The organism is Treponema primitia ZAS-2 (genome assembly GCF_000214375.1).
GTDB lineage: Bacteria > Spirochaetota > Spirochaetia > Treponematales > Breznakiellaceae > Termitinema > Termitinema primitia.
In genome coordinates, this window is the sequence record NC_015578.1 from 2,536,902 (window position 1) to 2,652,244 (window position 115,343).

Below are 115,343 nucleotides of genomic sequence, written 5' to 3' on the forward strand. Positions count from 1 at the left end.
ACCCCCGGAACAAGGTGATCCTCACCCGGGCCGGGGACGCCTACCGGAACCTGAACGATTTTGAGAAGGCGGTAGACTATTACCGCCGGGCTCTTAACATCGAATTCGATACCTACGCAGTGCTGGGACTATCGGTGGTCTCCAAAGCCCAGGGCAAATACGAGGAATCCATCGAATCCCTGCGCCGGCTCATCCAGCAGGACCCGAAGAACTACCGACTCTATGTAGAATTAGCGGACTGTTGGGTGAAACGGGGCGACAGAAATCAGGCCATTGAAATTCTGGGGGCATTCCAGAAATTCGGAATACGGAACCTGTTTGTCACAGAACTGCTGGACAAACTCAGGCCCTGATGGCGCCGGACGAAAAACCCCTTACTCAGGATAAACCAGCCCTTTCGGGGCTGCCCCTGGAAGAGCTGGAAAAATTCCTCACCCCCCTGCCCCCGTTCCGGGCCCGCCAGATCTTCCGTTGGATAGCCAGGGGCGCCCAAAGCTTTGCCGACATGACCGACCTTTCTCTGGACCTGCGGGAAAAGCTTGCCGCCGGGTATACCCTCAGGAGCAGTGTTATTGCCGCCAGGCTGGATGATCCCGACGGGACGGTAAAACTCAAGATAGGCCTGGCGGACGGCGCGGGTATTGAGGCGGTACTGCTCCGGGACGGCGAGGGCCGGCAAACAGCCTGCCTCTCTACCCAGGCAGGCTGTCCCGTGGGCTGCGTGTTTTGTAAAACCGGGTCCCTGGGTTTCCTCCGCAACCTGGAAGCCTCGGAGATTGTGGAACAGTTCCTCGCTATCCGCTCTGTAAGTCCGGACATTGCCAATGTGGTCATCATGGGCATGGGGGAGCCCCTGCTCAACCTGGAGGAACTCCGGAAAGCCCTGGATATACTCACGGATAGTGAAGGAATCGGCCTTTCAAAACGGCGCATAACCCTTTCCACCAGCGGCATAATCCGGGGCATTCAGGAATTGGCCGACCAGGGGCCGGATCTGCGCCTGGCAGTTTCCCTGACCACGGCGGATCCGGCACTGCGGGAAGAACTCATGCCCATAGCCCGGACCAATTCCCTCCCGGCCCTGAAAAGCGCCCTGCAATACTACCAGGCAAAGCAGGGCCGGCGCATTACCCTGGAGGCGGTCCTGCTGGGAGGCGTCAATACCCGGAAAGAGGACAGCGCCGCCCTGGCAGACTTTGCCCATGGGCTGGACGCGGTGGTGAACCTCATACCCTGGAACCCCGTGGAGGGGCTGGAATTCCGGGGTAAGCCCCTGCGGGAGCCCGGGGCAGGGGAAATTGCCGGCTTTACCCGGGAGCTGGCCCGGCGGGGGATCAAGGTAACCCGGCGCTACCGCAAGGGCCGGCTTGTAGCCGGAGCCTGTGGGCAATTAGGGGAATTGCCTACAGGCCACCCAGGCGAATTCGAGACAAGCTAAGAAATCTGTTTGAAAAGAACAGGTCCAGGCTCTGACGGTAAATCTTCCCCCGTATCTCCCCGCCTAAAACTGACCCTTGCAAAACCAGGCATCCCCCTTTATAGTAGTCCTATGAAAGCGGGGTACCCAAAATGGTGAATGAATTTGTCATAGCCGCCACCCGGTCTATGAAAAAGTACGCCGCCAAAGTTGTGGAGGATTTGGCAAAATTTCCCAGTTTTGCCTCCCATGCGGATTCAATTAACGGCGTCCAGGCCCTAAAAACGGACCTGTTTGCCGACGGGGAAATGGAAGTTTCGGTCAAGGAATCCCTCCGGGGCAGGGATGTGGTCCTCTTTACCAACTGCGCCAGAAATGAAGCGGGTATCGGGGTTGAAGAAGCAAAGATAGAGCTGTACCACACCATAGACGCCCTGAAACGGTCCCAGGCGGAACGGATCATCGTGTTTGAGCCCTTTGTATCCTGTTCCCGGTCGGACCGGACCACCCGCCGCAGTTCCGTGGGCCTCTGGGTGCACTTCAAGATGCTGGCAACCCTGGGGACCAACCATATTATCACCTACCAGCTCCATTCGGACAAATCCCGGTCCATGCTGGACCCCACGATCTGCCTTATTGATGATATGCCTGCCCTGACCTTACTCAAGAAGTACCTCTGCGATAACTATATCCGGGATTTGCAAACCCTCCAGGGGGAGGTGCGCAACAACTGGGCCTTCTGTTCCGTGGACGCCGGGGGGGAAAAACTGGGCCGGCAGTTTGCCAATGCCTTTATGGCGCCCCTAGTGGTGGCCCACAAGCAGCGGGATTATTCCAAGTCCAATACCATTGAATCGATCAATATCCTTTCGGCAGAACCCATTGCAGGGAAGGTGCTATGGATAGTAGACGACATGGTGGACACCGCCGGCTCCGTAGTCAGCCTCATCAGAGCCCTTACGCCCTTTAAGCCCGCTGAAATCAACATCATTTCTACCCACGCCGTATTCTCCCCCCCTGCGGGGGAACGGCTTTCCGCACTTTTTGAGGAAGGGCTGCTGAAACATATTATTGTTACCGACACGGTGTACAAGGGCCAGGAAAAAATTCCCAACCTGGAAGTGGTTCCCTCCACGAGCCTTTCCGCCAAGGTAATCAGTACCATTATTACAGATAGTTCCTTGAGCAAATTGATGGATCCCTTTAATGCAGAGGCTTATTTCAAGGCGCCATATCTGTTTAATCAGAGTTAGAAAATTCTTCTTATTGTCGGCCGTTGCCCAGGGAGGATGCCTGGTGAAGGGCGATCCCTTCCAGGCGTATGTCCTCTTCCCCGCCGGGCAGGGACACGGGGATTACCCGGCCCAGGACTTCCAGGGGCCGCTCCAGGTTGAGGGGCGCCGCAAAATCAAATACCACCGGGACCCTTCCTTCCAGAGTGGTGCGGGTGTCGTATCCTACCAATAGTTCAAAGCTCATGCCGTTTTCCCGTTCGTCCAGGTTGGCGGCCATTCCCCGCCAGATTACATAACAGTTCCGGTACAGCGCCGGGTCCTTGAGTACTTCCAAATATGGATACCGATCCTTGAGGGTGTCAAAGCCGGGAACATCCATATATGAAAGGAGCAGCCGGGCCTTGTTTTTGACCCCATCGGAAGCGTTGGATTCTATGAGCCGGTTCAGGGAAAGCTTGGCCGCCTCGTCCCGGTAGGCGGTAAACAATTTGCGTGCCTCTTCGTAGGTATCCAGGACCTGGTTCCGGGTCAGAATATACCGGTAACTGCCCCCTGGTTGGACCGGCGTTTCCCGGTCCTCGGATTCCAGGCTTATGCCCTCATAGCCGCTCCGTTCGGTTTCCGCAGCTTTGCCCAGGGGAATGACCTGCAATTTCACCAGCAGGCCACCGATCAGAACCAGGGTGAGCAGTATTCCTGCGATGGGGGCAATGATGCTGCCCAGGGTAGGGGGCAATTCCGGGAGGGGCGGGAAGAGGGAGGCGGGTTTTCCCGAATCAATCCAGCCCTGGAGAGCATCGGTGCCGCTGTACTTCCGCAGCACCCCCAGGGCTTTTTTGGCGATCCGGTTCCGGGGCTCCAGGTCCTGCACTTCCAGGTAGAGGTCCACCGCCTTCTCGGTCTCGCCCCGGTGGAGGTGGTAGAGCGCCATGCCCAGCAGGGCCGGGGGTTCCAGCATCTTGATCTCCCTGGCCCGCTTAAAGTAGGTAAAGCCCCCGCCCAGGTCCCCCGCCCGCAGGCATGCGCCCCCCAAAATCAGGTAATAGGTGTACGAATCGTGGTACCGGACCACTTCGGGCTGGAGCAGGGAAATGGCATCCCCGTATTTTCCCCGCTTGACCATACGTACCGCCTTGGTCAGGGTAGGTTCGAGTTTCATAAACTTCACTGGGCCCCCGGGGCGTTTCCGGAACTTTCGGCACCGACTTTAGTCGGCAAGCTCCCCGCGGAACTTCCAGCGGAGCTTCCCGCGGAAAGCTCATCGCGCAGCTTCTCCGCTGCGGCCTTCAACTCCCGGATGCGCCTGAGGCTTTCCACCTCTGGGGCAAACACGCTTTCCTGGATCGCCGGAGCAGTTTGCTGACCCAAAAGTCGGGTCTCCAAGTCCTTAATCCGCAAATCTGCATCCGCAAGAAGCCGCCGGTATTCGACGCTCACTTCCTCCGGAATCCGGCTGGCAGTTTTCAATAAATCATCCACCTGCTGCTGGTATGCTTTGATAGTGTGATCATAGGCATCTTCGCGCTGTCGGTATTCCTCCACGGTTTTCAGGTACTCGTCGTAGCTCCATTTCAGCATGTCCAGAAGTTCTACTTGCATTTTATTTTGTTTGATCATGTCCAGACGGTAAGAGGCAGCTTCGTATTTTTCACTCCGAGGATTGGTGTTTACCACCCGGGTAAAGAGTATCCCCGCCCGGTCGATCTGGTTCAGGGCAAAAAAACATTCCCCCATCCAGTAGAAAACCAGGGATTTCCTGGCAAGCCCTTCCCGGGTTCCTGTATCGGTACGATCCAGGATATCCCCATAAGTCCTGAACAGGTTCAGCGCCTCATCGTAGCGGTTTTTATAATAGAGAATCCGTCCTTTATAATAGAGGATTGTATCAATCCTAAGCCCCACCGGGGCGATGCGCTGCAACTGGTCTATGTCCCTGAGGGATGCGTCATATTCCCCCAGGGCAAATTCTGTCAGAGCGGTCCAGTACAGGATCTCCGCAAGCTGTCCGGGGTTAGCCGCCTCCATCTGGGAGCGGCGTAGTTCCAGGACCGCTTCGCTCCACCTTCCCGCCCGGTACAGATTGATCCCCAGTTCCAGCCGGGAAGGGTAAACCTGAGCCGAACCCCACCCTATGCCCCATAAAAAGGCAAAACCGGCGAGAAAAAACAAAAATCGGCGGCGTTTCATTGGGAACATTCCTCTTCTAGTATCGGCAAAAAATCCCGAAAATCGAGATTGAGGGTGAAACCCGATTAGGTTTTTTTAAAGCCCATCAGCCCTTTAAGCACCGGACCAGGGCGGCCTTATCCTGGGCGCCAAAAAACGCCGAACCGGCCACCATAACGTCCACCCCCGCTTCACGGGCCATAGCAGCGGTAGCCTCATTAATGCCCCCGTCCACGGAGATAAGGTAGTTCCCCTTCCCCGCCGCCCTAAGCTGCACCAGGGTCCGGACCTTTTCCAGACATTCGGGGATCAGGGGCTGCCCCCCGTAGCCGGGATTAACGGTCATCACCAGAATCAGGTCAATAAAGGGCAATAGGGGCTCTATGGCAGAAACCGCCGTGCCAGGCACGATGCTGATCCCCGCTTTTTTTCCCTTTTCGTGGATGATCTGGAGTATGCGGTGGGAATGGACCGCCGCTTCCGCATGAAAAGTGATATAATCCGCCCCGGCTTTAATAAAATCACCCACTAAATTCTCTGGGTTTTGCACCATAAGGTGCACATCAAAGATTTCCGAAGCATGGGGCCTGATATCCGCCACCAATTTGGGGCCAAAGGTCAGGTTGGGGACAAAAACACCGTCCATCACATCCAGATGGACCCATTCTGCCCCGGATGGCCCGATAAGGGCCACCGCCTGGGCCATGGCGGAAAAATCAGCGGAAAGCACCGAGGGTGCAATGATTGGTTTACCCATAATACGCTGATAATAGTGTGCCGGGCCCCCTCTTGTAAAGAACCGTAAAAATGGTATAATGGGAAAGATATTTTTATCAGAATGCCGGTATTTATACAAGCCATGAACGAAGAACAGTCTGTACAGAGGCTCATTCAGAAAGCCTATGAAAACCTGAAAGCCTCTGATGCGGATTCGGCCATTACGGCCCTGGAGGAAGCGCTAAAGATAGATTTTGAGAACCCTGAGGTGGTATACGCCCTGAAGTGCATACAATGGTGGCTGGACCGTATCAGGGTCACCGAAGATTCGACGCTATTAAAGCAAAGCGATACCTATGCCAGGGGGGATTTCATCCTTTCTCAATGGGACGCCTTTTATAGTTTTCTGGATCGTATGGGGAATTCAGATGCTAGGGTATACGATCCCTGTCACTATGCGATAAAGCGGTTTGTTTTTTCCACCGCCCTGCAATCCTTCGAGGATATCCTGGGGGACGGGAAAAACCGGCATGATCCGGGGCTGCTCTTACTGGTAGGCCGCTGTTACAAGGGGGTGGGGAACTACGAAGAGGCCCTGAAATACCTGGAACAGGCGGTAAAGTTCAAAAGGGAGGACGGGGGGGCCCTGTCGGAACTGGCGGATGTAAATGCCCTGATGGAGGAAACCCGAAGCGCCAAGGCGCTGTTCCGGGAGGCATTTTTTATGGATGCCCAGAAGGTGGATCTCCGGTCCATGGAATCAGAGATGATACTCAGGCTGACCGACAGGGTGAAAGAACTGGGGTATAAAGGCAGGGAGCTTCTGGAATGGATACCCATTTACGGATGCTTGTACGGCATATTTTCGGTCAAGCGGGAATTAAAGCAGGTTGAACTGGGGCGCTTAAAACAATCCATATTCGCCCTGGAAAACACTGTCCGGGGGGGTCACGAGGATCTGAGCCTGCTCACCCCCCGGCTGATTAACCGGTATTTTTGGTTAATCGATCACTTTGAAAATATTCAGGAAGATCCCGGGAAGATTGAAGAGACCTTACTGAAAATTAAAATTATAGACCCGGCCATATACGAACGGTATATGGGTTAGTTTGAGAAGCATGTTAATGCGAGGAGTTACGAGATGTCTGAAGCTCTCCTGAAAAATGTACAGGAAATGCTGAACGAGGAGAAATGGACCAGAGCCACCCTCAGCAATTATTCTACCAACCAGTTTAAAGAGCTGGATGTTCTTTTACAGGAAGCCCGGGATGCGCGGGCCTACGATGAATTAAAGAAACTCTGCGATGAGCACCTGGTGCATACCAAAAACAGTATCATTGCCCTCTATCTTTCCGGGATGATCGCCCTCTCCCGGCAGCTCATCGACGATTCCGCCCTGATCAACCTGGTTACTATTTTTGTGGATAACCACAAGTGGAACATCGTAAAGTATCTCTGCGAACGGATCCTGGATCACGGGGAATCGAAGTTCGCCCTCCGCACCCTTTCGGAATGCTACAAAAACGACAACGAGGAAGAGGCAATTTACGGCATCTGGGAACGGCTGGTCAAGGTAGACTATGAAGAAGCGGACCTGGCCAAGTCCCTGGCGGAGTATTACGAAAAGCAGGCCAGGCTGGAAGAGGCGGTGGACTTTTACAAAAAAGCCCTGCACAGGTATATCAACAAGGGCCTCTTTACCAATGTCCGGGAAATCTGGACCAAGCTTATTGAGTACTGCAAGGACGACATCGACTTTTTCCTCCATGTACAGAAGAAGATCGCCAAAAATATCAGCAAAGAAAAAGCAGTACTTCTGCTCAACGATGTATATGTGTTCTGCAAAGCCAAGGATGATATTGATACGGCCATCAGTATCTGTAAAATAATTCTCGAGTATGATGAAAGGGACGAACCGGCCCGCAAGGAAATTACCGAATGTTTCCGGAAGAAGTACGCCGATCACAGCCAGCTGGAGGAATACATACGGATCTCCAACCTGGCCACCAAGTACCGGAACGTCCACGAGGCCATTACGGATTTTGAAAAGCACATCGCCTTTGACAAGGGGAACTATGTGTTTCACCGGACCTGGGGGATCGGGCGCATTGCCAAGGTCCAGGGGGATGAGATCGTCATCGACTTTGCGAAAAAGCGGGAACATTCCATGGGGCTGAAAATGGCAGTAAATGCCCTGCAAACCATATCCAAGAACCATATCTGGGTTCTCAAAGCCACCAAGAAAAAAGATGAACTCCATGACAAGGTCAAAGATGATCCGGAATGGGCTTTAAAAACGGTGATCAAAAGTTTTAACAATACCTGTGATATCAAGCGGATCAAAGCAGAATTTGTGCCCGCCATTCTTTCCGCCGGCGAATGGACCACCTGGAGTTCCAAGGCCCGGGATATCCTCAAGGCCAATACCAGCTTCGGGGTAAGCCCGGATAACATTGATACTTTTACTGTCCGGGACCGGCCCATCAGTATCGAGGAAAAACTCTACAACGAATTCAAGGCAGAGCGTAATTTCTTTGATCGGGTAGCAACCATACGAAGCTATGTGGCACAGAAGGACGTGGAGCTGGATTCCGAGTATTTTACCGAGATGTTCGCCTACTTCACAGGATATCTGCGTTCGAAAAACCAGCTTACCGAGCAGGTAGCTTCATACATTTTGGTAAAGGACTTGATCGGACGCTACCCCCATCTGGGCACAGGGCTGTCCCTTAATTTTCCTGAAGTTTTTGAAGAGATCGATGATGTGCCCAGCCTGTTTTTAAACCTCAAGGATGCAAAGTTAAAAGAAGAATTTCTCCACCACATTCAGCTTTTTGTGCCCTCCTGGCCTGAGATCTACATCAAACTTTTTCCCTTTGCCCTTTCTGCGTCTATCATTAACAGCCTGAAAAAGGAAGGCTACGAGGATCAACTGGTAGCCATGACCCAATATTGTTTTGAAAGCTACCGGGATCACCGGGAAGCCCGGGATGCGGCGGTATGGATACTGAAAAACCTCAAGAGCGAACCCTGGTTTGAAAGAACCGGCCTCACCGAGGAACGGCAGCTCATCGTTCTGATTCATATTCTCAATGTCAGTTACCGGGAAATTGAAAATCACCGGGAAACCACGGAGAACCGGAAAACCAACAAACAGGTTTATACCATACTTTTCAAGGATGAGGTGCTGATCAACTTTATTGAACAGGGCGATCCGGACACCATTACCCGTATTTACACCCTCATTGATGATGTAAAGGATCTGGACCCGGCGGATAAGCTGAACTTAAAAAACCGGATTATACAGAAATATCCCCAGTTCAAATTTCTTGGGGACACAGAAAAAACCGTCACTTCCCGGGGGCTCCTGGTTACCATGGGGATGTACGAGGAAAAACAGCGGCAGCTGGTCCATATCATGGACGTGGAAGTCCCGGCAAACTCAAAGGAAATCGCCTTTGCCCTTTCCCTGGGGGACCTGCGGGAGAATGCGGAATACAAGGCGGCCAAGGAAAAACAGGATATCCTCAACTCCACGGTAGCAAAACTGAAGGACGAAATCGAACGGGCTCAGCTTTTTGATCCACAAACGATAAACGCCAACCGGGTATCCTTTGGTACCAAGGTAACCCTGGACAACGAATCTAACGGTGCAAAGGAAGAGTACACCATCCTGGGACCCTGGGAGTCTGATCCTGAAAACAAGATCATCTCCTACCTTTCCCCCTTCGGCAACGCTATCCTGAATAAAAAGGTGGGCGAAAAATTCAATTTTGCTATCAATGACGAGAAGATTGCTTATACGGTCAAGGAGATATCCGCAGTTTCATTCTAATCGGAAAGAGCAGCGGCGCCTAAGGGCAGCCTACCCGCTCAGCCCCATCTTTTCCAAGGTGGCGTGGGCTTTGCGGGAAAGGCTGCCATTTTTTTCGTCCAGGTATTCCCGTACCGTATCCGCCAGGGAGCGGAAATCGTTGTTTGCCACCATGTCCATGGCATAGGCTTTCTCCACCACCCCGCCTGAGAAAAAAAAGCGCTTGGCCAGATCCTCCAGAACCGGGGTTTTTGCCATACCCAGGACCCGGAGGAAACCGTTGTACAAGGGGGTCTGGTTTTTCCGTTTTGCCTCGTCCAGTTCTTCTATCAGCTTGGCTGTATAGGCATCAGCCTTATTCTGTATCAGCATTTCTGCGGACAGGAGCCGGACCCGGTCGGCATTTTTCCGTTCCGAAAAAAGAGACGAAAGTATGTCCAGGGCCTCGGGATTTGCTATGGTCCCCAGGGCTTTGATAGCCTCATCCTTTACTGCGGGGACATCATCCCGCTCCGCCCGGTACCGCAGGTAGGGGACGGCTTCCACAAAGCGGCGATCCCGGGCGGCCTGGGCGGCGGCCATGCGGGTGCGGTAATAGGAATCACGGAAGGCTTCGATGATCGCGTTGTCCACTTCGGACCCTTTAAAGGGTCCCAGGGCGGCCACTGCGGTGGAACGCACATTGGGGTCCGCGGATTCCACCGAAAGGAGCACCGCATCCAGCCCGTCGGAGTCGCCAATTTTGGCCAGTGCTTCCAGGGCGGACATACGGAGCGGGGCCCGTTCATCGTTGTTCTCCGCAATCTCCCGCAGCAGGGGAAGCCCCGCCGGGGACTTCACATCCCCCAGGGCGACGATGATCTCCCGGCGGTTTTCATCCCCCGGGCTGCGGTTATTGTAAAAATCAATGAGATACCTGGCCAGCTCGGCGGCATCTTCCTTGGGCCGGCGAGAGGCCGCTACTTGCGATGCAGTTTCCTGCTTATCTTGTGACGCAGTTCCCCGCGCATCTTGCAACGAAGTTTCCCGCGCAGTATTAGTGTGCTCAGGAATACTGCCGCCGGTTTCATCACCCTCCCCTTCCTCGCCATTCCCAGGATCCGTCCCGGCCAGCGACTCAGTTTGCGGGACCGGTTCAGGGGCCGCGACCGCGGCTTGCTGTTTCCCGGGATCACCTGCGGGCATATTGCCCCCGATAAGGCCCAGGGCTTTTATGCAGGCGCTCATGAAGGGCCGTTCCTCCGAATCGAGAAGCTCCTGAATATAGGGCGCCGCGTCGGTGGACTTTATATTACCCAGGTAGGTGACTGCTGCCAGAACCGTGTCATTGGCCTCCTCATCCCGTTCCTCAATGGCCTTAAGCGCCCGATCCTCCAGGCCGGCCTGGGCCCGGTCACCAAAAAAGGAAAATACCCCTGAAAGAATATTCCGGTTCCGGGTGTTCCGGGCCACGGTGATAAGCTCCTTGTCCAGGCTAAGGTCGTTTTCGTTTTTCAGGGCCTGGATCAGGGAGGCGATTTCCGTTTCTGTGCCATAGCGAATAGTATCCAGGCGCCGGGCGCTGTCCAATGCCGCGGCCGCGGCCACAGCTTTCGCAGTAGCTGCGGCATCAGGGGCATCCTGGGGGAAAACCGACAAGGCCGGCCACAGGAATATGCCGCATAAAACAGTAATACAAAAAAATTTCATTCACCCATCCCGGGAAGTTCCGTGTATTGTTTCAAAAAATCCTCTTTAAACTGAAGAAAGCGGTTTTCCTCTATGGCCCTGCGGGCATCGGTGACCAGACTGTGGAGGAAATACAGGTTATGATAAGAAGCCAGCATGGAGCAGAGTATCTCCTGGGTTTTAAAAAGATGCCGCATATAAGCCCGGCTGTATTCCCGGCAGACCTTGCAAGTGCATTGGGGATCCAGGGGACTAAAGTCAAATTCCCGGTCCGCCCTCTTGATGGAAATATCCCCCCGCCGGGTAAACACCCGCCCGGTGCGGCCGGTCCTGGTAGGAAGCACACAGTCAAACATATCGATCCCCTGCTCAATGGCCTCAAGTATATACTGGGGGGTCCCTATACCCATAACATACCGGGGTTTCTCCCGAGGCAGAAGGGCGGCGGTATAGGCCAGGTATTCCTGAAAAACATCCCCCTCTTCTCCCACTGACAAACCCCCAATGGCAATCCCCGGAGTATCCGCCTCAGCTGCCAGGGCGGCGCTCCGCTCCCGGAGCTCCTTGAAAAAATTCCCCTGAACTATGGCAAACAATTTGCCTTCATACCCATTATCGGCCTTTTCCACCCAGGTCTGCTTAGCCCGTTTCAGCCAATCTGCGGTAATACCCAGGGCATTTTCCGCTTCCTTATAGGATACGCCCCACTTAGTGCAGACATCAAGCTGCATCTGTATATCGCTCCCCAGAAGCGTCTGAATCTCCACCACCCCCTCAGGGCTGAGCAGATGGGTGGAACCATCCAGGTGGGAGCGGAATTCCACCCCCTGATCCCGGATCTTTCTGAACGGGGCCAGGGAAAAAACCTGGAAACCCCCGGAATCGGTGAGTATATTCCGCTGCCAATTCATAAAAGGGTGGAGCCCCTTGGCGGCGGAAATGACCTCCAGACCGGGCCGGAGGTACAGGTGGTAGGTATTGGAAAGGATGATCTCAAAGCCTATGGCGCTAAGGTCATCCACGGTGATGGCCTTTACAGTCCCGTTGGTCCCCACGGGCATGAAGACCGGGGTACTCACCGGACCATGGGGCAATGCCAAAATTCCCGTCCGGGCTGAACAGGAAGTATCGCTGTGGTGGATGGTAAAAAAGGGTTCCAAACTATTTTAACTATACCCTGGAAAAACGTTTATGTCAAACTTTGTGGAGAATATCTAGGGACCCTATGAATCGTATATAATTCTTGCATAGGGCTTGATCTTCCTTAGTATTTTACATATTACTATAGTAATATAAATATGTCATTCGGTAATATAAGACTTTGTCAAATCAGTATTGCCATGATATTCTGTGGTTTGGATTGCTTACCAAGCAGGGGATAATTTTGGATATAGAACGCAACAATGAAACAAAACAAATGCTTATAAGCACCGCCTTGAAGCTGTTTAAGATATCGGGCTATGAAAAGGTAACGATAAACCAGATATGTACCGAGGTTGGCATAGCCAAAAACACCTTTTACTATTACTTTAATTCCAAGGAAGACCTGCTGGAAGCGTCAGTAGGGGCGGTCCAGAACATGACCGTGACCAATCTTACGGAAATTCTCCTCTCCGGGGATGCCTATTTTGAGCAATTTTGGCAGATACAAAAGCCCATCTACGACTTTGTGACTGAGAGCGGCATAGGTATTTCCCAGCAATTTTTAATCCTCCGACCGGAAAAACGCCAGGAATTACTGCATGTATTGGACGAATTTTATGCGGTTATGGGTACCGTTTTGCAAAAAGCCCAGGAAACCGGGGAAATACGGAACAGTTCAAGCCCCCAGGAGCTCATCGCCGTAACCCGACTGCTCTTTGTGGGTATCATATCCCTCTGGACCTCCTTTAAGGGCGGCTTTGAATTTACTGATGCCATGCGGGCAGCCCTGGAAGCCAGCCTTGATCTCCGCACTGATATGCGAAAAACCTCCCAGGAGTCTATTATCAAGCTTCCTTTTTGAAGGGAAAAAAGGCGAAATAGGAAAAAACCTTGACACTTTTATATTACCATGGTAATATAATTTCGTATTATGGTAATATAAGGAGTTTTATTAATGAAGAAATTATGGATGGTTTTGATTGGGGGCATACTGTTATGTTCCACGGTTTCTGCAATGACTACTTTTGAATCAACAACCTCGTCCTAAAGACTCCCCCGCGAAAGCGGGTTCTTAGGTATGTTGTTCTTATAAGGTATTTGTATTCGGGGTTTAATACCCTTTAAAACGCCCTAAAAGGCGGGGTATTAAACCCCTCAACACGAATAAAAAAGGAGATAATTCAATGAAAATGACAAAATTAGCCCATTTTTTTGTCCCCCTGACAGCGGTTTTGACCCTGTTTGCGGCATGTTACCAGGAAGTTGAAGTGGATGATTACTCGCCGGGCAGTCTGGCGCGGATTGCAGGGGCGTACAATTTCCGTGATGTGGGTGGATATACAACATTTAATAATACGTTATTTGCCGGACAAATACTACAAGCATATCAAGAATCCGGTGAAGCGCTGGGCGCTTTTCAAGCAGCGATTCAAGTGGAAGCGCCTAAGCTTGCAACCGTTGATGCGCTTACAGCGGCAGGAGCTATACAAACAGCATGGACGGCGCTAAAAAATGCGTTGCCAAGTTATGAACAAACACTTGGTGCTTTGAATTTGGTGACTGATTTGGTCGACAATCCTAGCAATCCTGACAATGTTAGTAATATTGCGCTGAAACTTGGTACCATCGCCGGGCAGGAGTGGGGAAAAGTGCAGGCAGCTTTTCCTGAACCTGAATATGGCTTGTCCGCTATTACGGCTACCGACAGAGCCGCTATTTCCGCGGCGCTTGGCAAGGTTGCCGCAAACATGAATCCCAAGCGCATAAAACGCGGGGTTCTCTACCGTTCAGGGGACCTGAGCCGCCTTACAGACCGGGACATAAAATATATTGGGGGATTGGGCATACAAGCGGTTATTGATTTTAGAGGGATTACGCCGCAATCAGGGAACCGTGCTGCGGAAAGATCCGGAGAGGACCTTGACAGAGTAATCCCTGGCGCATTGATGGGCCAGGACCTTGACCCGTATCCTATTACTGATTATCCCAAAGTTGGCGCAGCCATATCCACCGGTCTTGAAGGCAAATTCGGTAACCGCTTTGCCATCGAAGAAGGCGTTATAGGAAGCATGGCAGAGTATCTTGGCCCTGACAAAGCATCTGTTAACACTGCGCAGGTGATGATAGACGGATACAGAAACTTCATGGAAAAAGAGGCAAAACTCACCAGCGATATATCAGCCTTTGGAGGATCAAAGCCTTACGAAGCATCCGGCAGACAGCAGATGCATAACTTTTTTATGTATTTGATTTATAAAGACGGCGCTCCTAACGATAGCGACCCGGCTAATTTCCGAAATGCCCCTGTTCCGGTAATAGCCCATTGCTCTGCGGGCAAAGACCGTACCGGCATTGCCACGGCTCTTTTTTACAGCGCCTTGGGTATTCCGCGGGAAACAATAATTTCTGATTATATGTTGAGCGCGCAATATGTTGCCGAAAAATACACGCCTGTTGTAAATGTTCTTGGCGCACAACTGGAGCCCCTTGTAAGCGTAAGACGTGAGTATATAGACTCAATGTTTAAATACATTGACGATACATTCCCGGCAAACCGCTGGGAAACAGCCTCAGATGAAACGTCTGCTCTCAAAGAGCAGATAGCTACCATGGCAGCTAATCCTCCATTTAACGGTTACGGGCTTGGCGCTTCCATTGCCGCAGCAGGTTATTTGTATGGCACAAAAAGCGCTGAAGCCGGAAAAAACATATTCCCCAATGCTGCTTACGATAAGAGCGCTGCTGTAATCAAGTTTTTAACAGAACCGTTGGCAAAAACAACTTTCTACACATATAGTTATACGGGTAACGTTATTACAGGAACGCCAGTTACACACAACGGCGGTCTTGGCTTGACACCACAGGAAATCTATCAGCTTCGTAAGCTCTATTTAGAGTAGCTCAATCAAAAGGGAGAAATTGAAATGAAAAAAACACTATTGGTTTTTTTGACCTTTGCCTTAACCGTGTCCGCTTATTGCGTGGAGTTTAGCTTGAGCGCCGGCGGCGGTTTAACCGGCATTGCGCACAGGAAACAGGCGGAAGTCAGGGATGAATTTAAAAATTATGAAGGGGATGGCCAATATGGCGGCCTGATAAAAATTCCTACACCTCAAACCATTGAGGCAACCCAGCAGGGCTTTTTCGATACCGATGAGATCGTAGGCGGAGTTGGGGCACACGGTTTTTTTGACGTAACCTATGTTGAAGTGAACGCCGCTTTTCTCGTCACCCGGATTGAGCAGACGGTCCATATCCCCGATCTTCCTAATATTAGCAGCAATTTTGCAGGAAGCGAAGTTTATGATCATTTGGTAACACAGGTTTATTTTTCGATGTTCGGTAAATATCCCTTCAAAATTAAAAACAGCGCTTGGACTATTTTCCCCTTAATTGGCGCCACCTATGAAGTCGCATTATCTGAAGAAGACGACAGATTTATTAACTCTTTTAAAAAAGTAGTGGCCTTGGGTTACGAAATGCCCAATTTGGGGGAGCTTTTGAATTCATTGTGGATAAAAGCCGGGGTCGGCGCTGATTACAGCTTGGAAAAAATGGCCAATAAACCGCTGTTTCTTCGCACCGAATTGCTTTACGGCTTAAAGCTCCCTAATAATTATGAAAGTGATACTGCAGGGTATTGGGAAGATAATCTCAAGGGAATGAGTAATGGACTAACCTTGTCTTTGGCGCTTGCCTACAAAATAAAAAGTTTCTAAGCAGACCCGGAAAAGTATCCCAAGGTTTTATTTTAAGGATGATAAGATAGCTACGGATATTAAAAAAGCGCTGAATACCGGTTTAAGATCTTCGGTAACCAAGCTATGAAACAGGGGCTGTCCAAAAAGCAACAGACGGCCCCTGCTTTTAAATTGCCATAAGTGGCAATCCCATCCCTGGCACCAAGATCATTCCTCCTTAAACATCCCCTGGATCTTTTCCACTGCCTTATCGTATTCAAAGAGCAGGATATCCTCTTTAATTTTGTTAACCAGATCCTTGGTATGGGAATCCAGGGGCATCATACTGTATTCCAGCATGATTTTATTAACCGTTTCAATATCCATGTTTACCAGGGCTTCTTTCAGGGCTTCAAAATGAAGGGCGGAAATATCAATCTCCTCGGGTGTTTCCCGCGCAGCAGCGGAAGCCTGGGCAATAAATTCGGAAATAGTGGTGGTAAGGGTCTTTAGGTTTTCCAGAAATTGAGGCGTCTTTTCGGCTATTCCTACCGCATCTTGTGCTTTACCCAGCTCCTCCAAAGCAGCAGCGCTGTCCCCAAAGTCGTAGGCGCCGATGCTGCGGCCCGCGCTTTTCAGGGCATGGACCAGGGTGGTATAGGAACGGTAATCCTTTTTCTCCACCGCTTCCTGTAGCTCACCGGACCGCTCCTGGGAGTCCCGGCAAAAAACAGCAAGGATATCAAGGTAGACCGCAAAAGTGCCGCCGGTATTTGCAAGCCCCCGGGAGACCTGAACCCCGGGTATTTCCATGGACGCCACTTTTTCGCTGTCTGCCCTTGAGGCGGTAATCGTCGTATTGGCTTCCCTGCGTTTTGATTCGGGTATCCACCGCTTCAGAATGGCGTTTAGTTTTTGTACCTCAATGGGTTTTGCAAGAAAATCATTAACACCGTTTTTCAGAAAGATTTCCCGCTGGCCGAATACCGCATTAGCCGTAAGCATGACAATCGGCAAATTCTGATAGTAGTTGTCAGCATTGTTACTTTTTCTGATGAGCGACACCGCTTCTATCCCGTCCATGCCGGGCATCATGTGATCCATAAAAATGAGATCGTAGCGCTTATCTTGTACCATCTGCACCGCATCGGCGCCGTTTTGGCAGGTGTCAATCTGCATCTGGTAGGGGGCCATTAATTCTGCGGCCACCCTAAGGTTGGTGGGAATGTCATCCACAATCAAAATCTTCGACCAGGGGAAAGTAAAATAGGCCTCTTTGTCATAGGAAGAGTAGCCTTTGGTAACCACGCCGTTCAGGACATTCGCAAGGACAACTGAATAGATGGGCATAAGGATGCTGCCGGTCTCCCGGTATACCGCTATTTCTCCCAGTTCCGTCATAATGATCAGCTGCATGGAATTGCCCCGCTTGCCCCAGATTGGGATACAGTCCATGGCATAGCGGGAGGAGACAAAGGCAAATGCGTAATCCCCCTCCCCCAGTTCTTTATTAAACGCCGCAAGATCCGGTGCATACACCGGGTTGAGGGCGAGATTGTTCATGGCGCTTTTCAGGAAGCCGCCATGAAGGGGGCGTTCTTCAAGCACCAGAATCTTTTTGCTTTCAGGGTTATCCACCCAGGCAATGCGCCGGTCATCGGAAAAGGCTTGAACCATGGTGGCGGTAAAGACCGAACCCTTGCCGTATTCGCTGGATACAGTGATCCCCCCTTCCATGGCCAGGCAAAGGTTGTTGGCAATGGTAAGGCCCAGACCGGTTCCTTCGATGCCCTGGTTACGATCCACATCTACCCGGATAAAGTCGTTGAACAGATCCTTCATGTCCTCCGCTTTTATACCGATGCCGGTATCGCTGATCCGGAACACAATATCCAGTTTATGGGGGCCGATCCGTTTCATCCCCGCATCCAGAGCGATATGGCCCTGCCGGGTATACTTCACTGCATTGTTGAGCAGGTTGATCAGTATCTGCCTGATCCGCGCTTCATCGCCTTGAAGCACTGCAGGGATATTGCTGTCCGCAGTTACAAAAAAATCCAGAGGCTTGTCCACCAAACGCACCCGGATTACGTTGACCACATCGTTTATGAGGGAGGCAAAGGAATAATCCTTTGATTCCAACTGGACATGGCCGGATTCTATTTTGGAAAAATCCAGGATATCGTTGATGATGGAAAGCAGGGTATTCCCCGACTGGCGTATAATGGAAATGTACTCAAAAATTTCACCGGAAATATTCTTGCGCAGTATAATTTCCGACATACCCAGAATGGAATTCATGGGGGTGCGTATTTCGTGGCTCATGCGGGCCAGGAAAGAAGTTTTACTTTTATTTTTCTCGTCAGAACGGATCTTTGCCATACTTAATTTGATAAGAATATAGCACAATATCGCCATAAGGATGGCGCCCACAATGGACAGCACCAGAATCATAAAATTGACATCCCGATAATAGCTTTCCATGGGGTCCGCAATGCCGATATACCATCCGTTTTGCATTTTTTTGTAAAGGGCAACAACCTTAACCCCCTGGTTGTTCGTCAGGTTTACCCTGGAAATCCGGGTATTCCCCGTTTGAAGGTTATCCACAATTGCCGCATGTCCTTCGCTCAGTTCCTGCATTTTTCTGCCCAAATAGAACTCATCGGGGTGGGCGATAAACACAAAGTCGGGGCCCATGAGCATACCGTAGCCGGCTTTGGAAAACTGAAGGCCCTTGACATATTCAGAGATACTATCGAGCACCATGTCGTAGGAAACAACTCCGTAATCGTTTCCGTCGCTTCCCCGCAGGGCTATGGAGGCGCTGATAATGACCGTGCCGTCTCTGGCATCCGGATACGGAACGGTAAAGGCCACGGTGCCTTCGTGCTCTCTGGCGGCAACAACCCAGGGCCGCTCCTCAGGCCGGTAATCTTCCGGGGGTATCCACCGGCTGCCGTCCACAAATTGCCCGCCGAAAAGCCCGTAGAGGCTGATAAAATCCGTATCCCCCAGGGGCGTTTTAAGCCAGTCGGTCAGTTCGATGAGGTATTGCCCTATTCCCTCAGGGGACCCTCCTGCCTGCAAGCGATTGCGGACCGAAAAGGCAGTGTTGAGCACCGTAACTTCCGCTTCCTTGAATTCCGATTCGATCAGGGTTTCTGCGGTACTCAGTATGCCCTCCGCAGTGGTGGCCATATATTTTTCCACTATCCCGGCGGCAAAAAAGGAACTGATCAGGACCATCGCCAAAAATGCCAGAACAACAAATATCAACTGTTTGTAATTTTCCTGGACTATCAGCCTGGGTTTCATAAAATCCCTCCTGCGTCAGTTACGATCCGAATTTCAAAAACAATTCCTGGCGGCTATTGATATCCAGCTTCCGGTAAATATTCTGGCAGTGGTTATTCACCGTGGCAAAGGCAATGAAAAGCTCGGCGCCAATCTCTTTGATTGTATACCCTTTTAGCAGAAGTGTGCAAATTTCTTTTTCCCGTTTGGAAAGGCCGAATTTGTCAAAATTCGGGGGCGCCCGGGCGAATTGCTCCTGGAGTTTTGCAAGCTGCTCACCATAGGATGTCCGGTAGTAGTGGTTGAGCAATAATGAAACGGTGAATATCCCGCCGCCCAGGAGAATGAGGATTACCAAAAGAATACTGTTGTGGGAAAAAAGCAGGCCCTTGTAATCCTGTTTGGGCATACCCAGGGCCACAGCCATCACCTTGTCCTTATAGGGGGAATTACCGGGATAGAGTTTGACGGCTTCGGTATCATCCAAAAATACAAAATCCGCAAATTGCCGGTCTTCCTTGTTCCCGGAGAAAAAGTACTGCCCCCCTTCAAATTCCTTTCCGTTGTGGGGGCCGAATATACCGAGAAGCTGCGGATAGGGATCCGTACTAGAATTGTGGATAGCCTTGAAATTCGCAGTACTCACTTCAAACCCGCATACCCCCAGGAACTCTCCCTGGGAACTGATGATAGGAACGCTGCAAAGTATGGTGGGTTCTTCTTCACTATACTCGCCAAAGAGGCCGTTAAAAGTCCAGTAATAAGAACGGGCCAGGGGCAGGGAAGGATTTTCCTGGTGGCTTGCCTTGGGCGCCGTATAGAAATCCCTATCCGAAGTAATGGTAAATTCCAGTCGCCAGTTTGACAACAGGGAAAGATTATTCTGATATGCAAGATCCGCAAAACCCCGGAGAAATAATTTGTAAGAGCTGCTCGGCACAACAGGTTCTGCGTTCCGGATAAAAAAACCGGAATGGGAAACATCCGCCCCTTCAATATAGGGATTAACGGTTGCCGCAAGCACCACAAACACCCCGGACACCTTTGCCTTGTCCAGGGCAAAAAGGACCAGGTCAAGTTCGTCATTGGCTATTGCTTCAAGAATATCAGGGTGATAGGACAGCTCAGGCATACTCAGTTCTGAAAACCGCAGGTGGTTTTCAATATTCCGCGCCAGGCTTTGGGAAAACTGTATGGAATCCACCACAACTTCTCCCAGGCGCCGTTCCAGATCCAGGGCAATGCGGTGACGCTCCCGGAAGATTTGCCCTTTCACTTCTTTGCCGCCGAAATTTATGGTCCCGTTTAAAAGCAGAATTATGAATACCACCAAACCCAGGGTATAGAGCGCCACGGGAATACGGGTCAGAAACAAATGCTGCTTAAAGCTTCCCTTTTCCTTTTTTGCTATTTCCGGGTCGTTTTTAATTTCCGGGGGGGGACCTTTGGGCTTAGGGCGTTCGGTGGCGGATTCCTGCATACCTTAATCCCCAAAGGCGGCAATAAGCGCGGCAAGATCCTGCCTGTTCCGCGCCTCGCTGCTTGTGCCCTTTTGGATTCTTTCTTCCCGTGCGGCCTTTGCAATTTTTTGAATTTCTTCTATATATCCTCTCTGCATTTCGTCAAAACCATCAAAGACCGGAGGTATATAAAAACGGTATTCCTTTTGCATATCCAGAGCAGTCAGGAAGGCCTTTTTTACCATGGCATTTTCAATCGCCTGGAGGCCGTTTTCCATGACATCCTCAAAGGCCTGCTTCGTTACCGGCATATACCCGGTGGACGCAGTAAGCCTGAGGTTCTGCGCCGGAGCGGTAAACCATTTCAGGAATACCCCGGCAGCATATTCCTTTGCGGGGGTGGACTTTATAACGCACATACCGGCGCCCCGCTGGGCCGCGACTTTTTCCCCGCCCTTAAAAACGGGAAAGGGCAATACGATAAATTCCGCCCCTTCCTTGGTATTGTCCTTGTAGGTGATGGAATCGGGGTAATAGATGGCCGCCGCAGAGGTACCGGTAACGCAGGCCACTTCTCCGGTCATTGCCAGATAGTTACCAAAACTGTTAAAAATTGCGGCATATCCCCAGACGGTGCTCTCGTAATAATTGTCCCAAATCCGCTGAAAAGCCGTGGAGTTCAGCCTGAGCTTCCGGTTCTGCACAAAATGCTCGCCCATCTGTTCCATGCCGATCATCGTATAATTAAACAAAAGGTCGGGGAAATAAAAAGTTTTCCCCTCCGACCACTGGTAGTATTTTTCCGCCGCCTGGATAATGCCTTCAAAGGTCTCAAGCTGTTCCAGGCTGATACCGGGAACCTCAGCGGCAAAGCGGTCAAATATAGTTTTATTGAGGTACAGGACTTCGGTGGATTTTAAAATGGGCAGAAGGTAGAGCCTGCCGTCTATGGTCCCTTCCTGCACAAAATCGCTTACATAGCGGGAAATCTCATCGGCGCTGAATTGTGAAGCGAAATCCATGGCCAGTCCTTTTTGGGCAAGGGCAGCCGCTATGGAAGGGTACACCACCGCCATATCGGGGATTTCCGGCGCCCCGGGATCCCCCTCGATGGCTGCAAACAGTTTTTCATTCAGGTTCGGCGCATCCGCAGTGGAGCTAATGGTGATAAAAACCCCCTCCTGCTTGCCGATGGTATCGTTGAACTCGTCCACCAGGGTCTTAAAGCCAAAGTCCATGGGCCGTACATAGGTATGCCACACCGTAAGACTCACGGGATTTTTTTTGCTGGGCCGATCAGGATTTTGGCAGCCTGACAGAAAAGAGAGGGACACGCTAAAAAGGCTTATATATCCTAGTAATACTATAGGTTTTGTAGTATAATGTCCTCTTTGCTGCTGCCTGCGCGGGGAACTCCGTTGCAAGTAGCACGTTCCAAATTTGCCCAACATATTTAAGAGTATATCAAAACTATATAAATTCAGCTATCCCCCATAAAAACCAGGATTTTCCCCATGATACGATCGTATCATATCCCCTGTTTTCCACCTGGTACAATCATACCAGCTTCACTTGGAGCATCCGGTACGTTCATATCAAAGAAAAAATCGCTTCGTTTTTTTTTAAAATGATAAAAACGTACTGCTGTGCAGTTTCTGCATTCAGGCTATAAATCAGGTAATACATTTTTTTGAAGGAGATGAGCGATATGAAGAAAAAACACGGGGGAACCATTTATGAACAATAATATTTTAGTGTTCAAAAAATTTATTATCCTACGGGAAAAAGGGTTCCGTTTTAAAATCCTTTTTGCCAAATATTATAAGCCGGTTCACGAAACCAGCTTTTTTGAAAAGAGATTCAGGGCCTGTGGGGCCCTTGGCAAATTAACAAATTTTTCCGGAGGGGAGTTATGAAACTTAAAATCAGATTAAGTATCATCGTCATTGCCGTTTTGGTAGCTGTCGTAGCCACCATATCTATCGTTCTGCTTAACAAGGCCACAGCAACCCAGATGGCCACGGCACTCAAGAGTACCGAACGCCTGGCCGCAGAGCAGGCAAAGGACATACAGCGCCGGGAGGAAATCTACCTCCAGACCGCCAAGACCCTGGCAAATATCATGGGGGATTACAAGTCGGTGGATCCATCGGTACGGCGCACCAGGTACAATGAAACCATGGAGGCCATCCTGGAGGCAAATCCCAACTTTATCGGCATCTACTCGGTGTGGAAACCCAATGCCCTGGACGGCATGGACGCCGAATTTGCCGGACAGGCCGGCTATACCGACAGGGGCCAGTACGCCGCATGGTACAGCCGCGCCTCAGGAGAGATAGAGTATAAAACCTGGAAAAATTATCGATCCGTAACCATGATAGCCACCGAAGAAGTTCACGAACCTGAAGCCCAGATAGTGAACGGAAAAACCGCCTATACCTTTAATATCTCTGTGCCCGTTATTGCCCAGGGGTCAAATGAAGTAGTGGGGGTAGTGGGCATCAATGTTATCATCGACGGATTGCAGGGTTATGTAGAAAATATCATCAAAAATAACCATGAGATTGACGTCATGTCCGTATACAGCAAGAACGGGACTGTCCTTGCAAGTATTGTGCCGGAGCGGGTTGGCAAGGATATGCACGAAGCCGACGCCGCTCTTTACACCAATGAAATAGACCTGGCCTATGAAGCAATACAAAACGGTAAAATAACCCACTTGCGGGAATATTCTCCGGTGCTAAAAATTAACCTGCGCATGGTCCTTTGTCCTATAGCTATTGGTACTTCCGAAAATCCCTGGACCATCATGATGTCAGTTTCTGAAGAGACTATACTGGCCGACATCAGACAGATGACGCTTTTTACCATTCTTATCGCAGGAATTTTTATAGTGGTATCGGCAGTTGGTATCTATTTTGTGGCCTCAGGCGTAACAAAACCCATTGTAAAAATTTCCGCTATGCTTAAGGATATTTCCGAAGGTGAAGGGGATCTTACCAAACGGCTCAATGTGGCAAGCAACGATGAAATCGGCGCCATGGCTCACTTTTTTAACCTGACCTTGGACAAGATAAAAAATCTGGTAATCACCATTAAGAACCAGACCACTGCCCTTTCCTCCATCGGTACGGACCTCGCTTCCAATATGACCGAGACTGCGGCAGCGGTTAACCAGATTACTGCCAACATCGAAAGTATCAAGGGGCAAGTCATTAACCAGTCCGCCAGTGTGGTCCAAACCGGCTCTACCATGAGTCAAGTAACAACGAACATTGACAAGCTGAACAACCATGTGGAGGACCAGTCCGCCAGCGTATCCCAGTCTTCTTCGGCTATTGAGGAAATGCTTGCCAATATCTCAAGCGTCACCCAAACCCTGATCAGGAATGCGGAAAATGTGCAGCACCTTGCGGAATCCTCACAGCTGGGCAGGAACGCGGTGCAGACCGTTTCCATGGACATACAGGAGATTGCCAAGGAATCCATGGGCCTGTCGCAGATTAACGCTGTGATGAAGGACATATCGGCCCAGACCAATCTTCTTTCCATGAACGCCGCCATTGAGGCTGCCCATGCGGGAACTGCGGGAAAGGGTTTTGCGGTGGTAGCCGATGAGATCCGCAAACTTGCGGAATCTTCCTCCAATCAGTCAAAAACCATATCCGAAGTTCTGGTAAAGATAAAAGAAGGGATTGAAAAGATCGTCGGTTCTACAAATATGGCGTTAAACAAATTTGAAGCTATTGATATGGAAGTCAAAACTGTATCGGATCAGACTTCGAACATCAAAGATGCCATGGAAGAACAGCAAACCGGAAGCCGGCAGATCCTGGAAGCCGTCGGCCAACTGAACGAAATTACCCTGATGGTGAAGAACGGTTCCATGGAAATGCTTGAGGGCAGCAAGGAAGTTATAAGCGAAAGCGAAAACCTGGGGCGGGTAACCGAAGAAATCTCCAACGGGATGACTGAGATGGCCGCAGGGGCAAACCAGATTAACGTAGCCGTGCACCGGGTCAATGAAATCAGCGTGGACAACCGTGAGCAAATCAACACCCTGGTTGCAGAAGTGGAGAAGTTTAAAGTCGCTTGAAAAATGGATATTATTGGGTTAGGGAGAACCCAAAACAAAATGGAAAACATACGAAAAAAAATTGTTTTAGTGGATGACAATATCACTACCTTGACTCTGGGCAGTTTTACCTTGGGAGAAAAGTACGATATTTTTACCGTTCCTTCGGGAGAGAAACTTTTTATGCTCTTGAAAAGGGTATTCCCGGATTTAATTCTCCTGGATATTGATATGCCCGGAATGGACGGCTATGAGGTAATAAAAAGGCTCAAGGCCGATACCATTACTACGGACATACCGGTTATTTTTCTTACCGGCAAAAATGACACCGGAAGTGAGCTGGAAGGCCTGACCCTGGGGGCCATCGACTATATCTCCAAGCCCCTGTCCCCTCCCCTGTTGCTCAAACGGATTGAGCTCCACCTTTTGGTAGAATCCCAGAAGAAGGAACTTTTGTTCTACAACAGCAGTCTTACGAAAACGGTCCTGGATATGCAGAACTCAGTGTTAAAAACCGTGGCGGATTTGGTGGAAAGCCGGGACGAGATCACCGGGGGCCATGTGGAACGGACCCGGATGTATCTGGAAATTCTCCTTGACGCGCTGATAGCTCAGAAGATTCACCTGGAGGAAATTCAATCCTGGGACCGGGATTTTCTGCTCCAGTCTTCCCAACTGCATGATTTGGGCAAGATCCACATCAAGGACGATATTCTGCTCAAACCGGGAAAGCTCACGGATGATGAATTCAACACAATGAAAAACCACACCCTGTTCGGGGTAAAGATCATCGACGAAATTGAGCGGCATACCCCGGAAAACAGTTTTCTTGAGCACGCCAAGATCTTTGCCGGAACCCACCACGAGAAATGGGACGGAACCGGATACCCCTACGGCTTGTTGGGAGAAAACATCCCCCTCCAGGGCCGTCTTATGGCAATAGCGGATGTGTATGACGCCCTCATTTCCACCAGGCCCTATAAGGCGCCGCTTACCCATGAGGAAGCCGCAAACATTATTATGAAGGGCACAGGTACCCACTTTGATCCGGTCCTGACGGAGCTATTTGCCGGTGTCTCAGGCGAGTTCAGCGAAATAAGCCAGAGCTGGAAAAAGGAGGGCCGCCCGGAAATAGCGGACTATACCGCAGTGGTATAGTCGAGGGGTAAGAACCCAGGAGCGCAGCTTGCTCCTGGGTTCTTCATTGCCCAGGGACTAGTATATCTTCCCCCCCCAATACAGGGGGCTTGAAACTTCCGCTATGGGCGGAAGCTTAACGTCTTTAAACGCCCATTTTATATATTCAGGAACCCCGGTGCGGTCTACGATGTAACCGATGTGTTCTTTGCCCCCCGGCGCCTGGGGGTTTATATACTGTTTTACATAGTCATAGGTATTAAGAATAATTTTAATGATACTGTCCTCGTCTATCCATTTTACAAAATCAATACCCAGCCGGGGATTCCGCTTTCCCGAGCGGCCTAAAAGGGTAAGGCGGTAATACTTCTGTTCGCTCCGGGTCCAGGCCGACATGGGGCAATTAAGTACACATTCACCGCAGCCGATACATTTTTCGCTATTCCGGCTGGGGCGGTAGTTTTGTTCGCTTAGGGCTTCCACGGATTTATTCTTGCACGCCCTGATACAGCCCCGGCAGCTAACGCAGCGCTCTTTTTCAAACCGGGGTTCGGTCATACCAATGATACCAAAATCATGCATACGCACCTTAGCACAATCATTCGGGCAGCCTGTGAGGGCAATCTTAAAATGAAGATCGTTGGGGAATACCGCTTTTTCGATACGCTGGGCAAAGGAAGTGGTGTCATAACAGGCAAAGGGGCAAACCCGGTTTCCGATACAGGCAACAATATTCCTGGTTCCCGATGACGGATAGCCTTCACCGGGTTTTTCCTGGTTTATATCAAGCCCGCTTATAAGAGGCTGCAACAGCTCATTAACCCTGGCCATCTGATCAAAAGGTATGCCGGGGATTTCAAAGCCCTGCCGGTTGGTAATATGCACCGTGCCATTCCCGTATGTTTCGGCAATATCCTGAAGCGCCAAAAGGTATTTAGCCTCTAAATGCCCGCCCGGGACCCTGATGCGGATGGCTGTAAAATCTCGCACTTTTGTTACCCGGAAAGCGTTCTTCTTTAGTTTCTTTGTATTTACATCCATGATAATCTCCCTAATCAATTAAATGGCGGCCGCGAGAAAAATTAAATACCGGACCGTCAAGGCAAATATACACCTCGTTTACTTTGCAGTGCCCGCATTTCCCAATACCGCAGCACATCCTGCGTTCCTGGGAAATCCAAATATTGCTTTCCTTAAAACCGCGTTCAATTAAGCCCTTTGTACTAAAGCGCATCATGGGCGGCGGTCCCACGACAATAGCAGCGGCAGTGTTCAAATCCTGTATATCGAGTTTTGGTATATACTCGGTTACCAGTCCCACAGGATAGCCTCCATTACCCTCATCCTTATCTACGGTTAAAATAACGGCTGCCCTTTTTTTCCAAGCCTCAAAATCTTTTCTAAAGAGAATGTCCTCCGGTGTTTTGAAACCCGCTATAACGGTAAGCTTCTTTGCGTCGCTATTTTGGGACGCAAAATGGGTGATGACGCCGCGAACCGGAGAAACCCCGGTCCCCCCGGCAATAACAACCAGTTCCCGGCCGGCATAATCGCCAACCGCAAAACCGTTGCCGTAGGGCCCGCGCATAAAAAGCGCACCCCCTGGCCGGCGGGTAAATAGTTCACCAGTAACATTGCCAACCCGCCGTATGGTAAGGTCCACGCTGCCTGAATCAATGCCGCTTACGGAAATCGGCGCTTCCCCAAACCCGGGAATGGAAACTTCAAAAAATTGCCCGGGCAGCACTGCGCCGTTATAGGCCATTTTGAAGGTGTATTCCAGCTTGGTATGGCGAATGATATCAATTACTTCGGAACGGAAAGGTAAGTAGTTATTCTCCTCCATTTTGTGTTACCTCCCCGCTTAACCTGTTGATAATAGTTGAAAAGGATATGTATTCGGGACAAATATCGTCGCACCTGCCACAGCCGACGCACATGGTATACCCGAAACGTTGCTTAAAATCCAAAACCTTATGCAGCGCCTTAAAACGCATACGCTCGCCGTTCTTTTTCCGGTAAGCCCCGCCTCCCGCCACATCGGTAAAGCCGTCTACCATACATGAAGCCCACACGCGCCGCCGCTCCCCGGCGCGACCGTTGTCAGAATAGAACAGATCCTGCATGGTGTAGCAGGTACAGGTAGGGCAGGAAAAGTTACAGCGCCCGCAATTAATACAGCGCCCATCATATTCGGCCCAAAACCCAAGGGCTGTTGCCTGAGCGGCGCTGAGCTGTTCCGGCACTGAAACCCTTGTTTTTGTTTCGACAACAAATGACGGCGTTACGGGCAGCACTTTTTGCGCAGCTTCTTTGAAAAAACAATCCCACTCATGGTTTTTGCAATCAATACAAACAGTGTTTTCCCCATCAATTTCCACACTCGCATCGTAGCTCTCTGTTTTATTGGACTGCATATCCACACAGAAACAGCTAGCAAAGGGTTCTTTACAGGGCAGCAGTACAAATTTGATTTTATCCCGCACCCGTTTGTAGTAATAGTCAGCTTCGCTGTTGTTTAAATAAATTTCGTCAAGCCGCTTTAGCGCGTGGATATCGCAGGAGCGCAGGAACACAATGGCGCCTTTTTGCCCCGCAAGGGGACTATCAGCTTCCTTTACTGCATCTTCGGTAAAGAAAAACAGGGTTTGGCTTATGGGCATAAAGGTTTCTTTGAACGAATTTGATGATTTGGCATCAAAGGCTATTTCATCAACAGAGTTTACCCTGCCATAGCGGACCAGCGGCAAATCGGAAAACTTGTTCCCGTTCTCAAAAATTTTTGGTGCAAAAATCATGTATTCCTTCGACAATGCCGAAAGGATTTTGTTTAGCCCCTCTTTTGACAGTATATACCCCATGTTTACTCCTTTTGATTCACCATACCATCAAAAAAAGAAGCGCACCGTGAGATTTATCACGCTTTATGAAAATAATCCATCAATTTTTCCCGGCTTGGGATGATAAAGCGGTTTTTACGGCGGATAATCAGCCCTGCTCCGGTTAAAATTTTCAGCTGCCGAGAAGTGGTTTCCCGCTGGGAACCTAAAAGCTCCGCAAGATAGGTAACCGTAAGGTCAAAATTGATTTCAATGCCCTCTGCTCGGGGTACACCATAATCACGGGAAAGTTTCCAAAGCCGGGCGGCAATTCGTTTATCGAGCCGGATGCTGTTAGAAGTGTTTTTGATCTGATGATAGAGGCGGCGGATTTTCAGGGCCATGGAATCCATTATTGCTTTGGTAAGCTTAAAATCCTGTTCACAAATGCTTACAAACGCTGTTTTTTCAATGCACAAAATTTTCACCCTGGTCAGGGCTTCGCAATTTATTGAGGCCGGTTTATTGTCTAAAATAAGCTCATTAAGAAAGGCCCCCTCTCCATAAATAAAAATCCCCCGTTTTTCACCGGCACTGTTGAGTTTATACAATGCCGCAACGCCTTCTATAATGCTATAAACATCGGCAACTTCATCCCTGTCAAAAAAAAGATAGTCCCCTTTTTTAAATACCCTTACTGATGAATTGGATATTAGTTTGTCAATAGTCTTCCGGGATGCGCAGGACAGGAGGGTAATTTTCTTAACAATTGCTTCTGTTGTCATGTTGCTATCCTTTTTTCAGGCGATATTTATATATCGCTTTTGCAAGAATAATGGCGGTACAGAAAACATTCAGTTGTATTTACAACAAAATGAAGGAGTTTTGTATTTTTTATCTGATGTTAAGAGACCATGCCGGTTATACCAAATGGTAGGAAGAACAGCCGGAAGGCAATGGAATATCACTCCCTTGTAAGCGCCATTTCACGGCGAACCATATCGCTGATAATTTCTGTGGGCGACTGCTTGGTAGCTAACATCTTTGCCGTAAGGTACTGGGCAGATAGTGGGTCAAGAAAGACCATCATATTTCGATGCGTGATGAACGGCCCCTTAACAGAGGGGTCTACCTCCGGGGTGGTTTTCGTCAAAAGCTCATCAAGTTCGTATGCTTCTTCTTCGGTCATATCAGACATACCAGCCGTTTTCCTCCGCATAATGGTAAAATTCTTTCCTGCATTTCATTGCATGAAAGATATTATAAGTTCCATCTTTCCTAATATTATACATTATTTCGAGCAAATTACTATTCCGATCAAAGCCAATAAGCAAAAACTAAATATACCCCCTTTCCAGCCTTTTGGAAAGCCACTGTAAAGGATAAAATGTGGTTTTTAGGGGAATTATTGCCAAATTTTTCGTATCGGCCCCTCATCACCCCAAGAGCATTTCGTCGTTGGCCAGTTCCTGTTTCTTAATATCCCTGAAGCGCTGCACAATATCTGCGGCAGTAAGCTTTGCCTTTTCCGCCGCGTCTATGTCCAGGATAATTTCCCCCCGGTCCATCATCAGGAGCCGGTTACCGAATTCCAGGGCCTGGGTCATGTTGTGGGTGATCATCATCACGGTCAGGTGGTATTCTGCGGCAAATTTCAGGGTCAGGTCCATGATCACCTCGGCGTTCCGAGGGTCCAGGGCGGCGGTGTGCTCGTCCAGGAGCAGTAGGCTGGGCTTGGACATTACGGTCATCAGCAAGGTCAGGGCCTGGCGCTGGCCGCCTGAAAAGAGTTCCACATTGTCGTTGAGCCGATTTTCCAGGCCCATGCCCAGGCGGCGCAGGTGTTCCCGGAAGTAGTCCTTCATGGTGTGGTTCAGGCTTATCTTGAGGCCCTTGTAGCCCTTTTTATGGCAGATCATCATGTTGTCCGCCAGGGTCATTTTTCCGGCGGTGCCCAAGAGGGGGTTCTGGAAGATGCGGCCGATATACCGGGCCCGCTTGTATTCAGCCTCCCGGGTAATATCTTTGTCGGTGTTCCGTTCCTCGTCCCGGATAAAGATGTGGCCCGTGGTAGGCGCCTCGGTTCCGGCGATTACATTGTACAGGGTGGTTTTCCCCGCGCCGTTGGAACCGATGATGGTGATAAATTCCCCGGCCTTGGCGGTGAGGCTGATGTTTTTCAGGGCAAGGTTTTCATCAGGGGTTCCCAGGCCGAACACTTTTTCTAAATTTTCAACCCGGATCATGGGCGGCCCCCAGGGGAATTGCCATTGCTTCCCGGTTTTGCCCGCTTCCGTTTTCCCGTGAAAACGCCCTTCTGGGAAACCAGGATGCAGAGGATGATCAGCAGCCCGGTGATGAGCTTCAGATCGTTGGCGGTCATGTGGATGTAGTAGCCGTAGTTCCGGGCCAGGTACATCAGGGCCCGGTACAGGATGGAGCCCAAGATAACCCTGAGGGTCAGCATGCTGATCCGGTTGGAAGGGATAAGGAATTCCCCGATCATCAGGGAGGCCAGCCCTGAGACTATCATGCCGCTTCCCAGGTTCACATCCGCAAAACCCTGGTACATGGCCGCAAAGGAGCCTGAGACTGCCACTAGGCCGTTGGCCAGGCAGATGCCGCTTATCTTGAGCATGTCCGGGTTCATCCCCTGGGAGATAACCAACTGGGGATTTGCCCCCAGGGCCCCCAGGGAAAGGCCGTAGTCGGTGTGGAAGAACAAATCCAGGAGCAGCTTGATGGCCAGCACCACCAGGAAGCAGAGTATCACCAGGGCGATGCCCGGGGGCATGAAGGGCTCGGCCCAGCTGCTGAGCTTAGTAAAGAGGGAAGGGACCCTGAGCAGGGACAGGTTTGCCCGGTTGGACATGATCCGCAGGTTCACCGAATAGAGCATGGTCATGGTGAGTATCCCTGACAGCAGATCCGGTATTTTCAGCCGGGTATGGATCAGGGCAGTTACCAGCCCCGCTGCTGCGCCCCCAAAAAAGGCGACGGCCAGGGCGATACCCGAAGGCACACCCCGAACCAGCAGCACCGCCATGATGGCCGCTCCCATGGGGAAGGCCCCGTCTACGGTCATGTCCGCAAAATTCAGTACCCGGAAGGTGAGAAACACCCCCAAAACCATGATGCCGTAGATAAGCCCTTCAACCAGAATCCCCTGAATCATAAGCCAGTCCCGCTATTTGGTGTTTAGTTTGCCGTTTTCGTAGGTATAATTCGCCAGGGAAAGATACTTAGCCGGAATGGTGATACCGCAGTTTTTCGCTTCGTCCAGATCAAAGAGCAGGTCCGACTCAGAGGGGTCGGTGAGGAACTTTACCGGGATATCTGCGGGCTTTTTGCCCTCCAGGATATCGGCGACAATATTCCCCGTGGCCAGCCCGGCCTTATAGTAATTGAACCCCGAGGCGATCACGCAGCCGCCGTTCAGGGCAGCGGTCACATCTCCGGAGAAGATGGGCTTCTTCGCGGCGCTAAAGACCTGGATCAGCGCAGGCAGGGCGGAATACACCGTATTGTCCGTGGTCAGGTAAATCCCATCCACCCGGTTGACAATAGCCTCCGCAGCCTGCCGGAGTTCGGCGGAAGTGCTGATAGCCTGGGTCACCAGCTGGAGACCTAAGGTTTTGCAGGCGTCCTCCACCAGGGTAAGGGCGGAGATGGAGTTGGCCTCGGAACTGGTGTAGATATAGCCCAGGGTCTTGATGTTGGCAATTTCCTTAAACAGGGCGATATGTTCCCCGGTGGGAATGGCGTCCGAAAGGCCGGTAACATTCCCGCTGCCGTTGGCCAGGGAGGAAACCAGGTTCGCCCCCACCGGGTCGGTTACTGCAGAAAAGACCACCGGGGTATCCGTAAAAGTGGTAGCCAGGGAAACCGCTATTGGGGTGGCAATCCCCACCGCCACGTCCACCTTGTCGCTTTTGAACTTGTTGGCGATCTGGGCGGCGGTGTTCATGTCCCCGTTGGCGTTCTGGTGGTCCAGAACCGCATCTATGCCCCGGGCTTTCAAGGCGTCCACCACCCCCTGCTCGCAGGCATCCAGGGCCTCGTGTTGGACAATCTTGGCAATCCCGATCCGCACTTTCTTGTCACCGGAGCTGTCCCTACCTCCGGCAGACATCAGCAAAAGCGCGGTAAGACACAATCCTGCAATAGTAACCAGCTTTTTCATAAAAATTCTCCTCCTTAGTGAGTACTTACGAGTGTAAGTGTTCTATTAAGGTATAAATCAGCCGGTATGATGTCAAGGGGAAGGAAAAAAAACGGGGGAAATGAAGAATATTACCACGGAGTTCACGGACCACAGGGACAAAGAGGGGGGGAAGGGGGAGGAGGAAGAGGAAGAGGAAGAGATTTACCACGAAGGACACCAGGCGGCGTTTTACTGCGAGCCCTGTTCCGGTATGTTTTGGCTCAGATTCCGGGAACCATGCAAAATACGATATATCTCCACGAGGCTTTTTTCTTCATCAACTTTATAAAAAACAAGATAATCTGACAAAACAACTCTCCGAAAAGCCGGGTTATCCGGGTATAGGGCATACATAACGGGATTATTTTTGAGGTTTACCGTACACCGTTCCAGGGCGTCAAGAAATTTTTGGGGCGTACTTGGATAAAATTGGGATAAATATACTATGATGGAATCTACATCCTCCAGGGCGGAATCCAAAAACCGTATCTCATAGCCCATGTTTTTCCCGAATGTTTTCCCGGAACTCTGCCCAGTTATACCATTTTGCATCAGGCCTGGCTGCGTAGTCTTCCGCTTCTTTTAGTTTTTCCAGGATATATCTTCGGTGCTCCCCTGACATTGCATCCTGGGCCGGCAATTTTACCTCGAAGGGTAAACCGCCTGTAAGCAGTACCTGATTCAAAAAAACCGTTATTGCTTCGGCGGTAGAAAGCCCTAATCGACTGAGTACCGCATCGGCCCCGGCTTTAAGCTCCGGTTCTATCCGCATATGAATCGTATCTATCTTAGGCATCATGCTACCTCTAATTCAAATGTAGCACAAAATACTATAAAATGCAACACATCTTTTAAGGGTAAACTAAATCGTTGAAAACAAAATCTACCGGCAGCTACCGCAAAGTCCGCAGTAAGCTCCGCAGTTCCGGGTCCGCTGCAGCATCGCTTTGTGCCGGGGGAGGCTTTTCGCTTTGCAAAATAATCTCATCCCCTATCCCGATGCGGTCAAAAAATCCCTGCCTGGTGAGTATCCCTGTGGCCACTTCCTCGTCCGCTCGATCTATCTTGAGTTTGCCCACCACATCCGAGGGTGAGTAGACCAGGCCTATGCCTTCGTTCCGTATCTCCGCCTGGCCCTTCTTTACCAGCTCGTATTCCGTGTCGGCGCGGACCCCGTCTACCCGGCCTTTGTCGATAAGGCCCTGGGAGGAGCGGCGCTGTATCAGTTCCGCCCGGAAGGGCAATGCCGCGCCAAGCTGTTCCACCAGGCCCCGGGAGGCGTTCCGCAGCCGGTCGTCCCCGGTGCGGTAGGCGGCAAATGTGGCGGCAGGGGAGCCGGTGCGACCTACAAAGAGTTCCCCTTTGAGGGAGAGGTCCCGCTGGTTTTCGGAAACCGTGAGGATCAAAAAGTAATCAGCCCCGGCTTCCCGGGCGGCCCTGAAGGCTGCTGAAAAGGAGGGCTGCTTAAGTTCCAGGTCCAGGGAGGCCATGTTCCGATCATGTATGAGCAGGTCCCGGATGTAGGCGGAACCCACGGTCCCGGCATCAGCGTGGTAAAAGGCGCTCTGGGAGGCGATGGAAAACACCGCCAGTTTCCAGTGGCGCTTGGCGGTTTCCACGGGGTCAATATTCCAGCGCCGGTACAGGGCGTCGGTCAGCAGGGCGTCGTAAGCTTCTATGGCGTCGTCAATTGCGGGGTCAGTGAGGTTAAGGCTTTTAAGGAAACGCAGTTCCTCTAAATACCGGGCGGGGTAGCCCTGGAGGCGCAGTAATTCTGCGTATTCCCGGCGGTCCCTTGCATAGGGGTTAATCCTGAGCCCCCGGCGGTATTCAAACAGTGCCTGATCCGTCAGGTTCCGAGTGCGGTAGTCCCGGGCCCGGCCAAAGTGCCAGGCAGCCCAGCGGGCGCGGAGGGGATCTTCCAGGCCCGTGGAGGCGGCAATCAGGTCTTCCAGGGCGGCGCGGACAAATTCATCGTTGGGATCCATGCCGGAAGCCTGGGAAAGCACCGATACTGCCTCGGCATTCCGGCCCAAGGCTTTGAGGGCCATGCCCTTGAGGTACCAGGCGCTTACATCGTTCCGGTCCTCCTGGATGGCCTGATCCGCCAACTGAGAAGCCTCGTCGTATTGGCCGGCGCGGTAGCGAAGGCTTGCCAAAAGGGCCCGGGCAGGTTTGTAAGCCGGCCTGAAGCCCAGGGCCTGTTCGCAGCGGGCAATAGCCTGGGGAAGCCTCCCCGCCTGGGCATCCAGGTAGGCGGCATAATAGTAAACCCGGTAATCCTCCCGGTGCTGCAGTAACGCCCGATCAATATAAGTGCGGGCGTTTTCCAGGTCCCCCAGGGAGCCAAGTACCAGGGCCAGGGAAAGGAGGAGCCGGCGATCATCGGGGAAGCGGCGGGCCACTTCCCGGTAACGGATCACCGCGTCCCCTGCCCTGCCCCGGGCAACGTCCAGCTCGGCCCCGGCAAAAAGCGCCTCAATGTTATAGGGTTCCCGGGCAAGGATTTCGCCGATTATGGTCTGGGCCTGATCCAGAGCGCCCAGGGAGATCAGGATGGACGCCTCCAGATTTGCCAGGGGCATACTCACCCGGGCCAGGGTCCGGGCTTTCCGCACCCAGCTCAGGGCCTGGTCAAATTCTCCCAGTTCGTAGTAACACTCAGCCAGGGCTGCGGTACCTTCCGCATGGGCGGGGTTGAGGCGCACACATTCCAGCAGAGCTTCTGCGGCGGCGTACCAGTCCTCACGGGCCATGGCGGCCCGTCCCTGGTTATAGAAGCTTCCTGCCTGGGGTGGCCCGCTCTGGGCTGCTGCCGGAAACACCGACAACAGGAACAGTGCCAGGAGCAGGGCCGGCAGAACCGGGCCGGGGTGTTTCAGGCAGACGGCAGAATGAACCGCTTCATCGCGCCGGCTCATGGCTCACCCTCCCCTGGACGGCCCCTTGGACGGCAGAAAAACTGCACCACATTACCGTCCGGACTCATGGCCTGAACTCCCCTGGGCTGTAGATTTTGAAGATTCCTGTTTCACCACTATCTTTACCGTATTGATCTTATGGCCTTCCATGTCCTGGATGATAAAATCACTGTCCCCGTAGACGGCCTTTTCATACTTAACCGGTATCTTCCCGAAGAGGTCAAACACAAAACCTCCCAGGGTATCAAAGTCATCCGCCGGCAGGTTCATCCCGGTTTCTTCGCAGAGATCTTCCATGTTTACCCGGGCGTCGCAGAGCCAGGTCCCCTCCCCCAGCTTGAGTATGTCCTCAGTTTCGTTGTCAAATTCATCTTGAATATCCCCGATGATCTCTTCAATGATGTTTTCCATGCAGATGATCCCCGACACCCCGCCGTATTCGTCCACCACCACTGCGATATGCACCCGGCGTCGGCGCAGTTCTGTGAGCAGATCGTTTATATGTTTTGATTCGGGCACAAAGAAGGGCTTACGCAGCAGGTTTTGTACCGAAAGGTCCTCATTGCGAACCAGGGTTTTCAGCACATCCTTAACATAGAGTATGCCCACCACATTGTCGATGGTTTCCTTATACACGGGAAAACGGGAATGGCCCCCTTCGGTGACCCGTTCCAGCAACTCTTCCCGGGAGGCGTCCACAGAAACAAAGACCGTATCAATCCGGGGAACCATGATCTCCTTAACCGTGGTATCCGAAAGTTCCACCACCCCCCGGATCATTTCCTGTTGATCCGTTTCCAGGGACTGGTATGTTTTTTTGTCAATTTCACCCTTTTTGAAAAATAGTTTCACTCAAACTCCCGTTCCTGATAAGATGCGCTCCCCGGACAATTCCGAAAGGATACGTTCCTGCAATTCCAACATGGGCTCTTCCCCTTGGTTGGTTTTGTGATCCATGCCGTCCAGGTGCAGGATACCATGGATCAGCAAACGGCGTAACTCTTCGTCCCGGGAAACCTGAAAATATTCGGCGTTTTCTGCCAGGGTTTCCAGGGAAACGATAATATCACCGGGCAGGAACCGGGTTTCCCCAGCCTCTCCCTGCACCTCGCTTCCCAGTTCAAAGGAAAGCACATCCGTGGGTTCATCAATAGTGCGGTACTGCTTGTTCAGGGATTGGATATAGGCGTTGTTGCAGAAGAGCACCGAAAGATCCCAGTTGTCCCGGTCCAGGCGGTCCAGGACTTTCAAAATATAGTCATTGGCTGCCCCTGACCACGGGGGAAGGGGAAGCTCCTGGGCGTTGATCTCAACCCGGTTCACTCAAGTCTCCTTATCCAGGTCCTGAGGCGCTTCGGCATCCGAAGCCCCATGATCCGATAAATGCTGCCCGCTCAACCACCCGTGAGGGTTGGGACCCCGTTCATAGGGCCGGAACCCAGGACCCGCCGGATCCCCCGAATCCTCCTGGGTATCAAAACGCCAGTGGCCGCCATGGGGGCCGTGCTGGGCATGAACCTCATCCAGGGCTTCGTCCTTAATCTGCTTGGGGTATTCGATCCGGGAATGGTAGTACCCTGCCAGGACCCGGACAAAGGTATGTTCTATGTTCTGGAGTTCCCGGAAGGTCAAATCCGAATCCCAGAGCTGGCCGGACTCAAACTTGGATATGATAAGTTCATGGATAAATTTTTCCAGCCTAGCCGCGGTGGGTTTCTTTAGGGTCCGGGCCGCCGCTTCGGTCACATCCGCCAGCATCACCACCGCGGATTCACGGGAATGGGGAGGATCACCGGGGTAAGTAAAGTCCTCCACATTAACCTGGGCCTCCCGTTTGAGCGCCTCATGGTAGAACCAGCTTATCACCGAGTTGCCATGGTGCTCGGCGATAATTTCCTGCACTTCCCTGGGCAATCCCAACTGCCGGGACCGTTCCACCCCCAGCTTCACATGGCTGCGGATCACCGTAGCAGAAAGCCGGGGGGGTATATCATCATGCTTATTGTAAGCCGTCTGGTTTTCCACAAAATAATCGGGCTGATCGATTTTCCCTATATCGTGGTAATAGGCCCCCACCCGGGCCAGCAGGGGGTTCGCGCCGATTTCCTGACAGGCCGCCTCAGCCAGATTGGCTACCATCACCGAATGGCTGTAGGTACCCGGGGCCGCCGTAAAGAGCCGCTTCATGGTGGGCGAATTGAGGTCCGAAAGCTCCGTAAGCCGGAACGTGGTGGGGGCGTTCAGGAGGTGTTCCAGCAGGGGAAGGAAACCCAGGACCAGCATACCCGAGGCGATGCCGTTAAACGCCGCCAGGAGCAGCACCGACGGGAAGGCTGCAAGGGGACCCCGCTGAATCAACAGCAACCCTGCGGCGGTAACAACATTGAGCGCACCCAGGATAAACCCGGCTATGATCAGGTCCATGCGTTTTTCCGCGCCCTGAAGCACATAGGCGGACACTATCCCTGAGCTGATGGCAAACACAAAGGAAGGCACGTCGAAAGAGCCCGATATAAAAGCCCCCAAAGGCAGGGCTACGGCCATCACCATAGCCATCCGGGAGCCGATAAGGATAGCCGGAAGCATCACCGCCAAGGCGGTAGGTATCAAAAGGGACACAGAAAAATAATTTCCCAAAGAAGCTGTGCGCAGAAATACTGCGCCCACAATGTAAAACGTCGAAAGAACCGAAATAAGGTAAATTTCCTCCGGTTTGAGGAGACGCCCCACGGTCCGTTTGCCCCCCAGGTACACCAGCAAAGCGAACACCAGCAATAGTATCAACAGATGGCCTATCACCGGCCGGGGATCGTACCCGGGCAGGGATGCGCCCAGGGCACGGAGTTTGGTCATATCCCCATCGCTGACGATAAAGCCCTTGCGGATCACCCGCTCACCTTCTTCGATATACCGTATCACCGGCTTAACCTGAGCGCGGACCTCCGCCAGCAGGAGGCTGGTTTCCTGGGGGGAGAAGAACACATTTTCTGTGATAAAGGGATCGAGCAGCGGGTAGGCCAGGGCTGCGAAAGAAGCGGGATAGCCCCCGCCAGCGATATACCGGGTTACTGCGCTCCGAACATCATCGTAGGTGATGAGCTTGTCGTAGGGGGCCCGCTCCCGCTCGATCCGGCTGCCATTATAGTGGTAGAGTTCCACCACATCGGGGTTGAACATTTCAAGGCCTATCTGGGGCAGGGCAACCACCCCCTCGTCCAGGAGTTTCTCCAGCACCGTAGCGCCGTATTCCAGGATACGGTCCCTGCCGGAGTCCCGGAAAAGGGCATCCAGGGTATCCGGGTCGAAGGCTCCGGGTAACTGGGCTTGGACCGCCAGCTTATAGGTCTCTGCAGAACTGCGTTTGGAAAAGGTATCCAGGGAAAGGGCGGCAAAATTCTCATAGGACTTACGCACTCCCCCAGTAGCCTCCCGGGAAAAGGCAAAAACCGCCGGCACCAGCCGCTCCTCTGCCTCTATCCTGAGCCGGGTAGCGTCTTCGTCCACATAGGAGATGGTCTGTTCGGCGATAATATCCCTGTCGGCTACCCGCCCAACCTCAAATTCGCTGTAGCCCCCGGCCTCCACAGCATCACTGCGCATACTGCCGCCGATAATCGCGGCCCCGGAAATAAGAAAGGCCAGGGTACTCGCCAGGGCCGGACCCAGACGGAATTTCGGGGGGGTAAATTTTCTGAAATAAGCGCCGTCCCGGCTATTGCGGTTTTTTTTCATTGTCATAGGCTTGTATAATTTTCTTGATCAAGGGGTGCCGCACCACATCGCCGGTATTGAGGTAGGCGAAGTGTATCCCCTCCACTTCCGAAAGGAGGGAGATAGCGTGGAGCAGCCCCGAATCAACCCGCTTGGGCAGGTCGATTTGGGTAGCGTCCCCGGTAATCACCGCCCGGGCGCCCTGGCCCAGTCTGGTGAGGAACATCTTCATCTGTTCCTTGGTGGTATTCTGTGCCTCGTCCAGAATAATGACGCAGTCATTGAGGCTTCTCCCCCGCATATAAGCCAGGGGCGCTATTTCTATGGCATGACTTTCTTCCATGCGGCGTATCAGCTCGAAGGGTATCAGGGACTCCATGGCATCGTAGAGGGGCCGCAAATAGGGGCTTATCTTCTGGGCCAGATCTCCGGGCAGGAAACCCAGGCTTTCACCGGCCTCCACCACCGGCCGGGTCAGGACCAGCTTGCGCATTTTTTTTGAAAGCACCAGGTACAGCGCCTCCGCAATGGCGAGGAAGGTTTTCCCCGTACCCGCCGGGCCCACGCAAAAGGTAATGTCATAGGAGCGCATCCCCTGGACGTACCGCGCCTGGTTCCTTCCCCGGGGAAACACCTTGCCGAAGCCGTGGGGTATGTGGATTACCGCATCCTGTATGGCTTTCAGCCCGTCCTGGGGCCCATCTTCCGGGGACTCATCGCCCCCTTCAGAAACGGGCTCCACCCCGGTTTCAGCCGGAGACCCGGCAGTTTCCCGGGGCTCAGTAAAGCCCCTTTCGCTTATCAGGGTCCTTGCCAAAGCCCGGACATACTCCGGAGAAGGGCTATCCCCCTGCCTGACTGCGGCTATTAGACTGTCCATCATGGTTCTGAAACGCCTGGCTCCGGCCTCATCGACCCCTTCCAAACGAATCTCATTCCCCCTGGCCGCGATACGGCCTCCCAGAGAACCTTCGATAACCTTCAGGTTTCCGTCATTTGCCCCGCAAACGCCGGACAGAACTTCACGGCTATCCAGTACAACGGTTATACTATCGTCCAAAGAAACCTCTAAGGTAAAAGTGTATAGCCCCCATTACCAGCCCGTCAAGGGCGCTAAGGGCAATTCTTGGTTTATGGTGGGTGGATTGGGGTACTGACCGGGGAGGGGTGGGCAATTCGCTCCTGCCCGACCTCTATCCCTATGCAGCTACCTAAAACGATTGCCATAGCTATACCATGGGGTGCATTTGACCCGCAATACGCCATCCGGCAAACCCTTCCCATGAACAGCAGTAAGTTATTTTCTTTTCCTAAATGTTGACCCCAAGCCCGGGAGGGGCGGGGATGCCTCTGGAGGCGTCTATGGAATTCCCAAGAACCCACTTGCGTGGGGGAGGTAGCAGACCCGCGAAGCGGGGCTGACGGAGGCGGACTCAACATGTTAGCCTTCAGAGGCATCCCCGCCCCTCCCGGGGAATTAGCGTAACCATTGAGTCAAACAGAGAGACCAACTTACTGCTTTTTATTCGTGTTGAGGGGTTTAATACCTCGAATACAAATACCTTATAAGAACAACAACCTCGTCCCTTTAGGGCGCGGTTGTTGATTCCACATACACCCTGGGTACCCGCTTGTTGATCCCGCAGGTAATCTCGTAAGAAATAGTCCCCAGCTTGGCAGCAATTTCCGCAGCGTTCAGAGCGTCAGCGCCCATCAGGGTTACCTTGTCCCAGCGCTTTACCGCGCTTTCACTTCCCAGGTCAATCATACACTGGTCCATGCAGATGCGGCCCACCTGGGGGTACCAGGCGCCGTTGATCCGCACTTGCAGCGCCCCCCCGCTCAGCCTGCGGGGCAGGCCGTCGCCGTAACCGATGGGGATGGTGGCTACCGTGGTGTCCTTATCGGCGGTCCAGATCCGGCCGTAGGAAACGGTTTCTCCCTTTTTGACTTGCTTGATATATACGATTTGGGTGATAAGCTCCATCACCGGCTTTACAGGCAGGGTCTTTTCTGCGCCATCCGGGGCATAGCCGTAGAGGAGTATGCCCGGACGGACCATGTCAAAGAAGGAGTCCTCGTGAAAGGCTACCCCCCCGGTGTTGGCCGCGTGGACCAGGCCCGGATCTACACCTGCTTTCTTTACCCGCTCCACCCCGTCCCGAAGCCGGGCAAGCTGTTCCTTTGTATAGCGGCTATGATCCGCCTCCTCAGAATCGGAAACCGCCAGATGGGTAAGGATGCCCCCCAGGCTGAGGTTCTTAAACCCTGCAATATAGGCGGCGATTTCCCCGGCTTCCTCGGGGCGACAGCCTACCCGGCCCATGCCGGTATCCAGCTTGAGGTGCACCGTCAAGGCGGTTTCCCCGGCAGCTTCGGACAGAGCCTGGATAAATTCCCGGTCCCAGACCAGGGGGGTCAGTTTGCTTGAAACCAGCTCGGGCAGTTCTTCGGGGATGGGCGCAGAAAGGAGCAAAATGGGGGCGTCAATCCCCGCCTTCCGCAGCTCGGTCCCCTCCCCTACGGTGGCCACCGCCAGGTATGCGGCTCCTGCTTCCAGGGCGGCTTTCGCCATGGGGACCGCCCCGTGACCGTAGGCATCGGCCTTAACCGGGGCGCAGATCTTCGGGCCGGGACCAACCCGGTTCCGGACCAGACGGATATTGTCACGGAATGTGTTTAGGTGAATAAGAGCTCGGGTAGCGCGCATTAAAAAAACCTTGTTAAATAGGTGGAGAACCAGGGCACATAAGTAACCAGGATCAGCACCACCAGCTGTATCAGCAGGAATGGAAACACATACCGGCAAATCTCCACAAAGGGTTTCTTAAAACGGTAGCTTGCCAGGAAAAGGTTAAGCCCCACCGGGGGGGTGAGGAAACCCAATTCCAGGTTAGTAATAAAAATGATCCCCAGGTGTACCGGATCTATACCGTAGGCCTGACCCAGGGGGGCGACCAAAGGAAGCACAATGAGGATCGCAGAAAAAATATCCATCAAACAGCCTGCCACCAGAAGAGCCAGGTTCAGGAGCAGGAGGAAAATATATTTGGATTCAACCGTATGCAGCATCCACTGGGCCAAACGATCCGGCGCCTGGGAGTCTACAATATAATACGACAGGGCCATGGACAGGGCGATAATGGAGAGCACCCCTCCGATGATGGGCAGAGCTTTGGTCAACACCCGAAACACATCCCGGATAGTAAGGTCCCGGTGGATCAGAACCTCTACAATAAAAATATAGATCAGGGCCACCGCAGCGATCTCTACCAGGGAAAAAATCCCTGAAAAGAAACCCGCAATAAGCAGGAAGGGAAGGATAATCTCAAAGAAAGAGCTTTTGATGCCCCCCAGGGCTTCCCGGAGACGGAAGGGGGTCACGGGTATTTTTATTTTTATTGAAGAAGAAATTCCAAAGATGATCATCGCAACTACCAGGATGAGCCCCGGAATAATGCCCCCCAAGAAGAGGTGCATGATATTGGTCATGGTGGTGGCCCCCACCAGAATGATGGGGAGGCTCGGCGGGAAGAGCAGCCCCACGCTTCCCGATGAAGTGAGGAGCCCTATGGAAAATTTTTCCGGGTATTTTGTATGCTCCGAAAGCACCGAAAAGAGTATGCCCCCCAATGCCAGGATGGTTACCCCGGAAGCGCCGGTAAAGGATGTAAAAAAGGCGCAGATGATCACCGCGGCGATGATCATCCCCCCGGGAAGCCAGGAGAACAGCCCCCGGAAGGTCTGCACCAGCCGTTCACCGGCCTTGCTTTCCGAAAGGAAGAACCCCACCAGGGTAAAGAGGGGTATGGGGATCATGCTGTCCTGGGTAAGGGCTATGTAAACCTGGTTGGCCACCACGTCGATCTCCCCCCAGGAAGCCTGGATCAACAGCAGGGAAAGCCCGCCCATGACCACAAAAAGAGGAGTCCCCGCAAAGGCAGACAGTATAAGAATGATGGCTCCGGGAATCCGTATGTAATACGCTGCGGCGTATAAAAAATCGGAAAGGTCATAGAAAAAAGGCGGAAGATCAAAGCTCCAGATCGACTTGGCAATGATGGGTAGGGCGCAGAAACTTCCCAAAAGGAGGGTTAAAAACGGAAGAACCCGGGCTTTCCCCTTAAGGGGGGTCAAACGGGCAAAACGGAAGGCGATTACCCCAAAGCCGATGGGGATGATTAGGGCAAAAACCTTATCGGGGATAAAACCAATGGCACGGCCAATAAGCCCGATTCTGATGAAGGAAACCGAACTCCAGGCAATGATGGTAACCACAAAAGCGGAAAGGCAGTGGGTGAATACCCGCAGGTACTGCTTGATCTTACTGTCAGGGAGATACTGGACCAGGGCGATTGAAAGATGTTCGTCGCTCCTGGTAGTGATCATCGCCGAAAGAAGCCCCATGACCAGTAAAAGATGGACTAAATATCCCGAAGAATCGGGTATACCGGTTTTCAAAACCAGACGGATAATAACTTCCGCAGCCGGGAGCAGGGCCAGGCAAAACAGGGAAAAATAACAGAGCCCGTCTTCAACGCCCCACAGTACCCTTTGTAAAGGGCCCTGCGGACCTACTGGGTCCGGCGGACGCCCTAGGTCCGGCTTTTTTGAATCCACCGGGATTACCGCCCATTCCTGTATGCCGTTACCAGGGCAAGAATTTTTTCGTAGGCATTCCGGTCAAAAGTGGTGTCCACCAGGGTGGGGATAACCCGGTTCATATCATCATACCATTCCTGCAACTGCCGGTCGTTTAGATCATTGATAACAAGCCCGTGCTTACCCATGGTAAGGATCGCCTCAGTTTCAAGATCCATCATGGATTTTTCAATTTCCTCCCCAAACTTTTGGGTTATCCGGAGAATATCGGCCCGATACTGTTCGGGAATTGAGTCCCAGGTATGCTTGTTCAGGATCACGCTCCCCAGGAAGGGAGCGAGATTCAGGGATGCCATGTTTTTGGCCACCCCGAACAACTGGAGTCCCGCCGCTCCTATGGGGCTGCCATATATAGCATCAATGGTTCCCCCGTTCAGGGCGATGAGGACCCGGTTACCATCAATAGGAGTAACCTGGTACCCCATGGACTTAAAAGCCTGGGTCATGGCCGGTTCCTGGGGATCGCTGCCCACTCTCTGGCGTTTCAGATCTGCGGGAACAAAAACCGGGGATTTGGAAAAGATCTTTATCCACCCTCCCTTGACTATGGCCAGGGGATATAAACCCTGGGCGCTAACCTTAGCTTCCAGTTCGGGTTTCAAATTCGCAAAGACCAGATCCATTTCAGCATTACTACGGATCAGAAAGGGACAGCTCAGGGTTAAAAATTCCGGGGCGATTCTGTTCAACCCGAAGGATGTAAATACCGCCGCCTGGATTACATTCATATTGAGTTTCTGCAGCATATCCGCCTCGTTGCCCTGGGTACCATTGGGGTAGATCTGAAGCCGTACCTGCCCGTTGGTTGCTGCAGCCCATTCTGCGGCCATGCGGTTTAAGGCAGCGCCCCAGGGGGTACTGGCGGGAACCTGGGTAGCCAGCTTTATAGTAATCTGCCCTCCCGGCCTCCTTTGAGAATATGCCGGAAAAGAAATGAAAAACAGCAATACAATCAACAATCCCACCGCAAGCGGTCGGGGTCTGTTGTTCTTATAGGTACATCCCTTTATTAACCCCACACCGCGAAACAGTAAAACTACGTCATTTTTTCTCAAAATAATTCTCCTTTTTGGGTGTACCGAACCTTTCTCAGGGGTCCAAATCGATAAAGATGTCAGGTGCCGAATCCAGGAGGTACCGGGCTTTCCGCTGGGATAAAATATTGACCAGCCGGTTCGGAGGGTCCTTCTCAATGTCTATGGCAAGTGCGGATTCCAAACAGCTTTTAAAGGTAGCATAATCTTGAGCGGGAACACAAACCGCCGTGGCGTAAGAAACGTAAGGTCCCGGAGCAAGCCCCTTTGTTTTTTCAAGGGCGCGACGGTAGTGGAGTTCCACCTTTGAAGGGTCGCCTCCCATTCCTTCGGGCACCGAAGAGTAGAATAACACATAAAAATCGTCCAGGGCGCCGGAATTAAAATCCGGGTCCAATTCGTAGGCCCGGGCAATAGCTGCGGTCAGTTCCGGAAGCCGCATTCCCAGATCCAAATCAAAGGGATTCATGGCGTAGGCGGAAAGAACCCCCGCGGCGTGCCAGTAGATGAAGGGGACATCCGCCTTTTTCAGCTTGGCCAGATACTTGTCCAGGACACCCTTTTCATAGGCATCCCCCCATCCGGGATATTTTTGCTCCAGCCCCGAGGCGAGTATTGCGGCCCCGCGGAGGTAGAGCAGCCTGGCCCGCTCCAGTTGAATCAGCTTCTCTTCAAAGGCCTCCACAGGAAGCATCTCCGCCGGCCCCTGGATAAAGGCGTTGGCGTACATGATAAAAAGTGAGCCCGTAGTGAGGATCAGCCCCTGGTGACTGGGCTGCATGGAAAGCAGGGCTTCGTACATTTTGATGGCAAAGGGCAGGGCGCCGGCCACAAGCTCAGGGTCCGAATCGCCGGTGAATACATCACTGCTTCCCGTACCGGAGAGGGCATTGGCCACCGCCTTGGTGGCTACTTTATTCAAGGAACAGGAAGAAAACAGGATCCCCATGCAAAGAAAACAAGATAACAGGACTGAACGAAATTTCACCGGCCCTCCTAATCGCCAATTACCTGACGTATATCCTTTTTGATGGCCTCAAGTTTTCGGGCCGCCTCGGACTTGGCTGCTTCCAGCCCCCCCGGTCCCAACTGGGTGCAACTGGAGGCGTAGAACTTTATCTTAGGTTCCGTACCACTGGGACGGGCGCTGACCACAGTCCCGTCGGACAGGTAAAACTGTAGCACATCACTCTTGGGTAAGTCCACCGGGTCGGTCTTGCCGGGCTCTGCCGGGTATTTCCACACCGATTCCTGGATATCCCGGACTTTCTCAACCCCAAGTCCCCCCAGGGTTTTTGGCGGGTTTTTCCGGTATCCTTCCATAATACCCTGCATAATAGCCGGTCCCTGGGGCCCCTGGAAGTATTTGGAGATCCCCGCCTCCTCCCAGTAGCCGTGGGCTTCGTAGAGTTCGTCCAGCCGGTCCAAGAGGCTTTTCCCTTTGCTCCGCCAGTACAGGGTCATTTCGGCGGTCATGGCTGCGGCGGATACCCCGTCCTTGTCCCGGACCTCGTTCTCCACCAGGAAGCCATAGCTCTCCTCGGTGCCAAACACCACGTTGGCGCTGCCGTCTTTTTCTGTTTCAGCCATTACGCTGGCTATCCACTTAAAGCCCGTAAGACACTCGTAACATTTGGCCCCGTAGGATTCGGCAACCCGCTTCTGCATACCCGTAGTAACGATGGTATTAACCATCGCCGCCTTGGGGGGCAGCTTTCCGGTTTCCTTGAGCGAAAGGAACACATAGTCCGCCAGGAGGGTCCCCAGCTGGTTCCCGGTGATCAGGGTAAAGTCACCCGGGGCGCCCCGCTTGCCCGAGGGCACCGCAATGCCCAGCCGGTCCGCGTCGGGGTCCGTGGCCATAACCACATCGGCCCCCTTTTCTTTGCCCAGCTTTACCGCCAGTTCCAGGGCTGCGGCTTCCTCAGGGTTGGGGAAGGATACCGTGGGGAAGTCCCCGTTGCCCTCCCGCTGCTCCGGCACAGTGATGACCTTAAGGCCCAGGCTGCCCAGAACCGCCTCCACATGCAAGGCCCCGGTCCCGTGCAGGGGGGTGTAGACGATCTTCACTTCAGCGGCCTTGGCCTTGATCAGCTCAGGCCGGAAAAGGCGGCTGCGTACCATTGCCTGATAGGGATCGTCTATTTGTTTATCGATAATTTCCAAAAGTTCCTGGGAAAAGGCCTCTACCCGGGTAAGCTCCCGAATCTCCTTCACCCCATTGACCTCCCGGATGATCCCCTCGTCGTGGGGGGGGATCACCTGGGAACCGTCGTTCCAATAGGCCTTGTAGCCGTTGTACTGGGGCGGGTTATGGCTGGCAGTGACCACTATCCCCGTGTCGGCCCCCAGCTTCCGTATGGCGTAGGACAGCTCCGGTGTGGGCCGGAGGGCCGAAAAGAGGTAGGCTTTGATGCCGTTCCCCGCAAAAATCAGGGCGGCGGCCTCGGCAAATTCCGGGGAATAGTGGCGGCTGTCGTAGGCGATAACCGCAGCAAGCTTCCCCGCAGCGGCCTTTTCCGGAAAAGCCTTGCGCAGATAGGTGGCAAGCCCCTGGGTGGCGCTTTTTACCACCAGGGTATTCATCCGGTTATACCCCCCGCCAATGACCCCCCGCAAGCCTCCGGTGCCAAATTCCAGGTTCCGGTAGAACCGGTCTTCCAGTTCCTTCCAGTCCTGTTTGGCTAGAAGGGCTTCTACTTCGGCCTTAAAAAACGCATCCTGTTCTCTGGCTATATAATCCTTTGCTTGGGCAATAACTTCGGTTTGGTCCATGGGGTATCCTCCGAGTTTAGTATAGTAAGCGGGTAAGTCCTGTGCAAGGGGAATGGGGAACCAGGCTTGCCCCGCCCTTGCCCATTCCCCATTGCTTAATAGATATATCCCACCGGTTCGTCACCGTGGACGCCGACCAGTTGCAGCCGTTTCGGGTCCACCATAAGGTCCATGTCTTCCAGGGGGATTGCCCCGAGGAGCAGCAAATCGGCGCCGGGAATCACCCAGGGTTCGCAGGTCATGGAGCGGTCCTTCCAGCATACCTTGACGGTCTCGACTACCTTGCAGACCACCGGATCACCATTCACCATGCGGGACTTCTTCATGTGCTCGGTCCGCAGACCCAGTTCTTTCTGCACCGCCTCGTTGATTATCAGGGTCGGCGCGCCGGTATCGACCACGCACTGTACCGTCATTTGCCGGATTTCCGATTCCTTGAGATGTCCATCTCCAACTCTCGTTATATCACCCACGTTTTTCAGGGTGATTTCTTCAAACACGGTTCCCATCATTTTGCCTCTTCTCCACTAAGATTTAGTATACCATGCCGGGTTTAATTTTGACAAACTCCTCCCGGCTGAGGGGCCGCCGGGCCAACGGCCGGACTTCTCCCTGCACCCTGTATGGCGCCACCCCATAAAATGCTTTAGTCCCTGTGCTCCCCTGCGTAAGCAGGTTCTTCGTGGTTCTTCCTTCTCCGGAATCGAAGACCGTCCCCAGGCGTATCTCCTTGAGGACGGCGCGTACCGGGGGCGCAGCTACAAGGCCGACGCTGTGCTGCCGGTCCAGGTGCTTGAGGGGCTTACAGTTAGCCTGGGGGATATTTTTCAGTAGCTCCCAGCAGAAAAACGGCTGACACCTTTTTGACCAAAACAGAGCACTCGGCCTCGCCTCTGCTGTAAATTTGGGCGGTGTTTTTGTTGCCAGCGACGGTGAATTCGTTAAGCCGGAAGCCGCCGAACACGCCCCGATCCACTGGTTCCGCCCTCCGAAAAAGAAATAAATTTATACCCATAGCCTCTTCCCCCCATCAGTACGATCCATCACTTAAAAGTTCACCTGGCACTTTTTTGGGCTTTTCTTTACGCGCCCTTGAACAATAATAGATAAATTTGGTATTATTACCCAATTATTTTCAGAATGAATCTTCTTTCGTAACCGGAACAAAGAGGTTATCGCAAAGTTCGATTATACTGCAAGTAACGATTTTACGGGTACTTTCCCTTGAAAACACCCGGAATTGCTTTCAAAACAGAGGGAGGCTTTATGACCATAGTGGAAATGCTGGAACAAAGCGGGGTTCTGACCCTGCTCGGCATGGGAGTCGTGTTCGGTTTTCTCGTCATTCTGATTGTGGCGGTAACCCTGATGGGCAAGCTCATCCATGCCATTGGGGCGGACAAGGACCTGAATCAGCCGGCAAAAACGGGATCCGGCGCTGGGCCCGCTAAGGCCGCTGCCTCGGCTACCGCAGTCACGGCGGCTATCACCGCAGCGGTGACCGAATACCGAAAAACCAACCCATAAATAAAGGAGTTCAAAAATGGCAAAAGTACAATTAACTGATTTAGTTCTCCGGGACGCCCATCAATCTCTGATTGCGACCCGGATGGTAACTGCGGATATGCTTCCTATTGCGGAAAAGCTGGATAAAGTCGGCTATTACGCCCTGGAAGCCTGGGGGGGCGCCACTTTCGATACCTGTATACGGTTCCTGAACGAGGACCCCTGGGAGCGGCTTAAGAAACTCAAGGCCGCCCTGCCCAATACAAAGATCATGATGCTCCTCCGGGGGCAGAACCTGCTGGGATACCGGCACTATGCGGATGATGTGGTGGCCAAATTCGTGGAGATTGCTGCTAAAGACGGGGTGGACATCTTCCGCATCTTCGACGCGGTGAACGATCCCCGGAACTTCCAGGCCGCCACCGCCGCCGCCAAAAAGACCGGCAAGCACATCCAGGCGGCCATCTCCTACGCGGTGACCCCCTTCCATACTATAGAAAAGTATGCCGAACTGGCAAAGCAATACGCGGATATCGGGGCGGATTCCATCTGTATCAAGGATATGTCCGGGCTATTAAAGCCCTATGAGGCATATAGCCTGGTGAAGGCCATCAAAAAGGTGACCGACCTGCCCATCGAAATCCACTCCCATGCCACCACGGGTATGTCCGTGGCCACCCTGACCAAGGCTGCCGAGGCGGGGGCGGAGATTCTGGACACGGTCATCTCTTCCCTGGCCATGGGCACCAGCCACAGCCCCACTGAAACCATGGTGGAGATTTTCCGGGGCACCGAATTTGACACGGGCCTGGACATCAAGCTCCTGCTGGAAATTGCCGCCTACTTCCGGGATGTCCGGAAGAACTACAAAAAATTCGAATCCAGCTTCCAGGGTGCAGACACCCGGATCCTGCTCTCCCAGGTTCCCGGGGGCATGCTCTCCAATCTGGAAGGCCAGCTTAAGGAACAGGGCGCGGCGGACAAGATCGACGATGTGCTCAAGGAAATTGCCGTAGTCCAGAAAGATTCCGGCTACCCGCCCCTGGTTACCCCCACCAGCCAGATCGTGGGCACCCAGGCGGTGTTCAATGTCCTCTTCGGCAGGTACAACAAACTGTCCGGGGAATTCCAGGACCTCCTGGCGGGCAAATACGGCGCCTGCCCGGCTCCCAAAAATCAGGATGTGGTCAAAAAAGCCCTGGAAGCCCTGAAACTTGAAAAGGAAGTCACCCACCGCCCGGCGGATGATATTCCCCCCGAATACAGCAAACTGGAAGATGAAGCCAAAAAAGTCCTGGGGACCAGCTCGGTTTCCGTGGAAGATGTGCTTACCTACGCCATGTTCCCCAAGGTTGCCCCGGAATTCTTCAAGAAGCGTTCCCAGGGCCCGGTGGTGTTCAAGCCCGAGCCTGCGGCTCCTGCCGGCGGCGCTGCCCCTGCGGCGGCTCCCGGCCAGGCGGCCAAGTATGTGGTCAATGTAAATGGCGCCAACTACAACGTGGTGGTCCAGCCTGCGGGTACCGTGGCGATAGCGCCCGCTCCCGGAGCTGCCGCTTCAAGCGGCGCTGCCCCTGGGGCGGCCCGTTCCGGCGGCGGCGTTACCATCCCCGCACCCGTAGCAGGCACAGTTCTGCGCTATGCGGTGAACGAAGGCGAAGAGGTCAAATCCGGAACCACGGTGCTGATCATCGAGTCTATGAAAATGGAGCTGGAGATCAAGGCGACCTCCGCCGGGCCGATCCACTTCCTGGTTCCCACGGGAACCCAGGTGGCGTCCCAGCAGCCTGTGGCGGAAGTCGGCGGTTCCGGTGGAAGCGAGCCTGTACCGGCTGCTGCCCCTGAAGCCGCTCCGGCGGCGCCTGAGGCTGCGGCCCCTTCTAGCGGCGGCACGGTAATCCCCTCCCCGGTGGCGGGGACAGTCCTGCGCTATGCGGTGAACGAGGGTGCAGCGGTAAAACCCGGGGACACGGTGGTGATCATCGAGTCCATGAAGATGGAACTGGAAATCAAGGCCACTGCGGCCGGAGCCGTCCACTTCCTCGCCCCCACCGGAGCCCAGGTAGCCTCCCAGCAGCCCCTGGCGGAAATTGGTTAAAACCCCTAAAGGGGTTTTAACTTGGAGTTTGCTATGCAAACTCCATGACATTAAGGACAAAGGATAAAATATGTTGAACCTTAAAAAAGATCCGATACTGGTTACCAAGATATGCCTGCTCGTGCTGATTGGGGCCTTTGCGTTTACCTTGGTGAGCGCATCCTTCTCGCCCCGGGCCCATGCGGCGGGCGAACAGACTAGTGATTCAAGCTCGGAACTGCCGTCCTTCAGAAACCTGAACGGGATAATCCCCAACAGCCGGGACCTTCCCCGGGTTTCCGTTGCCAGTTTTGCCCGTAATATCCTGGAAACCACCGGGATATACGCCTTCATACACGATGCCATATCCGGGGAAACCCCCGCAGGGCTTCCTATCACCGTTTTCGGCTGGCAGGAACTCCTCATGGTGGCGGTGGGCTTTCTCATCGTCTACCTGGGGGCGGTCAAGGGCTTTGAACCTCTGCTCCTGATCCCCATCGGCTTCGGCACCATCTTTGTGAACATCCCCTTTGCCGGCATGGGGGAGGCGCCCCACGGGTTCCTCAACATCATCTACGAATCCGGGGTGGGGAACGAATTCTTCCCCCTGATTATTTTCATCGGTATCGGGGCCATGACCGACTTCGGCCCCCTGATCGCCAACCCCAAGACCGCCATCCTGGGCGCCGCAGCCCAGTTCGGGGTCTTCGGCACCCTCTTCGGCATCTCCCTAGCCAACTACCTCCCGGGGGTTGCCTTTAACCTCAAGGAAGCTTGCTCAGTGGCCATCATCGGCGGCGCCGACGGCCCCACCACGATCTACATCGCAGCAAAGCTGGCCCCCCACCTCCTGGCTACCGTGGCAGTGGCGGCCTACTCCTACATGGCCCTGGTGCCCATCATCCAGCCGCCCATCATGAGGGCCCTCACCACCAAGCAGGAGCGGCTTATCAGGATGCGCCAGCTACGGCCGGTGTCCAAGGTAGAAAAAGTGTTCTTCCCCATGGTGGTCTTTGCCCTTACCCTGTTGATTATCCCTTCCGCGGCCCCCCTTATCGGCTGCCTCATGTTCGGCAACTTCCTGCGGGAATGCGGAGTGGTGGATCGGCTTTCCAATACCGCCCAAAATGATCTGATGAATGTGGTGTCCCTGTTCCTCTCTCTGGGAGTGGGCAGCCAGATGACCCCGGAGAAGTTCCTCAACCCCTCCTCCCTGATCATCGTGGTCATGGGTCTTTTGGCCTTTTCCATCGCCACCACTTCAGGAATCCTGGTAGCAAAACTGATGAATGTATTCCTCAAAGAAAAGATCAATCCCCTAATCGGTTCCGCCGGTGTATCCGCGGTACCCATGGCCGCCCGGGTTTCCAACAAGGTAGGTCTGGAAGAGGATCCGGGGAACTTCCTCCTGATGCACGCCATGGGCCCCAACGTGGCCGGTGTTATCGGCACCGCAATTGCGGCAGGAGTATTGATAGCGGTTTACGGCGGCTGATACCAAAAACCACTACGCATAGCAGAACTACTGCGGTGCCGCCGGCTCCGCCATTGCGGCGGGAGTCCTGATGACGCAGCTCCGCCGAATGGCGGAGCTGTTAATCCTTCCTATCGGCAAACGGACCGAAGGGACGTATAGCGGTTTATGGCGGCTGATTGTATACGCGTCCGTATGGACGCGTATACAAAAATTTCCTATACAACCAGCCCCGAAGGGGCTGATTAATCAAGACAGTATCACCGATTGCAAAAGCCTTCTAAAATTCCCGATAGGGTTTTAGAAGGCTTTTGTTTTGTTTTGTTTTGAAGGTATTGAAAAGCCTAATCAGGGGTTGAAAGGCCATTTTGTGTTTGTCCGGGGAGAAATAGTTTCTACACATAACAAAACATAACAAAACCTATTGACATCTTCTTAAAAGAATGCTAGAGTCCCATGATATGGAAGCATGATCTTCAGGACGGAGAATTCCTGATGAAAATAAGGAGACAAAGAAATGCTTAAGAAAAAAATCATCCCGGGAGTAGCGCTTGTAGTAATACTGTTCAGCGCTGTTTCATGCGGAGCGAAAAAGCAAAATACCCCGGACAGGGTAGAGAACGAGGAAAAGGGCATACGAACGATCACCGATCTTGCGGGCCGTACTGTGAAAGTCCCCATCAACCCGGAAAGAGTCGCCCCCCTAGTGGGTCCAGGTTATGAAAAGATCATCCTTCTGGGTGAGGTTGATAAAGTAGCTGTTACTGGTAACCGTATGGCGGTTACCAGTTGGGCGCCGGTGATCGCCCCGGCATACAAAAACAAACCGGTGATAAACTCCGCCACGGAGCCCAATATTGAAGAACTGGTAGGGCTGGGGGTTGATGTGGTTTTTTATTGGGATTCCTATCCTGATGTGATCGCAAAACTTGACGAGGTAGGGATACCAGTGGTGGTAACCCAGCTTGGTAATGGTAATCCGGGAAGCATTGATGAATTTATTCGGTTTCAAAAGGAGGAGGTACTCCTTTTTGGGGAAGTTCTGGGAGACAAGGCGTTTGCCCGGGCAAATGAGTGGTGTACTTTTTTCGATGAAAAGGTAAATTTTATTCGTTCCCGTGTAGCATCCTTAAGGGCGGATCAAAAGCCGGATGTCTATTATGTAAGAGGTCCTGACGCCCTGACCATCCATGGTCGGAATTCCTATACCATGTGGCTTGTTGAATTAGCGGGAGGAAATCTGGTAAGCAAAAACAGCCAGATTGAACTTCTCTATACCACCACTATGGAAGATGTGGTGAAATGGAACCCGGAATATGTCTTTATGGGACGGGTAAACAGCACCGATATCATTACAAAAGATCCTGCCTGGAGTGGAATTCGGGCGGTGCGGGAAAACAAGGTTCTGGTCAATCCCAAAGGGATAATGATGTGGGATTACAGCAGCGAAGGACTGCTACTCATGGAATTTATCGCTAAAACCCTGCACCCGGATCTTTTCCCTGATCTGGATATACGGCAGGAAATAAAAGAGTATTTCAAACGATTTTACGGATATACCCTTTCAGATGATGAAGCTGACCGGATCTATCACTATCAAGATCCTGCATAACCCGTGAAGAACCAGCAGTTTGCGGGGAAGCTCCCTGTACCGCCGAAGCGTATGCATCCCCGGTCACTTATAACCATACTGCTCATTCTGTTGCCGGCCATCTCCCTCTGTGCCCTGGCAATGGGCCGGTATAGGGTGCCCCTGCCCCAGGTTGCCGCCATCCTGGCAAACCGCCTGCTGCCCCTTTCCCCCTCATGGACCGCCCAGATGGAAAATGTGGTGCTTAACATACGGCTGCCCCGGATTTTTGCGGCGATCCTGGTGGGGAGCGCCCTGGGCCTGTCCGGGGCGGTATACCAGGGTATGTTCCGAAACCCCCTGGTTTCTCCGGATATCCTGGGAGTTTCCTCCGGCGCCTGTGTGGGGGCCGCCGCCGCGATTTTATACCACCTGGGACCCTGGGCTATCCAGCTATTGGCTCTGGCCGGGGGGCTTGCAGCGGTACTCCTCACGGTTACTATTCCCAAGCTCTTTAAAAATGCGTCATCCCTGATGCTGGTCCTGGCGGGGGTGGTTGTTTCGGGGTTTATGAACGCCCTGTTGGGGGCCATGAAGTATATTGCGGATCCGGAAAATGAACTGGCCGCCATTGTGTACTGGACCATGGGGAGTCTCGCTTCAGCACGGGGGACCGAAACCCTTATCATGGCCCCGGGTATACTGACTGCCCTTGTTCTGGTTCTGCTCCTGCGCTGGCGGATCAATCTGCTCGCCCTGGGAGACGCCGAGGCCCATTCCCTGGGCGTCAATGTCCGGGCCCTACGGGGCCTGATGATCCTCTGTTCGACCACCCTTACCGCCTTGGCGATCTGTCTGTCCGGAACCATAGGTTGGGTAGGGCTGGTGATCCCCCATTTGGGACGGCTCCTGGTGGGGCAGGATCACCAGCATCTGCTTCCCGCATCGGCCCTGATAGGGGCGGTGTTTATGGTAATCGTTGATACCCTGGCCCGGAATATTTCAGGCTCCGAAATCCCCTTGAGCATCCTGACCGGGCTTTTGGGAACCCCCCTCTTTATCTGGCTGCTCCTGCGCCAGAGGGCGAGGATTGGATGATCACAGAAAAACTGTCGACCTGCACTCCAGCGCTGCTGGAGATTGACAATATCAGCTTCGCCTATGAAAAAGAACGGAATGTATTTACCGGAGTGAGCTTTGTTTTGTATCCCGGGGAGGTTTACACCATCCTTGGCGCTAATGGGGCGGGAAAATCAACCCTGCTCGCCTGCCTCCAGGGGCTGCTGCAGCCGGATACCGGCTCTATCAGGATTGACGGCATAAACGCCGGGGATATGCATGCCGGGGAATATGCCCTGAAGGTCGGGGTGGTGACCCAGTCTCAGGCTTTGACGGTGGATTTTACGGTGAGAGATTATCTGATTCTGGGGCATGCGCCGCATATTGGTTTTCTGAAAATACCGGGAAAAGCAGAATATGACGCTGTAGATTGTGTCATGGAACGGATGGGTATCCGGCACCTTGCAGATAAGTCCATACTCCAAATATCCGGGGGGGAGCGCCAGCAGGCGCAGATTGCCCGGGTCTTGGTACAGAATCCCAAACTCATCCTTATGGATGAACCCACAAACCATTTGGATTACGGCAACCAGATTAAGGTTCTGAGAATTATTGCGACCCTGGCGGAGGAGGAGGGAATTGCGGTAATTTTGACCACCCACACGCCGGACCATGCCATACTGCTTGATTCCAGGGCGGGGATTCTTGACAGGGAAGGTCATTTTGTTTCAGGTAATGCGGAAGATATTATCACGGTAGAAAACCTGCAGGGGATCTATCAGGCAGATATCGCCATGCCTTTTATTCCGGAAGTAAACCGCCGGGCCTGTGTGGTCCGGGGCATACGATAGTATTTCTGAGGAGGAAATCTTATGAAAAAGTTTTTTGTTCCAATGATAACAGTGCTGTTTTTATTCAGCAGTGTTAGTGTGTTCTCGTCTCCCCGTAAGGATACTGCCCAGCCAGCATCAGGCAGTACAATTACCGACCTGGCCGGGAGGCAGCTTACCCTGAAGACCCCGGTAAATAAAGTGGTTGCCCTGGCAGGGCCGTCCTACGAAAAGGTGTTTCTCCTGGGCCAGGCAAGCCGCCTTGTGGGGGCTCACTTCTACATGGTTGACCGGCCCTGGGTTATTGCCACCAATCCCGGCATTGCGAAAGTAACGCCCGTGCGGAGTCCTGCGGAGCCTAATGTGGAGGCCCTGCTCGCCCTGGGGACGGACTGTGTGCTTTTTTGGGATTACGCTGACGCGTTAAAAAATCTGGAAAACGCCGGACTTCCCACAGTGGTGGTTCAGCAGTCCGTAGGAAACCCCCAAAACACCGATGAGTTTATCGCCTATCAGAAACGGGAAGTCCAGGTATTCGCCGATGTGCTGGGACCGGAAGCCCAGGCAAAAGCAAAGACATGGTTTGATTATTTCGACCAGAAAGTAGCCTATGTACAGGGCCGTATCACAAGCATTCCGGCTTCCCAGCGAAAAACAGCCATCTATGCCTACGGTGAAGAGGGGTTGGGGGTATTCTCCCAGTATTCCTACGTTTCTTACTGGCTGCAATTAGCCGGAGGCAGAAATATTGCCGATGAGACCGGCATGGAGATGGATACCGAAGTTACCATGGAGCAGGTCATTGCCTGGGACCCGGATCTGATCTTCATGGGCCGTATGGATTCTGCAGATCCGGTACTCCATGGAACAACCTGGGCTCAGCTTAAGGCAGTGAAGAACAATGATGTGTATATCTGTCCCGATGGGGTCATGTACTGGGACTATTCCAGTGAAGGGGTATTACTGATGCTGTTCCTGGCGCAGAAAATGTATCCCGATCTGTTTACAGAACTTGATATGGTTGCCGAAACCCAGGGGTATTACCAAAAATTCTACAGCTACAGCCTGAGCGCAGAAAATGCCCGGCAGCTGCTGAATCACCTGCCACCGCAGTAAGAATGTCCCGATATTATTACAAAAAATATTCCTGGCCGTAGAGAAGTTCTACGTCTACTTCACTGCCCCTGGTGAAGACGCCGGGTCCCTTGACCGTACAGTGACCGGGATGAAAGCCCATGGTCCGTTTCCCTTCCACATGATCGAAGGAAACGGGCCAGGCTTCATACCCGCCGCTTTCAGTACGGGTCAGAATAATGCGGCAAAAGAATTCGAATCCTTCGGGAAAAAACCTTCCACCGGCGACATCGGCACTGAGGACAGCCTTGACCTTGGTCCGTATTGGCACAGGGATGCCCAGGGCATGACAGATGATGCCCCGGACGCACCAATCCAAGCCGTAGTAGGCGGCCAGCATGGGACCCGGCAGGTTTACTACCGGCTTGTTATCAATAAGCGCAAGGCACAGGGGCCGGCCGGGAGCGGCAAGGACCCCATGGCAGATCAGGGTTCCCATTTTCGCAAGAAGCGCAGCATTGTAATCCTCGGCGCCTTTAGAGGAACCTCCGTTCAGGATCACCAGGTCCGCAGTTTTGAGAGCTTCGGACAAAACAGACTCAAGCTGTGCAGGTTCGTCTTTACGGATAGGGTATAGCATCGGTTCCGCCCCCATTTCCCGGAACATCTGTTTTGCCATGATACTATTGGTGTCGATGTTATCCCCCCGCCCCGGGACCTGCCCCAGAGGGATAAGCTCGTTCCCCGTGGGGATAAATGCAACCCTGGGTACTCTCAGCACCGGGACTTCCCAGAGACCGCCCCTGGCCAGGGCGCCAAGATCACAGGCGCGTATAGGAAGCCCTTTTTCCAGGATCAGTTCCCCTTCCTCAATAGCGCTTCCCCGGCCATTCACATTCATTCCCGGTTTTACTTCCGTGCCGGAAGCCAATCGCAGCCCCCCGTCCCCGGTAAAGCTAACCGCTTCTATCATAATAACCGTGTCGAACCGGTCGTCAAAATCGTCCCCGGTATCCGCCCGGACATAATCCTTTCCAAGCCTCCAGCCCGCAGTATCCGGGGCGCCCTGGGCAAAATCGGCGCTCCGTACGGCAATACCGTCCCCGGCGGAAGAACGGAATACCGGCAGGGTAAACCGTGACCTGAGATCCTCCGCGCTGATACGGCCCAGGGCATCCTCCAGGGGAACTCCTTCAGTTTGCTTTTTCGGCTTCCAGAGGGAGAAAAGTTTTTCCAACGCTTCGGTACGGCTGTAATTATCAAATTCCAATCTGATCCTCCAGGGACTGCCAGTCCGTTATTTTTTAAATTATACCACATATTTTTTTTGACAGACAAGGGATCTATTCAGCAAATTCCCTGGGCTTAATCCAGGGCCTTCATAGATTCCGCCATTTTGATACGCCGTATCTTTCCTAACATCAGTATATCTACCAGGACGGAAAAGCCCAAGGTTATAATGGCGGAAAAAACAAAACTAAGGGGGGCAATTTTCCGGCCGAACATAAGGTCCGTATTTTCCGCCACCCCGATAATAAACCGGTGCAGGGGGAGCCCCAGAAGCAGCCCCGCAGCGGCGCCGGTGATGCTGAGGACAGAGATCTCCCGGAAGATATAGGCTGCAGCCTCGTTCCGGTGGAAGCCCAGTACCCTGAGGGTTGCCAGCTCCCGGCTGCGCTCGTTGATGTTAATATACGTGAGGTTGTAGAGCACAATGATCGCAAGCCCTCCGGCAGCGGCGATGAGGAGCAGCACCACATAATTGATGCTGGTTAAAAGGTTGTTATAAGCTTTCTGCATCTGGGAGGTAAATTCGGCGCCACTGACAAGATCGCTTTCCAGGACCCTCCGGGTGATTTCATCCTGCCCCGCAAGGTCCCTGACCCCGGTATTCACCAACAGGGTTCCGTAGGAGAGGCTGCCGCCGAAAGCATCCTGGTACGCCCCGGAACCGAGGTAAAGGTAATTACCCACATAGTTTTCAGTAAATCCCGTGAGGGCGATCTCTGCCCTTCTGCCTTCGGCATTTTCCAGGGTAAAGGTTTCCCCCGGTGAGAGCCCCAGAACTTCCGCCATTTTTTCGGTGATAAGCGCCGATTCAGCAGTAAAACTAATGGGCGACCCGGTACGGCGATTTTTCAGGCCGATAAAATTCCCCAATGCCCCACTGTCTTTGGGAATAAAAACAGAAGCACTAATCCTATCGCTGCCCTTTATCACATAGCCGTTACTGATATACACTTCTGCATAGCCCCCGCTTTGCGTTGCATTGGTGTGGGCCAGATAGGCATGGACAAGCTCCTCCCCCGCCCCAAACCCTGCTTCTTCCAGTTCCAGCCGCAGGTCGTATTTCAGGATGTCCTCAAACTGGTTGCGGGCTATGTTGACAATAGAATCCCTGAGGCCGAAGCCGGTGAGCATCAGGGCGGTGCAGCCGGCTATGCCTATCACGGTCATGAAGAAGTGTTTCTTATACCGCATCAGGTTCCGGGCGGTTACCTTGTGGGTGAATTTCATGGGCACCCAGATGAAGGGCAGGAATTCCAGAAAGATCCGTTTTCCAGCCCGGGGAGGACGGGGCCTCAGTAAAGCTGCTGGTTTTTCCCAGAGGGAACTGTAGCTGGCATAGATCGTGGCGCCCATGGTGCAGATCAGCACCGCGCCGCAGGCGATAAGGCCGAAGGGCCAATTAAATTCCGTAACCAGCGGGGGCAGCCGGTACATGGTGCCGAAGGCGCTGTAGATGATCATGGGGAGCCCCCAAAACCCGCTGACCATGCCCAGGGCTGAACCCAGCACACCGGTCAGGCTGCAGTAGATAAGGTATTTGGCGGCGATAATCCGTTTCTGGTAACCCAGGGCTTTTAATGCCCCTATCTGGGTACGTTCTTCCTCCACCATTCTGGTCATGGTGGTAAGGGCCACCAGAGCCGCTACGAGCAGAAAAAATACCGGAAACACCCGGGCCAGGTCGGCGATCTTTTCGGCATTGGCCCTGAAATTGGCGCACCCTACATTGGAATTGCGGTCCAGCACATACCACTGGGGCAGGTCAATAGTAATAGTGCCGACCTGCCGCTGGGCATCCAGGAGCCCTTCCTCCCCCTCCCGGAGCATACGCTCCGCCCTGATCCGGGCGGCATTGTACTCCCCTTCCCCGGCGCTCAGTTCCTCCCGGGCCTCCAGCAGTTCCAGCCATCCTGCCTCTATCTCCGCTTCCCCTGCATCAAGTTCCGCTTCCGCCTTGGCAAACCCTTCCCGGGCCCGGACACGGCCCTGCTCAAGCTCCGCCCGGCCTTGGCGCAGTTCCCGTTCCTTGGCCGCTACCAGGGCGCTTCCATCTTCCCATTCCTTCAAGCCCTGATCGTACTGGGCAACCCCTTCCCGGCCCTGACGGGTGGCCATCCTGGCCCGGGATACCCGGGTCTTCTCCACCTCATCCCGCGCTGCATCCAGCCGGGTCTTAGCCTCAGCCAGGGTCCGACCTGCAGCGGCCAGTTCGGCTTCTCCATTTCTGAGCAGTATTTCTGCGTCATCCATTTCCTTTTTCACCCGGGCCTGTTCCAGGGCCAGGGTTTCCCGACCCCGGGCGATACCCTCCTCACCTTCTGCAAGTTCCACTTCCCCCCGCTCAATTTCCAAAGCCCCTTCATCCAGTTTTTGCCGAGCCGCGGCCAGTTCCCTCAGGGCGGTAACCCGGCCCTGCTCATATTCGTCGCTGCCCTGGTTGATTGCATCCCGGCCACGAGACCGGGCTTCGGTGAGTATCTCCTCATAGCGTATCCGTGACCGCTCGGTTCCCAGGGTTTCGATAGCAATCCTGGCGGCGTCCACAGCCTTCTGGTAGGGGTCCGTAAAGGCCCTGAGCGGGCGAGCATCTTTCAGGGTAATATAGAGGTCGGTCCAAACCGGAAGGGCAAAACTGGTATCCCGGGCATAGATGGCAGTCCCCAACCTGCCGTTTCCAACCCCCGTAGGTTCCCGCTCAAAGGAAATAAACAGGGGGTTTTTCACTATTCCGGTAACAGTATAACTGTTAACATGGTAGATTTTCTGTTCTTCATCTAAAATGGGGGCAGGGGGAATAATGGTAAAAATCGTGTCTATGGGAAATTCCTCAAAATATCCGCCCCCCTGCTGGACCAGGCATTCATCGTCCGCTTCGGGGAAACGGCCTGCAACAAGTTCCAGGCGATTGACGAAGCCTTTGTCCCGGGCTGCTTCCAGGGGGAGCCCGTAGATGCGGGCGGTGATCAGCTCCTCGCCGCGGGAAGCGCCGCTTTCGGCCGGAACGGCGGAAGTTCCGCTGGCCCGGACCAGGGTATCCATGGCATAGGCCGGGAGTACCAGGCTGATTTCTTCCAAGGCTTCCAGCGCCCGGACATCGTCCCCGGTGACACCCATGGTCGCCTTGATGAAGATATCCATCATATTGGTTTCGTCAAAATATCGGTCCAGGGAAAGTTTCATGTCCGGAGTGGTGGCAAGAAGCCCGGCGAGGAAACCCACCCCCAGGGCGACGATGGCAAAAATCGCCACAAAGCGGCTGAAACTACCCCGTATTTCCCGGAGTATGGTTTTAATATAGGTCTTGCCGAAGGGCCGCATTACCACTCAATCTGTTCCACCGGCAGGGGGCTCGCATTCCGGTGGATTTTGATAATTTGTCCGTTTTTAAGCTCAATCACCCGGTCCGCCATGCCCGCAATGGCCAGGTTATGGGTGATCACGATAACTGTCTTCCCGTTTTCCCCGCAACAATCCTGGAGCAGCCTGAGTATGTGTTTCCCCGTCTCATAGTCCAGGGCGCCGGTGGGTTCATCGCAGAGCAGTATCCGGGGGTTTTTCGCCAGAGCACGGGCCACGGCGACCCGCTGCTGTTCCCCCCCGGAAAGCTGGCCCGGGAAATTGCCCATCCGTTCCCCCAAGCCCACCGCCGTCAGGGTTTCCCCGGGGTCCCGGCTTGCCTCACATATTTCCGAGGCAAGTTCCACGTTTTCCAGGGCCGTAAGGTTCTGGATCAGGTTGTAAAACTGAAAAACAAATCCCACATCGTAACGGCGGTAATCGGTGAGCTGCCGCTCGTTTAGGGCGCTGATCTCCCGGCCGTCCAGGAGTATTACCCCTTCGTCACAGGAATCCATACCCCCCAGCATATTGAGGAGGGTGGTTTTTCCTGCCCCGCTGGGTCCCAGGATGACGCAGAATTCGCCCTTCTCAATCTCAAAATTGAGATGATCCGCCGCTGCTATCCTGATTTCCCCCATGGTGTAGTATTTGCATACCCCCCGAAATTCTACATATCCCACGGAAAACCCCTAAATATGCCAACAAATTCAGCTTGCAAAGTCTTTTAAAGTATACTATCGGTATTTTACCGGTTTTTCTATATTGCCACAGAGTGCCCGGATAGTACAGAATAGAAAAATGCCGGGAGCATAGCTTGATAAAAAAGGTCCGCGTCCTCAGTATCCTGATTCTTCTCCTCCTGATGCCGGTCATCCCCGTTTTTGCCCAGCTGGGTGGCTTGCCCATGGATAACGACAACCTTACCATCCGGGTCAGCGTCATGGGTCCCGGGGATGAACTGTACTTCTGGTGGGGCCATATTGCCCTCATTATAGATGACCGGGTCAGCGGGGAAAGCAAGCTCTACGATTATGGGCTCTTTTCCTTTGAAAATACCAACTTTTTCGTAGACTTCGCCTTTGGCAGGCTGCTCTACAGCTGCGGGGTTTCCTGGGCGGCCCCTAATATTGCCAGGTACATTTACGAAAACCGGGATGTAACCTTTTATACACTAGACCTTCCCCGGGAAACCAAGGAACGGGTACGGGAATTTGCGGAAACAAATGTGCGGCCCGAAAACCGTAACTACTGGTACCACCATTTTAAGGATAACTGTTCCACCCGGATCAGGGACATTATCGACCTGGCAACCGGGGGGCAGTTCGCCGAAGCCTTTGAAGAAGCCCCGGGCCGCTTTACCCTGCGCCAGCATGTACGCCGGCACACCTGGTTTTCCCCCGCGACGGACTGGCTGCTCAATTTTCTTATGGGCCAGGATATTGATGTTCCCATCACGGTCTGGCAGGAGATGTTCCTCCCTTCGGAACTTGGTAAGCGTATTACCAATTTCAAGTACCGTGATGTGTACGGCCAGGAGCGGAACCTGGTACGTTCGGTGAATGTGATCAGCGAAGCAATAGGCCGGCCAGCCGTCCTGGAAGCCCCCCGGTGGCAATGGCCCCGGGAACTTGCCCTGTCCCTGATCATCTCCCTTGCCCTGGGTCTGCTGCTATCCTTCCGGGAACGGTCAAACCGGCTCAAGGTTTTACTGGGCATAAGCCAGAGCCTTCTGGGGCTCTTCTTCGGCTTCTCGGGCCTTTTGGTCTATTTTATGTCCCTTTTCACCAACCACGACTATACTTGGCATAACATGAACCTCCTCTTTGTGAGCCCCCTGATCCTGGCGGCAGTCCCCCTGGGTCTCCTCTACGCCTTCCCCGCCGACCCCTTCCGGCGCAATCTCTGGGCCTTCCTGCTCAAAATCCTTTGGACCCTGGTATTCCTGGGGGGGATCCTTTCCATAATTCTCCACGTTCTGCCCCAGTTCTGGCAGCAAAACCAGGTAACCCTGGCCCTGGTCCTGCCCTTCACGGCGGTTCTGAGCTTAGTCCCCGATTGGATCGCCGCCTACAAGCGAGAATATCTGTGGCGGCGCTTTAATTAAAAGAAGATTTACCCCAGAGATACACGTGCCATCTATCCAAAACCCCTCAAATAGCATTTAATTATGATTAATTGGAGAATATATAGAATGACTATTTCTAAACGCATCTCAATCCTGGTGGGCCTTTTGGTGCTGCTTTTTTCAGTCAGCCTGGGGTTCATTTCTTTGACAATTTCTTCAGGAATTGTGCAGAAGAATATGTATAATACCCTGACCACGGAAGCTAAACTTGGCGCAGATTTAGTCTCTTCTACCCTCCATGCCCAGCTTGACACCCTGCAGGAACTGGCCAACCGTGCAAGGACCCAGTCATTGATCTTTGAAACCCAAAAAAGCTCCCTGGCCCCGGATATAAAGCGCCTGGGGTACCTGGCTATGGCCTTTGTGGATATGGGCGGGGTAGCCCATTATTTTACCGGCGATCCCGATACAAACCTCTCTGACAGGGATTATATTCAAAAGGCCCTGCGAGGGGAGCAGGCAATTGCGGTATTGCTCAGCAAAACTATTGGGAAGATGGTGGTAATGTATGCGGCGCCGGTCTGGAATAACGAGAACCACGACAGGGTTGTGGGCGCACTTCTGGTGCGGAACAGCGCCGATACCCTGAGCAATGTTACAAAAAGTGTGGGTAAGTACGATGAGACTATGCATGCCTATCTCTTTGACGATACCGGAACCTTTATTGCCCATGACGATGAAGCATTGGTGATGAATCAATTCAAGCCCATAGAAGCAGCAAAAGACGATCCTTCCGTACAGTCCCTAGCCGATGCCATGAAAACCATGCTCAGTGCTAAAGCAGGATCAGTCGAATACGATTTCTTGGGAAAGAAGAATATCTGTGTGTATGCCCCGGTGCCGGATTTCTCCATAACCTTTGCCAATGCTGTGTATACCGACGTCCTCATGCAGGAAGTTAACGGGCTTAGAAACATTACCATTATCCTGGTAACCGTTTTTTTGATTATAGGAATCGCCATTGCCATTCTTATAGCCCGATCCATAAGTAAGCCGGTGAACTATGTCATGGGCGGCCTTAAAGCCCTGGGCGAAGGGGATTTGACCAAAAAACTTAAAATAACTTCAAAAGATGAAATGGGGAAGCTCGAAGAATACGTAAATAATACGGTGGACCAGATTAAGAATATGGCCTTGTCCATTAACCGGGAGGCCGGCGCCCTGTCCGACATAGGGAGCCAGCTTGCCGCCAATATGACGGAAACAGCCGCTGCGGTCAATCAGGTTACCACGAATATCCAGAGCATCAAGGTCAGGGTGCTAAACCAGTCCGCCTCGGTTACTGAAACTAACGCTACCATGGAACAGATCACCGGGAATATTGCCAAGCTCAACAGTAATATTGACAGGCAGACTGAAAGCGTGGCCCAGTCTTCATCAGCTATTGAAGAGATGCTTGCCAATATCAGCTCGGTTACCCAAACTTTGATGAAGAATACCGAAAATGTCGATACCCTGGCAAACGCATCGGAAGTGGGACGTTCAGGATTGCAGGAAGTGGCCCAGGATATCCAGGAGATCGCCCGGGAATCCGAGGGTCTCCTGGAAATTAACGGCGTCATGGAAAACATTGCAAGCCAGACCAACCTTCTGTCCATGAATGCCGCCATTGAGGCAGCCCACGCCGGGGAGGCGGGAAAGGGCTTTGCAGTGGTGGCCGATGAAATCCGCAAGCTGGCAGAATCTTCAAGCGAGCAGTCAAAAACCATTTCCAGCGTTCTCAAAAAGATAAAAGAATCTATCGATAAAATTTCCAGGTCCACCAATAATGTTCTCCTCAAGTTCGAAGCCATAGACGGCGGCGTCAAGACCGTGTCCCAGCAGGAAGAAAATATCCGCAGCGCCATGGAGGAACAGGGACAGGGCAGCCAGCAGATACTGGAAGCAGTGGCCCGCTTGAACGAGATCACCCGGCAGGTTAAGGATGGTTCCACAGAGATGCTTGAGGGCAGCCGTCAGGTCATTACCGAAGGCAGAAACCTGGAGATGGCCACCCAGGAAATAACCAACGGTATGAACGAAATGGCTGCCGGGGCGGACCAGATAAATAGCGCGGTTAATCAGGTGAACAATATCAGCGGTGAAAACAGGGACACGATTGCCATGCTATCCAAGGAAGTATCCAAGTTTAAAATAGTATAATGCCCTGGAGTGCACGCAGCGCCCGATAAAAGCAGCCGCAAGGCTGCTGACACTATACCGGCGATACGGCGTGGACCCCAATAAAGTCCCCTATACCATCAAATGCCGCCGATCTTTAGATCGGCGGTGGGTCCGCCGTTTAGCCCTTCACTATCCGCCCTTTTTTTAGCTATACTACCCCCATGTACCCCCGGTCGATCCTGATCCTTTTGCTTCTCGCGGTTGTTTCCCTTGCACCCCTCCTTGCCCAGCAAACTGTCACCCAGCCGGGGACATCCCAGGCTTCTGCCGCTCAAACCGGGCCTGAACCCCCAACTGGGGAAGCTCCCGTAGCTGAAACCGTCCCGGGCCTCTTTCCTCTGAACCTGCTCTTGGACGCCCTGGAATCAGGCGGCTCCCCCTGGCAGCCCGACTGGCCCCTGGTCATGCCTCCGGACGGTTTTACCCTTTCCGGTGGCTACGCCCTGTCTTTGACCATCACCCTGCCCGCAGAAGACCCCGGTACCGAGGCCGCCGTTACAGAGGCCCCAACTGCGGGCGCCGGTACGGGGAACACCGCTGCGGCGAAAGCTGCCGCTACAGGAGCCTCGGATACCAGCGCGGAAGCTGCTGGAACAAGCGCCCCAAGCCAATACCGCTTCGCCCGGAATCCCGGGGGGCGTATACTGGCCTTCCCCTTCTTCATAAACGGAAACTTCTATCAAGCGGAAATAGTCTACGATCAGGCGGGGCTTATCAACACCATCACCCTGGACAACCCTGCAAACCCGGATCCTTGGGAGTTTGAATTCCTCCAGTATGAGCAGGGAGAAGGCGCCCTGGCCCGGATAAACCACAGTGGGACCTGGTACTTCGCTGCCCTGGAATACCTGGACAAACGGGCCAATGAAACCTGGTACGATCCCGAAGGACAGGCCCTGGCCTTCTTTTCCCTGGAATACCGGGAGAAAGCCCTACTCGCCCAGCAAAACCCGCCTGAAAAACGGCTTATCTCCCTGGACAGCCGGGATGAACAAGGCCAGGGTATATGGGTCTACAACTACGATAGTTTCGACCGCGTCAGCGCCTTGGATACCCCGGACGGAAGCTATTCGGCCCTTTATGCCGCCTCGGAACGCTTTGCTGCAAAAGCCCGATCAAGCTTTCCCCGCTACTGGGAGCGGCCGGAAAGTAACTATACCCTGCAATGGGATGAGCGGGGCCTGTTGGTCCGCCTCACGGAACACGCAAAACCCGGAAGTCCCCCTCCGGTACTTCCGGAATCAGCTTCAGCCGGAGACATACGCTACGAATACACCCTGGATTCCCGGGGAAACTGGACCGAGCGGCGGGAAATCTCCCTTATCCGCCGCTTCGGGCGGCTGGTACCGGGTTCGGAAGGGGTAATAACCCGTGCCATCAATTATGGAGACGAATAAAATGGCTGAAACTGTAGACTGGCGGGACACTCTATACACCAAGACCTTTGAACAGGAACTCCGGGGCCTCCTGCGGCGCCGGGAAGCCGACCCCTCCTGTACCATCGGAGACATCGAGGGTACACTCAAGCACCTATACGTGATGGACGGGGCTGACTGGCTTGGCCGGGGCGAAGTGGGGGACATCACCATGGCCGCCACCATTGCCGCCTATGAACATATGGTAAGTGAATGGAAAGCTGAAAAAAAAAGTGTGAAAAAATGTTACCCTTCGGGGGTACCGTTTGTTTCAGAGTTAGGCAAACGGTTGGCACTGTTTCCTATTCCTCCTTTCCTTTTTATCTGCCCCGGAGAAAGTTTTTCCCCGGGGCTCTTTTTTTGACAATTCACAGTTTAATCAAAAGATGGCTCATTCACCGGGAGGGGTGGGGATTAGCCCCGGCCCCTAACCTGTAGAGCCTGCTTACGGAGCCCGCAACATTCTTTTACGCGGTCTCCTCCAGCAGAGAATTCCAGAGACGGGGCCGGAGCTAATCCCCACCCCTCCCGGTACCATAGGTCAACAGTAATAAACAGATATTTCGTGCTGTTAGCAGTAGGTCGAGGCTCATGCATGAGGGAGAACCTCCCACAGGCTGGGGCGCTCACCTACGCAAGCAGCTTCTCGACGATTCCCCAGCACCACCCGGAAACCAAGCCCATTGAAAAAAGGCCCCCCATACCGTATGTACAGCAATCGCTTTACGGTAGGTATATTGGAATAACGGCCGGGGCGGGCAAATCCCCAGCACCACCCGGAAACCAAGCCCCCATTGAAAAAAGCCTCCCATACCGTATGTACAGCAATCGCTTTACGGTAGATATACTGGAATAACGGCCGGGGTGGGCGGGGATTTCCCCCCTCCCCCGTCTCTGGAATTCCCCGCCGTAGCAGACCGCGTAGCGGGCTGACGGAGGCGGACTCTACAGGTTAGGGGGAGGGGGGAAATCCCCGCCCACCCCGATCACTTACCCCATTACACCTATCACAAACAGCGAATTGCCATCCAGGAGGATAGATGGATTTTCATGACTATGTTATAATGATCCAGAGGTGTAACCATGCCTGAAACAAACGAGGAAACAGAAGTATTTAACGGGGAAAAATACCTGATATTTACCATTTTGGGGAAATTCTATACCTTCCCGTCCCGGATAATAAGCGAAGTTACCGCTTTTGATACGGTTTATCCTCTGCCCCTGCTGCCGGAATATGTGATGGGGATCATAAACCGCTATTCCGCACCCTATGCCCTGGTGGATATAGGGCTCCTGATCCAAAAAAACCCCACCCCCCGGGCTAAAGTTGTGGTCCTCAAGGAAACCGTGGAAAAAATAGCCTTCCTCATTGATGATGTGGTGGACATTATCGACATAGCCCAGTCGGATTTGCTAAAACTCGAACAGGGTACCGAAGTAAATGATGCTACGGATATTATTGAGTCTTCCTTTGAATGGCACGATACCAATGTATTTGTTCTTAATTTCCGGCAGATTATCAGCCGGGTGGTCAGTGAATTCCGTATTTAAAGTAGGGGCGTTTTGTGAGGTTCTTTTTATGCGCCTTTGGGGATTTTTCTCTGGGGGTTCCCGTTTATGCAGTTTCCTCTCTCATAACTGTGCCCTGGGAAGTGACACAGGTGATAGACCGGGACCGGGATGAAAATACCTATTTTTCCCTCCCCCATTTTTTTAAGTCCGAAGACAAGGTCATACGCCACGGCTTTATCCTTAAGCCCCAGATTCAGAAGGTGCCCCTGCTCGGGGATGGGCTGGAAAATACCGCCCTGACTGCGGATCCCGCCCTGGGAAAAGCGGGCTTCACGGAGCGGCGGAATGTGCTGCTGGTAACGGCGGTAGAACGGGAAGAGGATATACCCCAGGAAGAAATCCATTCTCTGCCCGCCGTACTCGGTGTGGGCAATATCTATACTTTTTTTTCAGGGATCAACTTTTATCGTTCCATAATGAATGTGTTTATCGATCCGGCAGTGCTTATTCCAAGTATGCTCCTGGCCGGGGGAAGCAGGGAACCAGAGGTTCCGGAATCAGTTCTTACGGAAACCAATAGGGCTTCGGACAGGGAGGAAAAAACCGGTGATTAAAACATTGGTGGTTGATGACAGCGATTTAGTGCGTTCGATCCTTAAGGATTTTCTGGAAAGCGACGGCGGTTTTATCGTGGTTGGAGAAGCGTCAAACGGCAGGGAGGGCTTTGAAAAAGCCCGATTGCTTAACCCGGATCTTATCACCATGGATATTGAAATGCCCGTCATGGGGGGACTTGAGGCAATCCAGGAAATCAGAAAGGTCCTGCCCACCCCGGTGGTGGTGATCAGCACCCATGATACGGCAAAGATGGCCTATGAGGCAACGGTAAAAGGCGCCATGGAATTTTACTCCAAGGATAATTTTACTGCGACTATGAATCCCTTCAAGCGGATTCAAATTCTGGAAGCCCTGAAGCAAATTGCCGGAACCCGAAGCCGCCGCGCCGGGCTTGCAAATCTGAACGTAAACGAAGAGAAAAAAAACATCCTGAACCGGGCCATCCTCGCCGTGGTCATCGCCTCCTCCACCGGGGGGCCCAAGGCCCTGACCAGGCTCTGCGCCGGGCTTCCGGGAAATTTCCCGGCTCCCATAATTTTGGTGCAGCATAATACCTCGGGTTTCGACAAAGGATTTGTCCAGTGGCTCAACGATTATACCCCCCTGGAGGTGAAGCTCGCCGAACAGGGTGAGCTTCCCCTTTCGGGAAAACTCTATGTGGCCCCCACGGACAAACATCTTATTATGGATGTCAACGGCTTTGCCTTTGATAACGGGGAAATGGTAAACAACCAGAAACCTGCGGCGGATTTGCTCTTTAAAAGCGCCGCCAAACTGCTGGGAAAGGGCCTGATATCCGTGGTGCTTACCGGTATGGGCGCCGATGGCGCCGAAGGAACCCGGTTTGTAAAAAATGGGGGGGGTATCACCCTTGCCCAGGATGAGGGGACATCCCTGATATACGGCATGCCCAAAGCCGCCTTTGATACCGGCGCGGTGGATATGGTGCTTCCCTTGGAATCCATAGCCGGCCGGCTTGTTGAATTGACAAAAGTATGAGTGATAAAACACCCCTTACGAGGCAGTTTCCGGATCCTGTCCCGGTGGATCCGGTTTTGGACAAATTGTCCCGGTGGGTGGAAAATGCTCTGGGGATAAAGGCCGGGGAGGACGCCCTGCAGAAATTACGGGAATACATGGAAAAACAATTCAACCCCAATATTTTTCAATTCCCCGGCGCCTTTGAATGGAGCCTCTCCTCCCGGGAGGAGCGCTTCAAGATTGCCCGGTTCCTCACGATTAATGAAACCTACTTTTTTCGGGAAGAGCCCCACTTTTACCTGCTGCTTAAGGAACTGCTGCCCCGCTTTGCCCGACTGAACCGCCCCCTGCGGGTCTGCTCTGCGGCCTGTTCCGCAGGCTGCGAAGCCTATAGCCTGGCCATGCTGATGGACCACTACAGCCGTACCACCGCTTTCCTGGACTTCAAAATCGAAGCCTTTGATATAAGTCAGGATATGATAGAAGTCGCCAAACAGGGCCGTTATACCTCCAATACATTTCGGGACGATGGGAATCATTGGAAATATATCCTGGACGAATACCTCACAGAAAAAGATGGGGAATATATGGTCAATAACAAATTAAAGGAAAAGATACATTTTTTTCCCCATAACATTATGGACGGCCTTGACCAGGCTTCCTTTGACCTTATCCTGTTCAGAAACGCCCTGATCTATTTCTCCGCCGAAAGCCGGGTTAAGCTCCTTGACTCCCTGACAAAGTCCCTTACCGAAGGCGGGGTTCTGCTTTTCGGGATCGCCGAAACCCCCTCGGTGAGCCATCCCCTGCTGCGGAATAAAAACGCCCAGGGGGCCTTCTATTTTCAGAAGGATTCCACCCCACCAAGCGAAGAAGACCGGCGGAATTCAGACCGTCAAGCCTCGGATCGCCGAGACCAGGATCGAAGATCCACTGACCGGCGGGTATTGAACATGAAGGCTTCGGAGCTGAATTTCCCGGACCGGAGAGTCCAGGATCGAAGGGCCCAGGAACGGCGAACTTTGGACCGACGGTTCCCGGATATTCGATCCGAGCAGGCTGCGGGGACTGCAGCGCCCAAACCCCAGCCCCCCCCCAATTCCGAGGCCCCCGGCAAGGCAGGGTTAACCGTAAACATGAAAACTATCAGCGCCCTTATTGAACAGGGTGAAAGCCTTCAGGCGGCGGAACGCCTGCTCATGGTCCTGAAGGAACCTGCGGCAGGGCCGGCAGACTTACCAGCCTCAGGCAGGGCCGCCGTCACAGAGGAAGAGACCATCGCGGCGGTTATCAGCCTGCTCAGCCTGGAAGATTTTGCCGGGGCGAATCTGGTCCTTTCACTTATGGAAAAGAAACCCAAATCGGCCTTTACTAAATTCCTCCGGGGAGAATATAATTATCATCTGAACAAGGTTAAGGAAGCGGAAGCCGGCTATAAGGAAGCTTCGAGTTTAAACAGCGCCTTTTGGCCTGCCTTTTACCGGATGAGCCTTTTAGCCGCCGGAGGAAACCGCACTCGCTATGAGTATAAAATAAAAAAAGCTTTGGAAAGTATCGATATGGGCAAGGATATGTATTATGAGTGCCTTATCGGCGGATTTTCGCCGGATTATTACCGGCGTATCCTTGAAAAACGTCTATCGGCAGAAGTGTAAGAAGGAGCGGATATGTTTTATAAAAACCTGAAAATTACCACCAAATTGGTTTTTTCAAGCGCCGTATTTATTCTGCCAATCGCAGTAATGCTGTTTTTTATAATCTCCAATGCCAATTTGTCCATACAGGCTGCGGACAGCGAGCGGGCGGGGATAGAAAGCCTGCGTCCCATCGCCAGCCTTTTGCAGACCGTACCCCTGCACCTCAGGATGGTTCTGGATACCGGAACCAATGACATCAGCCGCATTGATCAGGAGATAGACTTTCAACTGAATGAACTTGCCAAAAAGCTCCTGGATACTAGCTTCGGAAAGGGGACGGTCCCGGGCCGCCGCTATGTTTCGGGAGAGGAAATTCTGAAAAAATGGGAGGTCCTGCAGAAACTGAGGGGAGACCCGGATGCCATTCTTGCAGGGTACTATACCTTTATCCGGGACCTCCACGATTTGATTTCCTACATCAGCGATGCTTCCTCCCTGGTGGTGGACCCTGAATTGGAAAGCTGGTATTTTTCGGAACTCAGCCTTACAACACTGCCCAGAATCCAGGAACGGATCGTACAGATAAGCAACCGGATCTATGCCGCCCATTCCCGGGGAATATTAACCGAAGAAGACCAGGAGGAATTAGAAGCCTACAGGGTACTCTTCAGCCGTTCGGATAACCCCGGCCTACAGACATCACTAAATGCGGCATTAGCCCTGCTGGATGAGCTTCCCGGCCTGGACCCGTCCTTTTCCCAGGAGCTTGTTTCCTGGGGAAAATTTTACCTTGATGCCGCAGAACAGCTTACAGAAACCCTTGATGTATTCCTAAATAGTGAAAATAGTGAAGACCCAACCATGTTTCCCCAAGAGCTTTATTACAATGAAGTCATAGGCGCCGCAGTCCAGGCCAATACCGCTGCTTACCGTATGTGGATTGCCTCCCTGAATCAGCTCGACGTTCTCCTGTTACAAAGAATCACCGTGTACCGGAACCAACTGCTCCAGTCCCTCATATTCGCAGTTATTCTGACCCTTGCCGCGTTTATCATCGTGATCATCACCACCGCTAACATAACCAAATCCACCGCCGAGCTCAAGCAGCTCTTTAGGAGCCTGGACGGCAACGATCTTTCCCTAAAGCTGGCAGTCCATTCTAAAGATGAATTCGGCGAACTGATGTCCGCCTTTAACCGCTTCCTGGGCAATCTCCGGGCTGTCTTTATTTCCTTTAATCAGGATGCCTCCAGGGTTTCAACCTCTGTGTACGATCTTTCCGCTTCTGCCAGGGAGATTACCACCACTGCCAATGAACAATCCGCCAGCGTTTCTGAGATAGTCAGTACCATGGAGACCAGCAAGGATATGTCCAAGCAGGTAGCGACAAAAACTGTGGAGGTAGCGGAACTGGCCGCCAAAACCCAGGAACTGAGTCAGCGGGGAGCGGAACTGCGGGAAGCGAACCAGGAGATGATGCAGGATATCCGGGACCAGAACAATAAAATTATCGATGAGATTAAAAACCTTGCGGAAATGCTGGGCCGGATCAGCGAAGCCATAGGCATTATCGACGGCATAGCGGATCAGACTAAGACCATCGCCTTTAACGCTTCCCTGGAAGCTTCTTCCTCCGGCGAAGCCGGCGCTCGGTTCGCCGTGGTGGCCAGTGAAATACGGCGTTTCGCCGACAATGTGGTGGATTCCACCGGGGAGATAAAACAGCGGATCGAGGAAGCCCAGGCCGCCTCCCAGAGCCTCATTGTGGAAGCCAATAATGGCTCCATGCAGATCGATGAAGGCTATGAGCGGATGGTTGAACAGAAAGTGGTATTTGAAAATATCGTGGAAAATTCCAGAAATGTGGCGGTCAATTCCCAGCAAATTTCAGAATTAAGCCAAAAGCAGGAATACGCTTCCACTCAGATATTCACCACCCTGCAAGAAATATCCGCCGGGGTCAAACAGTTTGTGATCGCCATGGCTTCAACTTCAAAAATAGCGGACAACCTCAATATTATGTCCAATGAACTCCGGGAAACCGTGGGGCTCTACCGCACCGGGGATGATAAACTTGAGAAAACAAGAAAAACAGGAGATTCTGTATGACAAGCATGGAAGAACGTATTAACCGGGATGAACGGGACGGAGAAGTACTCATCAATTACTTCCGCGGCGCCCTGGCGCTCATCTGGGTGTTGGGACTGGTGGTAATTTCCATAGTCAGACATAAAAACGGTTTCGGTTATACCCCCTGGCGGGGCCATTTCGGCACCTCGGAGTATCTGGTTTTTTCAATAATACTTTTTTTCTATCTGCGGAGAAAAGAACTGCTATCCCCTTATTTTAAGTATATTTGCGTGGTCTTGGACATGGTTTTTATTTCCACAGCCATCTTCATCACCGCAACCTACCCTACCCATTCCATGCCCATAGGTTTTCTCTCCATCCAGGCGCTCTTTTATGTACTCCTGGTTGCCCTGGGCGCCTTCCGGTACAATGTACGCTGCGCCATTTTTTCCGGGATTTTCGCCGGTATCCTCTATGCCTTTGTGATCATCTATCACCGTAATATCATTGATATTCCCTATACGGCCCTGTATAAAGGTCAGGTACACGAGATTTCCTTTCCCCTCTACAACGAGGTCTTCAGAATAATGGGGATGATCATGGCCGGAGCGGTCACGGGGATTGCCTGTAAACGGCACATTGCCCTGTTTCAAAACATGATAAAATCCGAATCCGACGCTGCCGAAGCCGCCTCCCGGACCGTGGTCCAGACCAAGGAGATCGCCGGTACCATACAGAAGTCCACGGACGAAATCTTTATCTCCTCCAAGGACATCTTTACCACCGCCAATAACCAGGCCGCCAGTGTCCAGGAAATTGAAAGCACTATTAATGAGAACGCCCAGATTGCGTCCTATATATCGGAGATGACCGGCAGCGTTGCTACCATCGCCGCAAAAATGGAAGATGACGTTATCCAGGGCTTTTCAGTGCTTGAAAGCAATGTTAACAAGATGGGAGACATCAAAGAAAAGAACGATGCTATCATTTCCGGTATCATAAACCTAGGCAACAAGATTGCTAAGATACGGGATATTGTCAAAACCATCAACACCATCACGGACCAGACCAAGGTGATAGCCTTTAACGCCGCCCTGGAAGCGGCAAGCGCCGGGGATAAGGGTAAACGTTTCGCCGTGGTAGCCAGCGAGGTAAACCGCCTGGCCGACGATATAGCGTCCCTAACCAAACAGATCCGGGATCAGGTGGAGGAAATACAGGATTCCTCCTCCTCCCTCATTGTTTCCAGCGAGGAGGGTGCGGATAAGATCACCGAAGGCTATAAGCTGATTAAGGACCTGGAGGATGTTTTCAAGGAAATACGGTCCGGTGCCGAAATAACCTCCAACCAGGCCCAAACTATTACGGTGTCCACCCAGAAACAGCAGAAGTCCTCAGAGCAGATCAATATAGCAATTACGGATATATCCAAGGGCTTAAGCAATTTTATTCATTCCACCGAGATCGCCACTGCCTCCGCAGAAGGTCTTACCCAATTGATCAAGGAACTGGAGATTATCCTGGATACCAAAAAGACCGGTCCTGCCGGGACCAAATCCGGATCCGCCGATGACAGAGTCATCGATCCTATAAGCGTTTAAGGGCTTTTATGGCAATAGATAAGGGAAAGTACATCGGTAAATTTATCGATGAGGGAATCGAAAACATCAAGGTTGTAGAATCGTTGCTCTTTGAAATAAAGGACGGCGTTTCGGTGGATGATGATCTGGCAACCCTGCTGCGGGCCCTCCATACCCTGAAAGGTTCCTCCCGGATGCTGGAATTTAAGCGCATCGAAGCCCTGACCCATGCCCTGGAAGGGGTTTTTGTAGCGGTCCGGGAACAGCGCATCGGCCTGACCGATAATGCCCTGCGGCTTGCCCTTTCAGCCCTGGATACCCTTAAGTCCGGACTTGCCCAGGTGCAGAAAACCGAAGACGACGCCATTGATATCCTGGCCTTTGAAAAGGAGCTTGCGGCCCTGGCGTCCAATGAGGAATTCCTGGTACCCGTAAGCGCCGATGCCTCCCATGGCGGGGCGGCCAAGGGCCAGGGCGGCGAGACAGCCCCGGAAAATTCCCCAGGCGCCCCCGAAGAGACTACGGGGGAAACCGTGGGTAAAAAACGGAAAAAGAAGGGCGGGAACCTGGTAGTCAGCAACCGGGCTCTGGAGGAACTCGGGGAGCGTTCCGTAGAAAAGGCGGAAGCCGGAGAAACCGAAAGCCAACTGGCCAAGCGGGAAAAACGGCAGGACGCAAAATCCGAAAGCATACGCATATCCCTTACTAAAATTGATGATATCATTAAAAGTATCGCTTCCCTTCAATCTCTGGAGATCGCCTCAAAAACCATTTCCATGGAAACAGAAGCGGTGCATGAGCTTATCAAGGTACTATCCCGGACCATCAAGGTAGACAAAACACTGAACCCAGCGATAAAAGCCCAGTTCAGAAAAATTGAACAGCTCAATGGGAAGATAAATTCCCGGCTCAGAAACTATTCCATAGATGTGGGAAACCATACCCGGAACGCCTACGACAGCGTAATATCCCTGCGTATGCTTCCGCTTTCCACAATCCTGGAAGCCTATCCCCGGTATGTTTTTGAAATGTCCGCAGAACTGGGAAAAAAAGTACAGCTGATCATTGAGGGAAGCGAAAACGAGATCGATAAAAATATTATCGAAATACTTTCGGATGTTTTCCTCCACATGATCCGCAATTCCCTGGATCACGGCATTGAAAGCCCGAAAGACCGTATCGCCGCAGGAAAGGATGAGACCGGGCAGCTGGCCATCCGCTGCGCCCGGGAAAGCGGGAACATGAAAATAACCATTTCCGATGACGGCAGCGGCATTAACCTTGAGGCAATACGGGCCAAGGCGGTGGAACAGGGATTTGTGACCGCCGATGCCGCCCGTTCCATGGGAGAGGACGACCTCACGGGCTTTATATTCCAGAGCGGCTTCACCACCTCCCGCTCGATCAACAGCATTTCAGGCCGGGGGGTCGGCATGGATGCGGTACGGGCCAGTATTGAACAGCTTAAAGGAAGTATCCTGGTAGAAAGCCTTCCCGGCAAGGGCACTGTTTTTACCATCCTGGTCCCCCTTTCCATAGCCTCCCTCATGGGTTTCCCCATTGTCTGCGGGGACATGAAATTTATCATCCCCGCAAATTTTGTGGACACCATACTCCTTATAAATCAGGAAGATATTATTACTGTGGTTGATCGGCCGGGAATCAAATTTGAAAACCGGATAATAAAACTGTATTATCTTAACCAGATCCTGCACCTTAAAAACGAAGGGGATCAAAATACCAAGAAAGCTATTTTTGTGGTTATCATCCATGCCTATGATGATGTTATTGCCCTGGTTATCGACAGCATCAGCAGTATGCGTTCAGTAATCCTCAAATCAATGCCTGGCTTTATGGAGAGTATTCCTGTTTTTTCAGGAATGGTGTTAAGCGAAGACTATGAAATGGTGCCCGCACTGCACATACCCACGGTGATACGCATGGCAAAACACCTCAAAACCATTGATATGAAGAAACGGCACATCGAATATGAAAGGATGCGCAAGTCCGTACTGGTGGTTGACGATTCCCTTCCCACTAGGGAGATTGAAGGGGAGATACTCAGGGCCGAAGGCTACAAGGTAGATACCGCCGCAGACGGCGCGGAAGCTTTGGCGGCGGCAAAGAACAGCCAATATGACCTTATCTGCACGGACCTCAACATGCCCATTATGGACGGCTTTTTGCTTACCGAAAATGTCCGCAAGAACGAGGCCCTGGCAAAGATTCCAATCATTGTTATTTCATCACGGGAGAGCGAAGAGGATCAGAAACGGGCGGCCATGCTCGGGGCGAACCGTTATATTATAAAAAATTCTTTCAATAACCACAATCTGCTTACGGCAGTTAAGGACCTTATCGGAGAGGCAAATGGATAGTACGGTTTTGCAGGAAGAAAAACGTATACTGCTTTTTGAGGATTCGGATATTTTTGCCGACATGGTGCTGGAATTCCTCACTGCCCTGGGCTATACCACTGCTCGGGCGGTCAACGGATTTGAGGGAATCAAGGCGGTGTTCACCTTTAAGCCCCACCTTATCATCACTGATGTGGAGATGCCCCTCTTTAAGGGCTACCAGGCTACCAGGCTTTTAAAATCCCGGAAAAGCACAAAAGATATTCCCATTATCATGTTTACAAGCCTCAATGAACTTAAGGATAAATTCTGGGGTAACCAGGCGGGGGCAGACTGGTATATAGAAAAATCCCCTGAAAATTTCTCGGAACTCCGGAGCAAAATAACCCAGCTCCTCTCCGAAGCGACGCCCACTGATTTCGTGGCCCTTGAGCGGGACGGGAAACGTATAGACGACAATGCCCTGATAGAAACGGTAAACAACCTCCTGGATGCCAAACTGTTCCAGACCACGGTGATAGGAATGCTGGCGGAACTTTCCGCCAAACTCGGCTCCCTGGAAGATATAGCCAAGGGGTTTTTTGACCTCCTGAACTATATCTGCCAGGCGGAGATAGTATCCCTGATGATAAAGGGCGCGGATAATTCCCTGATGGTGTATACCGCGAATATCGGGGGCTTTAACGCCGTAATTACCGATGATTTCAATGCCATCAGCATTGCGGATTTTGACAACCTGTTTCCTGACTTTCAGGTTGTCACCAGGGAAGTAAAGGATTTTTACCTCGCCGGGGAAAAGAAAAAGCGGATTGAATCCTACATCATGGTCCCCCTTTTAGTCGGCGGCGAAAAATTTGCCACCGTGCATATTGGCAATTCCATCAAGGAATATTTTTCCCCCACCATCAGGGAAAACATGGATGTTTTTCTGAATGCCGCCGCTCCGATTATTTCCAACGCCCTTTCCATGCTTGAGATGGAGGAACTGCAAAAGAAAACCCGGGTAGCCTTTGCCCGGTATGTTCCTGCGGATGTAATAGACGAAATTATCCACAAGTCATCGGAAACCGCAAGCTTAAGCGAAACCAGAAACCTGGTGGTCTTTTTTCTGGACATCAGGAATTTTACCAAGATTTCCGAAAACTCAAGCGCCCAGGACCTGGTAAATTTTTTGAATAAATTCTTCTCCGCCATGGGGAACGAAATTATCGCCGAGGGTGGGCATATCGATAAATTTATCGGGGATTCTATCATGGCCATATTCGGCGCCCCCCGGTCTCTGCCCAATGCCCCGGCCTGCGCAATCCGTGCGGCCATACGAATGATCCGGGCCCTGCAAACCGTGGACACCTCCCACCTCACCCTGCCTGAATCAGGGCTTGCCATAGGGATAGGCATTAACTCAGGGGAATGCGTGGTGGGAAATATCGGCTTTCAGGACCGGATGGACTATACGGTAATCGGGGACAATGTAAACCTCGCGTCCCGTCTTGAAGGGGTTACAAAAATGTACCACCACCCGATCATCGTTTCGGAAAATATGTACGAAGCCGCCCGGGAGCAGTTCATATTCAGAAAGATAGATACAGTCAGGGTAAAGGGGAAAAATAACCCCGTGGGCTTATACGCAGTGTATATTGCCTTTGCGGGAGAGGAAGGGGCGGCGGATTTTTCGGAAGGAGTCGCCGCATCCCTGGTTATTGACCGGGATCTCCTGGACAATTACGAAAAAGGGCTCAGGCTTTTCTATATGAGGGAATGGGAAACCGCAAAAACCTACTTCAACAACGCCCTGCGGATCAACGGTGAAGATTATTTCTCCACCCTCTATCTGGAACGGATTGAAGAATACAGCCTCATAGGCGAGCCTATGGATGATGCGGTAACCTTGACTGAGAAATAAGGCGAAGCACATCGTTTTGTTTGGGAAAAAATTATGCGGCAGCCGCCGTATTAAGGAAGGAGGAACTATATGGAATGGCGAGCAAGTCACATTTTGGTTAAAGATCGGTCCTTGGCGGAGGATCTCCTGAGGCGGATCAAGCAGGGCGCCCAGTTTGAGTCCCTGGCCCGGGAATTTTCCACCTGCCCCTCCAAGTCTTCCGGGGGGGATCTGGGCTGGTTCGGCCCGGGAAAAATGGTGGCCGGCTTTGAATCGGCGATTAAACGTATTTCACCGGGGTCCATAGGGGATGTCGTACAGACCCAATTCGGGTATCATATAATCAAATGTACCGGCAGAAAAGACTGACAACCCGTTGAGGAGGGATCGGATGATAGCGGATGGGCCTGATTTTAAATCTATACTTCGTTTAGACTCAGAATTAAATCAGATCCAGGATTTAGATCTCCTGTTGGAACGGATACTCCTGGAAGCCCGGGGGGTGGTTCATGCCGATGCAGGTTCGATCTACGTTCGGGAGATCGAGGAAACCGACGGGGAACGGCTGGAAAAGCTGGTCATCAAATACGCCCATAACGATACCAAACAGAAGGAACTTCCCCCGGGACAGAAACTCATCTACTCCGTTTTTTCTGTGCCCATTAACAGCAGCACCATTTCAGGGTACTGCGCCCTGAACAAAGTACTGATCAATGTACCGGATGTGTACAACCTGCCCTCTGACGCACCCTATTCCTACAACACCAGTTTTGACCAAATTTCAGGGTATAAGACTGTCTCCACCCTGGCCATCCCCCTGGTAACCGCAGAAGGCCGCCTGATGGGGGTTATTCAGATGATCAATTCCAAGGATCCCCAGGGTAATACGGTCCCCTTTTCCAAGGACGATGAATTCCTCATTACCCACTTTGCCGCCAATGCCACGGTAGCCCTCCAGCGGGCCTATGTAACCCGGGCCATGATACTCAGGATGATCCGCATGTCCGAACTCCGGGACCCCAAGGAGACCGGGACCCATGTAAACCGGGTAGCGGGCTATGCGGTGGAGATCTACGATGGATGGGCCCGGAACCACGGCGTCCCCGATGTGGAGCGGGAAAAGTACCGTGATACCCTGAAGATAGCCGCTATGCTCCACGATGTGGGGAAGGTAGCCATATCGGATATGATCCTGAAAAAGCCCGGACGTTTTACCCCCGAGGAATACCTGGTCATGCAGCACCATACCGTGTACGGGGCGGGGCTCTTTGACGATCTCCAGTCGGAACTGGATTCCATTTCCCGGGAAATAGCCCTGACCCACCATGAAAACTGGGATGGAACGGGGTATCCGGGCTGGGTAGATCCCCTTACCGGGAATCCCCTTAAAACCGACGATCAGGGAAAACCCCTGGGAAGGAAGAAAGAGGAGATACCCCTGACAGGTCGTATCGTGGCCCTGGCGGACGTGTACGATGCCCTCTGTTCACGCCGGGTCTACAAGGACCCCTGGACCGAGGATCAGGTGCTGGATGAAATCCGGAATGTACGGGGTATCAAATTCGATCCTGAACTTGTGGATGTATTCTTTGAAGTATTGCCCAATATAAAGCAGATCCAGGCCCTCTACCCGGAACCGAAGTAGCTTCCCCTACCCCTTTAAAAGCTTAGTTAGAATCCGGTCAAACCCGTCGGCAAAGGCTTTGAGTTCCCGCTTGCCATAAGAGGGGATCCGCTCCATACCCAGACCGCTCTCCGCCAGATCCACCATAAAATCCCGCAAGGAAAGCCGCTCCCGGATATTTTCCCGGGAATAAGCCTGCCCCCGGTCGTCGATTACCGCTATGGACGCTTCCACCAGCCGGGAAGCCAGGGGTATATCCCGGGTTATCACCAGATCCCCCTCTTCGGCCAGCTCAACGATACGGTTATCTGCGGAATCTGCCCCGGCCGGGCAAAGCTCCATCCGTGCAAATTCCCCATCGGAGCTTTCAGATCCGCCTATCCCGGGTATAAGCCGGTTCGCCGCAAAAATCGCCAGTACCCCCCGGCGTTGGGCGGTCCTGAGTATCAGTTCTCGGGCCGGCCTGGGGCAGGAATCGGCGTCCACCAGGATTTTCACCTGGGCTTTTCCATTGTATCCAGGCCGGTGCCGGCAATAAAAAGGGAATAACTGCCCCTTAAAACCAGCGGGGCCTCCCTTGTAGCGGCAATAAAGGCGCTTTCCCCCTGTTTCAGGGTCAGCTTTTCCCCATCATCCAGGGTTACTTCCCCTTGGGCGACAATCACTATGGCAGGCCCCTGAACCGGAAAAGCAAGGGCCTCATCGGTACTTCCGGCACCGGCCTTGGTGCTCAGCTTTTGGAGAGAAAATTCACCGCAAGGGGCGGGATACCGGGTAAGCCCCTGGGCAGAGGCTTGGGGCTTGAGAATTTCCGGCTTAAAGGGCTCAAAACCCAGTATCCCCTTAAGCTCCTGGAGATCGATATGTTTGGGGGTCAAGCCGCCCCGGAGTACATTGTCCGAATTGGCCATGAGCTCCACCCCGAATCCGTGGATATAGGCGTGGAGTATCCCCGCAGGGATGAACATAGCCTCCCCCGGGTTCAGGTGAAGCAGGTTTAGGTAAAGAGGAGCCAGGAGCGCCGGATCGCCGGGGTAAATTTCCGCAAAATGAGCGCAAAGCTTCCATTCTTCGGCGTATTCGGGAAAGTCCGATTTCCCCCGGGTGCGGGCATAGTCGCTGAGCCCCTGCCGGGTTTCGGCAGGCAGGGCAAATAGGGCGTCCAGAAAGCCCCGGAACCCCCCGCTAAGCAGGGCCGGCTTGAGGGACCCCAGCAAGGGGGAGCCAAAAGCCTCAAGGCGCCGGATAATCTCCCCGGATTCCCGAAAGCCCGCCATGGCGATCATGGGGGTAAGGGCGCAGAGCAGTTCCGGCTTATGGTTAGCATCCCGGTAATTCCGGTTGGGAGCCCTAATGGGTATACCCAGGGCGTTTTCCCGGGCCCACCCCGCCTTTGCCTGGGCCAGGTCCGGGTGGGCCTGAATGGAAAGGGGTTTCCCCGCGGCGAGAAGCTTGAATAAAAAGGGCAGCCCCCCATAGGCGCTGAATGTTTTAGCCCCCAAATAACGGCTCGGGTCCCGCCCTATAAGTTCCGGTAGGCTCCCGGCTTCTTCCCCGCCCTTGGCCAGTAGCGCGGGAAACTTCGTTGCAAGTAGCGAAGGGCCCTCAGGGTGGACCCCCATCCAGAGTTCAGCCCAGGGTTGGCCATCCTTATTGGGCATATTGAGGAATTGGGGTATCCAGTCAGGAGAACCCCAGTCGTAGTTTTTTACCGGATTGTCCAGTTTGAAAAGACAGCTCATGCCTTGATTTTAGCGGCTTAGCCGGAAATATCCAATGCCTTATCCAAGCGGCTTATCAGTTCCTGGGTAAGCTGCTCAGCCTCCAGGGATTCATGAAGCCGGGGGTTCTGATCCGCCAGTTTCTGCACCTCATCGCAGAGCAAAAAACCCGCAACAATGGAAAGTTTAAGGGGATCATCCAAACCGGTTATTTTTTTGGTATTTTCAACAACCTGGCGATAACGGTTCAGCAGGGTTTGAAGGTAAAAGGGATCCTCATCGGCGGTCAGGGAAAAGGATGTTCCTAACATATCGATGCGAAGTTCGCTTTTCGACATCCGGAACTCCTTAAAAAATATCTAACTCACCGGCCCCGGATTCTTCGGAATCATTCCGGGGCTCATCATCATCCTCTTCGTCAAGGGTAAAAATATCCGGTACCCTGGGACCTGTGTCAACAACGGGGCTCGACTGCGCTTCCGGGGGCTTTGCCAGGGTTTCCGACAGCTTTACCGGGGTATTCACCGGTACTTCCAGGGTCAGCTCCGGGGTTCGCCCGGAAAATTCCGAGGGCAGACTCGATGAAACCACCGCTTGAACCGAAGAAAGGCTTTTTCCTATGGCGTCCTCGAACTGGTTGAGCCGATCAAGGGCGGAGATTATCCCTTCCTCGATGCGGTTCTGATCGTCCTTAAAACGCTGAACAATACCCTCAAGCTCGGAAACCCGCTTAAGGGCGCCGTCCAGCTTCCCCTGGAGCAGTTTGTTTTCCCCGGTTACCCGGGTAACGTATTCGATCGCCTTGGCGATCTTTTCTTCCAGCTGTCTGACCTGCTCAAGGGTTACCATGGTTCTTTCCTTTAGGAAGCCTGGGCGCCCAGGGCAGCCTTAGCCTGGGTAACCACTGCCTTGAAGGCGGCGGAGTCTTCAATCGCCATATTGGCCAGGGCTTTCCGGTTGATGGTCACCCCGGCTTTAGCCAGGCCGTCCACCAGCCGGGAATAGGAAAGGCCCTCTGCCCGGCAGGCTGCGTTGATACGGATGATCCATATCCGGCGGAAGTCGCCCTTCCGGTCCCGGCGGTCCCGGTAGGCGTAGAAAAGGCCCTTAGTAACCGCGTCTTTGGCGGTCTTAAAATTGGAATGCCTACGGCCCCAATAGCCTTTGGCCTGCTTCAGTATTTTTTTTCGGTGGTCCTTCCTGCGGGAACCGTCTACTGCTCTTGACATGGGATACTCCTGTTATCTCGTATTACCCGAGCTGGTTCCAAAATCTGACATTTTGGAATCGCATCTGTGCCGGGCGGGTAGCTCCTACCCGTAAGGGAGGAGCTTTTTTCTGATTACCGGCACATTGTCGCTGGACAGGATGCCGGCATGGCGGAGATTCCGCTTCCGTTTGCTGGACTTCTTGGTAAGGATATGGCGAAGATTCTGTTTCTTATACTTCACCTTACCGGTCCCGGTAAATGAGTACCGCTTGGCGGCGCTCTTCTTGGTCTTCATCTTAGGCATGATTGCCATCCTCTGGTTTATTTTTTCGCTTTAGGGCTCAGTATCATGGACATAAACTTACCTTCCATAAGGGGGGGTTTGTCCATCACATATTCCCCTTCAATACGCTTGAGAACGTCCTTAAGGACATCCAATCCGAGTTCAGTGTGGGCAAGTTCCCGGCCGCGGAAACGAACCGTCACTTTTACCTTGTTACCTTCCGCAAGAAATTCCTGGACGTGTTTGGACTTAAAATCCAGATCATGTTCGTCAATCTTAGGCTGCATCCGAATTTCTTTTAACTTTAATAACTTCTGCTTCTTTTTCGAGTCCCGGACTTTCTTTTCATTCTCGAACTTATACTTGCCGTAGTTCATGATTTTGACTACCGGGGGCACCGCCGTAGGGGCGACTTCCACCAGGTCAAGAGCCTGTTCCTTGGCTATTTCGAGGGCTTCGGTGATGGTGATAAGCTGCTGTTCCCCATCATCCCGGATGAGACGCACCTCCCGCACCCGAATCTGTTCATTGATCCGCAAATCCTTATCCGCCAACTGACCTCCTCACCGATCCCGTGGATCATTATTCAGATGGAATTATACGAATTAGCATGGGGTTTGTCTAGCCTCTTTTGGGAATGGCCCGCAGACTAAAGCATTTTTCCGCAACTTGCAACGAAGTTCCCCGCGCATTGCCGCCTATAGTACCGGAAACCGAGGTATTTGCAAAGCAGTTGCCGATCCGCTTTTTTTGTGTTATTTTCTTTCTATGAGTCTGTTTTGCTTCCTGTGGATGCCCTTGTTCTACCTGTTCTGGCATTCCATAAGCGGGAGGGAGGGGGAGAACTCCGGTGGTATCTGGGCGCTGCTCCTGGGCAGCGTGGTTGCCATAATCCAGTTTCTTCTGGGTTCCTTCTTAACCCCCGGTGGTTTCGGCCTTTCCCGGTGGGTTAACGCCTGTATTGATATTGTTACCCTGCCTGCGCTGCTCCCCTTTGGGGCATACATCCTTTTATCCCGTTTACGCCGCCTTCAAAAGATCGGGGCTTCTGAGTACGCCCATTTTGCCCTACTCTGGCTCATCCCCGCTTCGGCAATACGGGCAGTAAGTTGGAGCGCCCAAAAGACCCCTTCCCTGCTGGTTTTGACCCCCTTGCTTTGGACGGCTGTGGCGGTGGGGCTTCCCTTTTTTATCGATCTGCTCCAAAGGATCCGCCTGATCCAAAGAAGGGGATTCTTCCTGCTAAGTATCCCGGTGTTCCTGGGTATGGCGGCGCTTCCCTTCCTGGCGGCTACGGTCTACTGGGCTTTCTTTGCCCAAAAAACCGGGCTTGGATTCCTGCTTTTTTTCATTACCCTTATCCCCATGGGGATAAGCCTGGGAAAATCCTTCTACCGCTCTTGCGTAAATCCCCAATTGTTTTATGATTAAATATTAGTGAATATATTTCAACACATTCGTCCGTTAATAGAGAATAAGGAAAATTAAGGAAAATTTTTATGTCTAAAAGAACGCTTTTTTGCCTCGTGATTGCCCTCACTGTCCTGCCCGGTCTCTGGGCGGACCCGGTGGGCGCCGAAACTTCCCTGGACCTCTCTTCCCCGGAATTAGCCGGGAGAGGCGGGTTTGTCACTTCCCAGGGGGGCGCCCCTGCAAGTATCCTGAACCCTGCAGCGGGGGGAGATGCCCAGCGTATTGTCTTTGATGCCGGATATATGGCCCTGGTCACCACCAGTACCGGGGGCGGGTTTGGAAATGCAATTAATTTGGGGACCCTGTTCCCTACAAAATACGCCGTCTTTGGGGGTAACCTTAATTTCCTGCAAAGTCCCGGTTTTAGCGGTAGTTACCCCATAGGGACGACCTTTGGGGGGAACTTCACCGCTGCTAAGGAACTGTACCCGGGCTTAAATGTTGGCTTGGGTTTTAACTTTGCCTTTGGCGAGGATGACGATGATGATGGGGTCTGGACCGCCGCAGGGGATCTGGGTATCCGCCATAATGTGGGCAAAATAGGGCCCCTTCAGAATTTTACCTATGCTTTTGTGTTCCGTGACTTAGGGCACAGTTATATGCCCGGCGCCTTTACCCCGGGCTTGGGGATTATCTTTGACTTTGTCCATATTCAGGGACGGGAAGATAAGCCTGATCCCCTGGTTGCAAAATTTGCTACGGATTTTACCTTTCCCACTTTTCAGAATATGACCGGAAAATTCGGCGTTTCAGCTACCATAGCGGAACTGGTAACCCTGTCCGGAAGCATGGGCTTTAACATCAAGGATATTGCGGATCATCAAAGCCCCTCCTGGCTCCCTTCCATCGGGCTTACGGTTAACCTGGGGCTCCTTTCCACGGGGAAACGTATAGCCGGGGGCAGGCTGCCTTCGGATGGGGATGTTGGGGTAAGTATGGGCTTTAAGCCCCTGTATAAGGATGTTATCGCCATAGGACCCGGGGTCAGTTGGTCTGTGGGGGTGCTGGATAAAAAACCGCCGGTGATTGTGATCGACTACCCTGAAACCCGGTGGATTTCACCCAACAACGATGGTAAATCAGATACCCTTGAGTTCCCGGTCACCATTACGGATCAGCGCTATGTTGCTGAATGGAAACTCGAGATCTTTGATGAATCGGGTAATCTGGTCCGAACCTATAAGAACAAAGAATTACGGGTCGAAACCCAGGGCTTTAAGAATATTATGAACCGGCTTATTGCGGGTAAAAGCGGGATCGAAGTACCTCCCACCTTCAGGTGGGACGGTATCTTTGATTCAGGGGACATCGCTGGGGACGGGACCTATACCTTTGTCATAAGCGCTGCGGATGATAATGGAAACGCTGCGTCCAGTCCCCGGTATACCGTGATGGTGGACAATACCCCCCCGGAAATTGAGATAGCGGAAATCACCGATGCGAATAAAATTTTCTCCCCCGACGGGGACGGTAACAAGGATACCCTCACCATTGACCAAAGCGGCTCCAGGGAAGAAACCTGGGAAGCGGGGATCTACGACGCCTCGGGAAACAAGGTAAAGAACTTCAACATCAGTGACGGAAAGCCAGAGCCCATTACCTGGGACGGCACCGGGGATGACGGCCATATTGTGGCGGACGGGGTCTACAGCTACCGTATCAGCGCCACAGACAAGGGTGAAAATTCGGAAAGCGCATCCCTGGAAAATATCATTGTAAGTACCATACAACCCAAGGTCAGCCTGACCTTGAACGATGCCTTCTTCTCCCCCAATGGGGACGGTATAAAGGACACCCTGATCCTGAGCGCCGCAGTGCCGGTAAAAGAGGGCATCCTGGGCTGGACCTTAAACATCCAGGACAATTCCGGAAGGACCCAGCGGACCATCACCGGGGAAACCCAGGCGCCGAATCAGGTTATCTTTGACGGCAGGGGCGATACCGGAGGTATACTGAGCGAGGGAACCTACAACGCGGAACTCTCCATCAACTACCGCAACGGCTATGTTTCCAAAGCCCTGTCTCCGGTCTTTACCCTGGACACTACGGCGCCCCGGGCCTCCATACGGACCGAATACAATGCATTCTCCCCCAATAACGACGGAATCCAGGATGAGATGATCCTCAACCAGGAAGGGTCGGCGGAACTTACCTGGGTTGGAGAAGTACGCAGGGCTGGGGCGGCTCCTACAGAGCGGCCGGTCAGGACCCTGCGCTTTACCGGGGTCCCGGTGGGCCGGATCACCTGGGATGGGCTTACCGATGCAGGGGCCCTGGCCCAGGACGGGAACTATTCCTACCAGCTTTTCTCCACTGACCCCGCAGGGAATACCGGTGCATCCAATACGGTAAACTTCAGCCTGAGTACCGCGGATACCCCGGTATTGCTCAGCACGGATCTCCGGGCATTTTCGCCGAATAATGATCGGAACAAGGATACTATCAATATTATACCCCAGTTACAGGTAACCCAGGGGATAAGCAGTTGGCGTCTTGATATTAGCAACAGCGACGGTGTAACGGTCCAGAGCTTTAACGGCCAGAACACCGTGCCCGCTTCCGTTTCCTGGAACGGCAGGGACAGCGCGGGCAATACGGTTCCCGACGGGAACTATACTGCCCATATCGAAGTGCGCTACGCTGCGGGTAACCAGCCGGTTGCCATTTCCCGGCCCTTTGCGGTGGATACGGTTGCTCCAAAAGCGCAACTGTCCTCCCCCTACACCCTCTTCTCCCCCAACGGAGACGGGAAAAAGGATAATCTCCCCATCAATGTTACTACCGAGGGGGATGATGATACCTGGGAAGCAGTTATCACCGATTCCAAGGGAACGGTAATCCAATCCTGGACCTGGACCGGAAAAGCCCCGTCCTCCCTTTCCTGGGACGGAACGGACAGTGCAGGAAATGCCGTACCCGACGGGACCTACCGCTTCAACCTGAGCTCCACCGATGAGGCGGGGAACGATACCAGGATACCCCTGGACAATATTATTGTGGACGCCCGGATACCCAGGGCCTTCCTTACCTCTTCAAGCAACGCGGTTGCCCCCAAGGCAGGACCCACCGGGGAAGCCCTGCGCTTTAGCGTGATACTGACCCCCAGGGACGGCATAGAAAACTGGTCCCTGGAACTTAAGGATGAAAGCGGTACGGTACGGCGGCATTTCCCCGCGCCCGGAACCGCTCAAACAGCCGCACCCCCGGAACTTATTATCTGGAACGGTTATGATGATTCGGGGATACTCCGGGAAGGCCGGTTCACACCCCAGCTTTCTATTACCTATGCCAAGGGCGATGTGGTTTCAATTTCCGCGCCCCCCATTACGGTGGACGTGACCGGGCCGGCCCTGAGCTTTGCCTATGAACCGGAATACTTCAGCCCGGATAATGACGGGGTGGATGATGAGCTTGCCATGTTCTTAGGGGCCATGGATCTGTCCCCCATTGCAAACTGGAGCCTGGAAATTCACGAACCGGAACCGCCGAATCTGCTGTTCTACCGCATTGAAGGCCGGGGAAGCCCGGCTGAAAGGACACTCTGGGACGGCCGGAGTTCCAAGGGCGAACTGGTTCAGTCCGCCACTGATTATCCCTTCATCTTCAGGGCCATTGATTCCCTGGGGAACATCAGTACCCTGGATGGAACCATCGGGGTGGATGTGCTGGTAATCCGGGACGGGGACAACCTGAAGATCATGGTGCCCTCCATCGTGTTCCGGGCAAACGAAGCGGACTTCAAGGGCAAGGATCTGGACCCGGTCCAAGGCCTGACCCAGGCCCAGATTGACAACAACAACCGGGTCCTGCGGCGTATCGCCCAGATCCTCAACAAGTTCCGGGACTACCGGGTCCAGGTTGAAGGCCACGCCAATCCCACCAGCAAAGTGGTACCCCCCGCAGAAGCCCAGGGGGATCTGGCCCTGAGCGAACGGCGGTCAAAAGCGGTGGTAGACTTCCTGGTGGGCTTCGGGGTCAACCGGGGCAGACTCAGCGCCATAGGCCGGGGCAGCACCAGACCGATTATCACCTTTGAGGATCATGATAACTGGTGGAAGAACCGGAGGGTGGAGTTTATATTGATCAAATGAGGCATTTCCTAAATGTCAGATTTTGGAAATGCTACCTTGGATTTAGATGGAAAAGCGGGCTTTAAGCCGCTTTTCCAAGAACTGGTTCCAAAACCAACCGGGTTTTGGAACCAGCTCAAGTAAATTGCCGATACTATTTGTACTGAAATCGTAAGGTGAAACAGGCCTGCGGGGTTTTAATTCCGCAGGCTTTGTTTTAATATAAGGGAGGTTCGTTATGAAAAGAAACCTTTGCTTTCTGGCTTTTTTTGCCCTGGGCATTTCTCTCTTTGCACAATCGGTGGAGGATTTTATCATTTCTATCGAAAGTGGGGGTATCACCATTATCGATTATATCGGAAGCGAAAAAGAGGTGATCATTCCCGGAGATATCCAAGGCGTGCCGGTCACTGCTATCGGGGAGGATGCCTTTGCGGGGCAGCAGCTTGTTGCTGTTACCATACCTAAGGGGGTGGTTTCCATAGGAAAGGGCGCCTTCGCGGTAAACCAGATATCTTTTGCCGCCATTCCTGAAACGGTCAGTACCATTGAGAACAGCGCCTTTGCCATGAACCAGTTATGCAGCGTAACCCTTCCGGGTAAGATTGTTGTCATTGAAGATAATGCATTCAGTGATAATCACTTAACCAGCATAACAATCCCCAGGGGTGTCAAATCCATCGGACGTATGGCCTTTTACAATAACCGCTTAACCAATGTAGAGCTCTCCCCGGGTGTCACTGTTATTAATGCAAGCGCCTTTGCCTTTAACCAGATAAACAGCATCAACATCCCCTCCACGGTCGTTACCATCGGGGATGACGCCTTTGCGGGGAATAAAATTACCAGCATTAGCATTCCGGATGGCATAAACTCCATCGGGATCAGCGCCTTTGCGGACAACCAGTTGACTCGCATTCAAATCCCGGAAAATGCAAAAATGTCCGATGATGCCTTTGATGATAGCTTCATAAATTTTTACCGCAGGAACGGAAAACGGGCCGGGGCCTATACCCTCAACAGCAATACCTGGGCATTTGCCCGGCGCAGTGTTTATTAACCAATTTTAGCTTGTTGCGGGTAATTTTAAGTATCTATCCCGGCTTCCTGCAGCTTTCGCCTGAGCTCCTGATTTTCTCGGTCCTTTTCTGCCAGCGCCTGCTGGTTTTCCGCCAGCGCCTGCTGGTTTTCTGCTAGTATGGGCTGGTATTTCGCTTCTGCTTCTTCCCATACCTCTTCCTGCCAGGCTGCTTTTGCCTCGTCCCAGTCCCATTCACCAAATGCCATATTTAATACCTCCCCGCCATGTTCCTCGAAAAAACGCTCCAGTATCCGGTTCTTTATGCAATACTGGACCGCCTCGGTCACCGCCTGCTCCAGGGGCATGACCGCCTCGTTTTCCCGCACCTTTGCCACAAACTGCGCGTATCCTGATAGGTTCTCGCTTCTTTGGAGCAGTTCCGTGTTCTGCCCATAATTAATATTATACACCGTGACGATCAGATCAAGGGGGACTTTTTCGCCTGGCTCCAGCCCGATAAAGGCGTCGGAAAGCCGCAATTCCCACTTTTCCGGCGCTTTCTCCGGGCCGTTGTACAGAACGATAAATTCAGGTTTGGGGATCTTTACCAGGGTGGTTTTGTATAAGGCTCGGCGCGAAATGATTTTCTCGTAAACCCGGGCAATATACGACAAAATCCGCAGGGGCATGTTCCAGTTGAGGGTTGACTGGTGTTCTATCACGAATACCAGTTTGTCCCCCGCTGTAAAGGACAGGTCGTTGATCCGGTCCATGTAGAGGACATCTTCCAAGGTATTTATGGTTATGGATATGGACGGATCGTACTCGATACCTTCCAGGGCGGCATACAGTTCCCGGAGCCTGTCTTCGTCATTAAAGAGTTTCGTAAAGACACTATCCTTATACTTTGCATTCACGCTCAATTGCTTTTCCTCCTCAAAAAAGTAGGGACTGAATGGTCCCGATTTACCCCTGTTAGGGGGCGGGGAGGAAAAATACTTTAGTGGCGAGGAGAATTTTGTAATTTAAAACAGGTCCCCACCAGGGGGTTCCCCGCTGGGGGTCCGCCTCTGGTGGGTTGCCGTTTACTTATTTTTACCTGTTTTTTCTCCGCTAATTCTTCGGCTTAACATAGTACGCAATCCGGTAGAAGTCGCTGTTGGTGTATCCAATGGCTGCCTTCCAGAACTGGGCTGTGTTATTGCCGGCCGCGGTATCCCGGGATGGCCAGGTCTCAATGCTGGTACGGTTCTCCTTGATCTTATACAGTGCCGGTACCGCCATGGTTTCCCATCCTTTTTGGGATACGCCGTTACCATCGCTGACATCCTCGGTGAATTGGGTGGGATTATAGTAAGCCATCTTCACCCCGTCGTAGAAGTCTGTCATGGTGATATCCAGGTAGGATATCCAAGGCAGCTTGTCCCGGTCCAGGGTAAGATCCACCCAGCGGCCCACGGCGCCCACATCATCCACAATAACGCTGGTACCTGGGGTGTAAGCTGTGCCGGTCCAGGCTAATTTAAGGTAGATCAGGTCCGTGCTGTTGGACTTGAAGAAGGCCAGATGGGCGGCATTGGTAGTTTGATCGATCTGCATACTGATGTACTGCCCGGAGAAGCTGTAGTTGGGGTCCGACGTGTTCATGGCGTATTGTACCGTCCATTGGTTCCTTGAGGGGTTCTGGACTGTGGAGGCTATGGCTAGGCGCACGGTCTGGTTTTCCGCATCGTAATAGGCGATTACCGGCCTGCCATCGCTGAGCAGGTCTATGGCGCTCCATTCCCCGGCCCCCTCCGCCGCACCTACCCGTGACAGGCCGGTACCGGTGCTGGGTCTAACCCGATCTTCGCCTGAGGTGTCATCGCCATCCGAGCCGCCGTCCAGGTTTATCCATCTTCGGGCCCGCATTCCTCCCATATTGTTGGTCGTAAGTGTATTGTTTGCGGAGGCGTTATAATTAGTTTCGGTAACATTGGAGCCTGATTTGCCGTACCAGTACTTCATGGACTTATCCTTGGTGTCATAATAGCTTACGTGCATATAATCGCCCCGGTAAACCACCCGCGGGTTGGTAAACTGATCGATGATCTTGTTATGGAGCACCTGTTCCGGGTCGTAATGGGGATTGCTAGTAGCGGCCCCCGCTTCCCAACTGGAGCTTTGTCCTGCGGGATCGGAGCCTCTGATACCGCCGCTGTTATTTGTATTAAAGGTACCGGCATAGGAACGGGTAATATTCCAGAAAACCGTGGGATATGCCCGGTTTGTGGTGTTTCCGGTGGTCCGCCTGGTGGCTGACATATGGATGTCCGTGTGATCCATGGTACCGCCCCCGTTATAGGCCCAGAGGGTAGTGCGGGCAGCGTTGTTCTTTGCATAGTAGAGCGCCTGGTTGGACAGTTCCGCCCAAGCGCCCCAGAGGGTTCCGTCAGAGGGGTCCATGGTCATAGAGGGGTCCACAGGCCTGGTGCTGCCGTCGAAATACCCCCGGTTGTCGCCGGTGTTGGTATCATTGGACTGCCAGATATGCACCGCATGATCGTCGTTCCAGAGTTCGCCCCCGGGCTCCGCGGGGTTATAGCCCCCCCGGTTCCAGCTGTTCTGATTGTTGTTCCGGTCATTCACCGTTAGTGAGTTGGGAGTCGCGGCGCTGTCGGTTACCCGGATTTGTCCGGTAACCGCCGTGGTAGGCACGGTAAAGACGATGGCATGGGCCGATCGAGTGGAAGTAGCAGCAATCACTTCACCGTCCGCAGTGTAGAATCGTATGACACTCTGGATACTTGATGTATTAAGGTTCCAGCCGTTCATGGTTACTGTTTCCCCTCTGCTGAAGGTAAACCAGCCCTGCTTGGAGCGGATAGTGTGGTACCCTTTGGAACTGTCCCGGGTATAGCCCTGGATATAGGGCTGGATGTCCACGCTGATGCGGTTGTACCCTTCGTTTGCCGTTAAGGGGCTGAAGCCATCGTTGTTTCCGCCGATCCCTAAGTTGAGGTGGTTCCGCTGTAAGTTCTGGTTGCTGGTAACATCCTTGACGATAACTTCGACCTTGATGTCCGAACCAATTATGGTACTAGCCGGTATGGATTCGGTATCCCAGATAAAGGCCCACTCCGCCCGATGCCCATCCAGATCAATATCGTTGAACACATAGGGCTTGTTGGACTGGGTATCGTAGGATGCGGGTATACCGCTGGTTACGGGTATCAACACCCCCCGGGTCGCGTTAGTACCGGTATAGTTTGTATCCTTCTCAAGTATCTTAAATTCGTTGGAGCCTGTTGATGAAGTAAACTTTAGCCATACCTCGCCTATGCGCTGTTCGTCAAAGGCGTAGCCCCGCAGTATTACTGAACCGCTGAGGGTGTCCCGGACAAACTTGGTGGGCTGGCCATTTTCGATGAAGTAGCTCTTCAGGCTGTCGTTAATCGAGGCGGTGGTATTCCCGCTGCGGGGTTCTATGTGCCCGGAACGCTGGATGTTACTAGCGCTTCCTCTGGGGTTAAAGAGACCGGGCCTATTCAGGTTCGAACCGATGCCCGTGGGTGTCGCAGTATTTGTACCGTTGGCCGAGCCTCCTGCGGGGTTGAAGTCCCAGAGCTTAACCTTGGGCTTGACCGTGTCCGCGTTGGCCACATTAAGGCCAATAACCTTTACATCAAAGGGCTGATCCAAATTCGTATAGAGGCCTAAGGGATGGTACACGTATTCCCCCAATACTTGTTGATAAGGATCGGGGTGATCATCCGACTGCATGGGGATCTTTATGGAGTTGTAGACCTTGAGGATAAATTTGGCCCCGTTGTTTCCCACGTCGCTGATGGTATTAAAGTCACTTTCCCGATAGGAATCGACGCCGCTGATGATGAAGTCCTGGCTAACTGTGTTATCGAAACGGTCCAGGGTCAGGTTAAGCTCACTGGCGGTCCCTGAGCCGGCCACTGCGTGGCCTATGGCCATGAAGATGGTTCCGCTGGTGAATCCCGCAGGGGCGCCCACCGCTTCCCAGCCCGTGTCCCCCAGAGTTTCAATGCGGTAGTATTTCCCCGCAGTTAAAGCTGTCGCTGCGGTTGTGGTAGCCGCATAGCCGCTTACATAGTACAGGCGGTAGTGGTAGGGGGCTCCCTCCCCTTCGATATGGACCTTGAAGCCCAGCCGCTTGTTGCGGACCGTTATGTTGGTGGTTTCGTAGTTCGCCGTAATGGTGCGGTATTCTCTTGGGTCGCTGAAGTCGGGGTTATTGCCGCTGCCCAGGACATCCGTAGCGATGGTGACGCTGGTTACCTTGGGGGGATTGTTGGAGAAGAAGATCCGGTATTCATAATAACTGGCATTCCCGGCGCTGTCAAAGACCACAAAGTGTACCTTGCCCAGGCCGTCGTTGAAGGTGGTGGTGTTGAGATAAGAGTACCACACGTTATGAATCCCGTTGTCCGAAATGCCGTCTATAAACCCGTCCTGGTCATCATCATCGGCGGTTTCCGCCGGGCTATTGATCACGATGGCGGAGACATTGTTGCTCCCAGCAGGGACATCCAGTTTTGGAAGCTGGACGTTGTTCAGGCTTCCCTGACTGGGAACGCCCTCCACAACCTGGCGGCCTTTATACACAGGAATGGTGTCCCCTGCCTGATATATGCCCCCGGCTCTTTCCTTAATGGCTATTGGGACGTCCGCAGTACCGTTGTTACGGCTGAACCAGACCACCACCTTGTCGATGCCCTGGACGGTGATCCCCGTATCGGAATCCCAGGCTTCACCCACCAGGCGGTAGTTGGTGCCCGCCGCCACGGCGTTCCCGGTCATGGACCCCCAGGGGTAGTACCGGTCAAGTTTCAGGGGTATGTCCAGTACTGCGGCTGTTCCGATCCCATCCGTTACCCGAAGAGACAGGTTGTAGGGCTTAGCTACACCAAGGCTGATGAGATCATTCGTGTTCAGGGTGAGGGATATTTCGTACTCCACGTAGTATTTACCCGTGCCAGTGTACAAGTCATTGGGGTGGATACCGGCGTCGCTGACCGCTTCCACCACCCAGGTGTCGGCGCTGACCGCCGGGGTTCCGGTGAAGTTCGCCTTGAACAGGGTCCCCAGGGTATTTTTTTCTGCACCGTAGGTCGTGTAATTATAGGACGTACCCTGGTAATAGATAATGTACCAGCGGCCGTTTACCATTTGCTCGGGCCGTTTCAGGTGTTCCAGTGCGGGAACCGCGTATGTATTCTGGGTTGGATACGTGTTGGGATCGAGGGAATTTGGAGCGACCAGGACATTGGTATACGACGAATCGCTTTCCTTTTTCCAGGTGATGGTTGACAGCCCCTCATCGTCCCGTACCCGGGCCTTCACGGTGAAGCTCCCGCTCAGATTCGGCGCTGTTCCTCCGGCCGCCGAAGAATAGGTGGCGCCATCTTTTATAACTCTGTAATCGGTGTAGTATTCCGGCTGCCCGGCCACAAAGACGACCTTGGTAGTCTGGACCAGGCCCTTCTGTTTCCGGGCCCCGTGGTCGCTGTAGGAAGCGTCCCAGGCCATAACTTCCACAGTAAAGCTGCGCTTATCAACATCCCCCACCGGGCTGAGCGATGCGTCCCGGTTAATGCTAAAGGACCATGCGGTAAAGCCCCCGGGGCTTATTGCGGGGGTGAAGCTTCTCCAGCCCACTGCGTTATCCCCGCCGTTGCTTTCATCGTCCAGTTCCCCCGGGGTAGCGACGATGACTTCGCCATTATCATTATCCTTGACCCGGTACACCATGGAATGGACCCAGTCATTGTCCTGGACCAGGCCGCTTATAGAGACTTCGCCACCCACTTCCATTCCGTTGGGATAGTCCTGGTCGTTGGGTGGGGGGAAATTGATGGTCACCACCGGAAGGTCCCCGTTGGGGTTAATCTGGAGCTTAAAGATATCCACCGCTGTTTTACTCGTGGCTCCGCTTGTGGCGTATACCATGGGCTTGGTGGACTCGTTGCCCGCCTTGTCAATTACCTTAAAGCGCATGGGAAGTTCGTAGATCTGAGACCCATTATTGTAGGTAACATAATTCGCCAACGCACCGTCGATTTTGGTTATGTCCAGAATGTCCGGGAATTCGAATTTCCAGTTGTTCATACTGTTACTGCCGATAAGAATGGTTTTATCGTTGCCGTCCATAGTCCCTGTAATAGATTCGCTGTACTTGTGCCAGACCGTGTTTCCGCCGGTTTCCGTTTTTCCTAACTGGTAGTACAGATCCGCCACGGCGTTATCGTCGGAGCTTACCCCCTGGACGATGACCCGGGACTCCACCCACTTATCCTGGTAGGGATCGTTGATCTCCAATACCGGGACTTCGCTGTCAAAGGTGAATTCCCTGGTGATGGTGGTGGTCCGGCCCGCGCCGTCCTTGGCTTCCACATAAATGGTGTGGTCTCCGCTGGAAATCTGGGACGCCACGGCGCCGTTGAAGGCTTCCAGGAGTATCCAGTAGTTGACCAGGCTGCCGGTCTGATTCACGGACGGAACCACGGGCAGCGAGTTGGCCCAATCAGGCGCCGTGCCGATCACCACAAGGCCAGTGGTAAAGTTATTGTCGTCCAGTTTTCCCTTTACCGACTGGATTGTGTTTTCATCCGTAGCGGTAAGGTAGAAGGCAACGTAGGTTTTTGAAGCATCGCTGTTTTTCGCTTCCTTTCCGCTGTAGAAAAGGGGAAGCTTGGTGTATGGCGGCGTCGTGACAGTATCATAGGGATTCCTCAGTCTGAGAACCGGGTTTTTACTGTCGATGAAGAATACGATCTCCGCTTTGCTAAGATCGCTGTTCGCCACCGGCAAAGCCTGATCTTCCGCTTTGAAAGAAATCCGGTACTGACCGTCGCTTAATCCCAAGCCGCCCGAGTCCGTCCCGAGCTTGATCTCCCAGTTCGCCAGTTTTGCTCCCACAGAAATGCCCAGATCCTTCCAGATATTGTAGTTAGCCCCGATAGTGTTCCAGTTGTTGGCGCTATAATCCCATTTTTCCAGCTTGTACTGAGCCAGCTTCAGGCCGCTTTCATCGGAGACATTGCCCTGGATCCGAGGATTGTTCTCGATCAGGGTGGTCGGGTAATCCGGAGGAGTGGGAACGGAGCTGGTCGGGTACACCAGGTTGTTCAGTTCAAATTTCGGGGGCGAAGCGTCGATAGTAAAGATACGCTCGTCCTTGCTCACCCAGCCGTTGCCGTCGGTGGCGGTAACGGTGAAGGTAAAGGTATACACCCCCGGCACATTGCCCGTAAGGGTGGTGAACAGGGCTTTGGTGAATTTTTCTTTGAAGTTTCCGTTAAGGGGCCCGCCGTCGGTTCCGGGGATGAAAGTAGTACTGTGGTAGAAATCAGTTACCATGCCGGTGATGGTGGCGCTGACATCACTGAGGGTGTAATCCGAGACTTTCACATCCGCTTCAAAGTAATAGTTTTCGGTAGTATTCCCGTACACAGTATTGTTAAGCAGGGGCACATCAATCGTTACCAGAGGCTCTGCGCTGTCAATGCGGAAAGCCACCCGCTCGTATTGGAAGAACGTGTTTGCATAGGCTGTACCGTTATAGGTTCCGTTCAGGGTCATGCCGTTAACATTGTTACCGCTGTCATACACCATGATGTCCACCGTATGGTAGCCCTGGTCCAGGATATCGTCATTTTTCTTTTTCAGGGGCAGCTGCCAGGTCCTGCTTTTCCCGCTGCCGCCTATCCATGAGGGATCCGAGACCCTCCAGTCGTTAGCCCCGTTCCCTGCACCGGTATCGTCACCTGCTGCGGTGGAAGCCCCTTTCCAGTCAAAGCGGTAGTAGAACTGTTCTTCCCCGGTTTTGAACACAAAGGAGTATTCATCCGTAAAGGAACCGTTGAGTTTCGGCGCAATCCGATCTGCTATGATGTCCGCCGTACCGGGAAGATTGCCGTAATATGTCGCCTCGGGATAAACAATCTGTGTATTATCTGCGTCGGTACTCTTAATGATGTAGAGCGCGTCCTCGTTAATATTGGTAAAGTTGATCTGCGGCCCTGCGGTATCCTTGTAGAAGGTATAGCCCAGGGGGGTAGTTTTTCTGCCGTTATCCTCGGCTACGAACATTAAGCTATGGGGACCCTGGGCCATGCCGGTCCAACCGGGAACCGTGAAGTTCCAGGCCCTGACCCCTGCTCCGTCCGCTGCCTCAAGCTTGAGTTCCTGATTGGGCACGTAGGAATATTCTATGCCGCCGTCAACGCTGACCTTAAAGGACGCCAGGTTCGGCTCCTTCAGGGTCCCGGTTATCACAGGCTGGGTACCATAGGTCTGAGGCGGGGCGTTGGGGGCGGAGATAAAGGCCAGGTCCAGGTTCAGCACCGGGGCCTCGGTATCCACCGCAAAGGTGGTGTAGGCAGTATTATTCGCCGCAGTTTTGGCGATGGGAGACCCGGCCAAGTCTAAGACCGACTTCCTGGCGGGATCATCCTCCACATAGGCGCTGAAGCTATACACCCCGTCGGCCAGGGAGCCGAATAAACCCGTCTTGGGAATCTCGTACTCAAAGGTATATTCCCTGGAGGAGCCCGAGGTTACCTGGGCTACAGTTACCGTAGCCGAGCTTACGGTTGTCCAGGTGCTTCCGTCGGAGGTGTATTTCAAAACTAAGGTATCAGGCTTAATTCCGTCATCATCTGAAATCACCCCGGTAAGTTTGTACCCCTGGTCTTTGGTATCAATGGTCCTGTAGCTGTTGGGTAGCGGTGCATAGGCGGTGCGACTGTCAAAGCCTGTGAAGAGTATCGTGGGCTTATCCGTGGACTGATCCACAGTGAAGATACGGTTATTGGTGGCAATATTGTTGGTGGCAATATTCCCCGCCCGGTCCCTGGCAATCACGCAGAGCTGGTATTGGATATTATCGCCAATAGTTGTGGTGTCGATAACGCCCCGGTAGGGGGCGGCGGTCAGGGTGGCGGCGGTTCCGGTCCCCAGAATCGTACCACTAAATCTGACGTCGTCCCAGGTTGTCGGAGGTATTTCGGATATAGGCAGGAGCACGTACTTCACACCCAGGACCCCGTTATCGTCCGAGGCGTTGATGTTAAAGTAGATGACCCCGTTCACCCGGTCTGCGTTATCCCCCACCAGGGGGGTAATGTTGGTAACATAGACCTCAGGCGGGGTATGGTCCACCACCAGGGTCCGTTCCAGAACCGCGGTCTTTTGTACCGCATCGGTAATGGTTACCCGGTAGAGGTAGGTTCCGTCAACCAGTTCCCCTGAGACCCCATTGAAAACCGTCTGGTTTACCGTAACATGGACTTTGTCGGCGGTGGCAGGCGGGCTGGTGATATAGCTGCTGGGATCCGTCATGATAACTACCGCAGCAGTGGTATCGGATAGGTCCGCACCAACGCTGCCTGCGAAACGCTCCACCTTTACTGCGGCGCTGCTGGTCCCGCCACTGGGAAGTTTAGGCGACTTAAGCTTATTGGTGTCCCAGGCGTCGAAGCTAAAGCTGAAATCAGAGGTGGCGTAGTTAGCCCCCTGGGCCGGGGTAACGTTGGAAGAGAAATAAAGGTCCTCCACATCATCGGAAGCGCCCTTATTGGTTCTGATAAGCGGCGGGTTCTGATCCAGGTAGAAGTCTACCTTCTTTGGCTCATCGGACCAGTTGCCCCCGTCCCAGGCGACCACCCAGAGCCTGAGCTGGCCTTCGGCTATGCCGAAATCGCTGAGGTTTACCACGCTGTTCCAGGATGCGCCGGGATGTTCGGTTGCCAGCCAGTAACCGCTCGGGGTTGTGAGTGTATAATCATACTTTTGCGGGTTGGTTGCAGGAACCAGATTTCGTATAGCCCCAGTGCGGCTGGGGCCTATACCGTCAAGGTCCTTGGTTCCATCGTCGGGGCTACTATCACTGTAAGTCTCGCCCACCTTTTTTATATAGTAGTAAACCCAGGTTACCGGGTTGGTATCTATGGCTGTACCGCTTATACTAAGCAGTCCCCCCACATTATTACTGCCCTGTACCGGGGAGCTGATGTTTACCACAGGCCCGGCTTTATCGATATTAATTTTCCGGGTCAGGGCAACGGCGTTCCCCGCCGCATCGTAGAGGGTTATCACGTAGACAAACTGCCCGTCTGAGCTCAAGGGATCCTCGGAGCTTATATTCGTCGGAATTCTGGGCAGCCGATAACCGGGAGACAGGGCCCAGGTGTATAACTTGGAATCAACTCCATCCTGAGCCGTGACAAAGTTACCAATATTGGTGAGTGGTACCACCTCGCCGGGTATGCCCCCTGAGGGGATGTACTGTTGGGTAATGGTCATATACAGAGGATTGTTCAGGAGGTTCGCATCCCTGACGGTGCCGCCCAGTTGGAAGTGGTTGTCCTCCACATACTCCACTTCCTGGCTGTAATTTTCAGGCTGGGGGGTGATTTTCCCGTCGGGGATAGTAACGGTGAGTTGAGGGGCGGACATATCTATCCCGAAAAGCCGGGTCGCAGGGGCGCTGTAGTTGCCCGCCTTGTCTTTAGCCACCACATAGAGTTTTCTAACCCCCTCCCCCAGGGCCTGGAGATTGAGGGATCCAGACCAGGGGGCGGTCTCGCCGGCTTTAGCCCAGCCGCTGGTCAAATTCAGTTGGGTTGCATCGGCCAGTATATTGGCCGGATTTTTCACATCCGGTAGGCTGCTGTCGTCAAACTCACTTTCCCTGACTAAATAGTACAGTTCAGCTACCCCGGAAGGGGTCTTCGTGCCGGGCGTGGCAGGTTCATAGTCATGGGAACTTCCGTTGATGCCGGCCAGGGCGCCCTTGAGCCAGGTACTGGCATGGGTAGCATCGTAATTTATCGACACCAGGGGGCTTGCAATGGTAATGCCCCCGCTGACAATGCCGTCCCCATCAAGCTGGGGAGCATGGGAGTCCAGGTTTACCGTACGGATTAATTCGGTGGTTTTTCCTGCAGCATCGGTAACAATAATAGTGTAGATATAGGTACCGTCTTCCTTGTCATAATTCACCGGTAACAGGTAGTCTGCCAGGGTTGTGCTGTTCTTACGGGGCAGACTGGGGCCGGAATTGGCAATTGTATCGGGTACAGCCCAGTTTACGCTGGTGGCCGTGCCGGCCCATTGGTATACCAGATTGCCCCGCAGGGTAGCATCCAACTGAGCAAGCCCCAGCTTACGCTGGTACACTTCCACTGTTTTTACCGCATTGGTATCTGTAGCGGTCCCGCTTAGGGTAAAGCGGTCATTTAACAACTTGGTATCATCGGTATTGATCGCCGTTTCGGTCAGCTCGGGGGGGCTATCATCCACCCAGAAAAAGACATCCTTAATAAGGCTGTTATGACCAACCCCGTCGTAGGCATAGGCCACCAGGCGTTTTCTGCCTTCAGAGGTGATATCCTTTCCGGAGTTTGGGAGGCCTATTGAATAGGTTGTGTTCCAGTCTGCGGTACCGTTTGCCAGCTTCCAGCCGGCTTGCACACTACCGCTGCCGTCCAGGGGCAGGGTAGCCAGGCTGTCGGTGGCGGCCCCTATCCAGGTGTATACCGCAGTCACCGTGCCCGGCGAGGGATCGCTGGCGGTCCCCGTGATATTGACCGAACTGGTATAGATTGCCTCCGCAGTTGGGTTCTCCGGATTAGCCGGTTTTATGGTCAGGGTAGGCATCTCAGTATCCACCGAAATGATACGGGTGACGGTGGTTTCTTTTCCCGCCTTATCTTTGAAGGTAATTTTATAGGTATATTTACCGTCCGCCACCAGGGTGGTACCTGCGCTACTGGGGTTTCGGGGCAGGCCGGTCAGTTCCCACCACCTGGTTCCTGCGGGCCTAAGGCTGGGTATGGAGCTATGGACAGCAGATTCGGTGTACCCTGTCAAAGTGCCGGTATAATCCTCGAGGGTTACTTCGGGCCCCGTATCCTTGGTTTGGGTTATCTTAACACCAGTTAAGTTATTTATGCCATAGGAGTCGTAGAGCGTACCCCCTAAGTTAAACCCTGCGGTAACAAATTTATCCGCAGCCTGGGTTAATTCATCCGCTTCCGGCAGGGCCTTATCCACCCCGAAGAGGTACTGAAACGGGATTGTGGGAGTAACCGAATCGCCCCCAATATTTCCCGCATTATCCAGGGCCACCACTTGAAGCTGGTATTCCCCTTCAACAAGATTACTGATATCAATGGTTAAATTCCACGAATCAACTCCCCCGGAAACGGTATGGTTAGCGCGCTGCCAAGGGGAGGCGGTAAGATTGGCTTTTGTGGCATGGGCTGGAATCGGGGTCACCGTCGCGAGATCTATCCAATAGTAGATATCCGCTATCCCCGACTTATTGGTCCCGGTGTCTACGGCGCTCCCCTTGATGATGGGGTTTCCGTCAAAGTAGGGGAAGGGGGACCCGGCCGGGTTTGTGATGAGGTCCGGGCTTACCGTGGGCGGGGTAGTATCTATGATGATATTCTGGATCAGGGTAACATCATTACCCGCAGCATCGTAGGCGGTGATGGTATACTTAAATTTGCCGTCCAAAGTATACTTGTCCAGAGCATTGGGGGTAAAAATTATGGGAGGATAACCGCTTATACCATAGCTGCTCTTATCGCTATCGATTATGCCGTCATTATTGGCATCGGCATTATTGCTACCATGGTTGGCCTTGTATTTTTCCGTACCTACTGGGTCAAAGGCTCCCGTATCAGCGTTGCTATAAGGCAGGTCGTCAAAACTCCAGTACTGCTGCTGCTTTTTTGAGGTCGAGTATCTGTTCAGAATAAGGGTTACCACAATCGGAGCGGACTCAGGGAAACTGCCGCTTCCCGTCCATTCCTGTTTCAGGGTTATATGGTCTATGGCATTGGTATCCTGCACAAATCCCTTCAGACTAAACCCGGCGCTCTTTATGGCATCGGTCGCAGGATTGTGGTCTTCCACAAAGAGGCTGGGCCTACCGTCATCTTTGGAGAAGTACCGTACGCTCACATGATCCGTATTGGTACCGGGGTCATACACTTCCGGCGTACTAACGTTGCCCAACTGGTCCACCGCGATCACCGCCACCTGGCGTTTGCCCTCCGGCGTACCAGTCAGGGGGATGGTCACATGCCACTGTGTCGTCGCACCGGGCTCCAAGGTTGATCCGCCGCTGTCCACAGCCAGCCAGGTCCCGTCGGGATATACGGGGATCGGCACCGGAGTCGCGGAACTAGGATAGTTATCGTTTTCCCGCAAATCTGTCCAGTAGAGAACCTGGGTTATCGTCCCGGGAACATCGTCCTTAGCGGTCCCTCGGATGGAGATCGATCCCTCGGCACTGCGGTCAGGCTCGATTATATGCACTTTTGGAGGGGTACTATCCACGATGATGGTCCGGGTAAGGGAGGCGGGTTTGTCCGCCCCGTCGATTACGGTTATCGTATAGGTATATTTGCCGTCTACCAGGATGGCTGTCGGGGGATTACCAGCAGCGGACCAGGGAAGGTTAGTGAGGGGTATTTCCAGGTCTGTACCACTTAAGGCGCTGTCATCCATCAGAATTAGCGAGGCAGGAGGAGCTATTGCCGGCGCAGGGGTGGCGCCTGCCCAGGTCTGGGTAATTTTTACGGACTTAAGCTTATAACTGTCGTGCAGTTTTATATTCAGGTCGAAACTTCCGGTCCTGAGGGGGCTTTTGTTACCCGGATCAGGAGAGGGAGGCGTCACCGGAGTAGGGGCGTAGGGGACGGTCACCAGGGGGTCGATCAATGTTTCTTCCACCGTAGGCGCGGCCTTATCCACCCTGAAATTATATTTCAGGGGGAGCTCTGTGGGTTTTACCCCGCCTATATTGCCCGCCTCGTCCGTGGCAAGCACCCAAAGGGTATAGAGCCCTTCAAGAAAGGTATCATCGGAAATATCCAGGGGCACGCTCCATTGCCCCGAGGCGGTGCGCCAGTATGTCTGAAGGTCTTCAAGGGTAATTTGGGTATCATAAGCAGGCGGGGTACTTCCCTGGGGACCGTACCAGTAATAGACTGCGGATACCCCGGAACCGGAATTATTATTCTCGTCTCTATCATCAGCAGTACCCCGGATATTCTGGGTTAGGTCGTACCAGCTATTATCAGGCCGGGTAGTGGTAGCCAGGCTTACTGACGGGAGAGTGACATCCACCTCCACCAACCGTGTCAGCTTGGCTTCTCTTCCCACACTGTCTGTAGCAATAATAGTATACTCATAAGTACCGCTATCATCGGCGTAGACGCCGGAGTTATTGATGGGCAGGTTCTGACTTACCCAATTGTTTTCTTCACCCCTCAAAGGGATAGGGAAAGGGATAGGGATAGGAGTAAAATTTTTGTCGGTAGCAGTAAAGGTAATAACGGGGAAATTATCGTCCCAAGTATTACTAATGGTGTCTTGTTTTCTCTGCTTGATTATAAGGGAGAACAGGCTGTTAGTATCGCCAAACTTTCCGCTAAGATTGAACTTCTGGCCCAGCAGTACTTTTTTATCCGTGCCGATTTCTGTTTCCTCTAACTGCGGGGGATTCAGATCCAGGGCATAGGGGAAATCGTAGAGCTGGCTCAAAGGGCTCACAGCAAAGCTGACCAATTCGGTTTCAGCGTTTGTCTCCTGACCGCTCGGATTGAAGTACGAAAGTTTTTCACTTCTATGATCCAGATCATCAAAGGCGATAATTTTTAGCCGCCGGTCTCCTTCCGCGGTACCGGCAGGCAGAGAGAGGTTAATACTCCAGGAATTGCCATTAAGGTCCGCAGACTTCCATACTGCCTGTATCGAATTCCCATCTGCATCTTCAAGCTGATCCATCCGGGGGCTGAGAGTTCCGGGGTATTCTGCTGCCGTACCATCCCAATAGTAAACCCTTTTCACCGTACCGTTGGCCGGATCCTTCGCCTCGCCGGTCAGCAGGTAGTTCGAAGACAGGCTGTCCGGAGAAAAGTAGACCCGCCCCGTGCCTGAATAGGAAGTCTTCAGTGCCCTTACAGTTACTTCCGGCCCGGTGGTGTCCACAATGGCTGTGAAGGTTTTTGCCGAGCTTCTGTTATAGTCGGCGGCAACAGAGCCGGTGATATCCTTTACCGTGAGGGTATAGGTATAGGTACCGTCTAAACTATGATTACTCCAATCAGGTGAATCAGGGACGGTAGCAGCCGGGTCCGTTTTCCTGGGCAGATTCGGGATATTCAGGAGCGAAGACCCCCCAGAGAGGGTTTGGGTATAAACCGTTGTAGTTACCGCCCCGCCGCCGGCTGCGGGTTCAAATTTCTGGGTCAGGGTTATGGAACCCAGTTCGTTGGTGTCCGTAACGGTCCCACCCAGGGAGAACCCCTTGTCCAGCCGGACCCCCGAGTCCAGGGCTGTCCCGCCGCCTACAGGTATAGGGTAAAAATCAGCGGTGGAAACATCCGGCGCGGCTTTGTCTACACCGAATACAAAGGGGGTATAACTATATCCCGGAGCAGGCGCCCAGTTGTTGTTCTGGTTTCCCGCAAGGTCAAAGACCGCCACGTAGAGCTTGTACAGCCCTTCATCAACAGGCGGGGTTATGGATTTACTCCAATCGGACTCACCTTCGGCGGTGATAATTACCTTTGTCCACCCATTTGCCGGAGTATCAAAATAGGCCCTGGAGGGCGCCGCGGCATAAGTGGTGGAAGGTGCGGCAAGCTCCGCCTTCTGTATCTTATAAAATACCGCGCTTACCTCACGGGCATCGTAGACCTTCCCCTGGATACCGTTAGCACCGGCGCCAATCCAGATTCTGGAATCCGTCGGGGATATGTTGGGTGCGACCAGGGAAATATCCGCTTGAGCGGCCCCTGCGCCTATACCCCCCAGTTTCGGGGGGACTCTATCCACCTGGACCGTCCGCTTCAGTATGCTGGTATTGCCCGCCCGGTCGATTGCGGAAATCTCATAGTAATATTCCCCATCCTGGGTTCCCAAATTGTCAAGCGCCCAATTCTGGAGGCCCGTGTTTGATGGGCTGAAAGGTATGGTCCCTATTTCAACTAACCCGGTCCCGGCATCTTTGACCTGCTGTTTTACCACTATCTTACTAAGGCCGTTGTCATCCTTCACGGTTCCGGACAGCGAAAAACCCGAACTCTTTACTTTTAGTCCGTCATCCCCCAATACCTCGGTAAGGGTCGGGGCTTTCAAATCCAGGTAGAAGTATATCCGCCCGGTATTGATGGTCTCGGTGGCCAGAACACTCTCCAGGGCTTCGGGCCTCAGCTCGTTCTTCTTTCCCCCATGGTCTTTCACTTCCATTTCCAGGGAATACAAGCCATCGTCAAGGGGCAATTCAACCCAGAAGCTTACCGCCTTTAGGTCCACGGTGTTTTTTTCCACCGACAAAGGATGGGCGGTGGGATCCCCTTCCTTATAGTAGGAAAAGCTTAGGGAAGCAGGGTCAATTCCGTCATCGTCCTGGACAACCCCCCGGACAAACCGGTCCGCGGTAATGCTATTGGGGCTGGATGAAGCTTCAAGTTTAGCCTTGGTGTCGGTGGACTGGTCAAAGTTGGAAATCGAAAAAACCGGTTTATCCGTTTCCTGCTCAACCTTTAAGAGCCCGGTCATGGAATTGTAGTTCCCCGCCTTATCCTTGGCCATGAGTACCAGGTACTGGTCCTTGTTTTTATAGTAATCCGGCGCCTCATCCGCTAATGCGCGGGTATCAATGACGACCGAAGCGTTGGAGTCCCCATTTTTGTATACCGGCGCTACAGGGGCGTCAAAGTAATCTGCTGTATCGTACAGGGCCTTAATGTCGGCCTGGCTGTCCAGGGCCGGAAGGGTGTCCGGAATGATAAGGTACCGAAGCTCCCGGCGGCCGGAGGTATCGCTCCCGAAATTATTGGCATCATAGATATTGATATCCACCGCGGTCAGACCGTTCACGGTATACCCCGTAAGGCCTCCGATGGTAGTGCTCCCAGTCACCGGGATCACCCGGGTAATACCCAGCTCAGGCGGGGTCGTGTCTATGTAGACCGTTATGGAGTTGTAGGATTCGCTGGTCTGGCTGCTGACAGTGTGGACGATAAATTCATAGGCTCCGTCTTTAAACTGGTAGGAGGTTAAACCTTCTTCCAGGTCATTTTCCTGAAGATACCTATCCCCTTCGACGTCTTCCGGGTGGTTATAGAGCTTTTTCGGCTCTATCAGGAAGGATTTCAGGACCCGCTCAAGCCGATCCGACCCCTCCACCTGCTCATTGCCGGAATAGCTTTCCCGGGCCAGGACAGTCGCCTGGGCGTCCCCTTCCCTTCTGACCGAAAGGGTCGATGCGCCAATCCCCGATGAATGGCTGAGCCGGGCTTCAATTGTAAAGCCCGAATTTCGATAGGGTTCACCCTCGGGAACCGCAGAAAGCACAATATTGGGGTATTCATTGGGCTGTATGACTTCCATTTCGTAGTAGGACCCATCCAGAGGGTATACCGCGGAATGGGTGTTTCCGATATCCCAAACCTTTAAGCGGTACCGGTAGTTGCCCACCGGCAGACCCTGGGGTTTTTCGCTGGGATCTACCGGCGCAGGGTGTTTAATTGCATAGTATTTAAAATTAACGAATTTTTTTCCGTCCGCAGGGTATTCGGAATCCATGTCCTGCCAGAGGTCATCCAGGGGTTCAGGCCCATTGGCGGACCAAAACTGAATTTTCGGGGAACCCTGACCAATACCCCAGTCATCATTGGCCACGCCCCCCAAATACCCCCCGGAAATCAGTTTGGGCAGGTCCGTGTCGCTTTCCGATTCTTTTATCGGGGTCTGCACTTCAATCACCGGGGCGCCGTTCTTGATCTTATAGGGCAGATCGTCGGTGATCACCTGCTTGCCCGATCCGTCCATGACCCGAAGGGATACCTTTAAATCCCCATTTCTGCCCTTGTAGTACTCTCCAAACACCGTCTCGGTATTCAGGCTTGCTATATAATTGCTGCCGTTGGCGGATGAATAACCCGATGCGGGCAGCTCTATGGGAGCTTGCGCAGGGTCTTCGCTTTTAAAGGTAATATACACCGCGCTGACAGTCATATCGTCCCAGGCGCTTATTTCAAATTGTACATTCGTTCCCATGATAAAGGAATCAATCGGGGGAGACTTCAGACTTACCGTAGGCTGATCTATATCAACCTTTCCGCCCAGTCCTGACTGTATAGGATTTTCGCAGGAAATCAGGATCAAGACGGCCAATATTACGAATGAAATCCGTTTTAACATCATAAACCTCTTCCTTAAAGCCAATTCGAAAAATCTTCCGTCCTAATTATAAATTAAATTTAAAATAAAAACTCCTTTTTCATAAAAAATTGTGTTTTTTTATGAAAAAAACGTATATAAATCATACCTAAACGCTTTTTTGTATACTGAGCCTCCGCAGGGCAGGGCTGGTAGAAAATTACGATTTAATGTATACTATATGTCGGTAATTAAGACCCGGAACAAAAGGAGAGAAGTATGGGACAAACCCTGGCGGAAAAGATCTTCGAGACCCATGTGGCGGACCGGCCTTTTGGGGATACCTGGGTGCTCAGGTTGGACCGGGTATTCTGCCACGAAATTACCACCCCCATCGCCATTAACGATCTGGTTTCCAAGGGCATGGACCGGGTGTTTGACCCTTCAAAGATCAAGGTTGTGATCGACCATGTAAGCCCTGCCAAGGACTCCAAAACCGCGGATCAGGGGAAAACCCTGCGGGACTGGGCGAGGCGCCAAAAAATCAAAGATTTTTTTGACATAGGGAGCAACGGGGTCTGCCACGCCATTTTCCCCGAAAAGGGCTTTGTCCGTCCCGGCTACACCATCATCATGGGGGACAGCCATACCTGCACCCACGGGGCCTTCGGGGCCTTTGCCGCCGGGGTGGGTACCACGGACCTGGAAGTGGGGATCCTCAAGGGGGTCTGCGCCTTCCGGAAACCGGAAACCCTCAGGATAAACCTCAAAGGAAAACTCCGCCCCGGAGTATACCCCAAGGACCTGATCCTGGCGGTAATAGCGAAGATAGGCGTTGCCGGTGCCACCGACAAGGTGGTGGAATTCCGGGGGCCCGTGATCGACGCCATGAGCATGGAGGGCCGCATGACCCTGTGCAACATGGCCGTGGAAGCCGGGGGCACCAGCGGGGTCTGTATGCCCGATCAGGTGACCCTCGACTACCTCTGGCCCTTCATCGGGCCCCAGGGAGATAAGAGCTATGCCACCAAGGAAGAGGCTCTGAAAGATTTTGTCAAATGGCAGAGCGATGCTGATGCAAGCTACAGCAGTATTGTTGAGCTGGACTGTTCAAGCCTGGAACCCCTGGCGACGGTGGAGTACAAACCGGACCAGGTGAAGACCATACGGGAACTTAAGGGGCAGAAGGTGGATCAGGTCTATATTGGTTCCTGTACCAACGGCCGCATTGAAGACCTTCGGGAAGCCGCCAGGATCATCAAGGGGAAAAAGATAGCCCCCTCGATCCGGGCAATAGTTTCCCCGGCCACCACGGAAGTTTTTTCCCAGGCATTGACCGAGGGGCTCATCCGGGTCTTTATGGACGCGGGGTTCTGCGTTACCAACCCCACCTGCGGGGCCTGCCTGGGCATGTCCAACGGGGTACTTGCGGCGGGGGAAGTCTGCGCTTCCACCACGAACCGCAACTTTTTTGGCCGCATGGGCAAAGGCGGCATGGTTCACCTCATGAGCCCTGTTTCAGCCGCCGCTACGGCTATTGCAGGGCATATTGCCAGCCCGGAAGACCTGTAGAACCCTTGGGTTCCCAGTACTTATAATTTTACGGAGGGTACCATGAAAACATTTGGCGGCAAGGTCCTTTTCCTGGATCGCAGAGATATTAACACCGATGAAATTATTCCAGCCAAGTACTTAAATGAAAGTACCAAGGAAGACCTCAAGTCCAACCTACTGGAAGACCTCAGGCTTACGGGCTTTGATCCCCGGAAAGACATAAGCGGCAAAGGCGCGGTCATCACCCGGGCCAACTTCGGCTGCGGCAGTTCCCGGGAACACGCGCCCTGGGCCCTGGAAGTAAACGGCATCAATATTGTGATCGCCGAAAGCTTCGCCCGGATATTCCGGCAGAACATGTACAACTGCGGCATGATCGCCGCGGAGATCCCCGCAGGGGTGCTGGATGAAATTTTCCGGGACTTCGCGGGGAAAGAAACCAGCCTGAAGGTAGATACAGAAAAGGGTCTACTCAGTTTTACCGCGGGCGGGAAAGAGAAGAGCTACCCCTTCGTTCTCAAGGATTTTGAAAAAGCCCTGGTCGATGATGGGGGCTGGGTTGAATATGCGGCGAAACACTATTAGTGTTTAAAGGAGCCCAGGGGATTTTTTTCATCTGATTCGATACAATTTTTATGAAACTCATCAATGGTTGTTAAAAAAGTAGTTCTGTCCCACCTGTTTACATCGTCTGCGGCTTGCAGGTTGATGAACTTTAAAACATCTGTTTTTGCGCTATTAATGTCAATATGGTTTATTTTTTCCCGTAAAGCATCTTCTAACCACGATCGATTTGCTTTGATATGCCGCCCTGCAAATGGGCCGGTCTGATTGAGGGCATTAGATAAGTATTTGTAATTGGGTTCAACGTTTTGTTTGCTATACCAAAGAAAATCATACCAATCCCGCCCTTTAGTATATTCCCGGCATAATAGCGCGTGGCATTTACCGGCAAAAAGAGAAGGCAAGTCTTGGGTTTTAATGCTATAAGGAAAAGGATAATTAAGATTTTTTATCATTATTGTGCTTCCCAACGGAGGATTACTGTCGATTTCTAATTTTATCCTTATTTTTTGAGGGTTGCTGCTCCGCATTGCCCAAGAAAAATTGAGAATTTGACCGATAGAAGTATCTTTTATAAAGGCCTTCTTTATCGCATCATCTGCATTAGAACGATCCTGGACTTCCAAATTACAACCATATTGGGCCATATTCTCTTTTATTTGCTGCAGGTAAGGACGCCATTGGAATTGTTGATCCGGCTTAATCAGTGAAAAATCCAAGTCTTCTGAATATCTATTTATCCCAAAGAGGATACGCAAAGAAGTACCGCCCTGAAATAAGCCTTGCTCAAAAAAGGATGTTTTAGCCAATGAATAGAGGACCAGCTCTTGGGTTATTTCATGGGTGGCCCGCAATTCATCCTCCTGCATAGTAATCGAATAGTCTTTCAGCCGTTTTAACAGAATATCATTTAATTCATTATTCATACTTGCAATTCTTTTCTGATTCCGGATAAGAAATTTTCAACACAAGCTGCTTCATAATTACCTTCCAGTTCATTAAAATCCTCTGCAGAAAGGGTTTCCAAATCGTCAATTTCAATCCGCAATGATTTTACCAGCGGGTCCAAAGAATTCCACGGATGCTTGGAAACATACAGATAATCCGCTAAGGCTTTAAGAGGTTTTGCCTCCCAATGATATGCAAGCCCATGGGTAAATTTTTCAACCCCGGCAAACAAGTTTTTTTGTGGGATTCGGGTATACGAAAACCGGGCAAATTCGGTCGAAATAACGCATGACTGCCGGGAACTTACGCTGGCAATTTCAAAGACAAACTCAGGGATCCAGCCGGCGTCACGCAGGGCTGTTTCAAAACTAATATAGCTATCCGGGATAAATTGATGGGCCAACAAATGCCCATTAATCAATTCTTTGCGAAAAATTCTGTTAAGGGCATAAAACCCCCGCCTAAGCCGGATAATATCGCCCAGGGCAAGCGCCCTCCGCATTTGGCAATACCGGGCATTATCCTCCGGTTCAAGGCGTTTAAGATCCGCCATAGTGAAAACCGTGGGAAGATTCTGCTCCAGGATAGCATGGGTTAATCTATTCATACCTGTCATATTCCGACAGTTTCTATTGTATCCCATTCCAGCCATAAAGGCAATACCTACGGGAGGCTTGCTACAAGCTCCCGGTAAAGGACATTCTTAACCTCAATTATATCAATAGGCTTTGAAACATGGCCATTCATGCCCGCCTCCCGGCTGGCATCCCGGTCTTCCTGCATGGCATTGGCGGTCATGGCAATGATAGGCACCGTACGGGCGTCATGCTTGGAGCTTGCGCGGATCTGCCGGGTGGATTCAAAGCCGTCCATCACGGGCATGCGTATATCCATAAAGATAAGCGAATAATCCTTCCGCAGAAAAGCCCGGAGCCCCGCTTCGCCATTTTCCGCAGTATCCACAGTTGCCCCCAGTTCCGAAAGGATCGCCACGGCGATTTCCTGATTGATGGCATTGTCCTCCACCAGGAGGAAGCTCTTGCCATCGTAGCGCTGGCTGTCCGCCGCCGACTCGATCCCGGCGGACTCCTCCTGTTCATCCCCGGCGCTTCCCAGTTCCACAAAAAACGCAAAGACGCTGCCTTTCCCCGGTTCGCTGCTCACGGTAATGGCGCCGCCCATCAGTTCCGCCATGGCCTTGCTGATGGAAAGCCCCAGGCCGGTGCCGCCGAATTTGCGGGCTGTGGACGAATCCGCCTGGGAGAAGGGCTTAAAAAGCGCCTCCTGCTGGTCCGCGCTCATGCCTATGCCGGTGTCCTTTACCGCGCAGTCAAGCCGCAGCCTGCCTGCGGGCAGGGGCCGGGCTCTAATCTCCAGGCGGATGGTGCCCTGGAGGGTGAATTTTGCCGCATTGCCCAGGAGGTTGAGCAGAATCTGGGAAAGCCGCAGATTGTCCCCCACCGCCCTGGCAGGGACCGAATCATCCACAGAGATGATGAACTCAAGACCCTTTTCGCTGATCCGGGGTTGAATGATTTCATGGATATTGTCGGTCATTTCGGTCAGGCTGAAGGGATGGCTTTCCAGCTCCATCTTCCCCGCCTCGATTTTGGAAAAATCCAGAATATCGTTGATAATGCCCAAAAGCAGGGAAGCTGAGGACTGTATCTTTTTAAGGTATTCGAAGCGCTGTTCAGGGGAATTCGCCTGCATGGCAAGACGGGTCATGCCCAGCACCCCGTTCATGGGGGTGCGGATCTCGTGGCTCATCCGGGCCAGGAAATCCCTCTGGGCGTCATTGGCAGCCTCCGCCAGTACCAGGGCCTGGTGCTCCGCAGTGGCTTTGACCACATCCGCAGCCATGGTGTTTATGCTCTCCGCCACTTCGCCCAATTCCCCGCCGGCCCGCTTAATTTTTTTGGTAAGATCGAAGCGCAGTTCCCGCACCCCGGTAACGATATTGTTTATATCCCTGACCATGTTCCGGGAAAAGAGGACCACCAGGAGGATGGAAACCACATAGGTAAGCCCCAGGATCAGGAATATCCTGCGGGTAGTATCCTTGAACTGGGTTTCGATATCCGTGGTAAGCTCGTTGGCCCAAATATACCCTATAACCCTGCCGCCCCGTTCAATGGGACTCATGGCATTCATGATCTTACCCCGTACCATGGTCCCGGAAG

Annotated in this window: 81 protein-coding genes (2 of these 81 cut by a window edge); 37 read left to right on the forward strand and 44 right to left on the reverse strand. The window is 52.8% G+C overall.

The annotated features are described in order from the left end of the window. The 3 genes from TREPR_RS11085 to prs all read left to right on the forward strand — a co-directional run. Positions 1-353 carry the 3' end of a tetratricopeptide repeat protein gene (locus tag TREPR_RS11085; RefSeq protein WP_015708401.1) on the forward strand. The gene continues 805 nt to the left of window position 1, outside the view, so the window shows 353 of its 1,158 coding nt (coding positions 806-1,158); the start codon falls outside the window, past its left edge; its stop codon occupies positions 351-353. Next, on the forward strand, positions 353-1,438 hold the full coding sequence (gene rlmN / locus TREPR_RS11090) for a dual-specificity RNA methyltransferase RlmN (protein ID WP_015708402.1): 1,086 nt from the start codon (positions 353-355) through the stop codon (positions 1,436-1,438). The genes TREPR_RS11085 and rlmN overlap by 1 nt, the downstream gene beginning before the upstream one ends. A gap of 131 nt (positions 1,439-1,569) precedes the next feature. Continuing rightward, the gene (prs, locus tag TREPR_RS11095) at positions 1,570-2,670 is read left to right on the forward strand and encodes a ribose-phosphate diphosphokinase (protein WP_015708404.1); all 1,101 of its coding nucleotides are present in this window, start codon (positions 1,570-1,572) and stop codon (positions 2,668-2,670) included. Positions 2,671-2,680: 10 nt separating this feature from the next. Here prs and TREPR_RS11100 read toward each other — a convergent pair whose 3' ends face one another. From TREPR_RS11100 to rpe, 3 genes are all read right to left on the reverse strand, one after another. Then, on the reverse strand, positions 2,681-3,811 hold the full coding sequence (locus TREPR_RS11100) for a tetratricopeptide repeat protein (RefSeq protein ID WP_015708405.1): 1,131 nt from the start codon (positions 3,809-3,811) through the stop codon (positions 2,681-2,683). A 5-nt stretch (positions 3,812-3,816) separates the two neighbouring features. Then, positions 3,817-4,839 (reverse strand): tetratricopeptide repeat protein, encoded by a 1,023-nt coding sequence (locus tag TREPR_RS11105; RefSeq protein ID WP_041611157.1) that lies wholly within the window; start codon positions 4,837-4,839, stop codon positions 3,817-3,819. An 85-nt stretch (positions 4,840-4,924) separates the two neighbouring features. Beyond that, complete coding sequence (gene rpe / locus TREPR_RS11110; protein WP_041611637.1) at positions 4,925-5,575, reverse strand: ribulose-phosphate 3-epimerase; 651 nt, start codon at positions 5,573-5,575, stop codon at positions 4,925-4,927. A gap of 81 nt (positions 5,576-5,656) precedes the next feature. Between rpe and TREPR_RS11115 the strand changes: the two genes are divergently transcribed. Both TREPR_RS11115 and greA read left to right on the forward strand, forming a co-directional pair. Further along, a complete protein-coding gene (locus tag TREPR_RS11115; RefSeq protein WP_015708407.1) occupies positions 5,657-6,643 on the forward strand; it encodes a tetratricopeptide repeat protein in 987 nt (328 codons plus the stop codon). 33 nt (positions 6,644-6,676) lie between these two features. After that, complete coding sequence (greA, locus tag TREPR_RS11120) at positions 6,677-9,370, forward strand: transcription elongation factor GreA (RefSeq protein ID WP_015708408.1); 2,694 nt, start codon at positions 6,677-6,679, stop codon at positions 9,368-9,370. Between the two features lie 30 nt (positions 9,371-9,400). Here greA and TREPR_RS11125 read toward each other — a convergent pair whose 3' ends face one another. Further along, positions 9,401-11,038 carry a HEAT repeat domain-containing protein gene (locus TREPR_RS11125; protein WP_015708409.1) on the reverse strand — a complete coding sequence of 546 codons (1,638 nt, stop codon included), beginning with the start codon at positions 11,036-11,038 and terminating at the stop codon, positions 9,401-9,403. Further along, positions 11,035-12,177, reverse strand: coding sequence for a tRNA guanosine(34) transglycosylase Tgt (gene tgt, locus TREPR_RS11130; protein ID WP_015708410.1), 1,143 nt, complete (start codon positions 12,175-12,177; stop codon positions 11,035-11,037). Before tgt ends, TREPR_RS11125 begins: the two co-directional genes overlap by 4 nt. Before the next feature lie 224 nt (positions 12,178-12,401). Here tgt and TREPR_RS17910 point away from each other — a divergent pair, with 224 nt between their 5' ends. From TREPR_RS17910 to TREPR_RS11145, 3 genes are all read left to right on the forward strand, one after another. Then, positions 12,402-13,022: a TetR/AcrR family transcriptional regulator gene (locus tag TREPR_RS17910; RefSeq protein ID WP_015708411.1), complete on the forward strand. Its 621-nt coding sequence runs from the start codon at positions 12,402-12,404 to the stop codon at positions 13,020-13,022. Positions 13,023-13,344: 322 nt separating this feature from the next. Next, on the forward strand, positions 13,345-15,060 hold the full coding sequence (locus TREPR_RS11140; protein WP_015708413.1) for a tyrosine-protein phosphatase: 1,716 nt from the start codon (positions 13,345-13,347) through the stop codon (positions 15,058-15,060). Between the two features lie 24 nt (positions 15,061-15,084). Then, entirely contained in the window at positions 15,085-15,879 is a 795-nt protein-coding gene (locus TREPR_RS11145; RefSeq protein ID WP_015708414.1) for a hypothetical protein, read from the forward strand. A 189-nt stretch (positions 15,880-16,068) separates the two neighbouring features. On the opposite strand, the gene TREPR_RS11150 is transcribed toward TREPR_RS11145, so the two are convergent. Genes TREPR_RS11150 through TREPR_RS11160 form a run of 3 tightly spaced genes read right to left on the reverse strand, consistent with a single transcriptional unit; the run spans position 16,069 to position 21,871 of the window. Then, entirely contained in the window at positions 16,069-19,158 is a 3,090-nt protein-coding gene (locus TREPR_RS11150) for a response regulator (RefSeq protein ID WP_015708415.1), read from the reverse strand. Positions 19,159-19,177: 19 nt separating this feature from the next. Continuing rightward, a complete protein-coding gene (locus TREPR_RS11155; RefSeq protein ID WP_015708416.1) occupies positions 19,178-20,617 on the reverse strand; it encodes a LuxR C-terminal-related transcriptional regulator in 1,440 nt (479 codons plus the stop codon). Positions 20,618-20,620: 3 nt separating this feature from the next. Next, a complete protein-coding gene (locus TREPR_RS11160; RefSeq protein ID WP_245534722.1) occupies positions 20,621-21,871 on the reverse strand; it encodes an extracellular solute-binding protein in 1,251 nt (416 codons plus the stop codon). A gap of 638 nt (positions 21,872-22,509) precedes the next feature. On the opposite strand from TREPR_RS11160, the gene TREPR_RS11170 reads away from it, so the two are divergent. Together TREPR_RS11170 and TREPR_RS11175 are read left to right on the forward strand one after the other, a co-directional pair. After that, the gene (locus tag TREPR_RS11170) at positions 22,510-24,693 is read left to right on the forward strand and encodes a methyl-accepting chemotaxis protein (RefSeq protein ID WP_015708419.1); all 2,184 of its coding nucleotides are present in this window, start codon (positions 22,510-22,512) and stop codon (positions 24,691-24,693) included. 39 nt (positions 24,694-24,732) lie between these two features. Further along, positions 24,733-25,830 (forward strand): HD domain-containing phosphohydrolase, encoded by a 1,098-nt coding sequence (locus TREPR_RS11175; protein WP_015708420.1) that lies wholly within the window; start codon positions 24,733-24,735, stop codon positions 25,828-25,830. A 57-nt stretch (positions 25,831-25,887) separates the two neighbouring features. On the opposite strand, the gene asrC is transcribed toward TREPR_RS11175, so the two are convergent. The 8 genes from asrC to TREPR_RS11215 form a co-directional block, all read right to left on the reverse strand. Next, the gene (gene asrC / locus TREPR_RS11180) at positions 25,888-26,850 is read right to left on the reverse strand and encodes a sulfite reductase subunit C (protein ID WP_015708421.1); all 963 of its coding nucleotides are present in this window, start codon (positions 26,848-26,850) and stop codon (positions 25,888-25,890) included. A gap of 10 nt (positions 26,851-26,860) precedes the next feature. Further along, positions 26,861-27,655, reverse strand: a complete 795-nt coding sequence (gene asrB, locus TREPR_RS11185) for an anaerobic sulfite reductase subunit AsrB (protein WP_015708422.1) — start codon at positions 27,653-27,655, stop codon at positions 26,861-26,863. Next, a complete protein-coding gene (gene asrA, locus TREPR_RS11190; RefSeq protein WP_015708423.1) occupies positions 27,642-28,670 on the reverse strand; it encodes an anaerobic sulfite reductase subunit AsrA in 1,029 nt (342 codons plus the stop codon). The genes asrB and asrA overlap by 14 nt, the downstream gene beginning before the upstream one ends. Positions 28,671-28,726: 56 nt before the next feature. Next, complete coding sequence (locus TREPR_RS11195) at positions 28,727-29,413, reverse strand: Crp/Fnr family transcriptional regulator (protein WP_015708424.1); 687 nt, start codon at positions 29,411-29,413, stop codon at positions 28,727-28,729. A 179-nt stretch (positions 29,414-29,592) separates the two neighbouring features. After that, positions 29,593-29,826 carry a hypothetical protein gene (locus TREPR_RS11200; RefSeq protein ID WP_015708425.1) on the reverse strand — a complete coding sequence of 78 codons (234 nt, stop codon included), beginning with the start codon at positions 29,824-29,826 and terminating at the stop codon, positions 29,593-29,595. Positions 29,827-30,064: 238 nt separating this feature from the next. Continuing rightward, a complete protein-coding gene (locus tag TREPR_RS11205; RefSeq protein ID WP_015708428.1) occupies positions 30,065-30,874 on the reverse strand; it encodes an ABC transporter ATP-binding protein in 810 nt (269 codons plus the stop codon). After that, the gene (locus TREPR_RS11210) at positions 30,871-31,803 is read right to left on the reverse strand and encodes an ABC transporter permease (RefSeq protein WP_015708429.1); all 933 of its coding nucleotides are present in this window, start codon (positions 31,801-31,803) and stop codon (positions 30,871-30,873) included. The genes TREPR_RS11205 and TREPR_RS11210 overlap by 4 nt, the downstream gene beginning before the upstream one ends. Positions 31,804-31,815: 12 nt before the next feature. Then, positions 31,816-32,811 carry an ABC transporter substrate-binding protein gene (locus tag TREPR_RS11215; RefSeq protein WP_015708430.1) on the reverse strand — a complete coding sequence of 332 codons (996 nt, stop codon included), beginning with the start codon at positions 32,809-32,811 and terminating at the stop codon, positions 31,816-31,818. A gap of 100 nt (positions 32,812-32,911) precedes the next feature. On the opposite strand from TREPR_RS11215, the gene TREPR_RS18650 reads away from it, so the two are divergent. Then, positions 32,912-33,121 (forward strand): hypothetical protein, encoded by a 210-nt coding sequence (locus TREPR_RS18650; RefSeq protein ID WP_169313394.1) that lies wholly within the window; start codon positions 32,912-32,914, stop codon positions 33,119-33,121. Here the strand turns inward: TREPR_RS18650 and TREPR_RS19275 are convergent. The 13 genes from TREPR_RS19275 to TREPR_RS11280 form a co-directional block, all read right to left on the reverse strand. Next, positions 33,022-33,384, reverse strand: coding sequence for a type II toxin-antitoxin system RelE/ParE family toxin (locus TREPR_RS19275; RefSeq protein WP_081468663.1), 363 nt, complete (start codon positions 33,382-33,384; stop codon positions 33,022-33,024). The two genes, TREPR_RS18650 and TREPR_RS19275, sit on opposite strands and share 100 nt — an antisense overlap. After that, positions 33,323-33,631 (reverse strand): type II toxin-antitoxin system RelB/DinJ family antitoxin, encoded by a 309-nt coding sequence (locus tag TREPR_RS11225; RefSeq protein WP_245534723.1) that lies wholly within the window; start codon positions 33,629-33,631, stop codon positions 33,323-33,325. The genes TREPR_RS19275 and TREPR_RS11225 overlap by 62 nt, the downstream gene beginning before the upstream one ends. Before the next feature lie 94 nt (positions 33,632-33,725). Continuing rightward, on the reverse strand, positions 33,726-35,753 hold the full coding sequence (locus TREPR_RS11230; protein ID WP_015708434.1) for a tetratricopeptide repeat protein: 2,028 nt from the start codon (positions 35,751-35,753) through the stop codon (positions 33,726-33,728). A 51-nt stretch (positions 35,754-35,804) separates the two neighbouring features. Beyond that, positions 35,805-36,605, reverse strand: a complete 801-nt coding sequence (locus TREPR_RS11235; protein WP_015708435.1) for a hemolysin family protein — start codon at positions 36,603-36,605, stop codon at positions 35,805-35,807. Beyond that, positions 36,606-37,076, reverse strand: coding sequence for an rRNA maturation RNase YbeY (gene ybeY / locus TREPR_RS11240; RefSeq protein WP_015708436.1), 471 nt, complete (start codon positions 37,074-37,076; stop codon positions 36,606-36,608). Then, the gene (locus tag TREPR_RS11245; protein ID WP_015708437.1) at positions 37,077-39,491 is read right to left on the reverse strand and encodes an HD family phosphohydrolase; all 2,415 of its coding nucleotides are present in this window, start codon (positions 39,489-39,491) and stop codon (positions 37,077-37,079) included. Further along, a complete protein-coding gene (locus tag TREPR_RS11250) occupies positions 39,466-40,524 on the reverse strand; it encodes a PhoH family protein (RefSeq protein ID WP_015708438.1) in 1,059 nt (352 codons plus the stop codon). The genes TREPR_RS11245 and TREPR_RS11250 overlap by 26 nt, the downstream gene beginning before the upstream one ends. Before the next feature lie 528 nt (positions 40,525-41,052). Next, the gene (gene alr, locus TREPR_RS11255) at positions 41,053-42,174 is read right to left on the reverse strand and encodes an alanine racemase (protein ID WP_015708439.1); all 1,122 of its coding nucleotides are present in this window, start codon (positions 42,172-42,174) and stop codon (positions 41,053-41,055) included. After that, on the reverse strand, positions 42,174-44,084 hold the full coding sequence (locus TREPR_RS11260; protein WP_015708440.1) for a TRAP transporter large permease: 1,911 nt from the start codon (positions 44,082-44,084) through the stop codon (positions 42,174-42,176). The genes alr and TREPR_RS11260 overlap by 1 nt, the downstream gene beginning before the upstream one ends. 5 nt (positions 44,085-44,089) lie before the next feature. Then, a complete protein-coding gene (locus TREPR_RS11265) occupies positions 44,090-45,181 on the reverse strand; it encodes a TRAP transporter substrate-binding protein (protein ID WP_245534724.1) in 1,092 nt (363 codons plus the stop codon). Between the two features lie 34 nt (positions 45,182-45,215). After that, complete coding sequence (locus TREPR_RS11270; RefSeq protein ID WP_015708442.1) at positions 45,216-46,148, reverse strand: TRAP transporter TatT component family protein; 933 nt, start codon at positions 46,146-46,148, stop codon at positions 45,216-45,218. A gap of 8 nt (positions 46,149-46,156) precedes the next feature. Then, positions 46,157-47,935: a phospho-sugar mutase gene (locus TREPR_RS11275; RefSeq protein WP_015708443.1), complete on the reverse strand. Its 1,779-nt coding sequence runs from the start codon at positions 47,933-47,935 to the stop codon at positions 46,157-46,159. A 95-nt stretch (positions 47,936-48,030) separates the two neighbouring features. Continuing rightward, entirely contained in the window at positions 48,031-48,447 is a 417-nt protein-coding gene (locus tag TREPR_RS11280; protein WP_015708444.1) for an aspartyl protease family protein, read from the reverse strand. A 754-nt stretch (positions 48,448-49,201) separates the two neighbouring features. Here TREPR_RS11280 and TREPR_RS11290 point away from each other — a divergent pair. From TREPR_RS11290 to TREPR_RS11325, 7 genes are all read left to right on the forward strand, one after another. Continuing rightward, positions 49,202-49,462, forward strand: a complete 261-nt coding sequence (locus tag TREPR_RS11290; protein ID WP_015708446.1) for an OadG family protein — start codon at positions 49,202-49,204, stop codon at positions 49,460-49,462. Between the two features lie 16 nt (positions 49,463-49,478). Then, positions 49,479-51,536, forward strand: coding sequence for a sodium-extruding oxaloacetate decarboxylase subunit alpha (oadA, locus tag TREPR_RS11295; RefSeq protein ID WP_015708447.1), 2,058 nt, complete (start codon positions 49,479-49,481; stop codon positions 51,534-51,536). 70 nt (positions 51,537-51,606) lie between these two features. Beyond that, positions 51,607-53,010 (forward strand): sodium ion-translocating decarboxylase subunit beta, encoded by a 1,404-nt coding sequence (locus tag TREPR_RS11300; protein ID WP_015708448.1) that lies wholly within the window; start codon positions 51,607-51,609, stop codon positions 53,008-53,010. 496 nt (positions 53,011-53,506) lie between these two features. After that, a complete protein-coding gene (locus TREPR_RS11310; RefSeq protein WP_015708450.1) occupies positions 53,507-54,601 on the forward strand; it encodes an ABC transporter substrate-binding protein in 1,095 nt (364 codons plus the stop codon). A 3-nt stretch (positions 54,602-54,604) separates the two neighbouring features. Then, positions 54,605-55,657, forward strand: coding sequence for a FecCD family ABC transporter permease (locus TREPR_RS11315; RefSeq protein ID WP_201765740.1), 1,053 nt, complete (start codon positions 54,605-54,607; stop codon positions 55,655-55,657). After that, positions 55,654-56,469: an ABC transporter ATP-binding protein gene (locus TREPR_RS11320; RefSeq protein ID WP_015708453.1), complete on the forward strand. Its 816-nt coding sequence runs from the start codon at positions 55,654-55,656 to the stop codon at positions 56,467-56,469. Before TREPR_RS11315 ends, TREPR_RS11320 begins: the two co-directional genes overlap by 4 nt. A 21-nt stretch (positions 56,470-56,490) precedes the next feature. Continuing rightward, the gene (locus tag TREPR_RS11325) at positions 56,491-57,564 is read left to right on the forward strand and encodes an ABC transporter substrate-binding protein (RefSeq protein WP_015708454.1); all 1,074 of its coding nucleotides are present in this window, start codon (positions 56,491-56,493) and stop codon (positions 57,562-57,564) included. Between the two features lie 16 nt (positions 57,565-57,580). On the opposite strand, the gene TREPR_RS11330 is transcribed toward TREPR_RS11325, so the two are convergent. The 3 genes from TREPR_RS11330 to TREPR_RS11340 all read right to left on the reverse strand — a co-directional run bounded on the left by TREPR_RS11330 (position 57,581) and on the right by TREPR_RS11340 (position 62,831). Then, a complete protein-coding gene (locus TREPR_RS11330) occupies positions 57,581-58,792 on the reverse strand; it encodes a molybdopterin-binding protein (protein ID WP_015708455.1) in 1,212 nt (403 codons plus the stop codon). Between the two features lie 95 nt (positions 58,793-58,887). Further along, complete coding sequence (locus tag TREPR_RS11335; RefSeq protein ID WP_015708456.1) at positions 58,888-62,130, reverse strand: ABC transporter permease; 3,243 nt, start codon at positions 62,128-62,130, stop codon at positions 58,888-58,890. After that, positions 62,130-62,831, reverse strand: coding sequence for an ABC transporter ATP-binding protein (locus tag TREPR_RS11340; protein ID WP_015708457.1), 702 nt, complete (start codon positions 62,829-62,831; stop codon positions 62,130-62,132). Before TREPR_RS11340 ends, TREPR_RS11335 begins: the two co-directional genes overlap by 1 nt. Positions 62,832-62,965: 134 nt before the next feature. Between TREPR_RS11340 and TREPR_RS11345 the strand changes: the two genes are divergently transcribed. From TREPR_RS11345 to TREPR_RS11415, 14 genes are all read left to right on the forward strand, one after another. After that, entirely contained in the window at positions 62,966-64,255 is a 1,290-nt protein-coding gene (locus TREPR_RS11345; RefSeq protein WP_015708458.1) for a lipoprotein N-acyltransferase Lnb domain-containing protein, read from the forward strand. Positions 64,256-64,342: 87 nt separating this feature from the next. After that, positions 64,343-66,418 (forward strand): methyl-accepting chemotaxis protein, encoded by a 2,076-nt coding sequence (locus TREPR_RS11350; protein WP_015708459.1) that lies wholly within the window; start codon positions 64,343-64,345, stop codon positions 66,416-66,418. A gap of 182 nt (positions 66,419-66,600) precedes the next feature. Continuing rightward, on the forward strand, positions 66,601-67,836 hold the full coding sequence (locus TREPR_RS11355; protein ID WP_015708460.1) for a hypothetical protein: 1,236 nt from the start codon (positions 66,601-66,603) through the stop codon (positions 67,834-67,836). A gap of 1 nt (position 67,837) precedes the next feature. Then, on the forward strand, positions 67,838-68,218 hold the full coding sequence (locus TREPR_RS19190; RefSeq protein ID WP_015708461.1) for a hypothetical protein: 381 nt from the start codon (positions 67,838-67,840) through the stop codon (positions 68,216-68,218). Positions 68,219-68,937: 719 nt separating this feature from the next. Further along, positions 68,938-69,405, forward strand: coding sequence for a chemotaxis protein CheW (locus TREPR_RS11370; RefSeq protein WP_015708462.1), 468 nt, complete (start codon positions 68,938-68,940; stop codon positions 69,403-69,405). A gap of 14 nt (positions 69,406-69,419) precedes the next feature. After that, positions 69,420-69,980 (forward strand): hypothetical protein, encoded by a 561-nt coding sequence (locus tag TREPR_RS11375; RefSeq protein WP_015708463.1) that lies wholly within the window; start codon positions 69,420-69,422, stop codon positions 69,978-69,980. Continuing rightward, positions 69,973-70,983, forward strand: a complete 1,011-nt coding sequence (cheB, locus tag TREPR_RS11380) for a chemotaxis-specific protein-glutamate methyltransferase CheB (RefSeq protein WP_015708464.1) — start codon at positions 69,973-69,975, stop codon at positions 70,981-70,983. The genes TREPR_RS11375 and cheB overlap by 8 nt, the downstream gene beginning before the upstream one ends. Then, complete coding sequence (locus tag TREPR_RS11385; protein ID WP_015708465.1) at positions 70,980-72,620, forward strand: CheR family methyltransferase; 1,641 nt, start codon at positions 70,980-70,982, stop codon at positions 72,618-72,620. Before cheB ends, TREPR_RS11385 begins: the two co-directional genes overlap by 4 nt. Before the next feature lie 12 nt (positions 72,621-72,632). Further along, on the forward strand, positions 72,633-74,711 hold the full coding sequence (locus TREPR_RS11390) for a methyl-accepting chemotaxis protein (RefSeq protein WP_015708466.1): 2,079 nt from the start codon (positions 72,633-72,635) through the stop codon (positions 74,709-74,711). Next, on the forward strand, positions 74,708-76,273 hold the full coding sequence (locus TREPR_RS11395; RefSeq protein WP_015708467.1) for a methyl-accepting chemotaxis protein: 1,566 nt from the start codon (positions 74,708-74,710) through the stop codon (positions 76,271-76,273). Before TREPR_RS11390 ends, TREPR_RS11395 begins: the two co-directional genes overlap by 4 nt. 8 nt (positions 76,274-76,281) lie before the next feature. After that, positions 76,282-78,630, forward strand: coding sequence for a response regulator (locus tag TREPR_RS11400; RefSeq protein ID WP_015708468.1), 2,349 nt, complete (start codon positions 76,282-76,284; stop codon positions 78,628-78,630). Next, complete coding sequence (locus TREPR_RS17915) at positions 78,623-80,512, forward strand: adenylate/guanylate cyclase domain-containing protein (RefSeq protein WP_015708469.1); 1,890 nt, start codon at positions 78,623-78,625, stop codon at positions 80,510-80,512. Before TREPR_RS11400 ends, TREPR_RS17915 begins: the two co-directional genes overlap by 8 nt. Positions 80,513-80,581: 69 nt before the next feature. Beyond that, positions 80,582-80,860, forward strand: a complete 279-nt coding sequence (locus tag TREPR_RS11410) for a peptidylprolyl isomerase (RefSeq protein ID WP_015708470.1) — start codon at positions 80,582-80,584, stop codon at positions 80,858-80,860. 22 nt (positions 80,861-80,882) lie between these two features. After that, positions 80,883-82,136, forward strand: coding sequence for an HD family phosphohydrolase (locus TREPR_RS11415; protein ID WP_015708471.1), 1,254 nt, complete (start codon positions 80,883-80,885; stop codon positions 82,134-82,136). 6 nt (positions 82,137-82,142) lie between these two features. Here the strand turns inward: TREPR_RS11415 and TREPR_RS11420 are convergent, their stop codons facing one another. The 7 genes from TREPR_RS11420 to infC all read right to left on the reverse strand — a co-directional run bounded on the left by TREPR_RS11420 (position 82,143) and on the right by infC (position 85,883). Beyond that, entirely contained in the window at positions 82,143-82,613 is a 471-nt protein-coding gene (locus tag TREPR_RS11420) for a YaiI/YqxD family protein (RefSeq protein ID WP_015708472.1), read from the reverse strand. Continuing rightward, a complete protein-coding gene (gene manA, locus TREPR_RS11425) occupies positions 82,610-83,857 on the reverse strand; it encodes a mannose-6-phosphate isomerase, class I (protein ID WP_015708473.1) in 1,248 nt (415 codons plus the stop codon). Before manA ends, TREPR_RS11420 begins: the two co-directional genes overlap by 4 nt. A 17-nt stretch (positions 83,858-83,874) precedes the next feature. After that, the gene (locus tag TREPR_RS11430; protein WP_015708474.1) at positions 83,875-84,174 is read right to left on the reverse strand and encodes a cell division protein ZapA; all 300 of its coding nucleotides are present in this window, start codon (positions 84,172-84,174) and stop codon (positions 83,875-83,877) included. A 10-nt stretch (positions 84,175-84,184) separates the two neighbouring features. Further along, positions 84,185-84,685: a cell division protein ZapB gene (locus TREPR_RS18980; RefSeq protein WP_015708475.1), complete on the reverse strand. Its 501-nt coding sequence runs from the start codon at positions 84,683-84,685 to the stop codon at positions 84,185-84,187. An 11-nt stretch (positions 84,686-84,696) separates the two neighbouring features. Then, entirely contained in the window at positions 84,697-85,065 is a 369-nt protein-coding gene (gene rplT, locus TREPR_RS11440; protein ID WP_015708476.1) for a 50S ribosomal protein L20, read from the reverse strand. An 84-nt stretch (positions 85,066-85,149) separates the two neighbouring features. Next, on the reverse strand, positions 85,150-85,350 hold the full coding sequence (rpmI, locus tag TREPR_RS11445) for a 50S ribosomal protein L35 (RefSeq protein WP_015708477.1): 201 nt from the start codon (positions 85,348-85,350) through the stop codon (positions 85,150-85,152). Positions 85,351-85,367: 17 nt separating this feature from the next. Then, a complete protein-coding gene (gene infC / locus TREPR_RS11450) occupies positions 85,368-85,883 on the reverse strand; it encodes a translation initiation factor IF-3 (RefSeq protein ID WP_015708478.1) in 516 nt (171 codons plus the stop codon). A 214-nt stretch (positions 85,884-86,097) separates the two neighbouring features. Between infC and TREPR_RS11455 the strand changes: the two genes are divergently transcribed. The 3 genes from TREPR_RS11455 (at position 86,098) to TREPR_RS11465 (ending at position 91,932) form a co-directional block, all read left to right on the forward strand. Then, the gene (locus TREPR_RS11455; protein ID WP_245534725.1) at positions 86,098-86,760 is read left to right on the forward strand and encodes a hypothetical protein; all 663 of its coding nucleotides are present in this window, start codon (positions 86,098-86,100) and stop codon (positions 86,758-86,760) included. Positions 86,761-86,828: 68 nt separating this feature from the next. Further along, the gene (locus tag TREPR_RS11460; protein ID WP_015708480.1) at positions 86,829-90,893 is read left to right on the forward strand and encodes a FlgD immunoglobulin-like domain containing protein; all 4,065 of its coding nucleotides are present in this window, start codon (positions 86,829-86,831) and stop codon (positions 90,891-90,893) included. Positions 90,894-91,110: 217 nt separating this feature from the next. Continuing rightward, the gene (locus tag TREPR_RS11465; protein ID WP_015708482.1) at positions 91,111-91,932 is read left to right on the forward strand and encodes a leucine-rich repeat domain-containing protein; all 822 of its coding nucleotides are present in this window, start codon (positions 91,111-91,113) and stop codon (positions 91,930-91,932) included. A 26-nt stretch (positions 91,933-91,958) separates the two neighbouring features. Here TREPR_RS11465 and TREPR_RS11470 read toward each other — a convergent pair whose 3' ends face one another. Together TREPR_RS11470 and TREPR_RS11475 are read right to left on the reverse strand one after the other, a co-directional pair. Next, the gene (locus TREPR_RS11470; RefSeq protein WP_245534832.1) at positions 91,959-92,810 is read right to left on the reverse strand and encodes an Rpn family recombination-promoting nuclease/putative transposase; all 852 of its coding nucleotides are present in this window, start codon (positions 92,808-92,810) and stop codon (positions 91,959-91,961) included. A 196-nt stretch (positions 92,811-93,006) separates the two neighbouring features. Further along, on the reverse strand, positions 93,007-110,139 hold the full coding sequence (locus tag TREPR_RS11475) for an Ig-like domain repeat protein (RefSeq protein ID WP_041611164.1): 17,133 nt from the start codon (positions 110,137-110,139) through the stop codon (positions 93,007-93,009). Positions 110,140-110,373: 234 nt separating this feature from the next. On the opposite strand from TREPR_RS11475, the gene TREPR_RS11480 reads away from it, so the two are divergent. After that, positions 110,374-111,666 (forward strand): 3-isopropylmalate dehydratase large subunit, encoded by a 1,293-nt coding sequence (locus tag TREPR_RS11480; protein ID WP_015708485.1) that lies wholly within the window; start codon positions 110,374-110,376, stop codon positions 111,664-111,666. Positions 111,667-111,708: 42 nt separating this feature from the next. Continuing rightward, a complete protein-coding gene (locus TREPR_RS11485; protein WP_015708486.1) occupies positions 111,709-112,233 on the forward strand; it encodes a 3-isopropylmalate dehydratase small subunit in 525 nt (174 codons plus the stop codon). Here TREPR_RS11485 and TREPR_RS11490 read toward each other — a convergent pair. The 3 genes in view from TREPR_RS11490 to TREPR_RS11500 are tightly spaced (at most 56 nt apart) and all read right to left on the reverse strand, a layout consistent with a single transcriptional unit that may run on beyond the window. Then, a complete protein-coding gene (locus tag TREPR_RS11490) occupies positions 112,230-113,138 on the reverse strand; it encodes a nucleotidyl transferase AbiEii/AbiGii toxin family protein (RefSeq protein ID WP_015708487.1) in 909 nt (302 codons plus the stop codon). The genes TREPR_RS11485 and TREPR_RS11490 overlap by 4 nt on opposite strands. Beyond that, positions 113,135-113,767, reverse strand: a complete 633-nt coding sequence (locus tag TREPR_RS11495; RefSeq protein ID WP_015708488.1) for a type IV toxin-antitoxin system AbiEi family antitoxin domain-containing protein — start codon at positions 113,765-113,767, stop codon at positions 113,135-113,137. Before TREPR_RS11495 ends, TREPR_RS11490 begins: the two co-directional genes overlap by 4 nt. A 56-nt stretch (positions 113,768-113,823) precedes the next feature. Beyond that, positions 113,824-115,343, reverse strand: the 3' portion of a protein-coding gene (locus TREPR_RS11500) for an ATP-binding protein (protein WP_245534726.1). 448 nt of this gene lie beyond the right edge of the window; 1,520 of the gene's 1,968 nt are visible here — the last part of the coding sequence; its start codon lies beyond the right edge, outside the window; its stop codon occupies positions 113,824-113,826.

Coding starts and splice junctions, on each gene's coding strand:
- rlmN (WP_015708402.1), top strand. CDS start 353: ATGGCGCCGGACGAAAAACCCCTTACTCAGGATAAACCAGCCCTTTCG.
- prs (WP_015708404.1), top strand. CDS start 1,570: ATGGTGAATGAATTTGTCATAGCCGCCACCCGGTCTATGAAAAAGTAC.
- TREPR_RS11100 (WP_015708405.1), bottom strand. CDS start 3,811: ATGAAACTCGAACCTACCCTGACCAAGGCGGTACGTATGGTCAAGCGG.
- TREPR_RS11105 (WP_041611157.1), bottom strand. CDS start 4,839: ATGAAACGCCGCCGATTTTTGTTTTTTCTCGCCGGTTTTGCCTTTTTA.
- rpe (WP_041611637.1), bottom strand. CDS start 5,575: ATGGGTAAACCAATCATTGCACCCTCGGTGCTTTCCGCTGATTTTTCC.
- TREPR_RS11115 (WP_015708407.1), top strand. CDS start 5,657: ATGCCGGTATTTATACAAGCCATGAACGAAGAACAGTCTGTACAGAGG.
- greA (WP_015708408.1), top strand. CDS start 6,677: ATGTCTGAAGCTCTCCTGAAAAATGTACAGGAAATGCTGAACGAGGAG.
- TREPR_RS11125 (WP_015708409.1), bottom strand. CDS start 11,038: ATGAAATTTTTTTGTATTACTGTTTTATGCGGCATATTCCTGTGGCCG.
- TREPR_RS11140 (WP_015708413.1), top strand. CDS start 13,345: ATGAAAATGACAAAATTAGCCCATTTTTTTGTCCCCCTGACAGCGGTT.
- TREPR_RS11145 (WP_015708414.1), top strand. CDS start 15,085: ATGAAAAAAACACTATTGGTTTTTTTGACCTTTGCCTTAACCGTGTCC.
- TREPR_RS11150 (WP_015708415.1), bottom strand. CDS start 19,158: ATGAAACCCAGGCTGATAGTCCAGGAAAATTACAAACAGTTGATATTT.
- TREPR_RS11155 (WP_015708416.1), bottom strand. CDS start 20,617: ATGCAGGAATCCGCCACCGAACGCCCTAAGCCCAAAGGTCCCCCCCCG.
- TREPR_RS11170 (WP_015708419.1), top strand. CDS start 22,510: ATGAAACTTAAAATCAGATTAAGTATCATCGTCATTGCCGTTTTGGTA.
- TREPR_RS11175 (WP_015708420.1), top strand. CDS start 24,733: ATGGAAAACATACGAAAAAAAATTGTTTTAGTGGATGACAATATCACT.
- asrC (WP_015708421.1), bottom strand. CDS start 26,850: ATGGATGTAAATACAAAGAAACTAAAGAAGAACGCTTTCCGGGTAACA.
- asrB (WP_015708422.1), bottom strand. CDS start 27,655: ATGGAGGAGAATAACTACTTACCTTTCCGTTCCGAAGTAATTGATATC.
- asrA (WP_015708423.1), bottom strand. CDS start 28,670: ATGGGGTATATACTGTCAAAAGAGGGGCTAAACAAAATCCTTTCGGCA.
- TREPR_RS11195 (WP_015708424.1), bottom strand. CDS start 29,413: ATGACAACAGAAGCAATTGTTAAGAAAATTACCCTCCTGTCCTGCGCA.
- TREPR_RS11200 (WP_015708425.1), bottom strand. CDS start 29,826: ATGTCTGATATGACCGAAGAAGAAGCATACGAACTTGATGAGCTTTTG.
- TREPR_RS11205 (WP_015708428.1), bottom strand. CDS start 30,874: ATGATCCGGGTTGAAAATTTAGAAAAAGTGTTCGGCCTGGGAACCCCT.
- TREPR_RS11210 (WP_015708429.1), bottom strand. CDS start 31,803: ATGATTCAGGGGATTCTGGTTGAAGGGCTTATCTACGGCATCATGGTT.
- TREPR_RS11215 (WP_015708430.1), bottom strand. CDS start 32,811: ATGAAAAAGCTGGTTACTATTGCAGGATTGTGTCTTACCGCGCTTTTG.
- TREPR_RS18650 (WP_169313394.1), top strand. CDS start 32,912: ATGAAGAATATTACCACGGAGTTCACGGACCACAGGGACAAAGAGGGG.
- TREPR_RS19275 (WP_081468663.1), bottom strand. CDS start 33,384: ATGCAAAATGGTATAACTGGGCAGAGTTCCGGGAAAACATTCGGGAAA.
- TREPR_RS11225 (WP_245534723.1), bottom strand. CDS start 33,631: ATGATGCCTAAGATAGATACGATTCATATGCGGATAGAACCGGAGCTT.
- TREPR_RS11230 (WP_015708434.1), bottom strand. CDS start 35,753: ATGAGCCGGCGCGATGAAGCGGTTCATTCTGCCGTCTGCCTGAAACAC.
- TREPR_RS11245 (WP_015708437.1), bottom strand. CDS start 39,491: ATGACAATGAAAAAAAACCGCAATAGCCGGGACGGCGCTTATTTCAGA.
- alr (WP_015708439.1), bottom strand. CDS start 42,174: ATGCGCGCTACCCGAGCTCTTATTCACCTAAACACATTCCGTGACAAT.
- TREPR_RS11275 (WP_015708443.1), bottom strand. CDS start 47,935: ATGGACCAAACCGAAGTTATTGCCCAAGCAAAGGATTATATAGCCAGA.
- TREPR_RS11280 (WP_015708444.1), bottom strand. CDS start 48,447: ATGATGGGAACCGTGTTTGAAGAAATCACCCTGAAAAACGTGGGTGAT.
- TREPR_RS11290 (WP_015708446.1), top strand. CDS start 49,202: ATGACCATAGTGGAAATGCTGGAACAAAGCGGGGTTCTGACCCTGCTC.
- oadA (WP_015708447.1), top strand. CDS start 49,479: ATGGCAAAAGTACAATTAACTGATTTAGTTCTCCGGGACGCCCATCAA.
- TREPR_RS11300 (WP_015708448.1), top strand. CDS start 51,607: ATGTTGAACCTTAAAAAAGATCCGATACTGGTTACCAAGATATGCCTG.
- TREPR_RS11310 (WP_015708450.1), top strand. CDS start 53,507: ATGCTTAAGAAAAAAATCATCCCGGGAGTAGCGCTTGTAGTAATACTG.
- TREPR_RS11320 (WP_015708453.1), top strand. CDS start 55,654: ATGATCACAGAAAAACTGTCGACCTGCACTCCAGCGCTGCTGGAGATT.
- TREPR_RS11325 (WP_015708454.1), top strand. CDS start 56,491: ATGAAAAAGTTTTTTGTTCCAATGATAACAGTGCTGTTTTTATTCAGC.
- TREPR_RS11335 (WP_015708456.1), bottom strand. CDS start 62,130: ATGCGGCCCTTCGGCAAGACCTATATTAAAACCATACTCCGGGAAATA.
- TREPR_RS11350 (WP_015708459.1), top strand. CDS start 64,343: ATGACTATTTCTAAACGCATCTCAATCCTGGTGGGCCTTTTGGTGCTG.
- TREPR_RS11355 (WP_015708460.1), top strand. CDS start 66,601: ATGTACCCCCGGTCGATCCTGATCCTTTTGCTTCTCGCGGTTGTTTCC.
- TREPR_RS19190 (WP_015708461.1), top strand. CDS start 67,838: ATGGCTGAAACTGTAGACTGGCGGGACACTCTATACACCAAGACCTTT.
- TREPR_RS11370 (WP_015708462.1), top strand. CDS start 68,938: ATGCCTGAAACAAACGAGGAAACAGAAGTATTTAACGGGGAAAAATAC.
- TREPR_RS11385 (WP_015708465.1), top strand. CDS start 70,980: ATGAGTGATAAAACACCCCTTACGAGGCAGTTTCCGGATCCTGTCCCG.
- TREPR_RS11390 (WP_015708466.1), top strand. CDS start 72,633: ATGTTTTATAAAAACCTGAAAATTACCACCAAATTGGTTTTTTCAAGC.
- TREPR_RS11395 (WP_015708467.1), top strand. CDS start 74,708: ATGACAAGCATGGAAGAACGTATTAACCGGGATGAACGGGACGGAGAA.
- TREPR_RS11400 (WP_015708468.1), top strand. CDS start 76,282: ATGGCAATAGATAAGGGAAAGTACATCGGTAAATTTATCGATGAGGGA.
- TREPR_RS17915 (WP_015708469.1), top strand. CDS start 78,623: ATGGATAGTACGGTTTTGCAGGAAGAAAAACGTATACTGCTTTTTGAG.
- TREPR_RS11410 (WP_015708470.1), top strand. CDS start 80,582: ATGGAATGGCGAGCAAGTCACATTTTGGTTAAAGATCGGTCCTTGGCG.
- TREPR_RS11415 (WP_015708471.1), top strand. CDS start 80,883: ATGATAGCGGATGGGCCTGATTTTAAATCTATACTTCGTTTAGACTCA.
- manA (WP_015708473.1), bottom strand. CDS start 83,857: ATGAGCTGTCTTTTCAAACTGGACAATCCGGTAAAAAACTACGACTGG.
- TREPR_RS11430 (WP_015708474.1), bottom strand. CDS start 84,174: ATGTCGAAAAGCGAACTTCGCATCGATATGTTAGGAACATCCTTTTCC.
- TREPR_RS18980 (WP_015708475.1), bottom strand. CDS start 84,685: ATGGTAACCCTTGAGCAGGTCAGACAGCTGGAAGAAAAGATCGCCAAG.
- rplT (WP_015708476.1), bottom strand. CDS start 85,065: ATGTCAAGAGCAGTAGACGGTTCCCGCAGGAAGGACCACCGAAAAAAA.
- rpmI (WP_015708477.1), bottom strand. CDS start 85,350: ATGCCTAAGATGAAGACCAAGAAGAGCGCCGCCAAGCGGTACTCATTT.
- TREPR_RS11455 (WP_245534725.1), top strand. CDS start 86,098: ATGAGTCTGTTTTGCTTCCTGTGGATGCCCTTGTTCTACCTGTTCTGG.
- TREPR_RS11460 (WP_015708480.1), top strand. CDS start 86,829: ATGTCTAAAAGAACGCTTTTTTGCCTCGTGATTGCCCTCACTGTCCTG.
- TREPR_RS11465 (WP_015708482.1), top strand. CDS start 91,111: ATGAAAAGAAACCTTTGCTTTCTGGCTTTTTTTGCCCTGGGCATTTCT.
- TREPR_RS11475 (WP_041611164.1), bottom strand. CDS start 110,139: ATGATGTTAAAACGGATTTCATTCGTAATATTGGCCGTCTTGATCCTG.
- TREPR_RS11480 (WP_015708485.1), top strand. CDS start 110,374: ATGGGACAAACCCTGGCGGAAAAGATCTTCGAGACCCATGTGGCGGAC.
- TREPR_RS11485 (WP_015708486.1), top strand. CDS start 111,709: ATGAAAACATTTGGCGGCAAGGTCCTTTTCCTGGATCGCAGAGATATT.
- TREPR_RS11490 (WP_015708487.1), bottom strand. CDS start 113,138: ATGAATAATGAATTAAATGATATTCTGTTAAAACGGCTGAAAGACTAT.
- TREPR_RS11495 (WP_015708488.1), bottom strand. CDS start 113,767: ATGAATAGATTAACCCATGCTATCCTGGAGCAGAATCTTCCCACGGTT.